At 62.6% G+C, this 115100-nt stretch carries 103 protein-coding genes and 1 tRNA gene (2 of these 104 only partly in view); 64 read left to right on the plus strand and 40 right to left on the minus strand.

All coding sequences use genetic code 11. From position 1 onward, the window contains the following. The 3 genes from DOM54_RS10670 to DOM54_RS10680 all read right to left on the minus strand — a co-directional run. Positions 1 to 1553, minus strand: partial view of a YjbH domain-containing protein gene (locus DOM54_RS10670; RefSeq protein ID WP_240613860.1) — the 5' portion only. Its footprint begins 583 nt before the window's first position; the window shows 1553 of its 2136 coding nt (coding positions 1–1553); the start codon lies at positions 1551 to 1553; its stop codon lies off the left edge, out of view. 9 nt (positions 1554 to 1562) lie between these two features. Then, positions 1563 to 2399: a capsule biosynthesis GfcC family protein gene (locus DOM54_RS10675; protein ID WP_162619832.1), complete on the minus strand. Its 837-nt coding sequence runs from the start codon at positions 2397 to 2399 to the stop codon at positions 1563 to 1565. Between the two features lie 73 nt (positions 2400 to 2472). Further along, the gene (locus DOM54_RS10680) at positions 2473 to 3156 is read right to left on the minus strand and encodes a YjbF family lipoprotein (RefSeq protein ID WP_110716298.1); all 684 of its coding nucleotides are present in this window, start codon (positions 3154 to 3156) and stop codon (positions 2473 to 2475) included. 1178 nt (positions 3157 to 4334) lie between these two features. On the opposite strand from DOM54_RS10680, the gene DOM54_RS10690 reads away from it, so the two are divergent. From DOM54_RS10690 to DOM54_RS10750, 13 genes are all read left to right on the plus strand, one after another. After that, entirely contained in the window at positions 4335 to 5519 is a 1185-nt protein-coding gene (locus DOM54_RS10690) for a polysaccharide export protein (RefSeq protein ID WP_110716662.1), read from the plus strand. Between the two features lies 1 nt (position 5520). Next, positions 5521 to 5958 (plus strand): low molecular weight protein-tyrosine-phosphatase, encoded by a 438-nt coding sequence (locus tag DOM54_RS10695; protein WP_110716299.1) that lies wholly within the window; start codon positions 5521 to 5523, stop codon positions 5956 to 5958. A 19-nt stretch (positions 5959 to 5977) separates the two neighbouring features. Further along, positions 5978 to 8182, plus strand: a complete 2205-nt coding sequence (locus DOM54_RS10700; RefSeq protein ID WP_110716300.1) for a polysaccharide biosynthesis tyrosine autokinase — start codon at positions 5978 to 5980, stop codon at positions 8180 to 8182. 55 nt (positions 8183 to 8237) lie between these two features. Continuing rightward, positions 8238 to 9581 carry a lipopolysaccharide biosynthesis protein gene (locus DOM54_RS10705; protein WP_110716301.1) on the plus strand — a complete coding sequence of 448 codons (1344 nt, stop codon included), beginning with the start codon at positions 8238 to 8240 and terminating at the stop codon, positions 9579 to 9581. Between the two features lie 104 nt (positions 9582 to 9685). Then, a complete protein-coding gene (locus tag DOM54_RS10710; protein ID WP_110716302.1) occupies positions 9686 to 10846 on the plus strand; it encodes a hypothetical protein in 1161 nt (386 codons plus the stop codon). Positions 10847 to 10850: 4 nt separating this feature from the next. After that, positions 10851 to 11936 (plus strand): glycosyltransferase family 4 protein, encoded by a 1086-nt coding sequence (locus DOM54_RS10715; RefSeq protein ID WP_110716303.1) that lies wholly within the window; start codon positions 10851 to 10853, stop codon positions 11934 to 11936. After that, complete coding sequence (locus tag DOM54_RS10720) at positions 11929 to 13146, plus strand: capsular polysaccharide export protein, LipB/KpsS family (RefSeq protein WP_110716304.1); 1218 nt, start codon at positions 11929 to 11931, stop codon at positions 13144 to 13146. The genes DOM54_RS10715 and DOM54_RS10720 overlap by 8 nt, the downstream gene beginning before the upstream one ends. Further along, on the plus strand, positions 13146 to 13991 hold the full coding sequence (gene kdsA, locus DOM54_RS10725) for a 3-deoxy-8-phosphooctulonate synthase (RefSeq protein WP_110716305.1): 846 nt from the start codon (positions 13146 to 13148) through the stop codon (positions 13989 to 13991). Before DOM54_RS10720 ends, kdsA begins: the two co-directional genes overlap by 1 nt. Continuing rightward, positions 13991 to 14545 (plus strand): KdsC family phosphatase, encoded by a 555-nt coding sequence (locus DOM54_RS10730; protein ID WP_110716306.1) that lies wholly within the window; start codon positions 13991 to 13993, stop codon positions 14543 to 14545. The genes kdsA and DOM54_RS10730 overlap by 1 nt, the downstream gene beginning before the upstream one ends. 311 nt (positions 14546 to 14856) lie before the next feature. Next, on the plus strand, positions 14857 to 15789 hold the full coding sequence (locus DOM54_RS10735) for a KpsF/GutQ family sugar-phosphate isomerase (protein ID WP_110716307.1): 933 nt from the start codon (positions 14857 to 14859) through the stop codon (positions 15787 to 15789). A gap of 169 nt (positions 15790 to 15958) precedes the next feature. After that, a complete protein-coding gene (locus DOM54_RS10740; RefSeq protein WP_110716308.1) occupies positions 15959 to 17320 on the plus strand; it encodes an undecaprenyl-phosphate glucose phosphotransferase in 1362 nt (453 codons plus the stop codon). Between the two features lie 138 nt (positions 17321 to 17458). Further along, positions 17459 to 18517, plus strand: coding sequence for an acyltransferase family protein (locus DOM54_RS10745; RefSeq protein WP_162619833.1), 1059 nt, complete (start codon positions 17459 to 17461; stop codon positions 18515 to 18517). 123 nt (positions 18518 to 18640) lie between these two features. After that, positions 18641 to 20608: an acyltransferase family protein gene (locus DOM54_RS10750; protein WP_162619834.1), complete on the plus strand. Its 1968-nt coding sequence runs from the start codon at positions 18641 to 18643 to the stop codon at positions 20606 to 20608. Positions 20609 to 21003: 395 nt separating this feature from the next. On the opposite strand, the gene DOM54_RS10755 is transcribed toward DOM54_RS10750, so the two are convergent. The 3 genes from DOM54_RS10755 to DOM54_RS10765 all read right to left on the minus strand — a co-directional run bounded on the left by DOM54_RS10755 (position 21004) and on the right by DOM54_RS10765 (position 24624). Continuing rightward, on the minus strand, positions 21004 to 23367 hold the full coding sequence (locus DOM54_RS10755) for a right-handed parallel beta-helix repeat-containing protein (RefSeq protein ID WP_110716311.1): 2364 nt from the start codon (positions 23365 to 23367) through the stop codon (positions 21004 to 21006). Positions 23368 to 23530: 163 nt separating this feature from the next. Next, a complete protein-coding gene (locus DOM54_RS10760) occupies positions 23531 to 24259 on the minus strand; it encodes an LrgB family protein (protein ID WP_110716312.1) in 729 nt (242 codons plus the stop codon). Continuing rightward, entirely contained in the window at positions 24256 to 24624 is a 369-nt protein-coding gene (locus DOM54_RS10765) for a CidA/LrgA family protein (RefSeq protein ID WP_110716313.1), read from the minus strand. Before DOM54_RS10765 ends, DOM54_RS10760 begins: the two co-directional genes overlap by 4 nt. Positions 24625 to 24889: 265 nt before the next feature. Here DOM54_RS10765 and DOM54_RS10770 point away from each other — a divergent pair. Beyond that, positions 24890 to 24966: transfer RNA gene (locus DOM54_RS10770), tRNA-Pro, on the plus strand. A gap of 113 nt (positions 24967 to 25079) precedes the next feature. Here DOM54_RS10770 and DOM54_RS10775 read toward each other — a convergent pair. After that, positions 25080 to 26522: an SLC13 family permease gene (locus tag DOM54_RS10775; protein WP_110716314.1), complete on the minus strand. Its 1443-nt coding sequence runs from the start codon at positions 26520 to 26522 to the stop codon at positions 25080 to 25082. Positions 26523 to 26706: 184 nt separating this feature from the next. Here DOM54_RS10775 and cysQ point away from each other — a divergent pair, with 184 nt between their 5' ends. The 12 genes from cysQ (at position 26707) to DOM54_RS10835 (ending at position 37734) form a co-directional block, all read left to right on the plus strand. Then, complete coding sequence (gene cysQ / locus DOM54_RS10780) at positions 26707 to 27513, plus strand: 3'(2'),5'-bisphosphate nucleotidase CysQ (protein ID WP_110716315.1); 807 nt, start codon at positions 26707 to 26709, stop codon at positions 27511 to 27513. Positions 27514 to 27604: 91 nt separating this feature from the next. Next, positions 27605 to 28087: a DUF2489 domain-containing protein gene (locus tag DOM54_RS10785; RefSeq protein WP_110716316.1), complete on the plus strand. Its 483-nt coding sequence runs from the start codon at positions 27605 to 27607 to the stop codon at positions 28085 to 28087. A gap of 395 nt (positions 28088 to 28482) precedes the next feature. Next, positions 28483 to 29364: an OmpA family protein gene (locus DOM54_RS10790; protein WP_110716317.1), complete on the plus strand. Its 882-nt coding sequence runs from the start codon at positions 28483 to 28485 to the stop codon at positions 29362 to 29364. Positions 29365 to 29662: 298 nt separating this feature from the next. Then, on the plus strand, positions 29663 to 31573 hold the full coding sequence (gene thrS, locus DOM54_RS10795) for a threonine--tRNA ligase (RefSeq protein ID WP_110716318.1): 1911 nt from the start codon (positions 29663 to 29665) through the stop codon (positions 31571 to 31573). Between the two features lie 34 nt (positions 31574 to 31607). Continuing rightward, positions 31608 to 32147 carry a translation initiation factor IF-3 gene (infC, locus tag DOM54_RS10800; RefSeq protein WP_110716319.1) on the plus strand — a complete coding sequence of 180 codons (540 nt, stop codon included), beginning with the start codon at positions 31608 to 31610 and terminating at the stop codon, positions 32145 to 32147. A 90-nt stretch (positions 32148 to 32237) separates the two neighbouring features. Further along, positions 32238 to 32432, plus strand: coding sequence for a 50S ribosomal protein L35 (gene rpmI, locus DOM54_RS10805; protein WP_071230088.1), 195 nt, complete (start codon positions 32238 to 32240; stop codon positions 32430 to 32432). Between the two features lie 36 nt (positions 32433 to 32468). Next, complete coding sequence (gene rplT / locus DOM54_RS10810) at positions 32469 to 32819, plus strand: 50S ribosomal protein L20 (protein WP_110599548.1); 351 nt, start codon at positions 32469 to 32471, stop codon at positions 32817 to 32819. Between the two features lie 149 nt (positions 32820 to 32968). Continuing rightward, positions 32969 to 33988, plus strand: a complete 1020-nt coding sequence (pheS, locus tag DOM54_RS10815) for a phenylalanine--tRNA ligase subunit alpha (protein ID WP_110716320.1) — start codon at positions 32969 to 32971, stop codon at positions 33986 to 33988. A gap of 28 nt (positions 33989 to 34016) precedes the next feature. After that, entirely contained in the window at positions 34017 to 36398 is a 2382-nt protein-coding gene (pheT, locus tag DOM54_RS10820) for a phenylalanine--tRNA ligase subunit beta (RefSeq protein WP_110716321.1), read from the plus strand. 28 nt (positions 36399 to 36426) lie between these two features. Beyond that, complete coding sequence (gene ihfA / locus DOM54_RS10825) at positions 36427 to 36735, plus strand: integration host factor subunit alpha (protein WP_110599554.1); 309 nt, start codon at positions 36427 to 36429, stop codon at positions 36733 to 36735. Positions 36736 to 36889: 154 nt separating this feature from the next. Then, complete coding sequence (locus DOM54_RS10830) at positions 36890 to 37351, plus strand: flavodoxin domain-containing protein (protein ID WP_110716322.1); 462 nt, start codon at positions 36890 to 36892, stop codon at positions 37349 to 37351. Continuing rightward, the gene (locus DOM54_RS10835) at positions 37348 to 37734 is read left to right on the plus strand and encodes a hypothetical protein (protein WP_110716323.1); all 387 of its coding nucleotides are present in this window, start codon (positions 37348 to 37350) and stop codon (positions 37732 to 37734) included. Before DOM54_RS10830 ends, DOM54_RS10835 begins: the two co-directional genes overlap by 4 nt. Before the next feature lie 228 nt (positions 37735 to 37962). Here the strand turns inward: DOM54_RS10835 and ppnN are convergent, their stop codons facing one another. Continuing rightward, complete coding sequence (gene ppnN / locus DOM54_RS10840) at positions 37963 to 39327, minus strand: nucleotide 5'-monophosphate nucleosidase PpnN (RefSeq protein WP_110716324.1); 1365 nt, start codon at positions 39325 to 39327, stop codon at positions 37963 to 37965. A 33-nt stretch (positions 39328 to 39360) separates the two neighbouring features. After that, a complete protein-coding gene (locus DOM54_RS10845) occupies positions 39361 to 39648 on the minus strand; it encodes a YfcL family protein (protein ID WP_162619835.1) in 288 nt (95 codons plus the stop codon). 311 nt (positions 39649 to 39959) lie between these two features. Between DOM54_RS10845 and DOM54_RS10850 the strand changes: the two genes are divergently transcribed. Next, a complete protein-coding gene (locus tag DOM54_RS10850; protein ID WP_110716326.1) occupies positions 39960 to 40880 on the plus strand; it encodes a LysR family transcriptional regulator in 921 nt (306 codons plus the stop codon). Positions 40881 to 41202: 322 nt separating this feature from the next. Here DOM54_RS10850 and gcvP read toward each other — a convergent pair whose 3' ends face one another. Next, the gene (gene gcvP, locus DOM54_RS10855; RefSeq protein WP_110716327.1) at positions 41203 to 44103 is read right to left on the minus strand and encodes an aminomethyl-transferring glycine dehydrogenase; all 2901 of its coding nucleotides are present in this window, start codon (positions 44101 to 44103) and stop codon (positions 41203 to 41205) included. Positions 44104 to 44191: 88 nt separating this feature from the next. Further along, entirely contained in the window at positions 44192 to 44596 is a 405-nt protein-coding gene (gene gcvH, locus DOM54_RS10860) for a glycine cleavage system protein GcvH (protein WP_110716328.1), read from the minus strand. 486 nt (positions 44597 to 45082) lie between these two features. On the opposite strand from gcvH, the gene DOM54_RS10865 reads away from it, so the two are divergent. Together DOM54_RS10865 and gcvT are read left to right on the plus strand one after the other, a co-directional pair. Continuing rightward, positions 45083 to 46489: an alanine/glycine:cation symporter family protein gene (locus tag DOM54_RS10865; protein WP_281430479.1), complete on the plus strand. Its 1407-nt coding sequence runs from the start codon at positions 45083 to 45085 to the stop codon at positions 46487 to 46489. 33 nt (positions 46490 to 46522) lie between these two features. Continuing rightward, positions 46523 to 47635 carry a glycine cleavage system aminomethyltransferase GcvT gene (gene gcvT, locus DOM54_RS10870; RefSeq protein WP_110716329.1) on the plus strand — a complete coding sequence of 371 codons (1113 nt, stop codon included), beginning with the start codon at positions 46523 to 46525 and terminating at the stop codon, positions 47633 to 47635. 90 nt (positions 47636 to 47725) lie between these two features. Here the strand turns inward: gcvT and DOM54_RS10875 are convergent, their stop codons facing one another. The 5 genes from DOM54_RS10875 to DOM54_RS10895 form a co-directional block, all read right to left on the minus strand. After that, positions 47726 to 48337: an alpha-ketoglutarate-dependent dioxygenase AlkB family protein gene (locus tag DOM54_RS10875; RefSeq protein WP_240613862.1), complete on the minus strand. Its 612-nt coding sequence runs from the start codon at positions 48335 to 48337 to the stop codon at positions 47726 to 47728. 9 nt (positions 48338 to 48346) lie between these two features. Next, positions 48347 to 48901, minus strand: a complete 555-nt coding sequence (locus tag DOM54_RS10880; protein ID WP_110716330.1) for a phosphatase PAP2 family protein — start codon at positions 48899 to 48901, stop codon at positions 48347 to 48349. Further along, positions 48870 to 50027, minus strand: coding sequence for a glycosyltransferase family 4 protein (locus DOM54_RS10885; RefSeq protein WP_110716331.1), 1158 nt, complete (start codon positions 50025 to 50027; stop codon positions 48870 to 48872). Before DOM54_RS10885 ends, DOM54_RS10880 begins: the two co-directional genes overlap by 32 nt. A 139-nt stretch (positions 50028 to 50166) precedes the next feature. Continuing rightward, positions 50167 to 51000 (minus strand): murein hydrolase activator EnvC family protein, encoded by an 834-nt coding sequence (locus tag DOM54_RS10890; RefSeq protein ID WP_240613863.1) that lies wholly within the window; start codon positions 50998 to 51000, stop codon positions 50167 to 50169. Beyond that, positions 51000 to 51875, minus strand: a complete 876-nt coding sequence (locus DOM54_RS10895) for an acyltransferase (protein WP_110716333.1) — start codon at positions 51873 to 51875, stop codon at positions 51000 to 51002. The genes DOM54_RS10890 and DOM54_RS10895 overlap by 1 nt, the downstream gene beginning before the upstream one ends. Positions 51876 to 52289: 414 nt before the next feature. On the opposite strand from DOM54_RS10895, the gene DOM54_RS10900 reads away from it, so the two are divergent. Continuing rightward, positions 52290 to 53606 (plus strand): MFS transporter, encoded by a 1317-nt coding sequence (locus DOM54_RS10900; protein WP_110716334.1) that lies wholly within the window; start codon positions 52290 to 52292, stop codon positions 53604 to 53606. A 106-nt stretch (positions 53607 to 53712) separates the two neighbouring features. Here DOM54_RS10900 and DOM54_RS10905 read toward each other — a convergent pair whose 3' ends face one another. The 4 genes from DOM54_RS10905 to DOM54_RS10920 all read right to left on the minus strand — a co-directional run bounded on the left by DOM54_RS10905 (position 53713) and on the right by DOM54_RS10920 (position 56936). Next, positions 53713 to 53982, minus strand: a complete 270-nt coding sequence (locus DOM54_RS10905; protein WP_110599582.1) for a GrxA family glutaredoxin — start codon at positions 53980 to 53982, stop codon at positions 53713 to 53715. A 127-nt stretch (positions 53983 to 54109) separates the two neighbouring features. After that, a complete protein-coding gene (locus DOM54_RS10910) occupies positions 54110 to 54931 on the minus strand; it encodes an inositol monophosphatase family protein (RefSeq protein WP_240613864.1) in 822 nt (273 codons plus the stop codon). Positions 54932 to 55085: 154 nt separating this feature from the next. Next, positions 55086 to 55622, minus strand: coding sequence for a response regulator transcription factor (locus DOM54_RS10915; protein WP_110716335.1), 537 nt, complete (start codon positions 55620 to 55622; stop codon positions 55086 to 55088). Between the two features lie 42 nt (positions 55623 to 55664). Further along, positions 55665 to 56936 (minus strand): ATP-binding protein, encoded by a 1272-nt coding sequence (locus DOM54_RS10920; RefSeq protein ID WP_110716666.1) that lies wholly within the window; start codon positions 56934 to 56936, stop codon positions 55665 to 55667. A 302-nt stretch (positions 56937 to 57238) separates the two neighbouring features. Between DOM54_RS10920 and DOM54_RS10925 the strand changes: the two genes are divergently transcribed. The 3 genes from DOM54_RS10925 to DOM54_RS10935 all read left to right on the plus strand — a co-directional run bounded on the left by DOM54_RS10925 (position 57239) and on the right by DOM54_RS10935 (position 60249). Then, positions 57239 to 58828: a peptide chain release factor 3 gene (locus DOM54_RS10925; RefSeq protein WP_110716336.1), complete on the plus strand. Its 1590-nt coding sequence runs from the start codon at positions 57239 to 57241 to the stop codon at positions 58826 to 58828. Positions 58829 to 58974: 146 nt separating this feature from the next. Beyond that, complete coding sequence (gene mscL / locus DOM54_RS10930) at positions 58975 to 59472, plus strand: large conductance mechanosensitive channel protein MscL (protein WP_110716337.1); 498 nt, start codon at positions 58975 to 58977, stop codon at positions 59470 to 59472. Positions 59473 to 59475: 3 nt separating this feature from the next. Then, the gene (locus DOM54_RS10935) at positions 59476 to 60249 is read left to right on the plus strand and encodes a TatD family hydrolase (protein ID WP_110716338.1); all 774 of its coding nucleotides are present in this window, start codon (positions 59476 to 59478) and stop codon (positions 60247 to 60249) included. 16 nt (positions 60250 to 60265) lie between these two features. Here the strand turns inward: DOM54_RS10935 and ygfZ are convergent, their stop codons facing one another. Beyond that, entirely contained in the window at positions 60266 to 61393 is a 1128-nt protein-coding gene (gene ygfZ, locus DOM54_RS10940) for a CAF17-like 4Fe-4S cluster assembly/insertion protein YgfZ (protein ID WP_276309676.1), read from the minus strand. 271 nt (positions 61394 to 61664) lie between these two features. Here ygfZ and DOM54_RS10945 point away from each other — a divergent pair, with 271 nt between their 5' ends. The 8 genes from DOM54_RS10945 (at position 61665) to DOM54_RS10980 (ending at position 70438) form a co-directional block, all read left to right on the plus strand. After that, complete coding sequence (locus DOM54_RS10945; RefSeq protein WP_110716340.1) at positions 61665 to 61862, plus strand: heavy-metal-associated domain-containing protein; 198 nt, start codon at positions 61665 to 61667, stop codon at positions 61860 to 61862. A gap of 80 nt (positions 61863 to 61942) precedes the next feature. Next, positions 61943 to 63976, plus strand: a complete 2034-nt coding sequence (gene uvrB / locus DOM54_RS10950) for an excinuclease ABC subunit UvrB (RefSeq protein ID WP_110716341.1) — start codon at positions 61943 to 61945, stop codon at positions 63974 to 63976. A 21-nt stretch (positions 63977 to 63997) separates the two neighbouring features. Then, complete coding sequence (gene nei / locus DOM54_RS10955) at positions 63998 to 64819, plus strand: endonuclease VIII (RefSeq protein WP_110716342.1); 822 nt, start codon at positions 63998 to 64000, stop codon at positions 64817 to 64819. A gap of 182 nt (positions 64820 to 65001) precedes the next feature. After that, a complete protein-coding gene (locus DOM54_RS10960; protein ID WP_110716667.1) occupies positions 65002 to 66507 on the plus strand; it encodes a fumarate hydratase in 1506 nt (501 codons plus the stop codon). 161 nt (positions 66508 to 66668) lie between these two features. Beyond that, positions 66669 to 68099, plus strand: a complete 1431-nt coding sequence (gene cls, locus DOM54_RS10965; protein WP_420852744.1) for a cardiolipin synthase — start codon at positions 66669 to 66671, stop codon at positions 68097 to 68099. A 60-nt stretch (positions 68100 to 68159) separates the two neighbouring features. Beyond that, positions 68160 to 69077, plus strand: a complete 918-nt coding sequence (locus DOM54_RS10970) for a LysR family transcriptional regulator (RefSeq protein WP_110716344.1) — start codon at positions 68160 to 68162, stop codon at positions 69075 to 69077. 208 nt (positions 69078 to 69285) lie between these two features. Beyond that, a complete protein-coding gene (locus tag DOM54_RS10975; protein ID WP_420852751.1) occupies positions 69286 to 70227 on the plus strand; it encodes a YihY/virulence factor BrkB family protein in 942 nt (313 codons plus the stop codon). Next, positions 70166 to 70438 carry an acylphosphatase gene (locus DOM54_RS10980; RefSeq protein ID WP_110716345.1) on the plus strand — a complete coding sequence of 91 codons (273 nt, stop codon included), beginning with the start codon at positions 70166 to 70168 and terminating at the stop codon, positions 70436 to 70438. The genes DOM54_RS10975 and DOM54_RS10980 overlap by 62 nt, the downstream gene beginning before the upstream one ends. 215 nt (positions 70439 to 70653) lie before the next feature. Here the strand turns inward: DOM54_RS10980 and DOM54_RS10985 are convergent, their stop codons facing one another. From DOM54_RS10985 to DOM54_RS10995, 3 genes are all read right to left on the minus strand, one after another. Further along, positions 70654 to 71610, minus strand: coding sequence for a nucleoside hydrolase (locus DOM54_RS10985; protein ID WP_110716346.1), 957 nt, complete (start codon positions 71608 to 71610; stop codon positions 70654 to 70656). A 73-nt stretch (positions 71611 to 71683) separates the two neighbouring features. Next, positions 71684 to 72631 (minus strand): ribokinase, encoded by a 948-nt coding sequence (locus tag DOM54_RS10990; protein ID WP_240613866.1) that lies wholly within the window; start codon positions 72629 to 72631, stop codon positions 71684 to 71686. After that, on the minus strand, positions 72628 to 73572 hold the full coding sequence (locus DOM54_RS10995) for a D-2-hydroxyacid dehydrogenase (protein ID WP_110716347.1): 945 nt from the start codon (positions 73570 to 73572) through the stop codon (positions 72628 to 72630). Before DOM54_RS10995 ends, DOM54_RS10990 begins: the two co-directional genes overlap by 4 nt. Before the next feature lie 303 nt (positions 73573 to 73875). On the opposite strand from DOM54_RS10995, the gene DOM54_RS11000 reads away from it, so the two are divergent. The 13 genes from DOM54_RS11000 (at position 73876) to DOM54_RS11060 (ending at position 84671) form a co-directional block, all read left to right on the plus strand. Beyond that, the gene (locus tag DOM54_RS11000; protein WP_110716670.1) at positions 73876 to 74169 is read left to right on the plus strand and encodes an FmdB family zinc ribbon protein; all 294 of its coding nucleotides are present in this window, start codon (positions 73876 to 73878) and stop codon (positions 74167 to 74169) included. A 44-nt stretch (positions 74170 to 74213) separates the two neighbouring features. Next, positions 74214 to 75995: an aspartate--tRNA ligase gene (aspS, locus tag DOM54_RS11005; RefSeq protein WP_110716348.1), complete on the plus strand. Its 1782-nt coding sequence runs from the start codon at positions 74214 to 74216 to the stop codon at positions 75993 to 75995. A gap of 160 nt (positions 75996 to 76155) precedes the next feature. After that, on the plus strand, positions 76156 to 76695 hold the full coding sequence (gene ruvC / locus DOM54_RS11010) for a crossover junction endodeoxyribonuclease RuvC (RefSeq protein ID WP_240613867.1): 540 nt from the start codon (positions 76156 to 76158) through the stop codon (positions 76693 to 76695). Between the two features lie 74 nt (positions 76696 to 76769). After that, positions 76770 to 77375, plus strand: coding sequence for a Holliday junction branch migration protein RuvA (gene ruvA / locus DOM54_RS11015; protein ID WP_110716350.1), 606 nt, complete (start codon positions 76770 to 76772; stop codon positions 77373 to 77375). Between the two features lie 7 nt (positions 77376 to 77382). After that, positions 77383 to 78435: a Holliday junction branch migration DNA helicase RuvB gene (gene ruvB, locus DOM54_RS11020; protein ID WP_110716351.1), complete on the plus strand. Its 1053-nt coding sequence runs from the start codon at positions 77383 to 77385 to the stop codon at positions 78433 to 78435. After that, on the plus strand, positions 78428 to 78838 hold the full coding sequence (ybgC, locus tag DOM54_RS11025) for a tol-pal system-associated acyl-CoA thioesterase (protein WP_110716671.1): 411 nt from the start codon (positions 78428 to 78430) through the stop codon (positions 78836 to 78838). Before ruvB ends, ybgC begins: the two co-directional genes overlap by 8 nt. A 25-nt stretch (positions 78839 to 78863) precedes the next feature. Continuing rightward, the gene (tolQ, locus tag DOM54_RS11030) at positions 78864 to 79541 is read left to right on the plus strand and encodes a protein TolQ (RefSeq protein ID WP_206019074.1); all 678 of its coding nucleotides are present in this window, start codon (positions 78864 to 78866) and stop codon (positions 79539 to 79541) included. A gap of 14 nt (positions 79542 to 79555) precedes the next feature. Next, the gene (gene tolR / locus DOM54_RS11035) at positions 79556 to 79996 is read left to right on the plus strand and encodes a protein TolR (protein WP_110599628.1); all 441 of its coding nucleotides are present in this window, start codon (positions 79556 to 79558) and stop codon (positions 79994 to 79996) included. 9 nt (positions 79997 to 80005) lie between these two features. Beyond that, complete coding sequence (gene tolA, locus DOM54_RS11040; RefSeq protein WP_110716353.1) at positions 80006 to 81121, plus strand: cell envelope integrity protein TolA; 1116 nt, start codon at positions 80006 to 80008, stop codon at positions 81119 to 81121. Between the two features lie 11 nt (positions 81122 to 81132). After that, positions 81133 to 82437: a Tol-Pal system beta propeller repeat protein TolB gene (tolB, locus tag DOM54_RS11045; RefSeq protein ID WP_110716354.1), complete on the plus strand. Its 1305-nt coding sequence runs from the start codon at positions 81133 to 81135 to the stop codon at positions 82435 to 82437. A 47-nt stretch (positions 82438 to 82484) separates the two neighbouring features. Continuing rightward, positions 82485 to 82997 (plus strand): peptidoglycan-associated lipoprotein Pal, encoded by a 513-nt coding sequence (gene pal / locus DOM54_RS11050; protein ID WP_110716355.1) that lies wholly within the window; start codon positions 82485 to 82487, stop codon positions 82995 to 82997. An 18-nt stretch (positions 82998 to 83015) separates the two neighbouring features. Beyond that, a complete protein-coding gene (gene ybgF / locus DOM54_RS11055) occupies positions 83016 to 83864 on the plus strand; it encodes a tol-pal system protein YbgF (RefSeq protein WP_110716356.1) in 849 nt (282 codons plus the stop codon). Positions 83865 to 83912: 48 nt separating this feature from the next. Further along, positions 83913 to 84671, plus strand: a complete 759-nt coding sequence (locus DOM54_RS11060; RefSeq protein ID WP_110716357.1) for a YciK family oxidoreductase — start codon at positions 83913 to 83915, stop codon at positions 84669 to 84671. Between the two features lie 6 nt (positions 84672 to 84677). Here DOM54_RS11060 and DOM54_RS11065 read toward each other — a convergent pair whose 3' ends face one another. Further along, on the minus strand, positions 84678 to 85355 hold the full coding sequence (locus DOM54_RS11065) for an HAD-IA family hydrolase (protein ID WP_110716358.1): 678 nt from the start codon (positions 85353 to 85355) through the stop codon (positions 84678 to 84680). Next, positions 85352 to 86107 (minus strand): bifunctional 2-polyprenyl-6-hydroxyphenol methylase/3-demethylubiquinol 3-O-methyltransferase UbiG, encoded by a 756-nt coding sequence (ubiG, locus tag DOM54_RS11070; protein WP_110716359.1) that lies wholly within the window; start codon positions 86105 to 86107, stop codon positions 85352 to 85354. The genes DOM54_RS11065 and ubiG overlap by 4 nt, the downstream gene beginning before the upstream one ends. Positions 86108 to 86380: 273 nt before the next feature. On the opposite strand from ubiG, the gene galU reads away from it, so the two are divergent. Next, positions 86381 to 87268, plus strand: a complete 888-nt coding sequence (gene galU, locus DOM54_RS11075; RefSeq protein WP_110716360.1) for a UTP--glucose-1-phosphate uridylyltransferase GalU — start codon at positions 86381 to 86383, stop codon at positions 87266 to 87268. 4 nt (positions 87269 to 87272) lie between these two features. Then, a complete protein-coding gene (locus DOM54_RS11080) occupies positions 87273 to 88553 on the plus strand; it encodes a nucleotide sugar dehydrogenase (protein WP_110716361.1) in 1281 nt (426 codons plus the stop codon). 44 nt (positions 88554 to 88597) lie between these two features. On the opposite strand, the gene DOM54_RS11085 is transcribed toward DOM54_RS11080, so the two are convergent. Further along, complete coding sequence (locus DOM54_RS11085; protein ID WP_162619836.1) at positions 88598 to 89182, minus strand: Fe-Mn family superoxide dismutase; 585 nt, start codon at positions 89180 to 89182, stop codon at positions 88598 to 88600. 388 nt (positions 89183 to 89570) lie between these two features. Here DOM54_RS11085 and DOM54_RS11095 point away from each other — a divergent pair, with 388 nt between their 5' ends. From DOM54_RS11095 to msrA, 4 genes are all read left to right on the plus strand, one after another. Then, positions 89571 to 90515, plus strand: coding sequence for a coiled-coil domain-containing protein (locus tag DOM54_RS11095; RefSeq protein ID WP_162619837.1), 945 nt, complete (start codon positions 89571 to 89573; stop codon positions 90513 to 90515). Positions 90516 to 90543: 28 nt separating this feature from the next. Further along, positions 90544 to 92361: an autotransporter assembly complex protein TamA gene (gene tamA, locus DOM54_RS11100; RefSeq protein WP_240613868.1), complete on the plus strand. Its 1818-nt coding sequence runs from the start codon at positions 90544 to 90546 to the stop codon at positions 92359 to 92361. Continuing rightward, the gene (gene tamB, locus DOM54_RS11105) at positions 92325 to 96503 is read left to right on the plus strand and encodes an autotransporter assembly complex protein TamB (RefSeq protein WP_240613869.1); all 4179 of its coding nucleotides are present in this window, start codon (positions 92325 to 92327) and stop codon (positions 96501 to 96503) included. Before tamA ends, tamB begins: the two co-directional genes overlap by 37 nt. A gap of 68 nt (positions 96504 to 96571) precedes the next feature. Beyond that, positions 96572 to 97210, plus strand: a complete 639-nt coding sequence (gene msrA / locus DOM54_RS11110; protein WP_110716366.1) for a peptide-methionine (S)-S-oxide reductase MsrA — start codon at positions 96572 to 96574, stop codon at positions 97208 to 97210. Positions 97211 to 97258: 48 nt separating this feature from the next. Here the strand turns inward: msrA and DOM54_RS11115 are convergent, their stop codons facing one another. The 9 genes from DOM54_RS11115 to DOM54_RS11155 all read right to left on the minus strand — a co-directional run bounded on the left by DOM54_RS11115 (position 97259) and on the right by DOM54_RS11155 (position 107153). Continuing rightward, on the minus strand, positions 97259 to 98287 hold the full coding sequence (locus DOM54_RS11115) for a hydrolase (RefSeq protein WP_110716367.1): 1029 nt from the start codon (positions 98285 to 98287) through the stop codon (positions 97259 to 97261). A 7-nt stretch (positions 98288 to 98294) separates the two neighbouring features. Continuing rightward, on the minus strand, positions 98295 to 99632 hold the full coding sequence (gene pepQ / locus DOM54_RS11120) for a Xaa-Pro dipeptidase (protein ID WP_110716368.1): 1338 nt from the start codon (positions 99630 to 99632) through the stop codon (positions 98295 to 98297). Next, a complete protein-coding gene (locus DOM54_RS11125) occupies positions 99629 to 100567 on the minus strand; it encodes a LysR family transcriptional regulator (RefSeq protein ID WP_110716369.1) in 939 nt (312 codons plus the stop codon). The genes pepQ and DOM54_RS11125 overlap by 4 nt, the downstream gene beginning before the upstream one ends. A gap of 118 nt (positions 100568 to 100685) precedes the next feature. Continuing rightward, positions 100686 to 101741 carry an ABC transporter ATP-binding protein gene (locus tag DOM54_RS11130; RefSeq protein WP_110716370.1) on the minus strand — a complete coding sequence of 352 codons (1056 nt, stop codon included), beginning with the start codon at positions 101739 to 101741 and terminating at the stop codon, positions 100686 to 100688. Continuing rightward, complete coding sequence (locus tag DOM54_RS11135; protein ID WP_110716371.1) at positions 101738 to 102754, minus strand: ABC transporter ATP-binding protein; 1017 nt, start codon at positions 102752 to 102754, stop codon at positions 101738 to 101740. The genes DOM54_RS11130 and DOM54_RS11135 overlap by 4 nt, the downstream gene beginning before the upstream one ends. 4 nt (positions 102755 to 102758) lie before the next feature. Beyond that, positions 102759 to 103700 (minus strand): ABC transporter permease, encoded by a 942-nt coding sequence (locus DOM54_RS11140; protein WP_110716372.1) that lies wholly within the window; start codon positions 103698 to 103700, stop codon positions 102759 to 102761. Next, complete coding sequence (locus DOM54_RS11145; RefSeq protein ID WP_110716373.1) at positions 103697 to 104743, minus strand: ABC transporter permease; 1047 nt, start codon at positions 104741 to 104743, stop codon at positions 103697 to 103699. Before DOM54_RS11145 ends, DOM54_RS11140 begins: the two co-directional genes overlap by 4 nt. Then, positions 104740 to 106329 (minus strand): ABC transporter substrate-binding protein, encoded by a 1590-nt coding sequence (locus DOM54_RS11150; RefSeq protein WP_420852746.1) that lies wholly within the window; start codon positions 106327 to 106329, stop codon positions 104740 to 104742. The genes DOM54_RS11145 and DOM54_RS11150 overlap by 4 nt, the downstream gene beginning before the upstream one ends. A gap of 179 nt (positions 106330 to 106508) precedes the next feature. Continuing rightward, positions 106509 to 107153 carry a carbonic anhydrase gene (locus DOM54_RS11155; RefSeq protein ID WP_110716374.1) on the minus strand — a complete coding sequence of 215 codons (645 nt, stop codon included), beginning with the start codon at positions 107151 to 107153 and terminating at the stop codon, positions 106509 to 106511. A gap of 221 nt (positions 107154 to 107374) precedes the next feature. Here DOM54_RS11155 and gorA point away from each other — a divergent pair, with 221 nt between their 5' ends. The 4 genes from gorA (at position 107375) to DOM54_RS11175 (ending at position 111557) form a co-directional block, all read left to right on the plus strand. Further along, on the plus strand, positions 107375 to 108736 hold the full coding sequence (gene gorA / locus DOM54_RS11160) for a glutathione-disulfide reductase (RefSeq protein WP_110716375.1): 1362 nt from the start codon (positions 107375 to 107377) through the stop codon (positions 108734 to 108736). 446 nt (positions 108737 to 109182) lie between these two features. Then, the gene (gene ectA, locus DOM54_RS11165) at positions 109183 to 109761 is read left to right on the plus strand and encodes a diaminobutyrate acetyltransferase (RefSeq protein WP_110716376.1); all 579 of its coding nucleotides are present in this window, start codon (positions 109183 to 109185) and stop codon (positions 109759 to 109761) included. 50 nt (positions 109762 to 109811) lie between these two features. Beyond that, entirely contained in the window at positions 109812 to 111077 is a 1266-nt protein-coding gene (gene ectB, locus DOM54_RS11170) for a diaminobutyrate--2-oxoglutarate transaminase (protein ID WP_110716377.1), read from the plus strand. Positions 111078 to 111161: 84 nt separating this feature from the next. Then, entirely contained in the window at positions 111162 to 111557 is a 396-nt protein-coding gene (locus DOM54_RS11175; protein ID WP_110716378.1) for an ectoine synthase, read from the plus strand. Positions 111558 to 111642: 85 nt separating this feature from the next. Here DOM54_RS11175 and cyoE read toward each other — a convergent pair whose 3' ends face one another. The 4 genes in view from cyoE to cyoB are tightly spaced (at most 25 nt apart) and all read right to left on the minus strand, a layout consistent with a single transcriptional unit that may run on beyond the window. Then, on the minus strand, positions 111643 to 112518 hold the full coding sequence (gene cyoE, locus DOM54_RS11180; protein WP_420852747.1) for a heme o synthase: 876 nt from the start codon (positions 112516 to 112518) through the stop codon (positions 111643 to 111645). A 25-nt stretch (positions 112519 to 112543) separates the two neighbouring features. Continuing rightward, positions 112544 to 112876, minus strand: a complete 333-nt coding sequence (gene cyoD / locus DOM54_RS11185; protein WP_110716380.1) for a cytochrome o ubiquinol oxidase subunit IV — start codon at positions 112874 to 112876, stop codon at positions 112544 to 112546. A gap of 1 nt (position 112877) precedes the next feature. Continuing rightward, positions 112878 to 113495, minus strand: a complete 618-nt coding sequence (gene cyoC / locus DOM54_RS11190) for a cytochrome o ubiquinol oxidase subunit III (RefSeq protein WP_110716381.1) — start codon at positions 113493 to 113495, stop codon at positions 112878 to 112880. A gap of 2 nt (positions 113496 to 113497) precedes the next feature. Further along, positions 113498 to 115100, minus strand: partial view of a cytochrome o ubiquinol oxidase subunit I gene (gene cyoB / locus DOM54_RS11195; protein ID WP_110716382.1) — the 3' portion only. The gene runs 380 nt beyond the window's last position; only the last 1603 of its 1983 coding nucleotides appear in the window; its start codon lies beyond the right edge, outside the window — the gene reads right to left on this strand; its stop codon occupies positions 113498 to 113500.

Below are 115100 nucleotides of genomic sequence, written 5' to 3' on the forward strand. Positions count from 1 at the left end.
TGCAGGTTGTAGATACCGAGACTGGTTTCATCCAGATAGCGGTTGATGTTGGTGCGAACGCGAGGCAGCCTCGAATTGGCGACATAGTCGAAGTCATCGAAATTGTCCGCCAGGTTCAGGGCGGCGCGGCCGCTGAACCAGCCGTTGGGGTCGGTGCGGTATTCGGCGTCGAGCTTGGCATAGACCTGATAGAGGTAGCCGTCGGGGCCTCCCAAGTTCTGATTCAAGCCCGGTGACAGGCTCCAGGTGAACTGATCGAGATTGTTCTGATAGAGCAGCTCGCCAGCGGGAGGGGTGTCGCCGGGTTGCGTCAACGCCGAGGCATACAGACCGTAGTGATACTGCTGGTCGTAGGACGTGGAACCGGCTGCGTCGAGATAGGCCTGGCGATCATGGACGTCGTCGCGCAGTCCCATGCCGACACTCTGCCAGCGGTAGCGGTACGTGCCGATATCTTCCGCGGTATGGTTGTTGAGGATGCGATTGGCGCGGCCTTCGCTTTCCAGCATCGAGCGATATTTGGTCGCCTCGGCCTCGACGATCAGCTCATCGTCGTCGCGGGTGATACGCCGCACGCGCATCCCGGCATTGGCCTGCAGTTCCGAACTGACGGCTTGCCAGTCCCGCGCGGTCCGCTCCGGTGCCGCCTGGATCGGCACCGGGCTGGGGTCATCGGTCTTGGGTTGGGCAAGGCCGGCAAGGTTGCCTCGGAAGGTGATGCCGAACATGGCGGTGTCGCCGCGCTCCCATCCGGCGCTCAACGAGACGTTGTCGTTGAGGCTCAGGCGGGCCCCCAGATTGACCGGAGAGGATTGATCCAGGGTGGTCTCGAACGGTTCGTTCCGGTAGTCGTTGCCATCGTATTCGAGCTGGAGGGTCAAAGGCTCCCAGCCGGTCTGGTATTCGATACCGCCGAACAGTCCGACGTCGCCGCTGAAGATGTCGCCGAACTCGAAGTCGCCGGCTTCATCGGGGTTCTCCGTGGAGCGCTCGTCGAAGCGGTCCGAGACTGCCGACAGCGGATTGCCGATGCCGCCGCCATGGGCCAGATAGCCCCAGCCCAGCCCGAGCGTGAAATCGAAGTCGTACCAGCGCTTGCTGGCGACCAGATACTCGCTGCCGAAGAGGCCGGTACCACCGAAGTCGCGAAAGCCCAGCGCCACGGCTGGCGTATTGCGGTCCTCCTCGAGCAGCCGGAACTTGAAGTCGATCCCCTTATCCAGATAGGCGCGCCCGGGATCGCTGGAGGCCGGGTAGTCCTGGTTGGTGATCGCCGTGTAGCGAAAGCCGGCCTCCAGCCAGTCCATGGGCTGAAAGCTGATGTTGTAGCGGAGGTAAGGCGACACATGGCTGTGATTGAGGGAGATGTCCCCCAATGGGGCCATGCGTGCCGTTGGCGTCTGCATCAGCCCGATACCGCCGAAATCGGTGCGGGCCTGGCCCAGGTCCGCTTGCACGATGGGGGCGTGCGCCATCAGCATCGGGAGCGAGACTCCCATGACCGGGGTAAAAAGGCGCAGCTGCGTCCAGCGGCGATCTGCGAATATCGTCATGAGCATGGCTTATTGATAGAGATGGGCTGGATCGAGCGTGATGCATTCGTCGCCGGGCAAGCGTGTGGCCAGAAACTGGGGTAGGGCCATATCGACCCACTGGGCGCCGACGGAATCCAGGGGCAGGGCGACCACCACGCGGGTGCCCGGAACCAGTGGGGCCCGCTGGTGATTCCAGGCGGCGATGCCCAAGCGATGGATTTCGCCCTGAGGGCTCACCAGTTGCAGTGTATCGGCACCGGTATAGGCGTCCCCGTCGAGTCGGGCGAGCAGCGTATCGGTGGTCATGCCCGGCTCCCATGCCAGTCTGGTAACGCCCAGGGGCGTCCAGGCCTCGATCCAGTCGGGGGTCTGGCACCAGCCCAGTGCATCGACATCCTCGAGTTGGGGAACCTGACGCAGATGCGCCATCAGCCAGGTCGGATCGACGCGCCCCGGTATCCGACTCTTGTCCAGTTTGCCGATCGCCTCCCGCCACGCCTCCAAGCCGTTATCGACCCGTGGCGCCGCCAGTAGCCGGGCCTGCATCGCAAGCCCCTCCAGCTCGGCGTCGAGGCGGCGTTGGCGCTGCCGGTCCTCGGCCGTTGCGTCATCTCGAGCCACGAAGGCACGCGACCAGTTGACCGTGGTCTCCCGTTCCACGGTCAACCAGGCATCGAGCAGCGAAGGGGAAGGCGACGGCGGTCGACGTCCCTCGATATCGATGGTGACGGTCGAGGTCGGTGCGCTGTCGTCCTGGGCTCCGGCGGTGCCGGCCAGGCCGAGACCGCACAGTACGATGGCGATCCAGTGACAGGTACTACGCCATGGCTGGCGCCGATGATACGGGAAACGGGGGGTCACCATGTGTCGATCTCGTCCTTGCTGCACTTCACGAAAATCCCTGTATCGCTCTCGCCGCAGGGCGACGGTGTCAGGGTCACCAAGGGCGGGCGACCTGCCAGTCGAATACCGGCGCCCCGGGCCACGGTTGGGTTTCGACAGCCCACAGGCGACCATCTTCCGGCGCTCGCCAAAGTGTGCCGTGAGTGACGTTGCCATCCTGCCAGTTCACGGTTTCATGGCAGACCTGCAACGCTCGAGACATGAGCGGCAGTTCGATTCGGGAAGGTGTCGCGTCACACTCGAGCAGGGCTGTCGCCTGGCCGTGGTGCAGTTCGCCATCCGCCGTCTGCCACTCCCGCGTGAGACGATAGGCGATCGATGAGGAGATCCCTCTCCAAGGGCTTTCGCCGACAATCTCGCCTTTCGCGTCGATGAGTCGGGTGTCGATCAAGTTCTGCTCGAGACCGGCGCTACTGTGCAGGTAGCCATCCTTCAGGGCGACGGTGGCCGAGTCGCGGAACTGCCAGTAGGTCATGTCTCCAACCTGACTCGCCAGGATCACCAGTCCGCCATGCCCCCCGACGTGAAAGTCGAGCGACGCGTAGGAAGTGGCGGCGGCTTGGTCGGACACGCCCCCGGTGGCGGATCCCGGGACCAGGCCATCAAGGGAGCGCCCACTGCCCAGGGAGCAGCCTGAGAGGATGAGGCTGGCCATGGCGAGACAAAAGAAGACCGCCCGAGGGCGGTCTTCCAGGCGGTAATGACGTGCTGCTGTCATTACCGGGTCCCGGTCGTACCGGTGGTGCCGGTCGTTCCGGTAGTGCCGTCACTGCCCCCTGCTGCGGCCAGCGCACCGACCGACGATGCCGCGGTGCTGGTGCCGACAGACGACGCTGTCGATGCACTAGCGGCGGTGCCGGCTCCGGCGGCGCTGCCCGTTGCAACTTCCTGGGCGACGGCGAGTGAAGAGACAGCCATTAACGCGACTGCCATTATGGCCAGTTTCTTCATAAGTACCTCCTAACGTGTTGGTTAAACCAACGATGTGGTCCGAAGACCACCTGTATTCTTACCAATATCACGTATCTGAGCAATTATAACTTTCAATTTTCTGACGTTGTAGTGTGTCAAAAAAAAGACACCCGGGTCGTTGCACTGAATGGCATCAAGTATAGTTAGTCATCTCCATTATGGTGCAAGCGCTGCACGATAAAGCAATAAAATTATAATGTGTTTTTATGAAACATTAGTTGTCTTTAGTGTGAGTATCGAGTTTTATTTGTCTAATAATGGCGACAGCTGAACCATTTGTAAGGTTCACGAATCGCGGAAATTGGCCGATTGGCAGGGAGAAGCGCTAGGCGCATGGCACCTCGCTTGGGCCGAAAGCCCGGTGCTGTGAGGCGATTTCACACGAAGCGTCCTATAAGTTATTGAAAATCAAAAGCAGGCACTCCCAATGCCCGGGTTTGTTTCATTGGGTTTCCTGTGTCACTTGATGTGTGTTTTAAAGGGTTGATGGTAACTTTCTGCTTTTGTTGATAATTCCGGCTGTCGCGAATTCGTCACACCGGATCGTTATCAGTAGGGGTCAGATCCATGTGGGTTCGTGGAATTCTTGGTTCTTGCACACTTTGAAAACCGTTTTTGTAACTCAGGGGTTAGCTATTTTGTTTGATTTGAAAAGTTGGCACGCTATTGGCATTGGTTGATTTGCGAGGAGGCTGAGTCAAGGATTGCTCGACTTCAAATGTTGCGCATCGGTGATCGGCGGGCGTCGATGATGCGCCATTCTTTTCTATGGAGAACTCGACACGATAATCAGGGCTTCGGGGAATGCCGTTAAAATCCCGGGGCGGTAGCGTGTTTAAAATTTATTTTAACAGCGGATGTCATTCACGGGTCATAGTAGTCAGGGCTTTATATGGACGAAATAAAGGGTGTTCGACAGGGATGATGAAAACTCGCGAAGGTTGCAGTCGCTCTATTTTCCGATGGTGTTTGCCCGTGTTGGCGTTATCGCTGGTCGTTACCGCCTCCGGCTGCGCCTTTGCGCCCGGGGGACACATCGACTATGACACGGATTCTGCCCCTATCGATGATCTGGTCGATATAGAGCCGATCACGCTGGGCCTGGTCCGGACACAGCAGGCGACGACGTCACTACGAGGTGGGAGCGGCGAAGATGCCGACCTGCAGCGGGCGGCGGTCGCTTCCCACGATGACCCGGCGCTGGACGACCGCTACGAGTATCACATCGGCATTGGTGACGTGCTGTCGATCATCGTCTACGACCACCCGGAGTTGACCATACCTGCCGGAAGCGAGCGGCCGACGGAAGACACGGGCAATACGGTCTACAGCGACGGAACGATCTTCTATCCCTACGTGGGACGTATCCAGGTGGCCGGACGCACGGTGGAGGATGTCCGCTCCCAGCTTCAGCGGCGCCTGGCGACCTACGTCACCGAACCCCAGGTCGATGTCAAGGTCGTGGGCTTCAATTCTCAGAAGGTGTACGTCACCGGGCAGGTCGAGAATCCCGGGGTGATGCCCGTCACCAACGTTCCGATGACGGTGCTGGATGCCATCAATCTCGGTGGCGGCCTCAATGGGGAAGCCAACTGGCACGACGTGGTGCTGTCGAGAGGCAGCGTCGAAACGCATATCGACGTCTATTCGATGCTTCAGAACGGCGATATGCGCCAGAACCAGTTGCTTCGGGACGGGGATGTGCTCCATGTATCCGATATTGGCAGTCAGAAGGTCTTCGTCATGGGCGAAGTGATGGACCCGGTGACGCTGCCAATGGGGAATTCGCGCCTCTCGCTGACCGATGCGCTGTCCCAGGCAGGCGGGATGGACGAGACCCAGGCCAACGCGAAGGGCATTTTCGTGATCCGTCAATCCGCGCCGGACAGCGGCAAGCTGGCCACGGTCTATCAGCTCGATGCACGCAATACGACGGCGCTGGTGCTCGGGGCGCAGTTCATGCTGCAGCCCACCGATATCGTCTATGTCACCGCCGCGCCGCTGAGTCGTTGGAACCGGGTCATCAACCAACTGACCCCGACGATCAGTTCCGTCTATCAGGTGACACGAGCCACGCGTGACTTCGACGAACTTCGCGACGGCAACTGACATGTTCGATCGAATACTGGTGTTGTGCACCGGCAATATCTGCCGCAGCCCGGTGGCCGAGGCGCTGCTGAGGCAGCGATTCCCCGGCAGGCAGATCGACTCCGCGGGGCTGGGGGCGGTGGTCGGCGAGGGCGCGGACCCCACGGCCCGGGAACTGGCGGAGCGGGAGGGACTGGACCTGTCCGCCCATGTCGCGCGACAGGTCGATGTCGGCATGTTGCAGTCCGCCGACCTGGTCCTGGTGATGTCCGATGGTCAGCGTCGAGCGGTGACGGAGCTGCATCCCGCCGCCAGTGGCAAGACGATGCTTCTCACTCGGTGGACCGGGGAGGGCGAGGTGCCCGATCCCTATCGCAAGAGTCGGAGCGCTTTCGAACACGTTCATCGTTTGCTGACACAAGCTGCAGATGCCTGGGTAGGCAAGTTGCCGGATCGCTGAAAGGATGCAAAAACCCCACATGACCACAAGCAACACATCGACGACATCGACAGCGAGTAACCACGAAGAGATAGACATTCGTCGGCTGCTGGGGATCTTGCTGGATCACAAGAAATGGGTGATGGCGAGCGTTCTGGGCTTCGCGTTGATCGGAATCGTGTACGCCAGCCTGGCGACACCCATCTATCGGGCCGATGCCTTGGTGCAGATCGAGAGTGATTCGCCGGGCAACAATCCGCTCCAGGAGGTGACGAGTCTGCTGGGCGAGAAGCCGCCGACGCTCTCCGAGATCGAGATCATTCGGTCACGGATGGTGCTGGGCCAGGCGGTCGACCTGCTCAATCTCGACATCAACGTTGCGCCGGTTACCCTGCCGATCATCGGAGCGTTCTTCGAGCGTCAAGGCATCGGGCGGCCCGGGTTCGCCAGCGGCTGGGGCTATGCGTTCAGCGGCGAGACCATCGCTGTCAGTGAGATGCCGATGGCCGATGCCTATCTCGGCAAGACGTTCACCCTCGAGGTCCAGGACAGCTACACCTACCGTTTGCGGGATGCCGACGGGGAGTCTCTGGGGTCGGGCAAGGTCGGCCAGTTGAGTACGTTCCTGAACGGTGACGTTGCCATGCGGGTCACCTCGATCCAGGCACCAGCCGGCGCCGAGTTCACCGTCCAACACGTGCCCCGACTGGCAGCCATCAACGGCTTGCGGGGGCGCTTCGAGGTCGGGGAGGCCGGCAGCGAGACGGGGATCCTCAGCTGGAGCCTGACTGGCCCGGATCCGGATGCCGCCAAGAAGACGCTCAATACGATCGCCGACATTTACTACTCGCAGAACGTTCAACGGCAATCGGAAGAGGCACGCAAGAGCCTCGAGTTCCTGAATACTCAGGTGCCGCAGATCCGTAGCCAGTTGAACGAATCGGAGGAAAAACTCAACGAGTATCGTGAGTCCAAGGATAGTGTCGACCTCTCGTTGGAGACGAAATCGGTCCTTGAGCGGATCGTGAATCTGGAATCCCAGTTGAACGAACTGGAGATGAGCGAGGCGGAGATCTCGCAGCGTTTCACCAAGAGTCACCCGACCTATCAGGCGCTGCTGGAGAAGAAGGCGCAGCTCCAGCGCGAGCGGGACAATCTCGACAAGCAGGTCAAGGGGTTGCCGGAGACTCAGCAAGAGATCCTGCGGCTGCAGCGGGACGTCGAGGTGACCAACGAGATCTACGTCCAACTGCTCAACAAGGTGCAGGAGACCAAGATAGCCGAGGCCAGCACGGTGGGTAACGTGCGGATTCTGGACGGTGCCGAGGTTCTGCCGGCACCGGTGGCACCGAACAAGCCACTACTGGTCGCCGTTGCCATCATCGTCGGCTTGATCGTCGGGGTTGCCGCCGTCTTCCTCAGGGCGCTGTTCAACCGCGGTATCGAAACCCAGGAGCAGATCGAGGATCTGGGGCTGCCGGTCTACGCCACCATTCCGCTGTCGGACGAGCAGGGCAAGCTGAATCGACGCGTGAAGCGCTCCGGCAAGGAGTACGCCCGCAGCTATCCCAGCGGTCTGCTGGCCGCGCGCAATCCCGCCGATGTCTCGGTCGAGGCGCTGCGTGGGCTGCGGACCAGTCTTCACTTCGCCATGCTCGAGGCGGGCAACAATCGGCTGATGATCACTGGACCCAGCCCGGGCGTGGGCAAGAGCTTCGTCAGCGTCAATCTGGCGACGGTGTGTGCCCAGGCGGGACAGCGCGTGCTCGTCGTCGATGCCGATATGCGCAAGGGGCAGATCCACAGCGCTTTCGGCGCCGCTTCCGAGAACGGGTTGAGCGATGTGCTGTCCGGCAAGCAGGGGCTCGAGCAGGTGATTCGCCCGGTCGACAAGGTGGACAATCTGCATTACGTCGCCCGTGGCATGGCGCCGCCGAATCCGTCCGAACTCCTGATGACGCCGCGTTTCAGCGAATTCCTCGCTCAGGTCAGCGAACGCTTCGACCTGGTCATCGTCGATTCTCCGCCGATTCTCGCGGTGACCGACGCGGCCATCATCGGCAAGCAGATGGGCACGACGCTGATGCTCGCCCGGTTCCAGACCAACCCGGTCAAGGAGCTGGAGTTGGCGATCGGCCGGCTGAGGACGGCGGGCGTCGAGCCCCGAGGCGCTATCTTCAATGCCGTGGAGCGCAAGGCCGCTACCGAGTACGGCTATGGCTACTACCACTACAGCTACAAATGATGGCCACCCGACCGTTCGAATCCCGATGGATTGATCCAACTCCGGGACTATCCTCATGACGCTTTCTCTGCTGGGCGGCAGACACGCCCGGATCGTTTCGCGATTGCGAGGCGAGTTGTTCGTCAACCTCTGCCGCACCTTCGCCGCCAGGGGCATCGCCGCGCTGGGGACGATCCTGCTGGGGGTCGTCCTGGGTCGCTTCTACGGTGCCCAGGGCGTGGGGGTCTTCGCGTTGGCCCAGAGCGTCATCTTCGGTGCGGGCATCATTGCCTGCTACGGCCTCAATGGGTCGCTGATGCGCTACATCAGCCAGGACAACGCCAGCCCCTACATCCTGCGCTACCTGCGTTGGGCGCTGGTGCGGGCGGGCTGGCTGAGCCTGCTCCTGGGGGGCGGGATCGGCCTGCTGCACCGTCAGATCGCCGAGGCCTTTGGTTCGCCCGAGCTCTCGTCGCTGCTGATCAGCATCGCGGTGGCGACGCCGGCCTTCACGCTGTCGTTCGTGCTGGCGGGGTTCCTGAAAGGCGTGAACATGCCAGCCAGGGCGAGTCTGCAGGAGAACGGCTCGATATCGCTGCTGGCCGCACTCTGCATCCTGGCTACGGTTTTCGTCACCGATTCCCGCTCGCTGCCGCAGGCCGGCTGGGCATTCTGTCTGTCGGCCTGGCTGGTATGCCTGCAGGGGACTCTCCAGATGGTGCTGTGGTTGCGCCGTCATCCCGCCGTGCAGCGTACCGACGGGGGGAATACCGAGGCGCTGCCTCATCGAGGCGAGTTCTTCGCCACCGCGCAGAGCTTCATCGTCCTCAACCTGTCGATGTTTCTCCAGCAGGTGGTGGCGATGTTGATTGCCGGGGCGCTGCTGAGTCACGCCGATCTCGGGCTGTTCAAGTCCGCCGAGCGAGTCGGCATGGTCATCAGCTTCATTCTGCTGGTCATCAACGCGGTCTTCCCGCCGCGTTTCGCGCAGCTTTTCCATCGTGGCGAGCACGAGGCGCTGGGGCGGCTGGCCCGCCAGAGCTCGATGGTCGCGGCGGGCATGGCAACGCCGCTGGCGATCGTCTGCTTGCTCTTCCCGGAGTGGGTGCTGGGCTGGTTCGGGCCGGAGTTCCGCGAGGCGGCGAGCCTGTTGCGTATCGTCGTCATCGGCCACCTCGTCAACGTGTCGTTCGGCTCGGTGGGTTTCCTGTTGACGATGACGGGGCGAGAGAAGGTGATGCGCAATATTTCCCTGGTCTGCAGCGCTCTGGGACTGTTGGCTTTCGTGGTGTTGATCCCGCTATGGGGGGCGGTCGGTGCCGCGATCTCTCTCGCCATGGTGCTGGGGATGCAGAACCTGGTCGCGGCATGTTTCGTCTGGCGTCGGATGGGCATCGTCATGCTGCCGATCCGGCGCTGAACCGCCACGGATGCCGGGGGCGGACCGGCTCCGGCTCGGCACCTTACCTTGATCGAAATCGCAGGCCACGGATTGCCGTCGGCGGTTAATGGATAGCGAGAGACATGCTGGTAATCAACGCCAAACGGCTGTTCGTGGCAATGGCGATCGTTTTCGCCATCGCGCTACCGAAATCGGGGGTCGCCGTGGGCGGCATCCCCCTCAATACCATCTATCTGCTGATCTGCTTCTCGTTCCCGATCCTGTTTATCAAGGCGATCCTGGGGACGGGCCAGCTGGGCCGCCAGGATCGCTACTCGATCTACATCTGGTTGCTGATGCCGTTCTGGGCGTTGTTCCTGACGGTGACGCTGCTCAACGGTATTGCCAGCGTCGGGATCTACTTCGGTTACATCATGGCGCTGATCGTGGTGCCGATCTTCTTCTACCTATGGTCGAAACGGCTGTCGGCGGAGAACGTTCGCTATCTGTTGGTCTGTCTGCGCAACTGCACTCGGTTCGCAGTCGCCTTCGGTCTCTTCCTCTTCGTTCTCAAGATCGGAACCGGGCAATATTTCTCCATCCCCGCACTGACCACGACCTTCGGCGCCGAGCGGACCCTCGAGGCCCGGATGAACGATCGCGGCGGGATCTACAAGCTGTTCTCGACCTACAACAACGGCAATATCTACGCGGTCTGCATGATCATGCTGCTGCCGGTCTACGCCGTCATCGAGAAGAACCGGTTGTGGCTCCTGGCGCTGATGCTGACGATCATGTTGACGCTCTCGCGCACCGCCTGGGCACTGTTGCTGATCTACTGCGCGTTCGAGTACCTGATCTTCAACAAGGCCATATCGGTCAAGAAACTGATCGTGATCTGCCTGGCGGTGTGCCTGGTGGTACCGGGCATCATTGGACTGCTGGGCATGATGGGCAAGGACGTCACGTTCCTTTTCGACAGCAATCTGGGCGGCCGGGCGGCTTATCTGGAGTACTTTTTCGATGCCGGTCTGATCTCCAGTACGCCGATCTACTGGTCCTACGAGATCCCCTACGTCTCCATCGCGGAGTTCGTCGGCCTGATTGGATTGATCCCTTTTCTGATGTTCTTCGCCAACATCGTGATGGCGCGGAGTCTCTTCGACGCGACCCGGCCGATCAGTCGCGCCGCTTCGATCGGGTGCGTGATGTATTGGGTCGCGACCTTCTCCGATGCCGCGCTGGTGCTGGTCCCGACCTTCATCATCTATTGCCTGCTGGTAATGCTCTCCTTCAGCGAGTGAATTCATGAAAATCATGCATGTGTGCGAGACGGTGACCGGCGGCATCGCCACGTATCTGAACAATGTGGTGGCGGAGCAGGCGCGACGTCCGGAAGTCGAGGCCGTGTCGGTGTTGCTGCCGCTCACCCAGCTCGAAGAGATCAACCTGGGCGATATCGACGAGCTGCAGGGCAAGATCCATATCGTCGGGTTCGAGGGAGACGGCCGGATCCAGCGACTGAAGCATCTTGCACTGCGTCTGCGCGGCGCGGTGTCCCAGGCACGCCCCGATGTGGTGCATGTCCACAGTACCTTCGCCGGCTTCCTCTGCCGCGCATTGCCGGTCTCTTTCCACGGCGCCAAGTTGATCTATCAGCCTCATGGGGTCGCGTTCGACCCACATCGCATCTCCGGCCTCAAGAAACATGGCATCGAGTGGGTGGAGAGAGTGTTGTACCGACGCACCGACGGTGTCGTCGCCATCTCGGAGTATGAGCGCGCACTGCTGGAAGCGGCTGGGATGGGGGACAAGACGCTGCTGATCAAGAACTGCGTGCGCGATACTCGGGAGGCGATCGGCGAGGGGCGCAAGGAGGATTTCTATCTGTTTATCGGGCGTTTCGATCGTCAGAAAGGGTTCGACCAGCTCCACGCGTTCTGGGGCGAGGATCGCCCGCCGCTGAAGATCGTCGGCGGCAACGTCGTCGATTCCGATGCCACGTTTACCGCCCGCGACAACATGGAATTTCTCGGGTGGCAGGACAATACCGCCCTCGACGGGCTGATCGCGCGGGCCAAGGCACTGATTGTCCCCAGCCGCTGGGAGGGATTCGGGCTGGTGGTTCTGGAGGCGTACCGCAATGCCACCCCGGTGATCTGCTCGAATCGCGGTGCACTGCCCGAGCTGGTGAGTCATGGCGAGACAGGCTTCGTCTTCGACTTCGACGACTTCTCGGCCTCTCTCTGCGCGGCGATGACGTCCTTCGACCGCTGCGACCGGCAGGCGATGGGCCGGCGCTGCCGTGAGCATTACGAGCGGGATTTCTCGCCGGCGAGCATGAATACCGAACTCTTGAAACTCTACCAGCCTAGTGGGCAGTGCTATGTATAGTCAGGTTCTGATCAACATCTCCAATCCCGAGGATTATCGCTTCTTCAAGCGCGTCTTCGCCGCCCCCGGCGCCAAGGGTTGTCGTGTCGAGTTCGTGGCCAACAACCTGATCATGTATGTCTACCTGACGCTGAAGCGCGAGACGGTGTTCATGCCGCGCCGAGGCCGCGGTCGTACCTGCCGCGAGAACAACTTCAGCATCCTGACCGGTCGCTTGACCCACGCGCAGGCCGACAGGGTCTATTCCGGTTTCGCGGAGTTCATCGAGCGAGAGCAACCCAAGCGCCAGTGGGACCTCTACATTCTGCCGAGCGGTCGCCTCGCGTCGCAGTCGGCACTGGCCGATCATGCTCGAGCCAATGGCATCGACGTGCTCTACACCGGCTACGGCAATATCGGCAACAAGACCTTCGCGGACCCGCAGGGTACCGACATGCAGTCCTATCTCTACGAGCATGTGGAGGTCCTCGACGATTACCCGGTCGATCTCGATGCCTTTCGCCGGTGGAAGCGCGAGTACACCGCCGCGCGCATGAAGCGGCACGTGATCGGGCAGGCGCGAAAGCTCGATTTCAAGACAGTGTTCCAGAAGTTCGTCCAGGTGGTGGGATGCCGCCTCGAGGCGATCCTGGGTTACGCCGGCGAGAACGCCTACGGCTTCGACGAGCTCAGGAAGCTCCGCAAGGCGGATGAGGTCGCCCTCGACGAGATGGATTGGGAAACGCCCTACCTGTTCTTTCCGATGCAGGTGAGTACCGACGCCCAGATCATCCTGAATTACCACAAGAACAGCGTGATCGATGGTCTCAAGGAAGCGATCGCGATGGCCAGGGAGAAGGGGTTGAGGCTGGTGATCAAGCCACATCCGGCGGAGATCAACCAGGCCATCCCTTCGATTCTGGCCGGGCTGCGGGCGGAGCACGGTTTCCTCATCGTCAACGAGAATACCTTCCAGTTGCTGGATCGGGCGGTCGAGGTGGTGACGATCAACTCCACGGTGGGTCTCGAGGCCAAGCTACTGGACAAGAAGGTGACGTTTCTGGGCAATACCTTCTATGCCCACTTCAGCGAGCGTCGTCTGGCGGCCTACATCGATCACTATCTGGTGAACGAGGACTACTTTCAGGATACTCCCTTCAGCGAAGCGAATTTCGTTAAGCTAATGGACCGCGCAAGATTGCATTCAATGGATAGAAGTGAGGTGGCTTGATGAAATCCGTATCGGTCGGCGGGCTGGCAGTGGCCAACGACGCGCCTTTCACGCTGTTTGGCGGCATCAACGTGCTGGAGGACCTCGACAGCACCTTGAGGGCCTGCGAGGCCTATGTCGAAGTGACCGGAAAGCTGGGTATTCCCTACGTGTTCAAGGCGTCGTTCGACAAGGCCAACCGCTCATCGATTCACTCCTTTCGCGGCGTGGGTCTCGACGAGGGGCTGAAAATCTTCGAGGCGGTCAAGCGCGAATTCGACGTGCCCGTCATTACCGACGTGCATGAGGTAGCGCAGGCCCAACCCGTCGCCGAGGTCGCTGACGTGATCCAGCTGCCGGCGTTTCTGGCCCGCCAGACAGACCTCGTCGTGGCCATGGCTCGGACCGGAAAGCCGATCAACATCAAGAAACCGCAGTTCTTGAGCCCGGGGCAGGTCAAGAACATCGTCGACAAGTGCGCCGAAGCGGGCAACGAGCAGGTGATCCTGTGCGAACGCGGCAGTTGCTTCGGCTACGACAATCTGGTCGTCGACATGCTGGGCTTCCGCGAGATGATGAACGTCAGCAGCAACGCGCCGGTGATCTTCGACGTGACCCATAGCCTGCAGCGCCGTGATCCGACCAGCGAGGCCTCGGGTGGGCGTCGTCGCCAGGCTCTCGAACTCGCCCGCGCCGGGATGGCGGTGGGGCTGGGGGGGCTCTTTCTCGAGTCGCATCCCGATCCCGACAACGCGCGTTGCGATGGTCCCAGCGCGCTGCCGCTCGACAAGCTGGAACCGTTCCTGGCCCAGATCAAGGCGGTGGACGATCTGGTCAAGAGCCTGCCAGCCGTCGAGATCGATTGATGCTCCGTCCGGATCTTCGTGACCAGATCGAACTCGTGCTGTTCGATGTCGATGGCGTGCTGACCGACGGAACGCTGCTGATCGGCCCGGAGGGCGAATCGCTCAAGCCGTTCAACGTGCGTGATGGCGTCGCGATCGGGCTGCTGAAGCAGCATGGCATCAAGAGCGGCGTGCTGTCGGCCAAGTCGAGCCAGCCACTACTGACGCGAGCTACCCAGTTGGGCATGGACGTGATCAAGATCGGCTTCAGTCGCAAGCTCGAAGCCATCCAGCAGATCGCCGAGGAGCAGGGCATTGCCGCCGAGCGTATCGCGTTCGCCGGTGACGATATCATCGATATCCCGGTGATGCGGAAAGTCGCCGCGGCCTATGCCCCGGCCGACGCCCACCCGCTGGTTCTCGAGGCTGCCGACCATGTGATGACGACCGCCGGCGGTCGTGGTGTCGCACGCGAGATTGCCGAGGACCTGCTCTTGGCGCGGGGCCTCGACCTGGCCGGGATGTACGCGCACATGCTGGGAGATGACGACGCGCTGCGTCGCCTGGTCCAGTAACGCCGGCGGGAGGAGGGCGCTCGCACCTCCCGCCATGTCTCAAGTCGCCGAACTCCCCCTCCGGCGCCCGAGTCACCGGCCGCCCGGCCGGTGACCCTGTCGAGGCCCTGGTCCTCGATCCCTGAAGCCCTCAGGTTTCGGAGGCTCGGCCTTCGACTCTCGATCCTATCGATATCTTTCTTATCGCGAAGTCGCGCGTCAGCGCGCGCTCGAATCATGGGCCTCGATGCCGTCGGTGCGGCGTCATCGGTCCGCCGACGGCAGTCAGCCAGTCCGGTCTGACAGCTACCCGTGTCAGGGAGGAGCAGTGAATGAATCTGGAATATCTGGAAACGGCCCGACAGGTCTTCGTCAAGGAAGCCGAATCGCTTCTGGAGGTTTCCCGCAAGCTCGACAACGACCTGAGCGCCGCCATCGACGCCATCCTGCAGACGCCGGGACGGGTGATTGTCTGCGGAATGGGCAAATCCGGCATCGTCGGTCGCAAGATAGCGGCGACGCTGGCGAGCACCGGCAGCCCGAGCTTCTTCATGCACCCGGGTGAGGCGTACCACGGCGACCTGGGCATGGTGACGCCTCACGACGTCTTCCTGGCGATCTCCAATTCGGGAGAGACGGAGGAGGTCGTCAAGCTGATCCCCTATCTCAAGGACAACGGCAACTACCTGGTCGGCATGACCGGTAACCGGAGCTCGACGCTGGCGCGGGCTTCCCATAGCCATCTCGATATCGGTGTCGTCGAGGAGGCTTGTCCGCTGCAGCTGGCGCCGACATCGTCGACCACCGCCACGCTGGCGATGGGGGACGCGCTGGCGGTGACGCTGATGAAGGCGCGGGATTTCCAACCCGAGAACTTTGCCCGGTTCCACCCGGGGGGCTCGCTCGGGCGGCGCCTGTTGAGCCGGGTCGAGCATGAGATGCGCAGCGACAACCTGCCGGTGGTCAAGGCGGAGGCGGAGGTGCTCGATGTGATTCAGGCGATGTCGCGCGGACAGTTGGGGATGGCGGTGGTCCAGCACAACGACAGTTGGGGGGTCATCACCGATGGTGACATTCGCCGTGCCATCGAGAAATACGGCGAATACGTCTTTTCCAAGAAGGCCTACGACTTCATGACGCCGCAGGCGTCGCGAATTGCCCCGACGGCCCGTGTCGAGGATGCGTTGGCGATGATGGAGTCCAGGAAAATCAATGCCCTGCTGGTTTTCGACAATGACCGGCTGGTGGGGGTTTTCCAGAAATAGCGGGCGGGTTCGGGCGGCTGTCCGCCGAGACCTGAACGTGATTTCCCGGACGCTTTTAAGGATGGATCTCGATGACGGAGTGTGAAATGACCTTCAAGGATGAGGTCCGGCAGCAGTTTTCAACAACAGCTATGTCAAGGGTCATCAGGATGATATCGGGAGAACGAATATGAGAAGTCTGAATCCTGTCAGGCGGTTGGCACCGTTGATCGACGTCATGGCGATTGTGTTGGCGGGGATTCTCGCCAACGGGATCCGGTTCCAGACGACGCAACTGGAGAGCGTCAATGCGCTGGTGCTGATCGTGATGGCGCTGGCTGTCGTGCTGATCAACCTGTCCGGCGGCGGTTACAGCAAGTGGCGCTCCACCCGGCTACGCAGCCGGATCTATCGGCTGCTGTGGGTATGGGCCGCGGTATTCGCGGCAGTGAGCATCCTGATGTTCCTGCTCAAGCTGTCGGACGAGGTGTCCCGCCAGTGGCTGGTGTTCACCTTCATGCTGTCGTTCTGTCTGGTCGCCGCCTCCCGGGCGCTGCTGATGATGCTGACGATGTACCACAACGGCAGCATTCGCAATCGACGCAAGGTGTTCCTGGTCGGGCCTGAGGAGAATCTGCTCGATGTGGCGCGTTCGTTGCGTCGGCATCAGGAGCAGGGGTATGCGATCGCCGGCGTCTGCCGCGGGCGCGTGCTGCGGGCGGAGAAGGCGCCGCGCAACCTGGCTCGCCGGGTGGAGAAGTCGGGTGCCCATGAGGTGTGGATCTGCCTGTCCGTCTCCGAGGGCGAACATGTCAAGGCGATCATGTACAACCTCCGCCATCTGCCGCTGGAAATTCGCTTCATTCCCCATTTTGCCGACATCCCGCTGCTCAACCATCGCGTCAGCCATATCGCCGGCACCCATGCCATCGACCTTAGCGTCAGCCCGATAGCCGGCAGTGCATTGTGGGTCAAGCGGCTCGAGGACATCGTCATCGGCGGTCTGATCCTGCTGCTGATCGCGCCGGTCTGCGCGGCTTGCGCCATCGCCGTCAAGTTCTCATCCCCCGGCCCGGTGCTGTTCAAGCAACTGCGTACCGGTGCCAATGGCCAAGACGTTCAGGTCTACAAGTTTCGCTCGATGAAACTGCATCAGGAGGAGAACGGCCAGGTTGCCCAGGCGACGCGGCGGGATCCTCGAATCACGCGGGTCGGCGCGTTTCTGCGCCGTACCTCGCTGGATGAGTTGCCGCAGTTCATCAACGTGATTCAGGGGCGCATGTCGATCGTCGGCCCGCGGCCCCATGCCTTGGCGCACAACGAGTATTACAAGGACCTGGTCGAGTCGTACATGCAGCGGCACATGGTGAAACCGGGGATTACCGGCTGGGCCCAGGTTCGTGGTTTCCGCGGTGAGACCGATACGCTGGACAAGATGCAGCACCGCGTCGAGCACGACCTCTGGTACATCAACAATTGGTCCTTGCTGCTGGACCTCAAGATCATCTTCCTGACGGTCTTCAAGGGTTTCACCGGCAACAACGCCTACTGATCCTTTCCTGTCTTCGGCCGCCGCTGGCCGCCGCAGTCCTCTCGTATCAAACGCAATCTCGCCGCTGCCTTCTCATCCGCTGTGACGTCGGCGGGACAAGTGCGGCGCGCTTCAACCCAATGCCCAAGGAAAGCTCTCGTGGAACAGACGACGGCAGCACGCTATCGATGGATCGATCTCGTCAGAGGGACGGCAGTCGTCCTGGTGATCGTGCTTCATTCCCAGTACGGGATTTCGATTCGCTATGACGGACTCTGGTCCTGGCTCCCGCTGATGTCTGAATATCTGGCACCGTTCAGGATGCCGGTGCTGATGTTCCTGTCGGGCCTGATGGTGGCGCGGTCACTCCGGAAAGGGCCGCGGCGGTTCTTCACCGGAAAGCTCAAGAACATTGCCCACCCCTACGTGGTGTGGACGCTCGTGGCCTTCGTGCTCTATTCACTGCGCTGGGTGCTGATGAACGAGCCCATGCCGGATGAGCTGTTTCCGCTGCTGATCCTGCCCTACAACTATCTCTGGTTCCTGTACTGCCTCTTCATCTACTACATCCTCGCTTTCTTCCTGTTCAAGTTGAGTGCCAAGGGTGCGGTCGCGGTGACGTTGGTCGGCTATCTGCTCTATTTCTACCTGGCCCAGCACCTGGCACCGGATTGGCTGCTGGTGCCGGACGACGACGGCCGGATGGTGCCGACGCTACCGACCAAGATCGTCTTCTATGCGGTCTTCTTCATGCTCGGCGGCTGGCTGGGCGAAAACCTGAGCGGATTCGCCGAGGGGCTCGCGCGGCTGAATCCGTTGGTGGTCTGGCTGCTGGTGGCGATCTGCCTGGCTGGCTACCTGCTGCCGCTGCATCCATTCTCGCCGGTCTATCTGCTGATCTCCCTGGCGTCGCTGGTGCCGCTGGCGCGTCTCGCCATGCTTGGGTGGGTGCAGCGCTGCACGACACTGCTGCAGTGGTGCGGACGCCAGTCGATCGTGCTTTTCGTTGCCCACATGCCGATCATTCTGGTGATCGTCACGGTCCTGTCGAAAGCGATGCCCGATTCGAATGCCAACCTGGTGTTCGCGCTGCTCTTCGTCGTGACCTTTATCTGCTGCTGTGTTCTGGCACGTATGTCTCAGCGCTGGGCCGCGGTCAGATTCCTGTTCGCCTACAACCTGAAGGGGCGTCAGGTTCGGGTCGGGAGCCGGGCCTGACTCCCCTGGCCGGGAGTTGATCGGGGAGGCCCGCCGATTGTCGGTGGGGGCATGGATAGCGCTTTGCGCCGGGCGTTCGCCGTCTCGCGGGAAGGTATTTAGGGAATGGAAAGGAGCCATTCGTTGGGTAAGGAACAGAAGTATCTCTACGAGATCCAGGGGTTGCGAGCCGTCGCGGCACTGATGGTCGCCGTCTATCACATCTGGATTCAGCGCGTCTCGGGCGGCGTCGATGTCTTCTTCGTGGTTGCCGCCTTCTTCGTCGTGGGATCGCTGACACGTCGGGTGCCGCTGTCGTTGGCCGATGTGCTGGATTACTACGGCAAGACACTACGGCGGCTACTGCCGAGCGCGGCGCTGGTGGTGTGCACGACGATTCTACTGTCAATGTGGTTGATGCCGGACTCGATGTGGCGCAACCAGATCAAGCATGCAATGGCGTCGATGCTGTTTCTGGAGAACTGGTCGCTGGCGTTGACTGCCACCGACTATCTCCAGCAGGGGGCACCGCCGTCGCCGTTTCAACAGCTCTGGGCACTGGCGGTTCAGGTACAGTTCTATTTCGCGTTTCCGCTGCTGCTTTGGGCAGGGTTGAAGCTCGATTCACGCCGGGGGCGTGGGGACAACCGCTCCTGCGTGCTGCTGCTGGTGGCAATCACCGTCCTGTCGCTCTGCTACAGCATCTACATTACCGAGAAGAATCAATCCTGGGCCTATTTCGATACCTTTGCCCGGGCTTGGGAATTCGCCCTTGGCGGGCTGCTCGCGCTCGGGATATCGCGGGTCTCGCTGTCACCGTCCGCTGCGAAGATGCTGGGTTGGATCTCGCTGGTCGTGCTGACGACCTTCGCCCTGTTTCTCGACGTTTCGACCCTGTTCCCCGGCGTCGTCGCCCTGGTGCCGGTGCTTGCCGCGATCGGAATCGTCATCGCGGCGCGGAACCGGTGCGACATGCGGTTGCTGAACAACCGATTCGTCGTCTGGTTCGGGGACATGTCGTTCTCGTTCTATCTCTGGCACTGGCCGCTGCTCTCTTTCTATCGCTATGTCACCGGATCGTTCGATGTCGGCCTCCTTCCGGGGCTGGCGATCATCGGCGGGGCCGGCGTTCTCGCCTTCCTGACCACATGGGGCCTCGAAACACCGGTGCGGCGCTCGACGCTGCTGTCTCGTCGGCGCATTCACACCTATGGCGCCTGCGTGCTGTTGATGGCATTTCCCCTTGCCTCGTTGGCAATGTGGTATCAGGACTATCAGGGGCGTAGCGCGGCAGCTAGATCGGAACTCGCGGCGTTCCTGCGCGCGCCCGATGGTCCTGATGACGATCTCCAGCCGTCGACCCTGATCGCCAGCATGGATCTGCCCGCATCCTCGTTCGATGGTTGCCATCAGAACTATCTGCAGCCCGAGGTCAGAGAGTGTACTTATGGCGATCCGGATGCGGACTATACGGTCGTGCTCGCGGGCGGCTCCCATGCCCAGCACTGGCTGGCGGCACTGAAGGTCGCAGCGGAGCGCGAGGCGTTCCGGTTGATCTCGATGACAAAGGGGGCCTGCATGCTATCGACCGATCCGCATGCCCGCTATCAGGTCAACCCATCCTGTCTGGCATGGAATCGAGAGGCACTCGAGCGTCTTGGCGAGTTGAAACCCGACCTGGTATTTACCACGGCGACTCGAGGACAGGGGCCGGAGGAGCGCGTGCCCAAGGGGTATCGGCAAGCGTGGCAGCGGTTGGCCGACGACGACATCGATGTACTCGCGATTCGCGACAACCCCTGGTACGGGTTCGACGTGCCCAAGTGTGTCGACCTCCAGGATAATCCGAGCGTGGCGTGTTCCATCCCCAGGCGCTCGGTGTTGAAGGCGCAATCGCCCACCGACCAGGTTCACCTGCCGAACGTCCAGTTCGCCGACCTGAGCGATCTCTTCTGCGACGACCGGCGCTGCTCGCCGCTGCGGGACAACGTGTTGGTCTACCGCGATGATCATCACATTACCAACACGTTCTCCTATCTGGCGGCGGATCGCATCATCGCGGCGCTGCATCGGGCGGAGTCGACATTCGACGACCCACCTCGAGGAGGTTGAAACGCAAGGCGCCGGCAGGATACTGCCGGCGAGTCATCCTCGTGCCCAACTCGTCAGTGCGCGTCAACTTATCGATCCATCGATCCCATCAGCTGCAGGAGAGTGCGTCATGCCAAGCCGACGTCAAGTGCTGGCCGCGGGACTTGGCAGCCTGGCGATCGTCGCCATGCCGTCCCTGGCCATGGAAGCCCGCGGGAAATCATCCAAGTCATCGTCAAGGCCACCGAACCCGGCAGGGCAGGTTAAGCAAACCCCATCCCAGGGTGCCATCCGTCTCCGCCAGGCGGAGGGGCTTATCGTGCTGGGATAGCCCGACATCGAGAAGGACGGTGGGCGGCTTGCGCTGAAGTGAAACGGTTCGCGACCGTGTCGACCCGATTCCACCGAGGTCCGGTTCAGCGCGGGCGGGTTGCCTTGAGACCAACGCGTAGCTCGCGGTAGCGTGCGATGCCTTCGTTCTGGTCGGTCTCGACGTCGACGGGGGAAAAGCTCAGGTCTCGGTTGTTCAGGGTTTCCAACTGAAGCGCCGCACCGCCGGCTCGCTGGTTGATATTCAGTGCCGCCATCCGACTCCCTTTCGTCACCAGGTTGCCGTGTAGACGGAAGGCGTGGCCTGGCGAGCGGCCCGAGCGGCGGGCGTCGCCGATCAAGATCGAGGTGTCGACGCCAGGCACGTCGATTCGACACTCGATGATGTCGACGATGGTCACGCCCCCGTAGGCGCGCGCCTGGGCCAACAGCGGTATCACCCCCGACGGTTGGTCGACCGTCGACTCGATGACCCCTCCTTGCCAGCGGGCGTAGCTTGCGCTGTTGGGGCCGATGGCCACGAGGGCGTCGCCGTCCGACGCCGGCTTGGTGAATGTGAAACGATTGTCCTGCAGGTACTGTTCCCGCGCGTTGCTGTGCGCGCGCAGGTCCATCACGACGTTGTGGTGGTTGACGTTGCGGTAGGTGACATTGACCCAGGAGTCGACCGCCACCAGGCCAAAGCCTTCCCCCTCGTAGACGAACGATCCGGTATCCAGCACCACATCCTGTTCGAAGTCCGGATCCTCGAATCCCGCCAGGCGCCTGAACAGCGTCTTCCCCAGCCCCGGCTTGAAACGCTTCGTCGCGTAGCGCTCGCGCAGTCGCGCCGCTTCAGCGGTTTGCCGCGCATGGAAATTCTTGATCACGTTGCCGCGGGTCGCGTAGAAGATCGAGATGCCGAAATTGCCGGCATTGACCGAGTGGATGCCGTCGAACAGGCAGTAGGTGCAGCCTTCGAAATCGAACGCCGTATCACTCACGTCCCTGGCGCTGCAGCCGAAGATCTTGACGTTGTGGGCGTTGTTGAAATAGATCGCGCCGTTGGAGCGGGTGCAGTGGACGTCGCTGATATAGCCGTCCCGCAGGCGTCGCATCCAGCGTAGTTCGCCCCCCTTGCCGGGCCTGGCCGATCCTCCCCAGCCGGAAATGTTGCAGTAGTCCATGCGCACGTGGGCAATGCTGAAGTCACTCACGAAGTTGAGCCGCACGGCCACGGCTGCCTTGCCGTCTCCAGGGGTATAGCTGTAGCGATCGGTGCCCCCGGTAAGGTGGCTGATGCGAATGCCCTGGTTGAGATCGTCCGGGGTATCGGGATCGAAGCCCGCGATGACGGCGTTGTCGGTGGTGGGGTCGTCCTCGTGCGCCAGCGAATAGCGGCGGTTGAGCTCCAGTTCATGGAAGAACTTGATGCCGCCGCAGCGGACGTGATGATTGTCGTGGTAGTCGACGCCGCGCACGCAGACCAGGGTGGCCGCGGCGCTGGCGAAGTCGCTGGCCTCGAAGGTCAGCCCCCGCAGCTCGATGTCGTGGCTGAAACCGAGGTCGACATCGCCGACGGGCCGCCCTTCGGCCCAGGCCTTCACCACATGGGGTTCGCGCAGCCAGAACAGGCCGTCGCGAAAAGAGGCGCCGACGTAGTCGCTGACGATTCGACTGTTGGCGAGCGCGCCATCGCCGATGATGCGCGTGCCGGAACAGAGTCGAATCCGCTGCTCGCCGACGTAGAGACCGCGCTCTGCGGGCAGGCTGGGCAGGTACTTGGTGCGATAGGGTGTCTTGTCGAGGGTTTCCTGGAGCCAGGCCGATTCGTCCGTGCCGGCGCGGCCATTGTCGTCGAGGCCGTAATCGGCGCGAAACCCAACCTTGAGCAGGTGGACGTCGTGACTGTCGTGTTGATACGCCGCGCCATCAGCCGCCCACAGCGTGAAATGGTGATAGTCGGCGCGCTCGTCATCGCCAGCCAGCCAGGCTCGTTGACCGGCGCGTGACGGATCGTCCCGGGCCACGCAACGTTTCAGTTCGACATTGACCTCGTCGGCCAGGTCGTGGTGGAAGCGGCGGCAGATGACCGCGCAGCCGTCGGGTACGCGATGCGCGGGCCAGTTCCTGAGGGTATCGACCGAGTCGATGACCAGCAGCCGCTGATCTAGCGCCTCGGTCAAGGACTGTTGGCCGGAGGCGGAGTGAACTTCTCCCTGATCGAAGAACTGTGTGTTCAGGCGTTGGTGGCTGTCGTCACTCCGAACCTCGATTCGATAGTGTCCGTTGGGTGCCGCGAACTGGATCTGGCCATCGTCACCAGCGGAGAAGGGGTTGTCGAGCGGGTCGCCACCGGCGTTGCGGAGCGTCGCCACCGGATCGCCATCCTCGAGGGCATACACGGTGACCCGGGCGTGGGGAATGACTCGGCCGTCGGTTCCTTGGGCAAAGAAGGTTTTCAATTCCATATCATCGTGCGCCTGAGCCTAATCCGTTAGTCGCATTATCCGGGCTCGACATGGACGATGCCTTAGCGAAGCGTTGTTCTTTTGTAAGGGGGATGGCGCATTGGGTAAGTCCCCTGAAAGGCGCCGAACGACGGGCCGAGGAAGGCCGGTTCGAGGGCATGGATCAGAGCCCGAGTAGATGGACCAGCGGAGGCAGCAGGAACGCGGTGGTCAATCCGGACACCCCCATCGCCAGGCCGGAGAACGCGCCGGCAACCGCACCCACCGAGGCAAAGCAGTAGGCCGTACCGAAGCCGTGGGCCGCCAGTCCCATGGAGTATCCCTGAATCGTGGGATCGGTAACGCGGGTCAGGCGAAAGATCCAGGGGCCGACGATGCACCCGATGACGCCGGTGATGAGGACGAGCCCGGCGGTCAGTGATGGGATGCCTCCCAGTTTCTCGGCGATGCCCATGGCGATCGGTGAGGTGACCGATTTCGGCGCCAGCGAGAATATCGTTTCGGGGTCGGCGCCCAGGGCCATGGCGATCCCCACGGCGGAGATCACCGCCGTGGCCACGCCGGTGATCGTGCCGACGACGATAGGCCGGAGCATTCGGCGAACTCGCTCCCGGTGGTCGTAGAGCGGAATGGCCAGTGCCACGGTAGCCGGCCCCAGAAGGAAATGCAGAAATTGGGCGCCCTGAAAGTAGGTGGCGTAGTCCGTACCGGTGAGCAGCAGGAAACCGATCAGCAGTGCGATGGTGACGATGACGGGGTGTAGCAGCGGGGTGCCGCCTGCCCAGCGGTTGATATAGGTGGCCAGGATGAACGCCAGCAGCGTGGCGAAGAGGTGCAGCAGGGGGGAGGCGGAGAGATAGACCCATATCTGCTCTAGCCCGAGAGCGTTCATGCCTCTTCCTCCTTGCCGGCCGGGCGCTGGCGGGCGGTGCGCTGGAGAATCTGGCTGGTCACGAGGATCGTCACCGAGGTCGAAGCGATCAGGGTGGCGATCAGAATCCAGATCTCCTGGCGAATCAGGCCGAAGTGCTGGATCAAGCCGACGCCGGCAGGCACGAACAGCAACGTCAGGTACTTGAGCAGACCTTCACCCATCGTCCTCAGGCTGGCGGGGACGCTGCCGCGGATCAACAGGCCGATCAACAGCACCAGCATGCCCAGGACCGGCCCGGGAACGGGCAGGGAGAGCGCCCGGCTGATGATTTCCCCCAGAAACTGGCAGCCGAGCAGAATGCACATACCGATGATCAACGACATGACGCCACCTTGTTAGACTTTGGTCTCGATGTCGGTGAATTGTACCCATGGCTTGCCGTGGAGACGAGGCCTGAGCTCAGCGCCATGATCCAGCCAGGCGCATGTCGCGGGCGTAGCGATGGCCTTGATGCCATGCCTGACTGTGTCGAGGAGGTTTTCGCAACCGATTGAAAAAAAAGCCTTAAGAAGCGCTTTTCATTTGCGGGGACGCAAGGTAGTATACGCAGCGTTTCACGGGGACTGCCGCTGGTGGCCCTGGCGAAATCGGAGCGTGGCGCAGCTTGGTAGCGCGCTGCAATGGGGTTGCAGAGGTCGCAGGTTCGAATCCTGTCGCTCCGACCAGATACGAGAAAAAGGCCGCCGGACAATCTCCGTCGGCCTTTTTTCGTTGCCTTGCTTTGCTTGGGGGCCGGCATCGCAATGGGATCATGATGCCGGCATCGGCTTCGGTGCGCCTACAACCAGACCAGTTCGATCAATCCCAGGCAGATCAGCGTGACCACCACGGTTCCTGCGACATTCAGGAACAAGCCGGCACGGATCATCGATTGGATCGTCATTCGGCCCGTGGCGAACACGATGGCGTTGGGCGGAGTGGCCACGGGCATCATGAAGGCGCAGCTGGCGGCGATGGCAGCCGGCACCGTAATCAGGAGAGGATCGACCCCCAGCGATATCGCCAGGGCGCCGAGAAGCGGCAGGAACGCGGCGGCCGTGGCCGTATTCGACGTCAGTTCGGTAAGGAAGATGATCACCAGTGTGATCACCCCGATCAGAAGAAGAAGCGGCAAGTTGCCGAAGACGGTGAGCTGATTGGCAATCCAGTCCGCCAGGCCGGAACTGCTGATCGAGCTGGCCAGGGCAAGGCCTCCGCCGAACAGCAGCAGAATCCCCCAGGGAAGATCCCGGGCGTCCTCCCACAGCAGCAGCGGACGATGTCGCTCACTGCCGCTCGGGATCAGGAACAACCCGACGCCGGCCAGCAGCGCCACCGAGGTGTCCGAGAGCCATTCGACGCCCCAGTCATTGAGTAGCGGTCGCGTGACCCAGGCCAGAGCGGCCAGGAGAAAGACGGCGCCGACGCGTTTTTCGGCCGGTTTCATCTCGCCGAGCTTGGCCAGTTCGTCGCCAATGACGTCGCCATTGTCACCAGCGAGCTTGAGTTCGAAGCCGCCCCGGGTCAGCCACCACCAGGCCACGGCCATCATTACCGCGCTGACGGGAAGGCCGATCACCATCCATTGCGCGAACCCAAGCTCGATATCCTGCTCGCTGGACAGGTAGCCCGCGAGTATGGCGTTGGGGGGGGTGCCGATGAGCGTCGCGATGCCGCCAATGCTGGCGGAATAGGCGATGGCCAGTAGCAGGGCGGTAGCGTAGCGTTTCACGTCGTCCGATTCGGCGTCGGCGAACAGGGATACCACTGACATGCCGATGGGCAGCATCATGATGGCGGTCGCGGTATTGGAGACCCACATGCTGATGAACCCGGTGGCCAGCATGAAGCCGGCGATCTGCTGCCTGGGTTTTTGGCCGACGACGTCAAGAATGCGCAACGCAATTCGACGGTGTAGATTCCACCGCTGCATGGCGATTCCCAGCAGGAAACCGCCGAGAAACAGAAAGATGGTGGGATTGGCATAGCTGGCGGCCGTTCCCTTGAGATCGGCGATGCCAAGCGCGGGAGCCAGCGGGATAGGGAGTAGCGAAGTCGCCGGAATCGGGATCGCCTCGGTCGCCCACCAGGTCGCCAGCAGCAGCGCCAGGCCCACGCAATGCCAAGCTGCCGGTTCCATGCCGGCGGGGGCTGGCAGCAGCTGTGTCGCGACGACCCAGAGCGGGCCGAGAACCAGGCCGACCCGGGCGGCCATCGAAGGCGCTTCGGATGCTTCCGTCATCGTGTGAATTCCTTTTCCAGGGGCGGGATTATCTCCATTCTACTTAAGACGTAGATAACTCCGAGTCTGCCGGGCCTTAGTCTTTGGTCTAAGTCGGTGGCGCGGTGATAATGGTCATTCGCTTCGCCAACGATGATCGGCTGGCCCGATCACCAATCGATTTTCCTGTTAGAAGAGCTGACTGATGAACGTATCGCTGCAATCCTTGATCGACCCTCTCGTCGCCCTGGCCAGGGAAGCCGGGGCCGCTATCGAAGCGGTCGGAGATGGCGCCTTCGATACGCAGCGCAAGGCGGATGACAGCCCGGTCACGGCCGCCGACCTGGCCGCTCACCAGGTGCTCGTCGAGGGGCTTCCGTCGATTGGTTCTCGCGACTGGCCCATCCTGTCCGAGGAGTCGGCCTCCATTCCATGGTCGGAGCGTCGCCGGTGGTCCACCTACTGGCTGGTCGATCCGTTGGACGGCACCAAGGAGTTCATTCGCGGCTCGGATCAGTATTCCGTCAATGTGGCCCTGATCGACGGCAATCTTCCCGTCCTGGGGGTGGTCGGGAAGCCACGCACCGGCGAGATATGGGTCGGGGAGCCGGCCCGGGGAGCCTGGTATCAGCCGAGTGAGGGCGGGGCCTGGGAGTCGCTGCAGGTCTGCTCTCATAGCCCCTTGCGTCTCGTCGTCAGCCGCTTTCACCGAGGTGCCAGCACCCGCCGTCTGATCGAGTCACTGGGCAATGTCGAAGTCGAGGAACTGGGCAGTTCGCTGAAGTGCTGTCGGGTGGCGGAGGGCCTGGCCGATCTCTATCCTAGGTTCGGTCCAACCAGCGAATGGGACACTGCCGCGGCGCAGGCCGTGCTGGAAGGCGCCGGCGGACATCTTGTCGATTGCAAGTCCTGGAAAGCGCTGCGCTACAACGCCGGGGATAGCCTGCTGAACCCGGCCTTCGTGGCCTGCGCCTCCCTGGACGGCGCATGGCGGGACGTCTGGCCGGATTGACTCAAACCCGGGGCGCCGTCACGAAAGCGTCGTGGAACCGGTGTCTCGGAAACCTCGATGACCACATCACCAGAAGGCGGCTGTCTCTCTCATGTCCTTGTCTCTTGCGGTAGGGCTTTCACTCCTGGCCATTCTCGTCATCACTGCGCTGTCCATCTATGCATGGCGACTTTGGCGTGAGGTCGAACGGCGGAAAGCGCGTCGGGAGGAGGAAGTCGCGCGCGCCAATCGGAATTGCATCGAGAGCTTGCAGGCGCTGTCTCAGGCCATGCTCGAACGCCAGGTCGACATGGTGGAGGGCGCGTTACGCTGTAAAGTGCTGCTTGACATCATCGATCACCGCTTGACCGAGCGGGATGGCTGGCAAGTGTTCCGCGAAGTCCAGGCTGAAGCGCAGCATCTGCATACCCACCAGGCCCGGCGCGAACTGTCGCCGAAAGACCGTCACCGGGAGGACAGGGAACGCGAAGCCATTGCGGCCCGGCACGAGCGCAGCCTTCATCATGCCGCGTTGGCGCTGCAGGCTTTCTGCCTCGAGCGGTCGGGGGGCGACACCTCTCCCGTCGTGAACTGAGATCCCGAGCTCACGACCACTGACACTTGTTATTCGGTTACGGCACGAAAGTAGAACAGGCGCGTGATCTCTCCTTGATGCGAAAGGATAGAGATTAAAAAGCGAAGTTTTCGCTAATCCACTTTGCCAATCTTGGAAATGATGCTAAAAAAGAACAGTGTTTCCCGACACGGGTTTGCATCTCGGGCTGGAATCGATAATGCTGTTACGGAGCTGCAAAGAAAAGGGACAATGGGAACATTGACCACTGCTCAAGTCGACGCGAATGACGGTCGCCGAGAGATTTCTTTGTCGTTGGGGAAGGAACACCTTTCTCTTGACGAATTCGGCTTCTATACTCGAAGCCGCTGGGTAACGCCCGTTACGACTAGCGCTGTGTTAAGAAGGAGTCTTACATGAAAAAATCAACGACTGGCCTGCTACTGGGTTCCGCTCTGGTAGTCGGTCTCTCTGGTTGTGCCAGTTCCGGTATGGAATCCACCGGTAGCTCGTCAGACCAGGCTTGGTATCAGTCACCGTTCGTCTGCGGCATCGCCGGCGGCTTGATCGGTGGCGGCATCGGTTACGCGACCAGCAGCGATTCCGACGAAGATACCGGTGCTGCGGTCGGCGGCGTTGCCGGCGCAACTGCCGGTGCTCTGCTTTGTGCCGACTATTCTTCGAACGTCATGGATAGCGATGGCGACGGCGTGCCCGACGATCGCGACCAGTGCCCGAATACCCCGGCTGGCGTAGCGGTTGATGCCGTGGGTTGCCCGCTCGACACCGACGGTGACGGCGTGCCGGACTATATGGACCAGTGCCCGGGAACTCCGGCCGGCGTTGAAGTCAACGCTCAGGGCTGCCCGCTGGATTCCGATGGCGACGGCGTGCCGGACTATCAGGACCAGTGCCCGAATACCCCGGCTGGCGCGGAAGTCAACTCGCTGGGTTGCGAGGAAGACCTCGTGCTGCGTGACGTCAACTTCGAATTCGATTCGGCCAAGTTGACCTCAAGCGCTGAAGCCATCCTGGATGGGATCTCCGGGAAGCTGATGGCCAACGACCAGTTGCGCATCCGTCTTGAAGGCCACACCGACTCCGTCGGCCCCGCGGCCTACAACAAGGAGCTGTCGCAGCGTCGCGCCGACTCCGTCAAGGCCTACTTGGTCAACAAGGGCTTCTCCGCCGATAACATCACCACTATCGGTTACGGTGAAGAGCAGCCGATCGCCAGCAACGATACCGCTGAAGGTCGTGCTCAGAACCGTCGCGTCGAACTGGGTGAGTGGGAATAAGCATCTTCCCGACACGCTAATGACGTGATTTTGAGGGCGCCTTCGGGCGCCCTCAATGTTTGTAGTGTCGAAATGGTTGATCCCGGCGTCGCTTGATTGCCCGCGGATGGTAAAGCGGCTTAGCCGCTGCTAGTCTACCGCTCCCCGCATCCGCCGAACGGTGATGCCAATCCACTTCCCTCGCGTACCGGTCGGCCTGCCCGTATGCAGGTCCTGTCGCATGGAGGGGGTGTTACTTTGAATGATCGAGTTCATGTGGTCTTTGGTGTGGACCACCACTGAACGTAAGGATGTTTTGATGCCTATTGTGACACTGCCCGACGGCAGTCAAAGAACGTTTGAAGAATCCATTACCGTGATGCAGCTGGCCGAATCCATCGGCCCGGGGCTGGCCAAGGCGTGCATCGCGGGAAAGATAGATGGCGTTGAGGTCGACGCGGCCGACGTCATCGACCGTGACGCCGAAGTGGCGATTCTGACCGCCCGCGATGAAGAAGGGATCGAGATCATTCGTCACTCGTGCGCCCACCTGCTGGGGCATGCGGTCAAGCAGTTGTACCCGGACGCCAAAATGGCCATTGGCCCGGTGATCGACGACGGCTTCTACTATGATATCGATTTTGAGGCCTCGCTCTCTTCCGAGGATCTGGAGGCCATCGAGGCTCGGATGAAGTCACTCATCGAGCAGGAGTACGATGTCGTCCGGGAGTACGTTGATCGCTCTGAAGCACTGTCGGTGTTCGTGTCGAGAGACGAGCCTTACAAGCAGGAAATCGTCGAAGGTATTCCTGAGAACGAGACGATCCGTCTCTATCACCATCAGGAATACATTGACATGTGTCGCGGCCCCCACGTGCCGAACACTCGCCATCTCAAGGCGTTCAAGCTGACCAAGCTGGCCGGTGCCTATTGGCGCGGCGACGCGTCCAAGCGCATGTTGACCAGAATCTATGGTACGGCCTGGGGCGACAAGAAGGCGCTGAAGGCGTACCTGACGCGACTGGAAGAGGCCGAGAAGCGCGATCACCGCAAGCTGGCACGGCGTTTCGACTTCTTTCACATGCAGGAAGAAGCGCCTGGCATGGTCTTCTGGCACCCTCGCGGTTGGACGCTTTGGCAAGTCGTCGAGCAGTACATGCGAGGCGTCTACAAGCGTAGCGGGTACCAGGAGATCAAGTGTCCTCAGGTCATGGACGTGTCGCTGTGGAAGAAGTCCGGCCACTGGGACAACTACGCCGACAACATGTTCTTCACCGAGTCGGAAAAGCGCGAGTATGCGCTCAAACCGATGAACTGCCCGGGTCATGTCCAGGTCTTCAATTCGGGCTTGCGCAGCTACCGGGAGTTGCCGATTCGCTATGGTGAGTTCGGTGGCTGCCATCGCAACGAGCCTTCGGGCGCCTTACACGGTATCATGCGGGTTCGGGCATTCACCCAGGACGATGGGCATGTCTTTTGTACCGAGGGGCAGATCGAGCCCGAGGTGACTGCCTTTCATCGCCAGGCGCTCGAGGTCTACGGTGATTTCGGCTTCGAGGATATCGCCGTCAAGATCGCGCTGCGGCCCGACAAGCGCCTCGGCAGTGACGAGACATGGGACCGCGCGGAGGATGCTCTTCGTGCAGCGCTGGGCAATTGCGACGTCGAGTGGCAGGAACTGCCCGGCGAGGGCGCATTCTATGGCCCGAAGATCGAATACCACATGAAGGACTGCCTGGGGCGTGAGTGGCAGGTCGGAACCATGCAGGTCGACTTCATGATGCCGAGTCGCCTGGGAGCACAGTACGTCGCCGAAGATGGCTCGCGTCAGGTGCCGGTCATGCTGCATCGTGCCATCGTGGGATCGATGGAGCGTTTTGTCGGTATCTTGATCGAACATTATGCCGGGGCCTTGCCGTTGTGGCTCTCCCCGGTCCAGGCTGTGGTGCTCAACATCACGGATGCTCAGCGTGATTATGCCGAAAAACTCGCCAAACGCTTGCGTGAAGCGGGTTTCCGGGTCGAGTCGGACTTGAGGAATGAGAAGATCGGCTTTAAAATCCGCGAGCATACGCTGCAGAAGATTCCTTATCTGCTGGTTGTCGGCGATAAGGAAGTCGAATCGGGTGCCGTTGCAGTGCGTACTCGGTCCGGTGAGGATCTTGGGTCGCTATCGGTGGATGCGCTGTTGGCGCAGCTCCATCGAGACGACCAGCCGGACAGGCACTGAGCAGCAACGTTAATCGCCAAACGGAGATCTAACGATCAAGCGTAATAATCAGCGCGGGCGCCCTCAGGAAAAGCGCGCGCCCATCAATGACCGTATTCGTGCAGATGAAGTTCGCCTTATCGATGCCGAGGGCGAACAGGTGGGAGTCGTTCCCATGCAAGAGGCGCTGTCACGCGCCGAGGAAGCCGGAATGGATCTCGTTCAGATTTCCAACGCCGATCCCATCGTCTGTAAAATCATGGACTACGGCAAGTTCCTCTTCGAGCAGAAGAAACAGAAGTCTGCTCAGAAGAAGAAGACCAAACAGATCCAGGTCAAGGAAGTCAAATTCCGGCCTGGCACGGACGAGGGCGACTATCAGGTGAAGTTGAAGAACCTGATACGTTTCCTCGAAGGTGGCGACAAGGGCAAGGTCACTCTGCGTTTTCGGGGTCGTGAAATGGCACACCAGGACATCGGTCGTCGACTGATGGAACGGATTGCCGCCGATCTTGAAGAGCTGGCCGCTGTCGAGTCCTTTCCCAAGATGGAAGGTCGGCAGATGATCATGATCCTTGCGCCCAAGAAGAAGTGATCCGTTGGCAAGTCGAACGGGGCGTGACGAGTGCGAACTCATCACGCCTGGCCTCGGGTTTTCTCAATAAAACGGAGTGGAGTTTTTCCCATGCCGAAAATCAAGAGCAACAGTGGCGCTGCCAAGCGCTTCAAGAAGACTGGCAACGGCTTCAAGCACAAGCAGTCTTTTCGTAGTCACATCCTGACCAAGAAGTCCACCAAGCGTAAGCGTCAGTTGCGTGGCATGAAGCAGGTACACGCTGCCGACAAGCAGCTCGTCACCCGCATGCTGCCCAACCTGTAACACTTGGTCGTCAGTCTTTAACGTCAGGAGAGTACTATGTCTCGCGTCAAGCGTGGTGTCGTCGCACGTCGTCGTCACAAGAAGATCATGAAGCAGGCCAAGGGCTATTACGGTGCGCGCTCGCGCGTCTTCCGCGTAGCCAAGCAGGCCGTTATCAAAGCCGGCCAGTATGCGTATCGCGACCGCCGCCAGCGCAAGCGTCAATTCCGCGCTCTGTGGATTACGCGTATCAATGCGGCGGCTCGCGTCAATGGCATGTCCTACAGTCGTTTCGTCGCGGGTCTGAAGAAGGCCGGCATCGAGATCGACCGCAAGGTGCTAGCTGATCTGGCAGTTCACGAGAAAGCGACCTTTACGGCGCTCGTCGAGAAAGCCAAAGCTGCATAAGCGGGTCATGTCTTGCCTTTGACGGGCAATGCGTTGTATGACCGATCCAGGGGAAGAGCAGCTGCTCTTCCCCTGTTTTTTTATACCGTTTTGCTGCGTGGCCCATGAAGGGCGGCGCGGCATGCCGAACGACAAGCGGAGCTCGACGGATGGATCATCTCCCTGCCCTGGTCAACGAGGCGAGAGCGGCGATCGCCGCTGCCGAAGACGCCCAAGCCCTGGACCAGGTGCGCGTGCGTTTTCTGGGCAAGAAAGGCGAGATCACGGCGTTGCTGAAGGGGCTGGGTCGGCTCTCCGCCGAAGAGCGCCCGGCGGCCGGGGAGCGCATCAATGAAGCCAAGCAGGCATTGCAGGCGGACCTCGATCAGCGCAAGCAGGTGATCGATGAGGCTGCGCTGCAGGCCAAGCTCGAGACCGAACGCATCGACGTCACGCTTCCGGGGCGGGGCGAGATCAGCGGCGGGCTGCACCCCGTGACCAGAACGCTGGAGCGCATCGAGTCGCTGTTTCAGCATATCGGTTTCGAGGTCGCCGTCGGTCCGGAGATCGAGGACGATTTCCATAACTTCGAAGCGCTCAACATCCCGGCCCACCATCCCGCTCGCGGTATGGCGGACACATTCTATTTCGATGCGACACGTCTTCTTCGAACCCACACCTCGCCGGTTCAGGTGCGCACCATGCAGTCTCAGGAGCCGCCGATCCGCATCGTCTGTCCCGGTCGTGTCTATCGTAGCGACTCCGATCTGACGCACACGCCGATGTTCCATCAGGTGGAGGGATTACTGGTCGACGAGGGCGTCAGCTTCGCCGACCTCAAGGGCACGATTGCCGATTTCCTGCACGCGTTCTTCGAGCGTGATGATCTGGAAGTGCGGTTTCGACCCTCCTATTTCCCTTTTACCGAGCCGTCTGCCGAGGTCGATATCCAGTGCGTGATGTGCCGGGGCGAGGGATGTCGAGTCTGCTCCCAGAGTGGCTGGCTGGAGGTGATGGGGTGCGGCATGGTGCATCCGGCAGTATTCCGTCACTCGGGCATCGATCCGGAGCGCTACACCGGCTTCGCTTTCGGAATGGGGGCCGAGCGCTTGGCGATGCTGCGCTATGGCGTGAACGACCTCCGGTTGTTCTTCGATAACGACCTGCGTTTTCTGAGTCAGTTCAACTGAGTCCACCGCCCAGTCAAGGAGTGTCAAGATGAAGTTTTCCGAAGCGTGGCTGCGCGAGTGGGCATCACCGGCGCTGGAGACGCGGGCCTTGGCCGATGCGATCACCATGGCGGGGCTCGAGGTCGACGCCATCGAGCCTGTCGCCGCAGCCTTTCATGGCGTGGTGGTGGCAACGGTGATCGACAAGTCGCCGCACCCCGATGCCGACAAGCTCAACGTCTGTCAGGTCGATGACGGCTCGGGTGAGCCGGTGCAGGTGGTGTGCGGCGCCCCCAACGTGGATGTAGGGCAGCGAGTCCCGTTCGCCCGTGTGGGGGCGGTGCTGCCCGATGACTTCAAGATCAAGAAAGCCAAGCTGCGTGGTGTAGAATCTCGCGGCATGATCTGCTCGGCCTCCGAGCTTGGCTTGGAAGAGGGGCATTCGGAGGGGATTTACGTTCTGTCGCCGGACGCGCCCACCGGGCAGGATTTCCGAACTTGGCTGGGCCTCGACGACCACGCCATCGACGTTGACCTGACGCCCAATCGAGGTGACTGTCTCAGTCTGCGTGGAGTCGCACGCGAGGTGGGCAGTGTCACCGGTACCAAAGTCAGCGAGCCGACCGTCTCCACCGTCGTGGCCCGAAACAACGCCCAGTTCCCGGTCAGCGTGCGTGATGGCGAAGGGTGTCCCCGCTATCTCGGACGTGTCATTCGCGACGTCGATGTGAGCGCGAAGGCCCCGTTGTGGATGCGCGAACGCCTCCGGCGCAGTGGCATCCGCAGCATCGATCCGGCGGTCGATGTGACCAATTACGTCATGCTCGAGCTTGGCCAGCCCATGCACGCCTTTGACCTCGACTCGCTGGAGGGCGGCATCGAGGTTCGCCGCGCGGTTGTCGGCGAGCGCCTGACCTTGTTGGATGGGCAGGAAGTGACGCTGGACGACTCCACGCTGGTGATCGCTGATCGCAGCGGCCCGCTGGCGATCGCGGGGGTGATGGGTGGCGAGTCTTCCGGTGTCACGCCTCGGACACGCCATCTGTTTCTGGAGGCTGCCTTCTTTTCGCCCCTGGCCGTCGCCGGCAAGGCCCGGGATTTCGGGCTGCATACCGACGCCTCGCACCGTTTCGAAAGGGGGGTGGACCCCGATATCACCCGCACCGCGATGGAGCGGGCGACCGAGTTGCTGCTCTCGATCGTCGGCGGTGCCCCCGGGCCCATCACCGAGGTGAGAAATCCCGCAACCCTGCCACATCGGAGTAGCGTCGAGCTACGCCGTGATCGCCTGACCTCGTGCCTGGGCGTACGTCTGGCGGACGAGGAGATTCAGCGCATCTTCCGCTCGCTCGGCATGACCAGTTCGGTGTCGGGGCAGACCTGGCATGTGCAGGTGCCGAGCTGGCGCTTCGATGTGTCGATCGAGGAGGATCTGATCGAGGAGTTGGCGCGCATCCATGGCTACAACCGGCTGCCCGCCACGCGACCCGAGGCCCGTCTGTGGCTGAAGGCCGACGACGAGGCGACCCAGCCGCTGAAGCGTCTCCGCCGTCATATGGTGTCCAGAGGCTACCAGGAAGCCGTGACATACAGCTTCGTGTCACCCGAGCTGCAGTCCCTGATCGTGCCGGAGGGTGTGTCTCCCGCGTTGGCGAATCCGATCTCCAGCGACATGTCGGTCATGCGTCACAGTCTGTTCCCGGGGTTGATCAAGGCGCTCACCCACAACCTCAATCGTCAGCAGCAGCGCGTCAGGCTATTCGAGACCGGGCTGGTGTTTCAGGGTGCGCTGGACGACCTGATCCAGACCCCGATGTTCGGAGGCTTGATCTGTGGGCCGCGCAGCGCGGAAGGGTGGTCCGTCAGTCGCGAGGGTGTCGACTTCTTCGATCTGAAAGGTGACCTCGAGAGCCTGATGGCCATGACTGGATGCATGGAGGAATGGACATTCGTCCCTGCGCCACATCCCGCTCTGCATCCGGGGCGCTCTGCCCGTCTCGAGCGAGACGGTGTGCCGGTCGGGTGGCTGGGCGCGTTGCATCCGGATGTTCGCTCGCAGCTCGATATCAAGCCTGACGTTTATGTGTTCGAGGTCGAGCAGGAAGCCCTGACGCGTGGCGTCATACCAAAGTTCACGCCGCTGTCGCGATATCCGGAAGTCCGCCGCGATCTGGCCTTCCTGGTGGATGAGGGGGTCGGCGTCACACCGCTGGTCGAAGCGATTCGGGCCCAGGCCGGCGAGTGGTTGACTCGCTGGCAGCTATTCGACGTTTACCAGGGTGCCGGTGTCGAAGAGGGCACCAAGAGCGTTGCCCTGGGCTTGACCTGGCAGCATCCTTCGCGCACTCTCAATGATGAGGAAATCAATCAGTTAATCGCAGACGTGGTACAGGCGGCGCAAGCGCGCTTCGGTGCCAGGCTGCGGAGTTGATCTGTCATCCTGCGCGAAGGGAGCGATCATGGGAGCGCTGACGAAAGCTGAGCTTGCGGAGCATCTTCACACCGAACTTGGCTTCTCCAAGCGAGAGGCCAAGTACATGGTAGAGACGTTCTTCGAGGAAATTCGCGGATGTCTGCGCGAGAATGAACAGGTCAAGCTCTCCGGGTTCGGCAATTTCGACCTGAGAGACAAGCGGGAGCGGCCTGGACGCAATCCCAAGACCGGCGAGGAGATCCCCATTTCCGCCCGGCGAGTCGTAACTTTCCGTCCCGGCCAGAAGCTCAAGGCTCGAGTCGAAAGCTTCGACGGTGAGTTGCAGGAAGAGTAAGCCGCCGGGCTGGTCCCAAGGATGTGGTCCCAAGGATGTCGCGATCGCCTGCCAGCAGCATACTGGCGGGCGATCGCGTTTTCATTTCCGGCGCGTGAGCCCCGCTGTCGGTGTGTGCTAAGCTCCCGCGCAAATCAACTGTCGACTGAGTGTTATGTCCAAGCTGAAGATTTTTGTCGGTACCGTCTACGGTGGTGCGCTTGATGTCGCCGAGCAGGTTTCTCCCTTGTTCGAACAGTCCGGCTACGGCGTCATTATCGTCGAGCAGCCCTCGCTGGGAGCGTTGACCGATGATATGCCCGACCTGGCACTGTTCTGTGTCTCGACCACGGGGAGTGGTGACTTTCCCGGCGATTTCGTGCCATTCGTCCGTGAGCTGAAGACCCGGTCGCCGAGTCTCGCGGCCCTGCGATATGGTCTGATCGCTCTGGGCGACAGCTCTTATGGCGATACGTTCTGCGGCTCCGGCCGGGCACTCGACGAGATGCTTGCCGATCTGGGAGGGAAGCGACTGGGAGAGCGTCTCGAGATCGATGCCATGGAGACATTCATGGCGGATGATGCCGCGCTACCGTGGGTGGAGGAGTGGCTGGCATCGCAGGGGTTGAAGGGGTGACGGTACAGGGGCCGGCGGCGTCGCGGGCACTGACCGCCACGCGCTGGAGCACGCTGCTCGGATTGTGGGTGGTGATGCTGGTCTCTCTGCCACGCTACTGGCTACTCCATGACACGACGCGGCTATCGCTACTGGCCATCCTGGCTGCCGTGGTCACCGTCGCGTTGATAGCGTTGTGGTGTCTAATGGCCGTCGCCGAGCGTCAACGCTGCCGCGGTGCCGTAGGGCACCTGCTCGTCTGTCTCGCGATCGGTGGGTTGCTGATCTCCGCCTGGCACTGGGTCGACGTGGCGGTCGATTATTGGGCCGTGGTGGTCTCGCAGGGAGCGGCCCTGGGGCTGCTGATACACGTCGTGTTGCGTCTCTGGCGACGACGGCGCTGAACCCGGTCGGGCCCTGCCTGTTTTTTCTCGTCCTTTAGGACTGGAGCTCGCCACCGTGTCCGGCACGCCATCCGGCGATCGTCGCTGCACCGAGAACCGGAGAGGGGGCCGTCAGGGTTCTCTCTTTCCCGGCGATTTCCGATTCGATAGCGTTTCCACTCGATAAGAACCCGGGTCACGATCAGTCAGGCCTGATCGTGACCCGGTCCAGGACGGTAGCAGTCGACGCTAGCCCAGGGTGTAGCAGGGCACGTACTCGCTGCCGGGCAGCTTCATGCGGCCCTGGGCGACAAACGATGTCAACAGCGCATCCAGGCGGGCCATCAGCTCGGGCTCGGCGTGCAGGCGGAAGGGGCCGCGAGCGGCAATGGCGCGTACGCCCGGCTCCTTGACGTTGCCGGCCACGATACCCGAGAACGCCCGGCGCAGGTTGGCGGCGAGTTCGTGGTTCGGCTGATCGTGATGCAGGGCCAGCGCCGCCATGGCTTCGTGAGTCGGCTCGAAGGGCTGCTGGAACCCGCGTTCGATATTGAGCCGCCAGTTGAAGTAGAAGGCGTCGTTCTGCTCGCGTCGGAACTCCGCCACCTTCTGGATGCCGTCGCGCATCAGGCGGGAGACGGTGATTGGGTCGTCCACGACGATACGGTAGTGACGGCGGACCGACTCGCCGAGCGTATAGCACAGGAATTCGTCGATACGCTGGAAATAGTCCCGGGCACTTTCCGGGCCGGTGAAAATGACCGGGAAGGGAATGTCGCGGTTGTCGGGGTGCATCAGGATCCCGAGCAGATACAGAATCTCTTCCGCCGTCCCCACGCCACCGGGGAAGACCACGATGCCGTGCCCGATACGCACGAACGCTTCCAGACGTTTTTCGATGTCCGGCATGATCACCAGTTCGTTGACGATCGGATTGGGAGACTCGGCGGCGATGATGCCGGGCTCGGAAATCCCAAGATACCGACTGCCATGGCGCCGCTGTTTGGCGTGGGCGAGATTGGCGCCCTTCATGGGGCCTTTCATGGCCCCGGGACCGCACCCGGTGCAGATGTCCAGCCCGCGCAGCCCCATGTGATATCCCACACCCTTGGTGTAGTCGTACTCTTCGCGGGTGATCGAGTGCCCGCCCCAGCAGACCACCATGCTTGGCTCATGCGCCGTGCGCAGGGTGCTGGCGTTGCGCAGGATGTGGAAAACCGCGTTGGTGGCTCCCTCGTTGGTCTCCAGGTCGAACTTGGGGTTGTTCTGTATCTCGTTGTAGACGTAGACGATGTCACGCAACACGGCGGACAACTGCTCGCGTACGCCGCGGATCATGCGGCCGTCGACGAAAGCGCAGGCGGGGGCATTGGAGAGTTTGAGTCGGATGCCGCGATCCTGCTGGAGGACTTCGATGTCGAAGTCCTTGTAGGCCTCCATCACCGCCAGACCATCGTCGGTGGGGGTGTCGCAATTCAATATGGCCAGCGCGCAACGGCGCACCAGATCGTGAAGGCCACTGGTCGAGGTGTCCCTGAGTCGATTGACTTCGGACTGAGAGAGCACCTCGAGGCTGCCCTCGGGGGAGACGATGGTCGATAGCGTCTCAGGCATGGACGGCATCCTCGTGCAAATAGGTTCGGTGATTCAGTGCTCGGCCCGCGCGGCGGCGGTTTGCCAGAGTCCCGCGATCTGCTCGCGATCGGCTTCGCTCATATTGTCCTGTGCGAAAGTGCTCTCGAGCCATTGCCAGTAGGTAGCGTCGAAGTCTTCCGCTTCGACATCGGCGGGATCGTATTCGGCCATTTCCTGCACCAGGCCAATCTGGGGGATCATGTAGCCGAGCGCAAAAAGCTCGCTGTCATCGGCGCGTTGTTCCATCGCGAGAAGCGTTTGTTGCACGGCCTTGGCGCGCTGCGCAAAGGGATCAGACATAGCGTTTTTCAATCCTGAGTGAGAGCCCGCCAATGCTAACATAGGCGCTAGTACCTATCGCAGTGACGCGGGAGGACAGATCCTGGCCGTTGTGGCGTCGCTCGGGTTCGGCGGTGTGTCGAGGCCGGGAATCGAGGAGCAGGGCCAGGGCCCGGCCGGGCTTTTATCAGACGTGACGGTGCGAGTCCGGGCATAAATTGTTATGATTGGAAAGTCCACAGGCGACAACGAGGCGTTATCGACTCTCGGCAGATCCAGGCCATCGAATCGAAGCGCTTTAATTGCGTACAGCGTGAGTGATCCGCGTTTCCATGTTCAACGCCCAGTATTTCCGCACCTACATGATGCTCGTCGAGACGGGTAGCTTTACCCAGACCGCGGGCAAGCTGGATATGACGCAGCCGGGCGTCAGCCAGCACGTGCGCAAGCTCGAGGAGTATCTCGGCCGCTCGCTGCTCAATCGGCATGGCCGCCGCTTCTCGTTGACCGACGCGGGGCGCCGGGCCTACGACTATGCGGTGAAGCTCTTCGCCGAACATGAGCATTTTCGTCATTCACTGGATGACGATTCACCGGACAGCGGCGAATGTCGCATTGCCTCGCCCGGTAGTGTCGGCCTGATGTTCTATCCCTTCCTGCTGGGATATCAGCAGATGCACCCGGGGCTGACGGTCAACTACAGTTTCGCGTTCAACCACGAGATTGCCCAGGATGTGGTGGCAGGCCGTTACGATGTCGGTATCGTGACCGAGATCAGCAAGCATCCCGACTTGAGTTACGAGGCATGGCACCAGGAGCCCCTGTGTCTGGTGGTACCGGCCGATTTCGCCGGCACCAGTCTCGGTGAACTGCTCGCGCTGGGGTTCGTCAACTACAACGACGGCAATACCAACGCGAGCCTTCTGCTGAAGAGCAACTTCGGTAGCGAGTTTCGCAGCATGAGCCATTTCCCGCGCCAGGGCTTCACCAATGAAGTGGGGCAGGTTCTGGATGCGGTGGCCAGGGGGCTGGGTTTCACGGTCGTGTCGCGCCCGGTGCTGGAAACCTCGCCATGGCAGCGCCAGGTCAAGGAGGTCTCGTTATCGAAACCGGTCCATGAGACATTGCACCTGGTATCGCGAACCGATGTCGAATTGCCCAAGCGTTACCGCCAGTTGCTCGAGTCCTTTCGCCAGCAGCGGCTCAACTCGCTGTATGGCTATAGTGAACTGCCCGCCATGGAACCCAGCTAGGGCATTGTCTGGTATTGCCCGCGCTTGCCCATTTGACGTTAAAAATCAGTCTCACTGAACCATGTTCAGGCCATCCGAAGGGCGGGAGGAGCCGGTCATGGGCTCATTGACACCGGGTGACTGGGGCGCCAGCCGGGTCCTCCTTTACCGAGTGTTGCCTTGGCTAGCGACCCCGGCCTGGTCTTCGCTCGGCGATTTTTCAAGCAGCGCCCGGAGCCCGGGAAGGCGATCCCTCGACGAAGTCGTCCTCACATTATCGTCCATGGCGTAACGACAACGGCCGCTCATTGAGCGGCCGTTGTCGTCGGGTCCTCGCCAAGCTTCAGAGAGCCTCTCGATAAGCCTCGATCGGCGGACAGCTGCAGATCAGGTTGCGATCGCCGAAGACATTGTCGACCCGATTGACCGCCGGCCAATACTTGGCTTCGCGCACGGCGTCGGTCGGGAACGCCGCTGTCTCCCGGGAGTAGGGGCGATTCCACGCTTCCTCGGCCACATCCGCCATGGTGTGCGGTGCCAGCACCAGAGGGTTGATGTCCTTCGGCCACTCCCCGGACTCGACCCTGGCGATCTCTTCACGAATCGCGATCATGGCATCGCAGAAGCGGTCGATCTCGTAGCGAGACTCGGATTCGGTGGGTTCCACCATCAGCGTGCCCGCCACCGGGAACGACATCGTCGGGGCATGGAAGCCATAGTCCATCAGACGCTTGGCGATATCCTCCTCGCTGATGCCGGATGCCGCCTTGAGCGGGCGCACATCGAGAATGCATTCGTGCGCCACGGTACCGTTGGCGCCCTGATACAGCACCGGATAATGCGTCTCGAGCCGCCTGGCGATGTAATTGGCGTTGAGGATGGCCAGCTCGGTGGCTTCACGTAGCCCGCGGGCGCCCATCATCTTGATGTAGGCCCAGGAGATCGGCAGGATCGAAGCGCTGCCGAAGGCGGCTGCCGAGACCGCGCCGGAATCCTTCTCGATGCCTTCCTGCGGGGTCATCACGTGATTGGGCAGATGTGGTGCCAGATGTGCCTTGACGCCGATGGGACCCATGCCCGGACCGCCGCCGCCATGCGGGATGCAGAAGGTCTTGTGCAGATTGAGATGGGAGACGTCGCCGCCGTAGTCACCGGGGCGACAGAGCCCGACCTGGGCGTTCATGTTGGCGCCGTCGATGTAGACCTGGCCGCCGTGGTCATGAACGATCCGGCAAGCGTCACGAATGTTCTCCTCGAACACGCCGTGGGTCGACGGGTAGGTCAGCATGATCGCCGACAGATTGGCGCTGTGCTTCGCCGCCTTGGCTTCGAGGTCAGCCATGTCGATATTGCCATCGCGGTCGCACTCGACGACGACGACCTTCATCTGGGCCATGGCCGCGGAAGCCGGGTTGGTGCCATGGGCGGAGCTGGGGATCAGGCAGATATCGCGATGGCCGTCATCCACCGCGGCCTGATAGCGCCGAATCGCGACCAGCCCGGCGTACTCGCCCTGGGCGCCCGAGTTCGGCTGCATCGAGATGCTGTCGTAGCCGGTGATCTCGATCAGAAAGTCGCTCAGCTCGGTGATCATCTGACGGTAACCGGTGGTCTGCGCCGCGGGAGCGAAAGGATGGATGTTGGCAAACTCGGGCCAGGTGATCGGTATCATCTCGCTGGTGGCGTTCAGCTTCATGGTGCAGGAACCCAGCGGGATCATCGCTTGGGTCAGCGAGAGATCGCGGTTTTCCAGGCGCTTGAGATAGCGCAGCATCTCGGTTTCGCTGCGGAAACGCTGGAAGTTGGGATGCTGCAGGAAGTCGCTTTGACGGCGGTAGGCGGCGGGGATTCCGCAGGCGTTGCGCTCGACGGCCTGATGGTCGAGCTCGCTGACGGAAAGGCCGTGCTCCTCGCCGATCAGCACATCGAACAGCTCCGCCAGGTCGGCCGCGGTGGTGGTTTCGTTGAGGCTGATCCCGACTTCCCCGTCGGCGGGGTAGCGCAGGTTGATCTCCCGCGTCAATGCGCGCCCCTGAATCCGGTGACTGTCGACACCGGACAGCGTCAGCGTGTCGAACCAGCTGTCGTGCTTGAGCGCGATCCCATGCTGCTTCAGGCCCAGTGCGAGCAGGGTCGTGAGGCGATGAATGCGGTCGGCTATGGTCCGCAGTCCGTCGGCACCATGATAGGTCGCGTAGAACCCGGCGATGTTCGCCAGCAGCGCTTGCGCGGTGCAGATATTGGAGGTCGCCTTCTCGCGACGGATATGCTGCTCGCGGGTCTGCATCGCCATGCGCAGCGCCGGGCGTCCACGGCTGTCCTTGGACACGCCGATCACCCGGCCGGGCAGGGAGCGCTTGAGGCCTTCACTGGCGGCGAAGAAGGCGGCATGCGGGCCGCCATAACCCATCGGCACGCCGAAACGCTGGGAGTTGCCCAGCACGATGTCCACGCCCATGGCGCCGGGCTCCTTCAGCCTGACCAGGCTCATCAGGTCGGCTGCGATGCAGGTCATGATCTGGCGCGAGCGGGCCTCGGCAACGAGGCTCTCGATATCGACGATGTCGCCGTCGACACCGGGGTATTGCAGCAGCGCGCCGAAAACGTCTTCCTGCGCCAGCTGGCTCGCGGGTGCCACGACCAGCTCGAATCCGAGGTAGGCTGCCCGGGTGCGGAGCACGTCCAGGGTTTGGGGCAGTACGCTGTCGGCGACGAAGAAGCGCTGACTCTTCTGCTTCTTGTTGGCGCGCCGGCAGAGCGCCATGGCTTCCGCCGCCGCCGTGGCCTCATCGAGTAGCGAGGCGTTGGCGATCGCCATCCCGGTCAGATCCATCACCATCTGCTGGAAGTTGAGCAGCCCTTCCAGGCGTCCCTGGGCTATCTCGGGTTGGTACGGCGTATAGGCCGTGTACCAACCGGGGTTTTCCAGCACGTTGCGCTGAATGACGGCCGGCAGGTGCGTTGGATAGTAGCCTTGGCCGATGTAGCTCTTGAAGACCTTGTTCTGGCGAGCCAGGCCGCGTAGATAGTCCAGCGCTTCCGATTCGCCGCGCGGGCCATCCAGATCCAGTTCCCGGCCGAGTCGGATTCCCTTGGGAATGGTGCGGTCGATCAGCGTCTCCAGCGACGACAGGTCGAGCGCTTGGAGCATCTCGGTGACGTCGAGAGGATTCGGGCCATTGTGACGCTGAATGAAGTCGGCGTGATTGGCCAGGTCAGTCAGAGGGCGAGTCTCGGTGGGCATGATCTATCCGGCGAGGTTGGCGGGAAAAGGGGCGGCCGTTCGACGACGATGGCAGCGAACGGCCGAGCGGGTAAGGACGAGGCGGCGATCAGTCGTCCTGATCTTCCTCGGCGGCGACCAGTTCGCGGTAGGCGTCCGCCGACATCAGCGATTCCAGATCGCCCTGGTCAGCCAATTGCAGCTTGAGAATCCAGCCGTCACCATAGGGTGAATCGTTGACGGTTTCCGGCGCGTCCTCCAGCGACTCGTTGACCTCGACGATCTCTCCCGCCAGGGGGGAGTAGAGGTCGGAGGCGGCCTTCACCGACTCGATGACGCCAAACTCGTCGCCGGCGTCCAGCTCCCGCCCGGGATCCGGAAGTTCAACGAAGACCACGTCACCGAGGGCTTCCTGGGCATGATCGGTGATACCGACGGTCACGGTGCCGTCGCCGTTGTCCAGCACCCATTCGTGGCTATCGGTGTACAGCAGGTTGTTGGGGATGTCGCTCATGGGAGTTTCCTATACGAAACAGTTTTCGGTATGGGGAATTTTGGTGAGCATTATGCACGAATGCGGGATCGATTGGCATAGTCTCGAGCGTCTCCGGCGCACCTATGCGCGGATTGCACTCCTAGGTTGACCCCAGATCCCCGAAACGTCCAGTGTCGGGAGACGATCTCCGCAGAGCCCCGGAGTATACGCCACCGACCTCGATCGCTCCGTGCCGCCAGCCGTGTCGCAGGCGATCGCTCAGGTAGGGTCGAGCATCCGGAATGGCCATGGAGAAAAAGTTTCTTATTGGAAACACCAGGCGCTTTTCGCTAAGGTGTAGCGCCCATGTCACATGAGGGGGCGTGGGGTTGTTGGATGAATGCTTTGGAATAATTGTGAACGCGTAGTTGAATCCTCTATTGTTGCCACGCTTTGACTTATTAATGATCGATCGTGGCGACGGTTGGCCGTTCTGGCCCGTTCGACAGCTACAACAACGTGATAATGGAGGTCGACGTGGAGCAACTCAATGCGGTTTTCAGTGCCATCAATGGTGTTGTTTGGGGACCATTGATGCTGATTTTGCTGTTTGGGGTCGGTATCTACCTGCAGCTAGGGCTCAAGTTGATGCCCATTCGCAAGTTGGGCCTCGGTTTCAGTCTGCTGTGGCGGGGACGACGCAGTGAAGCCGATAGCCGCGACGAGGGGGAGATTTCACCCTTCAACGCATTGATGACAGCGCTCTCCGCGACCATCGGGACCGGCAACATCGCGGGCGTCGCCACCGCCATCGCGCTCGGTGGGCCGGGCGCGGTGTTCTGGATGTGGTTGACGGCACTGGTCGGGATGGCGACCAAGTTCGCCGAAGCCGTGCTGGCTGTCCGTTACCGCGAGACCGATTCGACCGGCAATCATGTCGGCGGCCCGATGTATTACATCCGCAACGGGCTAGGCAAGCGTTGGGCCTGGCTGGGCGGGTTGTTCGCGTTCTTCGGTGCGGTGGCGGCCTTCGGCATCGGCAATACCGTTCAATCCAACTCCGTTGCGGATGCATTGACAACCTCGTTCGGGGTGCCGGCCTGGCTGACCGGCCTGATCATCATGGTGCTGGCCGGCGCGGTGATATTGGGCGGGATCAAGCGCATCTCCCGCGTCGCCGGCAAGCTGGTGCCGTTGATGGCCGTTGCCTACTTCGCGGCCGGCGTAGTCGTGCTGGTGTTGAACGCCGATCAGATCGGTGGCGCTCTGGGCACGATCTTTTCCCACGCCTTCCAACCGATTGCAGCCAGTGGTGGCTTTGCCGGCGCGGCAGTGGCGGCGGCGATCCGTTTTGGCGTCGCCCGGGGGATCTTCTCCAACGAGGCCGGCCTGGGCAGCGCGCCCATCGCACATGCCGCAGCGCAGACCCGCAACCCGGTCCGTCAGGGGCTGATCGCGATGCTGGGGACATTCATCGATACGCTGGTGGTCTGCACCATGACCGCGCTGGTGATTTTGACCTCGACCCACTGGCTCGACGGCGAAAGTGGCGCGGGGTTGACCTCGCTCTCCTTCGATAGCGCCTTGCCCGGCATTGGGCAGCACATCGTGGCGATAGCGCTGTCGATATTCGCCTTTACCACCATTCTCGGCTGGTCGTTCTACGGCGAGAAATGCTTCCAGTATCTGTTCGGCGACCGCGCGATTATGCTGTATCGCATATTGTTCGTCCTGGCGGTGCCGGTCGGTGCCATGGCGAAGCTGGACTTCATCTGGCTGGTGGCGGATACCTTCAACGCGATGATGGCCATTCCCAACCTGATCGCATTGGCGCTGCTGTCGCCGGTGGTGTTCAAGCTGACCCGGGACCACTTCGCCGGCAAGACGGTCCTGCCGGGAGAAGCGCTGGAAGGTCGCGATCCTAAAGCGTAACGTTTTTCTACCTGCCCTGATCTGGAGACATCCATGTCCGACATGAAACAGACCCCGCTGTTCGCGCTGCATCAAGAGCTCGGTGGCAAGATGGTGCCGTTCGCCGGATACAGCATGCCCGTGCAGTATCCGCTTGGCGTCAAGAAGGAGCATGAGCACACGCGCCGGGCCTGTGGGTTGTTCGATGTTTCCCACATGGGGCAGCTGATGGTGACCGGGCCCGCGCCAGCGAAGGCGATGGAGACCCTGGTCACCGCCGATGTCGTCGGACTGGCGGAAGGAGGGCAGCGCTACGCCCTTTTCACCAACAGCGAAGGTGGCATCCTGGATGACCTGATGATCGTCAATCAGAGCGATTCGTTGTACGTGGTGGTAAATGCCGCATGCAAGGATCAGGACCTCGCGCTGCTGCGCACCGGGCTCGGGGCGAATCATGATGTCGAGGTTCTCGACCGCGGGCTGCTGGCTCTGCAGGGCCCTGATGCCGCGACCGTCATGCAGCGGCTCTGTCCCGCGGCCTGCGATCTCGTCTTCATGGAACATGACCGGTTCGAGGTCATGGGCCACGAGATCTGGGTAAGCAGAAGCGGGTATACCGGCGAAGACGGTTTCGAGATCTCGGTGCCTTCCGAGGCGACCGAAGCGCTGGCACGCTGGTTCGTCGATCAGCCGGAGGTCGAGCCCATCGGTCTGGGGGCGCGCGACTCGCTGCGCCTCGAGGCGGGGCTGTGCCTCTACGGGCATGATATCGACACGACTACCACCCCTGTCGAAGCCAGTCTCTCCTGGGCAGTGGGCAAGCCCCGGCGCGTCGGCGGAGAGCGGGAAGCCGGTTTTCCTGGCGCGGACAGGGTTCTGCATCAGTTGCAGGCCAAGGATCACCGCCGCCGACGTGTCGGCCTGCTGGGAGAAGGTCGAGCGCCGGTCCGGGAGGGCGCCAGGCTGTTTGATGCGGATGACCAGATGGTCGGGCAGGTCACTTCGGGTAGTTTCGGACCCAGCGTGGGTGCCCCCGTCGCCATGGCCTACGTCGTGGTCGAAGCCGCCGAGAAAGGCGCCACGCTCTATGCCGACGTCCGCGGCAAGCGCTTGCCGATGGTGATCACTCCGATGCCTTTCGTACCCGCCAATTACCATCGCGGCTGATCCAGTCCATAGCTCCAGGTTTATACCGTTATCTTGCATGCCTCCTGACTCAGGGGGCTTTTTCTGTCCGTCTCGCAAGATCGAGCCTAGCTACCGGATTCGGCGGAAGGTCAGGTTGATCCGGGCGCCGTCGATTGCGCGTGGCGCCAGCGCGTGTTGCCATCGGGATTGCGCGCCAGGACCCATCAGCAGCAGGCTGCCATGGGGTAGCCAGACATTGAAGGCTCGACGGGCGCTGACGGTTTTCTCGCGGAAGCGAAGCGGGCGTTCGCTGCCGAGCGAGACCGAGGCGACGATGGGATCTTCCCCCAGCTCGGGCTCGTCGTCGCTGTGCCATCCCATTCTCTGCTCGCCGCTCTCGTAGCGATTCAGCAGCACACTATTGAAGTCCTGGCAGGGTAGATCTGCCGTCTCGAGCGCTTGGATCACCCGGTTTCGCAGATCCGCCACCAGCGGGTGCCAGGGCCAGGGCTGCAGGGCGCGACCGGAGTAGCGATAGCGCGTCCCCTCATCGCCCATCCAGCACTGGGAGCGAGGAATCACATGTCGTTTGCCGTAGAGCGACAGGGTCGGTGACGACCACATGATCTCCCGTTCGAGCTGGTGTTGAATGGCGGCGGCCTCGGCGGCGGCAATGAAATCGGGAAGCAGCATCAACGGCGGGGAAGTAGCGATGCATTGCCAGCGGTCACGATGGGGCATACGAACGCTTCAATTCCAGACCATCAGCGCCAGCAGGCCGCTGCACCAGGCGAGGCCGGCCCCGATCAGCGCCCCCACGATCACGTCAGTGACGTAGTGAAGTCCCAGTATCACTCGAGAGATGGCGATCAGGCCGGCAAGTGGCAAGACCACGGGTAGCAGTTGCGGGCTGCTGGCAGCGGTCAGGCTGGTGAACATGACCGCGTGCAAGGTATGGCCGCTGGGAAAGCTATAGCGATCGACGGGCGGCATGGTGCAGCGGATCGTGGTGAAGGTGATATAGGGTCGCTCGCGACACAGGCGGGTCTTCAGCAGCCGGTAGAGCAGGGCGGCGACGCTGGCCGTCAGGCCCCATTGAACCGCGAGCCACCAGCCCTGATGGCCTTGGAGCACTGGCTGCAACAGAGCCAGGCACACCCAGGCCGGCCAGTCTCCCAATCGGCTGACGCAGCGGAAGAGCCAGAGTGTCGGGGCGTGGCGAGAAAGCTCCGCCAGACGGTGGCTGAGCCGGCTCTCGAGGCGATCCAGTCGCTCAAACGTGAGACGTTGAGTGCGTGGCGGCATGTTGGGTCCCCTGAACTTGAATCAACTGCGCAAGAAAGCGATCACCAATGCGGCTCCAGCTCAGGCTCGAGACACGCTGGTGAGCCTGGCGGCCCAGTCGAGCGTAGATTGCAGGTTGTCGGCATAGCTCGCTGGCAGCGTGGATGAAGCCCTGGCCATCTGCCGGCGGCACCAGCCGGCCATCGACGTTGTCGGTGATCAATTCTCCTGCCGCCGCGTGATCGAAGGCGACCACGGCCAGGCCGGAGGCCATGGCCTCCGGGACGACATTACCGAATGTCTCCGACAGCGAGGGAAAGATGAACATGTCCGCACTGGCATAGTGCCGTGCCAGCGATTCGCCCGTCTTGAAACCCGTGAATATGGCTTCCGGCAGGCGTCTGGCGATCGTTTTGCGTGCCGGCCCGTCTCCAACCAGTACTTGTACCAGCGCGGGATTGACGCGCTGCATCGCTGACATCGTGTCGGCCAGAAGGTCGATATTCTTCTCGCTGGCGAGTCGTCCAACGTAGAGCGCCACCGGCTGGTGCGGACCGGCTCCCCACTGGCGCCTCAGCTCGACGTCCCGACGCGAGGGGCGGTAGCGTTGGGCATCGACGCCCCGGGCGAGTACCGAGACCCGTCGGTACCCGCTATTCTCGAGCATTTGCTGTTGTGCCGCGGTGGGTACCAGGGTCGCCTCGCAGCGATTGTGGAAATACCGGAGTCCCCGGCGAGCGATCGGTATGCTCCAGCCAAGATGATAGTTACTGGCATACTGGTCGAAGTTGGTGTGAAAGCCGCTGACCACTGGAATCCGAAGGTGTCGAGCCGCATTCAACGCTGACCAGCCGAGGGGGCCCTCGGTCGCGATGTAGATGGCGTCCGGGCGCTCCTGTCGCCAGAGTCGAATCAGCCGGCGGCGGCATGGCAAGCCGATGTGCACGTCGGCATAGATGGGAAGGGCGATTCCCCTGACGTGAATGTCCCGTTCGGCCAGGGCGTCGCGCTCACTATTCACCGGGCTGGGACGAATCAATTGAAGCAGGACTCCCTTGGATGCCAGATGGCTGGCGAGCTGGCTCAGGGTATGAGCCACGCCGTTCACCTCCGGCGCCCAGGTTTCACTGACCAGGGCTACACGCATCTTTACCACTCCTTCCACGCCAGCGAGTCTCTCCAGCAGTCCAGCCCGATCGCCAACCGTGTCCGAACCGGTCTCCGATACTGCGGGCTGCCGATGACGCCAATGCGTCACGGTGATGACGAATTCATGACACCGTTGATTAGCGTAGCACGCGCGCGGGATCCACAGGCTTGCCGCCATGGCGGAGGTCGAAAAGCAGGTGATAGCGGTTGCTGCCGCTCTCCTTTCCGATCTCACACAGCGGGCCGCCGGCGGATACCGATTGTCCCTCCGACACCATCAACTTGTCGCAGAACGCATAGACGCTCTGCATATTGTCGGCGTGGTGAAGGATGACGACCTGGCCCAATTGGCGCATGCCGCTGGCGAATCTGACCTTGCCCGAGGTGGTTGCCTTGGCCGTGGCAGGCGAGGATGTCGACAGCATCATTGGCTGCAGCGTGCCGTGGGCATCCCGTCCGAACCGGCGCTCGATGGTGTAGTTCTCCAGGGGCCAGCGCCAGCCGCTTGCCGACGAGGGGAGCGGGCCGGGGTCGGGTAGCGATCGGGAGGCCGCCGGCGCTGGGGATGATGGCCGGCGGCCCGTCGAGCCGCCGGCCAGGGGTACCTGGATCAACTGGCCGACGGCCAGCTGCGAGGGATCGATGCCCGTATTCGCGGCTTGGACACGCTGCGGATTGGCGCCGAAGTATCGCGCGATCGAATAGAGGGAGTCTCCTCGTCTCACCTGGTAGCGGTAGGGGCCGCCGCCAGGCGCACGCTCCTGTCGCGAGGGCAGCAGCAGACGCTGGCCGACCGCAAGGCGGCGCGAATCCACGCCCGGGTTGAAGCGCTGGAGCCGGAGCAGCGGTATGCCAGCCTGGTTCGCGATCTTGCCCAGCGTGTCGCCACGCTGCACCGTCACCCAGCCACCGCCATCGGCGATGCGTGCCTGGCCGCCGCCCCCGCTCGCGCAGCCCGCGAGCAAGAGCATCAGTCCCAGGAGTAGGAGGAGAGCGCCGCGTCTTTTTCCTGCCACAGTGCATTCAACCATGTGTAGAAACGTTCCTTGTATTGGGCATCGTCGTAGCCCCCGTCCAGCATCCACTGCGGCCTGTCGAGACATCTCGCGACTATCGCGACGTCGGCCTCGCGCCCGCACAGGAAGTCCCAGAAGTTGGGTGTGCCCCGACGGTAGTGCAGGGTGACGTCGATGATACCGTCCAGGCGCGGTCCCAGCAGCCCGATCACCTGTGCGACGCCGCCGGCCTTGGGTCGCAGAAGATGGCGGTAGGGGCTCTTCTGAAGGCGCTGCTTCTCGGGTCTGCAGCGAGTCCCCTCGACAAAGTTGTAGATCGTCATCGGCATCTCGCGGGCATGATCGCACATGCGCCGGGTCGCCTGGCGGTCCCGCTCGGCGAGCTTGGGATTCCGAGCCAGCTTCTCGCGGGTGTAGCGACGCATGAACGGGAACTCCAGGGCCCACCAGGCCAGTCCGACGATCGGCACCAGGATGAGCTCTCGCTTGAGAAAGAATTTTGGCATCGAGAGGCGACCCGTCAGCACGTAGAGCAGGGCGATGATATCGGTCCAGCTCTGGTGATTGGCCATGACCAGCCACCACCGGCGTGGAGAGAGCGAGTCGGGGAGGTCGGCGTGGATCGTGGGGCGAATCCAGCGACGAATCCAGACATTGTTGGTTTTTACCCAGGCGAGGGCGATCCAGTGGAGACCGCCGAGCACCCCAAGGCGCCAGCGCCGGGTGGGGGTGACCAGTTTCAGTATCGTCAGCGCCACCAGAGGCATACCCCAGAAGAGCGTATTGAGGACCAGCAGCAGGACGCTGACACACCCTTTCAGGGTCGACATGCCATTCTCCATCAATGACTTGGCTCGATGTTACTGGAATGTCGCCAGGCTGCACAGCGCTTCGGCGGGGATCCCGACGCCACATGACGGTCGAGGCGAACCCCGCGACGGAATCTCGAGAAGGTTGAGATCCATCATTGCCGAAAAACTAACCAATCTAAGACCGGTGTCGGTAGGGTCGGCAGCCATCGCCATCGGTCACCGGAAATGCACAGTGTTATCCACAGAAGATGTGAATAATTCGTGTCGGCCCCCGGTAATGCTGGCTGGACGAGTGGTCTCGGCAAGAGCCGCTTCGAGTTGATAGACTGCCGCCGCCGTTGCCTTCTGCTCTCGAAATTCGGCGCTCTTCGACTCGAGTCGATGCCCATGCGTCGGGTTTCACCTATTGCCGTCGAACCATGGAGAACCTCGTTGCGTTCACTACCCGCGACCCTGCCGATCCTATTCCTGTGTGAAATCAGCTTCCTGCTGGGGCACGGACTGATCATGACGCTGCTCGGTGTGCGCATGTCGCTGGAGGCGTTTCCTTCCCAGATGGCGGGTCTGCTCATGTCCTGCTTCTCGCTGGGCTTCGTCGCGGGCAGCTACTGGCTGGAAAAGCGCATACGCAGCGTCGGCCACATCCGCGTGTTCGCTGCCTGCGCTGCGCTACTGGCAGCGACGGCGATGCTCCATGGACTCTGGGTCAATCCCTGGGCATGGCTGGTCTGGCGGCTGTTTGGCGGCGCGGCGACCGCGGGGCTGCTGATGGTAATGGAATCCTGGGTTTCGGGAGAGTCCACCAACGAGAACCGGGGGCGGGTACTGGGCTGGTATCTGGTGATCTCGACGCTCTCCCTGGCGGGCGGCCAGTGGATGCTCAACATGGCGGATCCGGCCACTTTCGTGCTGTTTTCGGTGGCCGGTGTCCTGTTCGCGCTATCGCTGGTGCCGCTCTCGATCCATCGTATCCAGGGGCCGTTGCGCAGCAGTCACGACGTGTCCGCCAAGATTTCGCTGCGTACCTTGCTGGCTCGGGCGCCGGTCGGGCTGGTGGGGGCTTTCGTGGCGGGGCTCATGGTCCAGGCCTTCTTCGCGATGACCCCCTACTATGGCCAGGAGATCGGCCTCACGACCGCCCAGACCGCGAAATTCATGTCGATCACCACGCTGGTGGCGCTCATCGCGCAGTGGACGCTGGGAAGGGTCTCTGATCGCTTCGACCGCCGCAAGGTCATCTTGTGCATGGCGCTGGTGATGACGATATCCGGCGTGCTGATCGTGTTTGCCGCAAGATCGAGTTACTGGTTGCTGGTCTTCGTCGCGAGCTTCCACACCGCGATGCTGCACACCCTTTACTCGTTGAGCCTGGCCCACACCCATGACTGGCTCGAGCCCGAAGAGACCATCCAGGCCAATGCGAAAGTCCTGATGTGTTATGGCGTGGGCTCCATCGTCGGGCCGTTCAGTGCGTCGCTACTGATGCATAGCGTGGGGCCGGATGGCCTCTGGCTGTTCCTCGGCGCGGCCGCGCTGGGTCTGGCGTTGTTCATCGCCTACCGATTGTGGCGACGCGAGCCGGTCAAGGCGCCGGAAGAGCAGGAGCCGTACACGCCGCTGGTACCGATGGTGGAATCGACGCATTACATCAACGAGCTGGACCCGCGGTATGGCCCCCACCAGTACGAGTTGAATCTGGAAGGGGAGCTGGAAGACGCACAGGAAGAGTCCGAACTGCAGCCGGCATGAGCTTGCAGGGTCGCCGCAGGCGCGTGCCTTTCGCGAGCCGAATCGGCAAAAGCCGGCGAATGCCGGCTTCTGAAGTGTCTGTCGTGGCGTCGGGCGCCGTTTCCCGTCAGGCGTTTTCGGGCATCAGCGCCTTGTCCCGCACGTACTGGTCGAACTCGGTGAAGCCGCCGATGTGGGTCTGGTCGACGAAGATCTGCGGCACGGTCTCTACCGGCTTGCCGATGGTCTTTTCCATGTCGGCTTTGGTGATGCCTTCCGCATGGATATCGATGTAGCGGAAATCGAAATCGTCTCGCGCTTCCTTCAGTTTTTCCGACAGCTCCTTGGCGCGAACACAGAAAGGGCAGCCGGGACGGCCGAAAATAACAGTCAGCATCGTATGTCTCCTGTTGCTGGGAAAGGCAATTGGATGGGTGTAAGGCCTGGAAAAAGATGGGGGTTATTCTTTCGTATTAAACCCGCTCGGCCCAATAGAGTCTCTCTACGTTCATCATTGCAAGCCGCTATGGTTCGAGACGTCGTCCGGCGTCGGCATCCCGCAGCAGATCCCCCAGCGCCCGATGGATGCCCGGCGCCGTGACCAGCAGGTTTTCGCCGTAGAGTTCCACCGGTAGATTCCGGGGGCATTCGTAGAGGTGGCTCGTCTTCGCGCCGGCTTCGCGGGCGATCAGCAGTCCGGCGGCGAAATCCCAGGGCGAGACGCTTTCATAGTAGGCATCGAGCTGGCCGCAGCCGACATGACAGAGGTCCAGCGCGGCGGAGCCGTTGCGGCGCACGTCGCGGCAGGCTTGCAGGACATGGTTCAAGCGCTTGACCAGTGGACCACGTTTGTCGCGAGCGTAGGGAAAGCCTGTCCCGATCAGGCTTCTCTCGAGGGTTTCCGACTGGCTGCACGCCATCGGTTCGCCATTGAGGTGGGCGCCCTGATCACGCACGGCGGTGAAGGTCTCACCGAGAAACGGGGCGTGAACCACGCCGAGTTGGACCTCGCCGTTGAACGCCAGGGCGATCGACACGGCGACATGGGCGTGGCCATAGGCGAAATTGACGGTACCGTCGATGGGATCCACGACCCACAGCGGGCCGTCCTGTTCGAGTTGGCTGCGGTCCGGGGTCAGCTCCTCGGTCAATCGTGCCTCTCCCGGAAACAGAGCCTCCAGCTCGCCGGCGATCATGCGATCGACAGCGACGTCGATTTCGGTCACCAACTCGTCACCACCCTTGTACTGGTGGGAGAAGTTTTGCTTCCGGCGAGCCTGGACGATCATGTCGCCGGCCTGTCGGGCGATACGGATCACCGAGTCGAGGCGTTGGGGGTGGTCCACATTGAACTCCTGTCGGGGAAATGGCGTGATCCCGGCGATCGATGGAGTCGCCGGGACGAACGGAAAACCTGTCTGCATGGCGGCGGCGACCGGACCCATACGGTGAGCCCGGTCGGCGCAGCGCGATGCCGGGGTGACGGCGGGCCGCGACGTGTTAGTGGCGTACCGGGCGCTTCTGGAGTTTACGCTGCAGGGTCCGTCGATGCATGCCCAGGGCCCGGGCTGTTGCGGAGATATTGCCATCGTGTTCATGCAGCACTTTCTGGATGTGCTCCCAGGTGACCCGGTTCACCGAGGGGGGATTATCGGCGATTTCCACGTCGACGTCGCCGCTCTCGCGCTCGAGCGACTGCAGAATCTCATCAGCGTCGGCTGGCTTGCACAGGTAATTGACGGCACCGAGTTTCATCGCTTCCACGGCGGTGGCGATGCTCGAGTAGCCCGTCAGCACCACGACGCGACACGCGGGCGCCACTTCCAGCAGTGCCGGGAGCAGCTTCAGGCCGGAGTCCGACTCCAGCTTCAGATCGAGCGTCGCCAGCGCGGGTGGAGCCTCCTTCGCTGCCGCCAGGGCCTGGTCATGAGTATGGGCGACGACCACATCGTAGCCCCGGCGCCGCATGGCGCGCTCCATGACGAAACAGAGTTGTTCGTCGTCGTCGACGATCAGTAGACGTTCCGGATCGCTCATCGGTGGTTCTCCTTGGCGAATGATTGACGATCGACAGCAGCGCTACACGCTCTCGCCGACCTTGATGCGGGGGAGCTTGACCTCCGTCAGGGTGCCGCCTTCCTCGTGGTTGTAGAGGCTCACGCCGCCGCCGAACCGGTTGACGGTGGCGTGGGTCAGGAACAGCCCGATTCCCATGCCCTTGCTCTTGGTCGAGATGAAAGTGTCGCCCAGCTGGTCGGCGATCGACATCGGCACGCCCGGGCCACAGTCGCGGATGTCGATGACTACCTCGTCGGTGTTCCAGTCGAGGCTGGTGACGACGGCGTCGGGGCTGGCATCGGCGGCGTTATTGAGCAGGTTGATCATCGCCTGCTCCAGCGTGGCGTCAACGGCGATGGTCGGTTGACCGCGCTTGCCGAGTACTTCCAGGCGGTGATTGACGTCGGGGCGCAGCACCAGCCAGCGCTGGATCAGGTTCTGGAGCCAGGGGGTGGCGCGAAGCGTCTCGGGCTTCTCCAGGCGCCGTCGGTCCGCATTGGCGACGAGGGTCTGCAGGCGCTGCTTGCAGGTATCGACCTGATGGCGCAGCAGGTCGATATCCTCCACCAGCGATGGCTGGTCGCTGGCTTCGTGGCGCATCTCCTTGAGTAGAACCGCCATCGTCGATAGTGGCGTGCCGAGCTCATGCGCCGTGCCGGCAGCCTGGGTCGCCACGGCCAGAATCTGCTCGTTGCGCAGCGCCGCCTCGCGAGTGCGCGACAGGGTCAGGTCGCGTCGACGCAGGGTATGCGCCATCTTGAAGATGAAGAAGGTCAACAGGCTGCCGGACAGGATGAAGTTCAGCCACATGCCCAGGGTATGCAACTGGACGCCAAAGACGACCGTGCTGTTGGTCAACTGCGGGACCGGCTCATAGACCAGCATCATGGTGGTGTAACTGGCGGTGGCCGCTATCGCGATGACCCAGGCGTAGGACCACGGCAGGGTGGCGGCGGCGATCCCCAGCGGTACCAGCAGGTAGGTGATGAAGGGATTGCTCGAGCCCCCGGTGTAGTAGAACAGCAGACTCAGGCCAGCGATGTCGACCAACCAGTGCAGCAGGTATTCGGTATCGGTGACCGCGCGGGGCCGGCCCAGCCGCCACCAGGTCGCCACGTTGAACAGGCCCATGGCCACGATGACGCTGATGACCGGAAGAACATGCAACTGGAACCCCAGCACCTCGATGCCGAAGATGATCGCGGCGAGGAAACCGGTCCAGGTGATACCGCGGACGATCGTCAGGCGAACCAGGTTGCGGTTCGGCGTCGAGAGCGGAAGCGGTTGCAGCATGGTCTCTCCGGGATCGAGTCGGGTGACGGCGTCGAGGTTGCCAGCAGCGACGATGGGCCGGCTCGGCAGCGCCGCCAGCGTCGTCGACATATTAACGCAATGCCGGGAAGCGGCGTGAGCCCGGACACGGCTGGCGGGATGGCAAGGGCAGTGTCCATTTGTCGCAGGGCCGGCGGGCGGCGTCTGGCAGGCCAGGCGGCTACAACTCTGCGGGATCAGCGCGTACAATCGCCGCCATCTTCGATTCCCCGCGACCTCCCGGCCATGCCGTACGAGCGTCGCCCCAGTCAGTGAAGCCTTTCATGTCCGATGCTCAGCTCGCCCAGGAAGCGGCCCTACGCCGCACCTTCGCCATCATCAGTCACCCCGACGCGGGGAAGACGACGATTACCGAGAAAATGTTGCTGTTCGGCAACGCCATTCAACTGGCCGGCTCGGTCAAAAGCAAGCGGGCGGAGCGCCACGCCACCTCCGACTGGATGAAGATGGAGCAGGAGCGCGGCATTTCCGTCACCACCTCGGTGATGCAGTTCCCCTATAACGGGCGCATCGTCAATCTGCTCGACACCCCCGGGCACGAGGATTTTTCCGAGGACACCTATCGCACCCTGACCGCGGTGGATTCGGCGCTGATGGTCATCGATGCGGCCAAGGGTGTCGAGGACCGTACCATCAAGCTGATGGAGGTCTGTCGGCTGCGTACCACGCCAATCCTGACCTTCATCAACAAGATGGATCGCGAGACCCGGGATCCCATCGAGGTGATGGACGAGATCGAGACGGTCCTCAACATCGCCTGTGCGCCAATGACCTGGCCGATCGGCATGGGCCGGCAGTTCAAGGGGGTCTATCACCTCTACGACGACATTATCCATCTCTATACCCAGGGCCAGGGTAACCGGATCCCGGAAGACAAGCGCATCGAAGGGCTGGACAGTGCCGAGGTCGACCGGGTACTGGGCGAGAGCGCGGCGGAAGAGCTGCGGATGGAGGTCGAACTGGTGCGAGGCGCGTCCCATCCGTTCGATCTGGAAGCCTACCGTCGCGGCGAGCTGTCGCCGGTCTACTTTGGCACGGCGATGGGTAATTTCGGTGTCCGGGAAATGCTCAACGGATTCGTCGAGTTCGCACCGACGCCCCAGGTGCGGGAGACCGATACGCGGGAAGTGGTCGCCGAAGATGGCCGCTTCTCCGGCTTCGTGTTCAAGATTCAGGCCAACATGGATCCCAAGCACCGGGACCGGGTGGCGTTTCTGCGAATCTGTTCCGGCAAGTACGAACGCAACATGAAGATGCGTCACGTCCGGATCGGCAAGGAGGTCAAGATCGCCGATGCGCTGACCTTCATGGCCTCCGACCGTGCCCATGTCGAGGAGGCGTGGCCCGGCGACATCATCGGTCTGCACAATCACGGCACGATCCAGATCGGCGACACTTTCACCGCCGGCGAGGACATGCGCTTCCTCGGCATTCCGCACTTCGCGCCGGAGCTGTTCCGCCGGGTGCGGTTGCGCGATCCCCTGAAGATGAAGGCGCTGCAGAAGGGGCTTCAGCAGCTCTCGGAGGAGGGCGCGACCCAGGTCTTCCTGCCGCTGGACAACAACGACCTGATCGTCGGTGCGGTCGGTACGCTGCAGTTCGATGTCGTCGCGCATCGGCTCAAGGAGGAGTACAAGGTCGACTGCCTCTACGAACCCGTCAACGTCAACACGGCTCGCTGGGTCTACTGTCCGGACGCAAAGAAACTCGACGAGTTCAAGCGCAAGGGTAGCGCCAATCTGGCGCTGGATGGCGGAGACTACCTGACTTACCTGGCACCGACCCGGGTCAATCTCCAGATGACCCAGGAGCGCTGGCCGGAGATCGAGTTCCGGGCCACCCGCGAGCACTGAGATACGGCCGTTTTGGCACTGCCCGGGCGAGGCGATTTCATCTTGCCGCTCCCGGGCGGTTGGGCCATGCTGACTAGCGTCGCGGCCCTGTGGACAGCGGCCCCCCTCACAAGCGTCGTGCGATCGACCAGAAAAGGAGAATGTCGATGGCTTCCAAATTCCTGAAGGAGTTCCGAGAGTTTGCCGTCAAGGGCAATGTCGTCGATATGGCGGTGGGTATCATCATTGGCGGTGCGTTCACGCTGATCGTGCAGAGCCTGGTCAAGAACGTGATGAACCCGATCCTGGGGCTGCTGATCGGCGGCGTCGACTTTGCCAACTTCTTCATCGTGCTCAAGGAAGGCGGGACGGCGGGGCCCTATGCCTCGCTCGCCGCAGCCCAGGAAGCCGGCGCCGTCACCCTTGACTACGGTCTGTTTCTCAACGCTGTGATCAGCTTCATCATCGTGGCCTTCGTGGTGTTTCTGCTGGTGCGCAGCATCAACCGGATGAAGCGCGAGGAGGCCGTTGCTCCCAAGGCGCCGACGGACAAGGCCTGCCCCCACTGCTTCATGACGATTCCGGTCAAGGCGACCAAATGTGGCCACTGTACCGCCGACCTGCCGGTGTCGGACGTCGAGCCGCAAGGAACGGCCGCGACCTGAGTCATGCTGTTCGACGCCCACTGTCACCTCGATTTCGACAGTTTCGACGCCGATCGCCAAGCCGTTTTCGAACGTGCCCACGCGGTCGGCGTCTCGCGTTTCATGGTGCCGGGCACGACGCGTGATCGCTGGCGGGCGGTGTTGAACCTGGGGAAGCGCGCCGACGTGGTCGTGGCGCTCGGGCTGCACCCCTATTTCGTGGCTCAGCACGCTGCCACTGATCTCGAGGCGCTGGAGGAGGTCGTGGCGCGTGGCGATCGACTCGTCGGCATCGGCGAGTGCGGGATCGACGCCAGATTCGAGGCGACGCTGGAGCATCAATGGGAGCTGTTCGAAGCGCAGCTGCAACTGGCGAAGCGGTATCGACTCCCGGTCATCGTCCACTGCGTCCACGCCGATGATCAAGTGGCCAAGCGGCTGAAGCAGCTCGATCTTCCGGCGCGCGGATTGATTCACGCCTTCGGTGGCAGCCCGGAACAGGCCAGGCGTTTCGTGGATCTCGGCTACCGGCTCGGGCTCGGCGGCGGCGTCACCTACGATCGCGCCAAGCGCTTGCATCGGGCGGTAAGGGCGATACCCGACGACGGCTTCGTGCTCGAGACCGATAGCCCCGACATGCCGTTGGCCGGGCGTCAGGGGCAGCGCAACGAGCCCGCCCATCTCGACGAGATTCTGGCCCGTGTCGCGCTGCTGCGGAGCCAGGATCGAGACTGGGTCGCCGCCAACGCCTGGGACAATACCCACCGGATCTTCCGGCTTGAGGCGGCGTCGCCCTGAGTGGGCGCTGTCGTCGTCAGGCGGTCGCGGTCCCGCCGACGACGGACTCGGGATCGAGACGTTCGAGCGGATAGGGCAGCTCGCGCAGCACCAGGTCACGCTCGCCGACGAACAGTGGCGATTCCTCGTCCTGGCTGGTGTTGAGGACGGCCAGGACGGCGCATGAATCGGAGTCGTCGTCGTTGACTGCCTGGAATATCTCGCCCACGCGCTTGGCCTCGGCGTTGCGAATCTCCTCGCCGATGGCGGGCAGCGAGCTGCCTTCCAGCGAGGCGATCCGCAGGCGCCTTTTGACCTGGCCCCGGAAATGCGCCCTTGCCACCACTTCCTGGCCGGTGTAGCAGCCCTTGCGAAAGCTGATGCCGCCCAAGGCTTCCCAGTTGATCATCTGCGGCAGAAAGGCGTCGCTGTGATCGGCGGTGAGCCAGGCGACGCCGGCACCGATATCCGCACGTCGCCACAGGACCGTATTCGCGGCGCTGGCGGACCGGCTCAACGACTCCCACCGTGTTGCGGCCTCGGCGGCCGGCAGGGTCAGCATCGCGCGGGGCTGGTCGGCGGGCTGGCGCAAGGCGACGATGCCGTCCTGCTGGGTCATGTGCCAGTCGAGACGGGGCAGGTCGGGCAGGCCGGCAGCGGTCGCCCACGGCTCGGGGCGCCCGATCATGCCGATCAGGGCCAGATCCTGGCGATGGCTCAGCTTCACCTTATAGAAAGGGGCGTATTTTTCGAGGTGCGTCGCCAGCGGAGTGGCCAGCGAGGCGTGCAGCAGCAGCCAGTAGCGCTCGGCGGAGACCTTGAGCACCTCGGCATTGGCGATCATGCGCCCCTTCGGCGTACAGAAGGCGGTCAAGGGCGCGAAGTCGCCATCCGCGTGTTCGACGTTGGCGCTGGTCTGCCCCTGCAGAAAGCGAGCCGCATCGGGGCCGTCGCATTCGAGAATGCTCAAGTGGGTGAGCGGTACCAGATGCGCACTGTCACTGGCGGAGCCGTGATCGTCGCTCGGAAACACCCAGTCGTGCTCATTCGACTGGCGCCCGCCCAAGGCCGTGAGATATGCCAGCCAATCGTCCATCCGATGCCTCCTGTGAAGCGGTTGTCGGTACCGGCGTGGGCGGTACCAGAGCGTGTTGTCTCGCCTCAAGATGGCGGCGATATCCGGCTATTGCAACGCCAGGTCGCGCAAATGGCGTGCAGGGTCTGTTCTCGACTATTCCACGCGGCCCGCATCTTCGGGGTGCTCGTCGAATACGCTCAGTCTTCGTTGCGGGACGGGATAAGGCAACAGCACTTAGCGGCGTTGCCTGAACGTCTTTGACGCAGCAACGACGCTCGCGGCGTATCGTGCGAGCGGGCCCTAGGCTATGCTTGTCTGCCTGAATATCGCCGTGGAAGACCGTCGTGGAGAGTCTCGCATGCCCCATATCAACCTCACGCTGAGCGGCGTATCGACGCCGGAAGACCTCAATCGCGTCACCACCGCCCTGATGATGGTGGATGGTGTCGAAAGCGTCGATATCGGCCGGGAATGGGCCGAGGTGGAAGGTCGTGCCAGCCGCGACGCGCTGATCGCGGCAGTGGAGGCGCTGAAATCGGGATTTAGCGCACGGTGATCGTGGCTCGTCCTGAGCGATGGCACTCGAAGTCACATGTTGCCCTTGAATGACGATCGTTTGGACCCTAATTAGTCATCATGAACAAACCTTTCAAGATTCAATCCAAGTATCGTCCGGCCGGTGACCAGCCGGCCGCCATCGAGGGGCTGGTCCGCGGCCTGGGTGCCGGGCTGTCGCATCAGACGCTGCTCGGCGTCACCGGGTCGGGCAAGACCTTCACCATGGCCAATGTCGTCGAGACGCTGCAGCGCCCGACCATCGTGCTGGCGCCGAACAAGACCCTGGCTGCCCAGCTCTACGGCGAGTTCAAGAGTTTCTTCCCGGACAACGCGGTCGAATATTTCGTCTCGTACTACGACTACTACCAGCCGGAAGCCTATGTCCCGTCTTCCGACACCTTCATCGAGAAGGACGCCTCGATCAACGACCATATCGAGCAGATGCGGCTGTCTGCGACCAAGGCATTGCTGGAGCGTCGCGATGCACTGATCGTGGTCTCGGTCTCCGCGATCTACGGTCTGGGCGACCCCGAGCAGTACATGAAGATGCGGCTGCACTTCAATCGGGGTGAGCAGATCGACCAGCGCAGCTTTTTGCGCCGGCTGGCGGAACTTCAGTACACCCGCAACGATGCCGACTTCCGCCGCGGCACGTATCGGGTCCGCGGCGACGTCATCGATGTCTTCCCCGCGGACGCCGAGGATGAAGGCGTGCGAGTCGAGTTGTTCGACGACGAGATCGATTCGATCCGGCTGTTCGATCCACTCACCGGGGAGGTACGCGGGCAGGTGCCGCGGATGACCATCTACCCCAAGAGTCACTATGTGACGCCGCGGGATACCATCCTTGGCGCGATCGAATCGATCAAGCAGGAGTTGGCGGATCGACTCGAGTACCTGCGCAAGCACGAACGCTTGGTCGAGGCGCAGCGGCTGGAGCAGCGCACGCTCTACGATATCGAGATGATGCTCGAGCTCGGCTACTGCAACGGTATCGAGAACTACTCCCGCTATCTCTCCGGACGCCCACCCGGCCATGCGCCGCCGACGTTCTTCGACTATCTGCCGGACGACGCGCTGCTGTTCATCGACGAATCCCACGTCAGCGTGCCGCAGGTCGGCGGGATGTACCGCGGTGACCGGTCGCGCAAGGAGACGCTGGTGGAGTACGGTTTCCGCCTGCCGTCGGCGCTGGACAATCGGCCGATGACCTTCGAGGAGTGGGAGGGCATCGTGCCGCAGACGGTGTTCGTTTCGGCCACGCCCGGCCCCTACGAGGCGGAGCACGCAGGGCAGGTCGTCGAGCAGGTCGTGCGCCCGACCGGCCTGGTCGACCCGCAGATCGAGGTGCGTCCGGCCACGACCCAGGTCGATGACCTGCTCTCCGAGATCCGGCTGCGCGTCGACGTCGGCGAGCGAGTACTGGTCACCACTCTGACGAAGCGCATGGCGGAAGACCTGACCGAGTACTTCGACGAACACGACATTCGCGTTCGCTATCTCCACTCGGATATCGACACGGTGGAGCGGGTCGAGATCATCCGCGACCTGCGCCTGGGTAAATTCGATGTCTTGATCGGCATCAACCTGCTGCGCGAGGGGCTGGATATTCCCGAAGTGTCGCTGGTCGCCATTCTCGATGCCGACAAGGAGGGTTTCCTGCGCGCCGAGCGCTCGTTGATCCAGACCATCGGCCGGGCGGCACGTAACGCCCACGGCAAGGCGATTCTCTACGGGGATCGAGTCACCGATTCGATGCGGAGGGCGATGGATGAAACCGAACGCCGCCGCAACAAGCAGATTGCGCACAATGAGCGCCATGGCATTACCCCGAAGACCGTGACCAAATCGGTGGCCGACATCATGGAAGGGGCACAGGCGCCCGGCAGCCGTAAGGGGGGACGCAAGCGCACCGAGCAATTGGTGGCGGAAGCCCCGGGCGATTACACCCGCGAGGCCCTGGGTAAAATGAGTGCGCCGCAGTTGACCAAGGAGATCAGCAAGCTCGAGGATCGCATGCACGAGGCGGCCCAGAATCTCGAATTCGAGCAGGCCGCGAAGCTGCGCGACCAGTTGCAGACGCTCAAGTCCAGGCTGCTGGAGCTGGGATAGGCGAGGTCAGGAAGCGCTCGAATGCCGGAAGGACCGGAAATACGTCGCGTTGCGGATCGGCTGGGCAAGGTTCTGGTCGGCAGACCGCTGATCCACACCTGGTTCGCCTTTGCCGAGATCGCGTCCATGGCCGGGCGCCTGGGCCGAAGCCGGGTGACGGCGGTCGACTGCTGGGGCAAGGCGCTGTTGATCACCTTCAGTGATGGGCACGTGCTCTACTCCCACAACCAGCTCTATGGCGTCTGGCGTATTCACCGTCGCGGCCACGCGCCGACCTCGGGGCGGACGCTACGTGCCCGGCTGACGACCGCGACCCACGCCGCCAGTCTCTACAGCGCCTCGGACATCTCGCTCTGGACCACCGAGACCATTCGGCAGCAGCCATTGCTGGCCCGCCTGGGGCCGGATCTGCTGACTCACGACATCTCGGCGGGAGATATCGAGGCGCGATTGATGGACTCCGGCTTCGCGGGCCGGGGGCTTGGCGGGCTGCTGCTGGATCAGGGTTTCTACGCCGGTATCGGCAACTACCTTCGCTCGGAGATCCTGTTCTACGCCGGGTTGTCGCCGGGAAAGCGTCCCCGGGATCTGACGTCCGAGCAGCGCCAGCAACTGGCGTGCGTCATCCTGGCCACGATCCAGCAGGCCTATCGACAAGCCGGCGTCACCAATCGTCCCGCATGGCGCAGGCGCTTGCAGCGGGCCGGGGAGCATCGCAACCAGTGGCGGTTCGCCGTCTTCAACCGCGAGGGCCTGTCGTGCCACGCCTGTGGTTCGACCATCGTTCGCGAAGCCGTTGCCTCCCGGCGCCTCTATCGCTGCCCCGTCTGTCAGCCGGAATGATAGGCAGGCCCTATTGCTTTGGGCTAGCAGGGGCACTCGATTTTATACCGTTATCTTGCATGACTGATCCAAGCTCAACCTGCCAATTTTCATTCGCTGGGGTATGATTGGCCCCCTCGAAGCTACCGACCCGCGGACGATCGATCCGTCGGGCAGTTACCGTGACCAGCAGGAGACCGATGATGACCGTGATCCGCCAGGAGGATCTCATTCAGAGCGTGGCCGATGCGCTGCAGTACATCTCCTATTATCACCCCAAGGATTTCATCGATGCCATGCACGCGGCCTACCAGCGGGAAGAGAATCCCGCGGCGCGCGATGCCATCGCCCAGATCCTGATCAACTCCAGGATGTGCGCCACCGGCCATCGGCCGATCTGCCAGGACACCGGCATCGTCACGGTCTTTGTCCACGTCGGCATGAACGTTCGCTGGGAAGCCGACCTGAGTCTCGACGAGATGGTCAACGAGGGGGTACGCCGCGCCTATCTGCTGCCCGATAACGTGCTGCGCGCGTCGGTGCTGGCCGACCCCGATGGCAAGCGAAAGAACACCGGCGACAATACGCCTGCGGTGATTCATCACAAGCTGGTGCCGGGCGACACGGTCGAGATTCACGTCGCGGCCAAGGGCGGCGGCAGCGAGGCGAAATCCAAGTTCGCGATGCTCAATCCCTCCGACAACGTGGTCGACTGGGTGCTGGAACAGCTACCCAAGATGGGCGCTGGCTGGTGTCCGCCGGGAATGCTCGGCATCGGCATCGGCGGCACTGCAGAAAAGGCCATGGAACTGGCGAAGGAAGCGCTGCTCGACCCGATCGACATTCAGGCGCTCCAGGCGCGCGGTGCCAACAATCGGGCCGAGGAGCTGCGTCTGGAGCTGTTCGACAAGGTCAACCGCAGCGGCATCGGCGCTCAGGGACTGGGCGGTCTGACCACGGTGCTCGACATCAAGGTCAAGGATTACCCGACTCACGCCGCCAACAAGCCGGTGGCGATCATCCCCAACTGCGCCGCGACCCGTCACGTGCACTTCACGCTGGATGGCAGCGGCGCGGCGGTGCTGCCAGCACCGAAACTCGACGATTGGCCCGAGATTACCTGGGAGGTGGGCGAGGGCGTGCGGCGAGTCAATCTCGACGAGATTACCCCGGAAGCCGTGCGCGAGTGGCAGCCCGGCGATACCGTGCTGCTGTCGGGCAAGCTGCTGACCGGGCGGGATGCCGCACACAAGCGAATGATAGACATGCTGGCCAAGGGCGAGTCGCTGCCGGTGGACCTGAAGAATCGCTTCATCTACTACGTCGGCCCGGTCGATCCGGTGGGTGACGAGGTGGTCGGACCGGCGGGGCCCACCACGGCGACCCGGATGGACAAGTTCACGCGGACGCTGCTCGAGCAGACCGGCCTGTTGGGCATGGTCGGCAAGGCCGAGCGCGGACCGTTGGCTATCGAGGCGATTCGCGACAATCAGGCAGTCTATCTGATGGCCGTCGGTGGTGCCGCCTACCTGGTGGCCCAAGCGATCAAGAAGGCCGAGGTGATCGCGTTCGACGACCTGGGCATGGAAGCGATCTACGAGTTCGAGGTCGAAGACATGCCCGTCACGGTGGCCGTGGACCATCTGGGGACATCGGTTCACCAGACGGGGCCTGCCAAGTGGCAGGAGATCATCGCCGAACGGGTCTGAACGTCAGTGACGGAGCCCGTCGGCGAGGGTAGTCGGCCGCTATTGCGTCAGCAGGACGCGTAAAGGAGAGAGCCCCTGTGGGGCTCTCTCCTTTTTTCGGTATGATGTTGGTTAGGCTGACGATTTCTGGCGGAGAAGACGACAATGCAGCGTAGCGGAAGATGTCGGACATGACCTTGCTGATCGGCTGGCTGTTGTTCGTTTCTCACGTGGCTGGAATCGCCACGGCGATCATGGCGCTGATGTCCAGCCGCACCTCGCAGGGTGCCGTTGCCTGGATCGTGACGCTGATCAGTTTTCCCTATATTGCCGTGCCGATTTTCTGGACATTCGGCCGGCCGAGGTTCTACGGCTATGTCTCGGCGCGGGGCGAGCGGGACACCGTGCTGCGTCAGGTCCTTCAGCGTTATCGACCAAACATGGAGTCGTTCATTTCGCGCCCGGAGGCCGTCAGCGGCCGCATTCGAGCGGTCGAGGAGTTGGCCCGCATGCCGATGACCCGAGGCAATCGAGCGGAGCTGCTGATCGATGGCGATGCCACTTTCGACAGCCTTTTCGAGGGAATCGATCGAGCCGAGGACTATATCCTGGTCCAGTTCTTCATCGTGCGCGCCGACGAGATTGGCCTGGCCTTCAAGCGCAAGCTGATCTTCCAGGCAGAGCATGGCGTCAACGTCTATTTTCTCTATGACGAGATCGGTAGTCGAGGATTGCCCGGCGGCTATCTGAGGGATCTGGAAGAAGCCGGAGTCAGGGTATCTGCCTTCAACTCCTCGCGCGGCTGGCGTCACCGATTCCAGATCAACTTCCGCAATCATCGCAAGATCGTGGTCGCCGACGGCCGCGTGGGCTGGACCGGCGGGCTCAATGTCGCCGATGAATATCTGGGCCGGGTCGAGCGCTACGGACGCTGGCGCGATACTCACCTGAAGTTGCAGGGCCCGAGCGTGCTGGCGCTGCAGGAAGCGTTCTGGGAAGACTGGTACTGGGCAACCGGCGACATTCTGGCGCTCGGATGGAAGCCGAGGCAAATTCCCGATGCGTCCCAGCACGTGGCGATCGTGCCTTCCGGTCCTGCAGATGGGCGGGAAACGGCCAGTCTCCTGGTTCAGCACGCCATTCACGGCGCGCGCCATCGCCTCTGGGTGACCAGCCCGTATTTCGTTCCCGACCACGGTGTCCAGGACGCGCTGACCCTGGCCGCGCTCAGGGGCGTCGACGTCCGGGTACTGATTCCCGAGCGCCCGGATCATCTGTTGGTTTTCTTGTCCGCCTTTGCGTTCCTGCCGGAAATGATCCGCAACGGGGTCAAGATATACCGTTATCAGCCCGGTTTTCTACATCAAAAAGTTCTGTTGGTGGATGATCACACCTCGATGGTGGGCACGGTCAATCTGGACAATCGGTCTTTTCGGCTCAATTTCGAAGTCACCGCCTATATTCCCGACAAGGTCTTCGCGGCGTCGGTTTTCGAGATGCTCGAGCAGGACTTTGCCAGCAGCCGGCAGGTCAGCCAGCGCGAACTCGAGGAGCGGCCGCTGTGGCGCAAGCTAGTATCGCGCGCCACTTACCTGCTGTCGCCCGTGCAGTAGCACTGCCGCTGACATGGCGGCCGCCGTCACCAACGCATGAAGGGTTGCCGGGAGGCACCATTGAATCTAGAAACCAAATGGCTCGAGGATTTCGTGGCCTTGTCCAACACGAGGAGTTTCTCGGCGTCGGCGCGTCAGCGGCATGTCACGCAACCCGCGTTCAGTCGGCGCATCCGCTCGCTGGAACAGGCCGTCGGCGCCACCTTGGTGGACCGCTCGACGACTCCAGTCAGTCTGACGCCGGAAGGGCAGCTCTTTCTGGTGACGGCGAGAAACATGGTCGAGCAGCTCAACGATAGCCTGGCGCACCTCCGCGGTCTCGCCATGGACAACGAAGCTCTGGACATCGTTGCCGCCCATTCGCTGGCACTGGCGTTCTATCCGCCCTGGATATCGCGCCTGCAGAAAGGTGTCGGGGAACTGCCGACCCGATTGGTCGCCATGAACGTGGGCGATGCCATTCACGTCCTGCGGGAGGGCAACTGCGACCTGATGCTGGCCTACCATGATCCCTATGCCACCATGCAGCTGGACGCCGAGATATTTCCCTCGTTCTCCATCGGCCAGGTCAAGATGATCCCCGTCAGCGTTCCGGATCCGGGGGGCGAACCGAGGTTTTCGTTCGATGGCGACGGGCCGATTCCGTTCCTGTCCTATACCCAAGGTGCCTTTCTCGGCCGCAGCGTCCGAATGCTGCTCAAGAACGAGCCCGGCCGCATGCGTCTCAAGACCGTCTACGAGACGGCCATGGCGGAAGGGCTCAAGGGCATGGCCTTGCAGGGCGTCGGGCTGGCCTGGATCCCGGATTTCTGTATTCGTGACGAATTGGCGAACGGAAAGTTGGTGCGCGCCGCCGAGAGCGACTGGGATATTCCGCTGGAAATTCGCCTGTATCGATGCTCGCTGGTCCACAAGCCCGGTGTCGAGAAGCTGTGGCGTCGCATGATGAAGCTCCCCAGCGATTTCCTGCGGGCATGAGGTGAACCGGTACCGGTAGCGTGTCGCCAACCAGCACGGGAAATGCGGAAATCTCGTCTAGACTGCTGGTGTGTCGTCAACAGGCCTCGCACCGTCGAGGCGTTGACGTTCATCTTTGCCGCCCTCGGTGACAGCAGACAACAGGGAACTCAACTTGATAGCCCTTTACTCCAAAGCCGTCTCTTTCTGCCAGTACTGGTTCGCTGTCATTCGCGATTCCATCAAGTTATGGCTCGACCGCAACGCCTTCAGCTACGCTGGCTCACTGGCGTTCTATACGCTCTTTTCGCTGGCACCGACGGTCATCATCGCGGTTACCGTCGTGGGACTGTGGCTGGGTGAGGATGCCGCCCGGGGCGAGATCGTGAACCGCCTGCAGGATACGCTCGGCCCCTCGGCGGCCAGTGCGATCGAGAGTGCCGTGGCGCAATCGAGCATCCAGGCCTCGGGCATCCTGCCGACGGTGGCGGGCTTCGTCACGCTGCTCATTGGTGCGACGACGGTGTTCGGTCAGATGCAATTTTCACTCAATACCATCTGGGGTGTCGCGCCCAACCCGGACCGCAACAGTATCTTTCTATTTGCCAAGAAACGTCTGCTGTCGATGGCCGTCGTGCTGGCAATCGGGTTCGTGCTGCTGGTGTCGCTGATATTGGGCATCATCGTGCAGGCGACGTTCAGCTATGCCGGGGATTGGGTTCCCGGCAGCGTGTTTCTGCTCGAGATCGCTCAGTACGCGTTGTCCATCGTGGTGATCACGCTGTTCTTTGCCGCCATCTTCAAGGTGCTGCCGGATGTCGTGCTCTCTTATCGCGACGTGCTGCTGGGCGCCCTGGTGACAGCGGTGCTGTTCATCATCGGGCGTAACGCGATCGCGGCCTATCTGGCGCACACGGCAACGGCTTCGACGTACGGGGCGGCGGGTTCGGTCGTGCTGGTCTTGCTCTGGGTGTACTACTCATCGCTGATCCTGCTGTTCGGCGCGGCGTTCACCCGAACCCATGTCCTGGCCAAGGGCGGCAGCATCATTCCTCGCAATACGGCCGTGGCAGTGCGCCATGAAGTGATCAGAAAGGAGGAAGCATCTCATGACTCATCGGACGATCAAGGCCTGGGTGAGCGGGAGAGTCCAAGGCGTCAGCTATCGTGAACATGTGCGTCGTCACGCGGAGCGCTGGGGCATCACCGGTCATGCGATCAATCTCGAGGATGGGCGCGTCGAGGTAACCGCCCATGGCGAGGCCATCGCCATCGCCGAGCTGATCGATCAACTATGGGAGGGCTCTCCGTCTGCGGACGTTACCGATGTCACGGTCGAGGAGGCGACGATCGCGGCACCCGCGAGTTTCACCACCGGTTGAGACCCGGGAGCCAAGCACGGTGTGGGAATCGACGAGCGACGGCAGACAAGGCAGGAACCAGCGCGGAACAGGCCCGGCTGGCGAGGCAGTCGGTTGCTAACGTTGTGTCGGGGGCGTGCGGGCGTTTTCCGGATGGCGTGCAGGTAGTGCCCGGTGGTATCGAATCGCAGTGGAATCTCGCCCGATCGCTTCCATGACGCTCGGGCGAGCCGGTTTCAGCGCGCGGGCGGAGTGACCAGCGTATCGACGATCCAGTCGATGACGCCCGGGCCATCGGCGTTCATGCAGACCTCCGCCACGTTGCCTTGGGACCAGCGGGGATCGACGAACTCGCGCCGCTCGGGGGCCATCAGGGTCTGGCCTTCGGCTAGACCGTCGGTGACCACGCTCAGGTAGCCACGCTCGACGCGGAACAGGTCCGGGCGCATCAGCCACACCAGCGCACAGCTATCGTGAGGGCAGCAGCCATCGATGCCCAGCGCCTGCTGGTAGAAGGCGCGGTAGAAGGCATAGCTCTCGCCCAGCACCTTCCCCAGTTGCCCCTGGGCTTCGACGATCTGCGCCATGCTCTGCGGGTCCAGCACGCAGCGGTGTGTCGCATCCAGCCCTACCAGCGTTAGCGGCCAGTCGGCCTGCAATACCCGGGCTGCGGCATGGGGATCATTGAAGATATTGGCTTCCGCGACGGGCGTCACGTTACCGCCTTCGCGGATCGATCCGCCCATCACGACCACGCGCTTGACCTTGTCGACCAGGGTGGGGTCGAGTTGCAACGCGGCGGCGAGATTGCCCAGCGGGCCGACGGCGACCAGCACGACTTCGCCCGGCCGGGCGTTGACCTGATCGACGATGAATTGGGCGGCACTCTGCTTCAGCGCCTGGGTAGTGACCTGTGGCAATTCGATGTTGCCCAAGCCGTTGTCGCCGTGGATGTGCCCCGGCGGCGGGTTCTTGGGCTTGACCAGCGGCCCGGCGGCCCCCTGGGCAACGGGAATCGACTGACCGGCGAGCTCCGCGAGCAGCAGCGCATTGTGGGTGGCCACCTCGATCGTGACATTGCCGAAGGTGGTAGTCAGGCCCAGTAGCTCGATATCCGGATGGGCCAGCGCGATGGCGATGGCCTGGGCGTCGTCGACTCCGGGGTCGGTGTCGAAAATGATGGGCGTCGGCATGAGAATTCCTAGAGTCGGTTCAGTTGACGCGCCGCCGACCGTCGGAATGGCGGCGCGGCGGCGATGAAGAGGTTCAGAGGGTCGAACGCTCGGCCGGGAGAGCGGGCAGGGTGGCCATGGCCTTCTCGACGGCATCCGCATCGGGAATGCTGGGTTCGGCACCAGCCTTCTGGACACAGAGCGCCGAGGCGGTCGTCGCCAGGCGCAGCGCCTGTTCGACCTCGTCGCCGCGCTGCCGTGCCGCCATGAAGTAGCCGATGAAGGTATCGCCGGCGGCCGTGGTGTCGATGGCCTCCACCTCGTGGGCGGCCAACGTGACGCGCTCGCCGCGATGCTGATGACAGGCCCCCTGGCCGCCCAGGGTCAGGACGATCTCCACGTCCGGCAGATGCGTGGCCAGCGCCTCGAGCAGGGTGCCGGAATCGACGGACTCTTCCTCCCCGACCAGCGCCGCCGCTTCGCCGCGATTGAGGAACAGGAGCTGGCACAGATCCAGCGGCAAGCCGGCGATCTCCGCGGACAGCGGGGCCGGGTTGAATGCGATCGAGAGGCCGTTGTCGGCCGCCAGGCGCAGCATCTTGCCGGCATCATTGCACTCGTTCTGGAGCAGGATCCAGCTGCCGGGGGCGGCCGAGCCGACCAGCGCTTCGAGGCGACCGTCGTCGAAGCCGTGGTTGGCGCCAGGGTAGAGGATGATCGCGTTCTCGGCGTCGTCGTCGACCTGGATCAGAGCGTGGCCACTGGCGCCATCGATCAGCTCGATATCCGCGGTATCGACGCCGGCACGGGTCAACGGCTCCAGCGCCCACCGGTCGCCCTCGTGCAGGCGGCCCCAGTGAGCAACGCGCCCGCCGGCACGCGCCAGGGCCAGCGATTGGTTGGCACCTTTGCCACCCAGTACCTGATGCAGGCTGGTGCTGGAGAGCGTCTCGCCCGGGCGCACCAGGTGTGGAACCCGATAGACGTGGTCGATGTTGATGGAACCGTAGTTGTAGATCCTCGGAATTTCGGTCGCCATCATCCGTGCTCCTCGGTCAGCCAGGTGCGCAGATTGTCGGCGGTCAGGTCGACGACGCGCTGGCGCGCTTCCGGTGTGATCCAGGCATTGTGCGGCGTCACGATCAGATTGAGCGGCTCGTGCAGGGCATCGAGCAGGGGGTGCCCCTCTCGCGGAGGTTCGACAGGCAGGCTGTCGACGGCCAGTCCGCCGAGGCGCCGATCGCGGAGGGCGGCCAGCGCTGCGTCCTCGTCGATGATCCCACCGCGAGCACAGTTGATCAGCAGCGCTTCCTTCTTCATCGTCGCCAGCGCCTCGCGGTCGATCAGGCCCCGGGTCGCCTCCGTCAACGGGCAGTGCAGGCTCAGCACGTCGGCATCACCCAGCAGCGAGGTCAGGCTGGGGCGAGCATCATTTGCCTCGTTCCCGGGGCGGGCGGCAAAACTGACACGCATGCCAAAGGTTTCCCCCAGCCTGGCCACCGCCGAGCCCAGCTCTCCGCTGCCGACGATCACCAGATGTTTGCCGGCCAGTTGCAGGGTGCGGTGGTCGAGCAGGCAGAAGATGTCGCTTCTCTGCCAGGCGCCATCGCGCACGTCGGTCTGGTACAGCGGCAGTCGCGCGGCCAGCGCCAGCGTCAGCATCAGGGTGTGCTGGGCAACGCTCGCGGTGCCGTAGGCCGAGACGTTACGCACGATGATGCCGCGCCGTTCGGCTGCGACCATGTCGAGGTTGTTGGTGCCGGTGGCCAGCACGCAGATCAGCTTCAGGTCGGGAAGGGCATCGATCAACTCGGCATCGATGACGACCTTGTTGGTCAACGCGATGGTGGCGCCCTCGAGCCGGTCGAGCCTCTCGTCCATGGCTGTTAGCTGATGGATCACGAGATCGTCGACGAGCGTGCGGATCGGCGCGAGGTCGACGTCGTCACCGAGCGAAGCGGCATCCAGAAATACGGCTTTCATGCGTCTTTTCCTTGTTTCTTTTCCGTTCCGGCTGTCGTCGCCTGGCGGTCGCTGGCGTGCGGACGACGACATCGGCATTGTCAGCCGGTAATATTGCCTGCGACCGGCCGCTACGCGCTATACTATGCGGCTTTCGAGCTTGGCTTGGGAAGGTCCGCGTGACCACCGGCCATGACGAACGACGAACGAAAAATCGACTAAAGCATGGCGCGACGCCCGTCGGGAGAAGCGCGCCTGGATATCGCCAGCGAGCCCTCCGATCACCGGCAGGCGACCCTGGCACTCATAGAGAGTGACGACATCATGCCCATCTATGAATACGAGTGTAAGGCTTGCGGTCATCGTCTGGAAAAGCTCCAGAAGATCAGCGCGGCGCCGTTGACCGATTGCCCGGCATGCGAGCGTGCCGAACTGTCCCGTCTGGTCTCCGCGGCCGGCTTCCGGCTGGCCGGTGGCGGCTGGTACGAGACCGATTTCAAATCGGGCAGCAAGAAGAACCTCGTTGGCGATAGCGCCAAACCGGCGACTTCCTGCGATAGCGGCGGCAAGTCGGACGGCGCCAGCAAGGCGAGCGGCGAGAGCAAAGCGTCGGCCTGAATACCGTCTTCACCCTTTTTAGCTTCACAATCTTAGGATCCAGCATGCGCAGTCATTATTGCGGCCAATTGAACGAGTCATTGATCGATCACGAAGTCACGCTCTGCGGGTGGGTCCATCGCCGCCGCGACCATGGCGGTGTCATTTTCCTCGACATGCGCGATCGAGACGGTGTCGCTCAAGTGGTAGTGGATCCCGATACCGCCGAAGCGTTCGCCAACGCTGATCGCTCGCGCAGCGAGTATGTGCTGCGTATCGTCGGCCGCATTCGGCTCCGCCCCGAGGGCACCCAGAATCCCAACATGCCCACCGGCATGATCGAGGTACTGGCCAAGCGGGTCGAGGTGCTGAATACCGCCGCCACGCCGCCTTTCCAGCTCGACGAGCATGGCAAGGTCGGCGAGGAGGTGCGTCTGAAGTACCGCTACATCGACCTGCGCCGCCCCGAGATGATCGAAAAGCTACGCCTGCGCTCGCGCATCACCCACAGCGTGCGTGCCTATCTGGAGGAGCACGGCTTTCTCGATATCGAGACGCCGATCCTGACCCGTGCCACGCCGGAGGGCGCGCGTGACTATCTGGTGCCGAGCCGGACCCACGATGGGCACTTCTTCGCGCTGCCGCAGTCGCCGCAACTGTTCAAGCAACTGCTGATGGTGTCCGGTTTCGATCGCTACTATCAGATCGCCAAGTGTTTCCGTGACGAGGATCTGCGCGCGGACCGCCAGCCGGAGTTCACCCAGATCGACATCGAAGCCTCGTTCATCGATGAGCAGGAGATCATGGGCACTACCGAGAAGATGGTGCGCCAACTGTTCCAGGACGTGCTCGAGGTGGCGCTGCCGGAATTCCCGCGCATGCCCTACAGCGAAGCCATGCAGCGCTACGGCTCAGACAAGCCGGACCTGCGGATCCCGCTGGAGCTGGTGGATGTCGACGACCTGATGCAATCGGTGGACTTCAAGGTCTTTTCCGGCCCGGCCAAGGCCGACGATGGCCGGGTCGCCGCGCTGAAGGTCAGCGGTGGCGCCAAGCTGTCACGCAAGGAGATCGACGAGTACACCAAGTTCGTTGGCATCTATGGCGCGAAAGGGCTGGCCTGGATCAAGGTCAACGAACGTGCCAAGGGGCTGGAAGGCCTGCAGTCGCCGATCGTCAAGTTCATGGAAGGGATCGTCGAGCAGTTGCTGGATCGGGTGGGTGCCGAGGATGGCGATATCATCTTCTTCGGCGCCGACAAGGCTCGCATCGTCAACGAGGCAATCGGTGCGCTGCGCGTCAAGCTGGGCGAGGACCTCGACCTCTATACCGCCAAGTGGGCGCCATTGTGGGTGGTCGATTTCCCGATGTTCGAAGCCGACGACAATGGCCGGCTATCGGCGCTGCATCATCCGTTCACCGCACCATCCTGCTCGCCGGAAGCGCTTCAGTCGTCACCGTCGACGGCGCTGTCCCGCGCTTACGACATGGTGCTCAACGGTACCGAACTGGGGGGCGGCTCCATCCGTATTCACGACCAGGCCATGCAGCGAGCCGTGTTCGAAGTGCTCGGCATCGGCAAGGACGAGGCGGAAGAGAAATTCGGCTTCCTGCTCGATGCCCTGCAGTACGGCGCACCGCCCCATGGTGGCTTGGCCTTCGGTCTCGATCGATTGGTGATGCTGATGACCGGATCGCGCACGATTCGGGACGTGATCGCCTTCCCCAAGACGCAGAGCGCCGCGGATCTGATGACCGATGCCCCTGGCGAGGTCACCAACCAGCAGCTGCGCGATCTGCATATTCGGCTGCGCCAGAAGGCGCAGCCGGAAAGCGCCGGCGAGTAGGCGGGCTGGAGACGACGACGCCGGCGCCCCAGGTGGGCGCCGGCTTGCCTTCAGGGGTTCGGCGAGGCCCGCGAATGCTGGTCGTCCGCCAAGTTCCATCGTCACAGTGGGTCCGTCATCCGGAAGACCGGTGGGGAAGGCGGCCAAAGGAGGCCAGCGCTTGATTCTGTTGGGCATTGACCCCGGTTCGCGAATCACCGGCTACGGCGTCATCGACGTCACCGCCAAGCCGCGCTATGTCGCCAGTGGCTGTATCCGTATCCAGGGGGACGATCTGGCCCAGAAGCTGGCACGGATATACGCTGGCATCAGCGAGCTGATAGGCGAGTATCGACCCGCGGAGTTCGCCATCGAGCGGGTGTTCATGGACAAAAACGCCGACTCGGCGCTAAAGCTCGGCCAGGCGCGAGGCAGTGCGGTCGTCTGTGCAGCCAATCACGGCCTTCCGGTGCACGAGTATGCCGCTCGCCAGGTCAAGCAGGCGATTACCGGTAACGGCGGCGCCGACAAGGCGCAGATCCAGCATATGGTGACGGCGCTGCTCTCGCTGGATGCCCCACCACCGACCGATGCCGCCGATGCGCTGGCCATCGCACTGACCCACGCATACGCCCGACAGGGGTTGCTGGCCGTTGCGCCCAAACGTCGTGGTAAACCGTCGCGAGGCGGGCGGTGGCGCGACTTCGAGCCGGATCTTTAGCCGGGTGGTGGCAGCTAGTCAGTTGAATCGGCGATGCGTATAGTGGACGCGGTCAGAGTAAGGACACGGATGGCATGATTGGACGTTTGCACGGCACGCTGCTGGAGAAACACCCCCCCTGGATCGTCATTGATGTCAACGGCGTGGGCTACGAGCTCGAGACCTCGATGACCACGCTGGTTGCGATGCCCGGCGCCGGGGAAGAGGTGCGCGTCTACACGCACCTCAGCGTGCGGGAGGACGCCCATCTGCTCTACGGGTTTGCTCGCGACGAAGAGCGCCAGCTGTTTCGGGCCCTGATCAAGGTCAATGGCATTGGCCCCAAGCTGGCGTTGGCCATTCTTTCGGGTATGGATACCGACGCTTTCATCCGCTGCGTCATGGACGGTGACAGCAAGGCCCTGACCAAGTTGCCCGGTGTCGGCAAGAAGACGGCGGATCGCCTGATCGTCGAGATGCGCGACCGTTTCCCGCACTGGCAGGAGGGGCAGGAGTCGCTGCTCGACACTCCCCGTGCTGCCGCGCAACCCGCTTCCGATCCGCAGGCGGATGCCGAGGCGGCGCTGGTGACGTTGGGCTACAAGCCTGTCGAGGCTTCCCGCATGCTGTCCGGCCTGGACAAGAATCTGCCGACCGAGGCGCTGATCAAAGCAGCGCTGTCACGTCAGTTGGCTGGATAACGCGCCCATGATCGAACCCGACCGCCTGGTGGCGGCGCCGCCGCAGCAGGGCGAGCAGCAGGTCGACCACGCCATCCGTCCCCGTCGGCTCGATGATTACATCGGCCAGCCGCGGGTGCGCGAGCAGTTGGATATTTTCATCTCCGCGGCACGTAAACGCGGGGACAGTCTCGATCACACCCTGGTTTTCGGCCCGCCCGGGCTGGGAAAGACGACCCTGGCCAATATCATCGCCGCCGAGATGGAGGTGGATATCAAATCCACCTCCGGCCCGGTACTGGAACGAGCTGGAGATCTGGCCGCGATGCTGACCAATCTGCAGCCTGGTGACGTACTGTTTATCGACGAGATTCACCGCCTGCCGGCCGCAGTGGAAGAAGTCCTCTATCCGGCGATGGAGGATTTCCAGCTCGATATCATGATCGGCGACGGCCCGGCGGCACGCTCGATCAAGCTCGACCTGCCGCGTTTCACCCTCGTGGGTGCCACCACGCGAGCCGGCCTTTTGACCTCGCCGCTGCGCGACCGGTTTGGCATCGTCCAGCGGCTCGAGTTCTATGCCATCGACGAGCTGACCGAGATCGTCGCTCGTTCGGCGCGGCTGCTCGAGGTGCCTGCCGATGTTGCCGGGGCCCGGGAAATCGCGCGGCGGGCCAGGGGAACGCCACGCATCGCCAATCGCCTGCTGCGGCGGGTACGCGACTTCGCCGAGGTCAAGGGCGACGGTAGTGTCGACGCCGCGATCGCCGACCAGGCGCTCAACATGCTCAACGTCGATAGCCACGGTCTCGATCATATGGACCGACGTCTGCTGTTGGCGATGATCGAGAAATTCGATGGCGGTCCCGTGGGCGTCGATAGTCTCGCGGCTGCCATTAGCGAGGAGCGCGACACGATCGAGGATGTCATCGAGCCTTATCTGATCCAGCAGGGCTTCATGATGCGAACCGCCCGTGGCCGTGTCGTCACCCGCTCCGCTTATCACCATTTCGGCATCGTGCCCAGCGATCAAGCGCCTCGAAGCGAACCATCCAGCCATGATGGGCCCGGCAATGAATGAATTCATCCTGCCGGTAAAGGTCTATATCGAGGACACCGACGCCGGCGGCATCGTGTACTACGTTAACTATTTGAAATTCATGGAGCGCGCTCGAAGCGAGTGGTTGAACGCATTGGGGTTCGGTCAACGTGGACTGATCGAGCAGGGCGTACAACTGGTGGTACATTCGCTTCAGTGTCGCTACGCACGCCCGGCACGGCTCGATGACCGGCTGGAGGTAACCGCCAGCATCGACCGCCTGGCCGCCTGCACGTTGCGATTCGCGCAGGCAGTTCGGTACGACGGGGATACATTATGCGAAGCGTCGGTCGATATTGCGTGTGTCGACGCGCAACGCCTGAAACCAAGACGTTGGCCCAGCAATCTACACGCGGCGCTGACATCCGCCATTCCTAGCCAGTGATTCGAGGATTTTCGTGAACGACTCCATGTCCATCCCCCATCTGATCATGAACGCCAGTCTGGTGGTCCAGCTGGTCATGCTCCTGCTGTTGACTGCCTCGGTCGCTTCCTGGGTCGTCATCTTTCAACGCAGTTTCGCGTTGAGCCGAGCCAGGAAGGCGCAGAAGGCCTTCGACGAGCGTTTCTGGTCAGGCGTCGATCTCAACGAACTCTATCGTGACGTGCCGGAGAACCACGAAGCGCAGGGCTCTGAGCATGTGTTCCGTGCCGGCTTCCGGGAGTTCAATCGGCTGATGCCCAAGACACGCAGCAGTGAAGCAGTGCTGGACGGGGTGCAACGCTCCCAGCGAGTCGCGCTGTCACGCGAAGAAGACAACCTCAACGACAAGCTCACCCTGCTGGCCACGGTGGCGTCGGCCAGCCCCTATATCGGCCTGTTCGGCACTGTCTGGGGGATCATGGGCTCCTTCCAGAGCCTGTCGATGGCGCAGCAGGCAACGCTCTCGACCGTGGCTCCCTGGATCGCGGAAGCGCTGGTGGCGACCGCAATGGGCCTTTTCGCGGCGATCCCTGCGGTGATCTTCTACAACCGGTTGTCATCCATCGCCAGCCGTCTGCTCGGCGAGTACGAGGATTTCGCCGAAGAGTTCCATTCGATTCTGCACCGTAACCTGCAAGGTCGCGGCGGCAATCCGGCGGCCTGAGGCGGAGGTTCAACATGGGTGGACCCTATAGCCGCCATCATCGGCGCAAGCCGATGGGCGAAATCAATGTCGTCCCGTTCATCGACGTCATGCTGGTACTGCTGGTGATCTTCATGATCACCGCCCCGATGTTGACCCAAGGCGTGCAGGTCGATCTGCCGCAGGTCACGTCGGAGCCGATCGATACCGACGAGCAGGAGCCGATCATCGTCTCCGTGGACAGTCAGGGCGAATACTTCATCTCGCTGGGCGAACAGGACAAGGCGGTCACGCTGCAGACCGTGGGCGACCAGGTAGTGGCGATTCTCGAGCGCAAGCCCAACACACCGGTCATGGTGCGTGGCGACAGGAATGCCTCGTACGGCCAGGTCGTGACACTGATGAGCACGCTACAGATGGCAGGTGTGGCGAACGTCGGATTGATTTCCGAGCCGCCGCAAGGCAACGACGGGTAAGGAGTCAGCATGGCGAAGCAAAACCGCCGTGTCGGTTACGGCTTGCCCGTCGTCCTGGCGATTGCCGTTCACGTGGTGGCACTGTTGTTGACGATGCTGCGTCTGCCGGATAGCGAGCCTACGCCCAGCTCATCCTCGGTAGTCCAGGCCACGCTTGTCAGCGACGTGACTGCCACGGATCAGGCACAGTACGCCCAGGAAGCGCGGGCACGTGCTGCGCAGCGGCAAGCGGAAGAGGCCGCCCAGCAGGCAGCGGAGCAACAGGCCCAGGAAGCCGCGCAGCAAGCGGCGGAACAGCAAGCCCAGGAAGAGGCCCAGCAGCAAGCCGCCCAACGCCAGGCCGCCGCGGAACAGGCTCAGGCTGAGTCCGAGCGGCGCCAGCAGGCTGCGCAGCAGGCGGCGGCTGAGCGCGCCGAGGCAGAAGAGCAACAGAAGGCGGCCGAAGCCGCACGCCAGGCCGAGCGAGAGAAGCAACAGGCCGAAGCCGAGGCGGAAAAGCAGCGCCAGGTTGAACAAGCCAAGAAGCAGGCTGAAGCCGAGGCGGAAAAGAAACGCCAGGCCGAGGAGGCCAAGAAGAAAGCCGAAGCCGAGGCGGAAAAGAAACGCCAGGCCGAAGAGGCCAAGAAACAGGCTGAAGCCGAGGCAGAAAAGAAACGCCAGGCTGAAGAGGCCAAGAAGAAAGCTGAAGCCGAAGCGGAAAAGAAACGCCAGGCTGCAGAGGCCAAGAAGAAAGCCGCGGCCGAGGCGGCGGCAAAAGAAGCGGCAGCCAAGGCTCTGAGCGACTCTATTGCCAACGAACAGGAGCGTATCGCCAATGCCGAGCAGTCCAACCAGGCCTCGAACAGCTTCATCAACCTCGTCAAGCGGGCCGTCGAGGACCGGTGGCACTTGCCGGCCAACGTGGACAATGGTTTGGTGGCGCAAGTGAGAGTGAGGCTAGGGCCTTCGGGTGAATTGCTGGCAGCCAGCATCACTCGCAGCAGCGGTAACCCCAGCTTCGATCGCTCGGCCACGCAGGCCGTGGAAGCCGCGGCGCCGTTCCGTGAGCTGCAGCAACTGGACGCCGGTCTGCAGCGGCGGTTTCGCGATTTCAATCTCAAATTCACCCCCGGGGATATACAGTGATGAAACGATGGATGTCTCAAGGATGGAAAGCCCTGGCCGCTGGTTGGCTGGTGTCGCTGGCGTGTCTCGCGACCACGGCCCAAGCACAGAACCTGACCATCGAAATCACCCGCGGCAGCGATCAGGCGACGCCCATCGCTATCGTGCCGTTCGAATTCAGTGGACAAGGCGGGTTGCCACAGGATGTGGCGCAGATCGTCAGCGATGACCTGGAACATAGCGGCCAGTTCTCGCCACTGAGCCGTAGCGCCCTCGTGTCACTGCCCAGCAGCAGCGAAGACGTGTTCTACGACGATTGGAAGCGGGTCGACGCCCGCTATCTCGTGGTCGGAAAAATCGAGCCCCAGGGCAATCAGTATCGTATCCAGTACGAACTGATGGATATCCTGGGGGGCAAGCGCATGCTGGGCGAGACGCTGACTTCGTCAGACGGCAACCTGCGTGCCAGTGCTCACTACATCAGCGACCAGATTTTCGAGGCCATCACAGGTATCCGGGGGGCTTTCTCCACTCGCATTGCCTACGTCGCGGCCAGCGGCACCGGTGACAACGCGCGCTACGCGCTCTACGTGGCCGATGCCGATGGACACAACGGACAGCAGGTTCTGTCGTCCGACGATCCGATCCTGTCGCCGGCGTGGTCGCCGGATGGCCAGAAAATCGCCTACGTCTCGTTCGAATCCGGTAACTCGGCCATCTACGTGCAGAATGCCTCCACCGGCGAGCGGCTCCGCCTGACCTCTTTCCGCGGCATCAATGGGGCGCCGGCCTGGTCGCCTGATGGCCGCAAGCTGGCGATGTCACTCTCCAAGGATGGACAGCCCGAGATCTACGTGATGAATCTGGCAACTCGTCAGTTGACCCGGCTGACCACCAATCCGGCCATCGAGACCGAGCCCGATTGGTCCCCGGACGGCCAGTCCCTGATTTTCACCTCTGATCGCAGCGGGGCGCCGCAGCTTTACCGCATGTCGGCCACAGGGGGGCAGGCCGAGCGGGTAACTTTCACCGGCAACTACAATTCCGATGGACGCTTTTCGCCGGATGGAAAAACATTGTTCATGGTGACTCGTGATGGCAGCGGCTATCACGTGGCGAAGCAGGAACTCGACACGGGTCGGGTGACGGTTCTGACAGATTCACGTTGGGACGAATCGCCCAGTGTCGCGCCGAATGGCACCATGGTAATCTTCGCTACCCAGCAAGGGGCGCAAGGTGTGTTGGGGGCAGTTTCTTCGGATGGACGAGCGTCTTTCCGGCTGCCTTCGGCGCAGGGTGACGTACGCGAACCCGCGTGGTCGCCGTTTTTGAACTAAACGACTACAGTCATTGTGTCATTCGACATCCGAGCAAGGAGATGACAATGCAAATTAAGACCTACGCCAAGACGTTAGCAGTCGCGCTGTCGCTAGCCGTAGTGGCTGGTTGTTCCAGCAGTGGCGGTACCCAGGAAGGGGACATGAATGGCACTTCCGGTGGCATGTCCGGACAGGGCATGACTTCCGGACAGGGCACCTCGGGCTCGCAGATGGGCGCCAACGATCAGCGTCCTAGCGTCGATACCATCTATTTCGCGTTCGACAGCGAAGAAATTCGCCCCGAATTCGAATCGGTACTGCGCGGCCACGCCCAGTATCTGATGGCCAATCCGAACGTCAACGTGACCCTCCAGGGCTACGCTGACGAGCGCGGTACTCGCGAATACAACCTGGGCCTCGGCGAGCGTCGTGCGCAGGCGGTCGAGCAGTACCTGAGCGTTCAGGGCGTCTCCCCGTCACAGATCCAGATCGTCAGCTACGGTGAAGAGCGTCCGGCAGTTCAGGGCCACACCGAAGAAGCGTACGCCAAGAACCGTCGTGTCGTGTTCGCGTACTAAGCTGCGACGGAGAAAAGCATGAAACACGGTCTGAAAAGACTGTGCGGCGCGGGAGCCCTGGTGCTCCCGCTGTCCGTATGGGCTCAGCAACCTGCCATCGATGACCTTACCGGTCAGTCGAACGGCTTCTACAGTCAGACGGAAGCCCGCCAAAGCGGCGGCGGCACCCTGACGATCCTCAATCAACTGCAGGACAACAAGCAGCAGATCCAGCAGCTTCGCGGCCAGGTCGAAGAGCTGCGTTACCAGTTGGATCAGCTCAAGCAACAGACCCAACAACAGTATCTGGATCTTGACGACCGTATCTCCGGCGGCGGAATGGACTCGGGCGGCGCGGCGAATGCCGGCGGCGATCCGAGTGGAACCGACGTCGACAGTGGCTCGGCGAGTGAGGTCTCCGGCGCCGCCGGCGCTTCCGCGGCAGCCAATAGTGGCACTGCCAGTGAAGCTAACACCGGTGCAGGCCGTTCGACCGCCTCCAGCGCCACGGGCGGTGAGGGGCGAGAGGCCTATCAGGCGGCATTTCAGCAAGTGCAGTCCCGGCAGTTCGATGCTGCCATCGACGCCTTTCAGCGTTTCATTTCCGACTATCCGCAGTCCAGCCTGCTACCCAACGCACATTACTGGCTGGGAGAGCTCTACTCGGCACAGTCACAGCTCGATCAAGCCGCCGATGCGTTCGATACGGTCATCAGCGACTATCCTCAAAGCAACAAGGTGCCGGATGCGCTGTACAAGCTGGGCCTGCTGAAGGCGCGTCAGGGCGATGCGGAAGGCAGTCGGCAATTGCTGCAGCGGGTGCGCAGCGACTATCCCGATAGCAACGCCGCGCAGATGGCGGGCGATTTTCTCAATCAGATGGGCTGACCGGATCGTTTAACGATCCGCCGGCGCCGCGACTCAGGATCTCCCCTTATGACCTGCCATATCGATTACCAGGCGCCTGCGGATCTGCTCGCCGGAAAGGTCGTGCTGGTGTCCGGCGCCAGCGCCGGCATCGGCAGGTCTGCGGCAATGACATACGCCCGCCACGGCGCCACGGTTATTCTGCTCGGGCGTAGCGTCAGCCGGCTCGAGGTGGTCTACGACGCCATCGAAGCCGTGGGGGCTCCGCAGCCGGCGATCTTCCCTCTCAATCTGGAAAGCGCGACTGCCCAGGATCATCTGGCGGTGGCGACCAAGCTCGAGAAGGAGTTCGGACGCCTGGACGGATTGCTGCACAATGCGAGCATTCTGGGAGATCGGGTGGCGGTGGCATCCTATGACCTGGAACTCTGGGCCAAGGTGATGCAGGTCAATTTCACCGCGACACTGGGGTTGACCCAGGCCCTGCTGCCGCTACTGGGGCAATCCGCCAGTTCGTCGGTGGTGTTCACTTCCTCCAGCGTCGGACGACGGGGGCGGGCGAACTGGGGCGCCTATTCGACCTCGAAGTTCGCCACCGAGGGACTGATGGAGATTCTGGCCGATGAGCACCACGAGTCGGCCATCCGTTTCAATTCTCTCAATCCCGGTGCCACGCGCACGGCCATGCGTCAGGCGGCCTATCCCGACGAGGATCCTCAGCGTCTTCGTACACCGGAAGAGATCATGCCGACTTATCTATGGCTGATGGGCCGGGATAGCGAAGGAATCAGTGGCGAGGCCTTCGACGCCCAGCCGCCGAAGCGCTGAGTCCGGCTAGCGGGACGCCAGTAACGCCAGCAGTTCGTCGGCCAGGGACTCCGAGGTGTCGAACCAACGCTGCGCCGGCCAGTCGCCGAGCGGCTCCTCGGCCGGGATATAGCCGTAACGAACGGCAATTGCCGTCATCCCGGCCCGCTCCGCAGCTTCCATGTCCCGGCGGTGGTCCCCGACATACCAGCACTCTTCCGGTTTCACGTCCAGTCGACGAGCGGCGAACCACAGCGGTTCCGGTTCGGGTTTTCTGACAGCCAGATCGTCGGCACAGACCAGCACCCCAGGACGCAACGAGAGCGCCTCGATCAGCGGTTCCGCATAGGCCCTGGGCTTGTTGGTGACGATCCCCCAACCCCGCGTTTCCGCTTCCCAGCGCGCGATGAGGTCTGCCAACCCCGGATAGACGCGACTGTTGTCGGCCACGACTTCCGCATAGCGATCCAGCAGATATTGACGGGCGCCAGCGTGTTGCGGGTGATCGCTGGCGAGGTCCAGTGCCAGGGTCACCAGGGCGCTCCCGCCATTGGAGACCTGGGCCCGGATGACGGGATAGGGAAGCCGCTCCATGCCATGATGCTCCCTCAATCGGTTGGTGGCTTCGGCCAGGTCGGGAGCGGTGTCGACCAGGGTGCCGTCGAGGTCGAACAGCAGCGCTTTCGGGAGGGTATACGGGGTCATTTGTCGTTGCCGCTACCGGTCCACTCGGGGCGCACATGCACCATGTAGTTGACCGAGACATCGTTGGGGGTCAGCCGGTAGCGTCGGGACAGTGGGTTGTAGGTCAGCCCGGTCTGGTCTTGCAGTCGCAGGCCCGACTGCCGACACCAGCCGGAAAGCTCGGAGGGACGGATCAGCTTGCGGTAGTCGTGAGTGCCCTTCGGCAGCAGGCCCAGCACGTATTCGGCACCGACAATCGCGAAGGCGTAGGATTTCGGATTGCGATTGATCGTCGAGAAGAACAGATGGCCGCCGGGTTTGACCAGCTTGGCACAGGCCGCGACGACCGACGCCGGATCCGGCACATGCTCGAGCATCTCGAGGCAGGTCACCACGTCGAATTCACCACTGTGCGCCTCCGCCATCGCTTCCACGCTGACGCAGCGATAATCGACCTCCACGCCGCTCTCCTGCTGGTGCAGCCTTGCGACCGCCAGGGGGGCCTCTCCCAGATCGATCCCGGTAACCTCGGCGCCGCGCATCGCCATGGCTTCACTCAGGATCCCGCCTCCGCAACCGACATCGATGACCCGCTTGCCGGCCAGAGGGACATGGGCGTCGATGAAGCCCAGGCGCAGCGGGTTGATATCGTGCAACGGCTTGAAATCGCCTTCCCGATCCCACCAGCGGCTGGCGAGCGCATCGAATTTGGCGATTTCGGCATGGTCGACGTTGTGATGCAAGGAGGTGGCGTCGTGAGGTGATGATGTCATGAACGGATTTCCTTTCCGGGAATGTCGGTACACCGTCAGGCGGGGACGGCCGGCCAAGCGCATGGCGGTGCATCGCTTTACGATATTCTACTATGGACGGTAGCTTGTCTGGAGGCCATGTCGGCGAAAAGCGAATCGGTAGGGCAGTGTCTCGAGTTGTCGCTTTTCTGCGACTGTGCTTTCGGCTTCTCGCCCGCTAAGCTAGCAGAAGGATACGCTGTCGGGACACCGGCAATCGTTGATTTCATACCCAGGAAGGGAAGGACCTAAAAGATGATTCGCAAGGCCGTACTGCCCGTCGCCGGATTCGGCACCCGCTGTTTACCCGCTTCCAAGGCGATCCCCAAAGAGATGATCACCATCGTCGACAAACCGGTGATTCAGTACGTGGTCACCGAGGCAGTCAAGGCGGGCATCAAGGAGATCGTCCTGGTCACTCACTCCTCGAAGAGCGCCATCGAGAACCATTTCGACAAGCACTTCGAACTCGAGACCCAGCTCGAGGCCAAGGGCAAGAACGAACTGCTCGAAGAGCTTCGCAACATCATCCCGGACGACGTCAATATCATCAGCGTACGCCAGCCGGAGGCGCTGGGGTTGGGACACGCCATCCTGTGCGCCCGCCCGGTCATCGGCAATGACCCGTTCGCCGTGCTGTTGCCCGATGTGGTCATCGATGACGACGGCATGGCCAGTAACGATCTCACCGGCATGATCAAGGCATTCGACGAGACCGGCAAAGCCCAGATCATGGTCGAAACCGTTCCCAAGGAGCTGACGTACAAGTACGGCATCGTGGCTCTCGAGGGTGACGAGCCCGCCGCCGGCAAGAGCGCGCCGCTGACCGGCATGGTCGAGAAGCCGAAGGTCGAGGAGGCACCCTCCACGCTGGCCGTGATTGGCCGCTACCTGCTGCCGGGCGAGATCTTTCCGATCCTGGCCGAGACACCCCCGGGTGCGGGTAACGAGATTCAACTGACCGATGCCATCGAGACCCTGCGCAAGAACAGCGGTGCGGCGGCCTATCGCATGCAGGGCCAGACCTACGACTGCGGCAGCCAGCTCGGCTACCTCGAAGCGACCCTGGCGCTGGGGCGGAAACATCCGACCCTCGGTGAGGGCTTCCGTCAGTTGATCCAGCAATACGCGGCCGAGGACTAAGTCGATGCGCGTGGTCGTACATGGTAGCGAACTGGCCGCGGCAACCGCCGCCGCCGCATTGTGCTCGGTTGGGCATCAGGTTACCTGGATGCCACATGCCGAATTTCGCTGGGACAGCCTGGCGCGTGCCGACTGGCTGATCAGCGAGCCCGGACTGAAGGACCAGATTCTGGTGGGCGAGGAGTCCGGCCAGTTGGCGATCGTGGACGAGGTGCCGGCGGACGCCGACGCCGACGTCCATTGGCTGGCACTCTCCCCGGATCAACGCGAGTCGGCGGAAAGCTACGTCCGGCAGGTGCCGGGGCGCCAGAGCACACCTCTGATCATCGTCAACAACTCCACGTTCCCGGTAGGACAAACGGAGAAACTCGAAGCATTACTGGGTCACGCCGGCCAAGTGGCCGTGGCGCTGCCCGACCGCATCGAGGAGGGGCGTGCCTGGGAAACGTTCACCCGACCCGCGCACTGGCTGCTGGGGAGCGAGGACGAGTGGGGAACCCAGCAGATTCGCGAGCTGCTGCGAGCCTTCAATCGGCGCCACGAGGTGTTCCAATTGATGCCCCGGCGTGCCGCCGAACTGACCAAGCTGGCCATCAACGGCATGCTGGCGACGCGGATCAGCTTCATGAACGAGCTGGCAGGCCTTGCCGACTCGCTCGCCGTGGACGTGGAGTATGTGCGCCAGGGGATGGGGGCCGATACCCGCATCGGCTTCGAATATCTCTATCCCGGCTGTGGCTTCGGCGGCCCCAACTTTTCGCGGGACCTGATGCGTCTGGCCGACGTCCAGCACTCGACCGGGCGGGAATCCCATCTGCTGGAGCACGTCCTCGACATCAACGAGAGCAAGAAAGAGACGCTGTTCCGCAAGCTCTGGAACCACTTCAAGGGGGAACTGGAAGGCCGCACCGTGGCCATCTGGGGCGCCGCCTTCAAACCGGGAACGGCGCGGATCGATCATGCGCCGGTCCTGACGCTGCTGGAAGCGCTGTGGGCGCAGGGCGTCACGGTCAAGGTCCACGATCCGGCGGCACTGCATGCGCTGGGTGAACTCTATCCCGACCATCCGCAACTGATCTTGTGCGAGGGCGATTTCTACAGCGCTTGCGAGGATGCAGATGCCCTGATGCTGGTGACGGAGTGGAAGTGCTACTGGAATCCGGACTGGCGTCGGCTGCTGCAATCGCTGAAGACGCCGCTGATCCTGGATGGCCGCAACATCTACGACCCCGCTTACGTGGCTTCCCGCGGACTGGTCTATCGCGGGATCGGCCGCCGCGCCTAGTCCCGCCTCCGGCGAGCGCCTGAATCCTGGCCCGTGGCCGGGGTTTAGACGCTCGCCTCGATGTTGAGTTGCGCGTATTCCCAGTTCAAGTGGGGCCACAACGCATCGAAATATTCGCCTCGGCGTTGAGGGTAATCGATTCGGTAGGCGTCCTCGTTCAGGGCAATGGCCAGCAGCGGTGCCACTTCGGGGGGGCGCGCTCCAGTGGGCGAATGCCGCAGTTCCAGCTTGCCGTCGGCATCGACCGCCAGCCAGGACCACCCCTCCGAGACGTCTTGAATGCTGGCCCGCCATCGATGTTGCAGCGCCCCGGGACCGCCAAAAGCCTGATCGATTCTTCGCGCCAGGCCGTCGGGCATCGCGACGCCGACGCCACTGAGTCCGTGCCAGAAGAACACCAGATTCCAGGCCTCCTGCGCGGATCGGCGAATCTCGTCCTCGTCGTGTTCGGCAAGGCTTGCTAAAGAGCGCCCGGGTAGCCTTGGCTCTCGAGCGTTGAGTGCATCGATATGGCGGCGATGGTAATGGCTATAGAGCAGGTCGACTTGAGCCCGTGATACCTCGGGCTCCAGCGAATGGCGCTCGAATGGCAGGGCGGGCAACTCGAATCGGGTAGCAAATTCAGGCATCTGGCTCATCGACGAGTGTGGTTGGAGAGGGCTACATTACGGCCCATCGGAAGCGGGCATGCTACCGCGATCGCGCCCGCCATCGCCAACTCGGCGACGACGGGCCTTCAGTGTTCAGTATTGCGCGAGCCGGCTGCGACCAAGTATGGGCTTTGCACCGGCTTTCACGTAACGTGATCCCGTCAGCCGCTCGAGCCCCTTTTCGTGGCATAGTGGCATCCATGGCCGAGGCGTCGGAACCGACTTCCGGGCTCCAGGACCTGGAGGTCGAGCGCAGTTCCTGTGTTACGCACCATCCGCATCACTATTGGCAAGGTATACGACGGCAATGCCATCACAATCGGACGAGCATCGCGCATCCCCAACCATCGTTCCTGATCGAGACGACATGACGACACGCCGCTCGAGAGCGGTTCATTATCAAGGTTCTCCCGGACGCGGCCGCGCCCGGGTATGGCCATTGTGGTTTCTCATTCTGCTGCTCATTGCCGGCGCGCTCGCGGGAGGCTGGCTGCTCTGGCAGCGGCTGGACGTGCAGCACGCCCAGATCGACCGGCTCAACCAGCGTCTGGATGCGACCGGTTCGACCCTGGACGCTTCCGGAGAAAGCTTGAGGGCCGAGTTCGATCGCCTACGTGACCAGTTGGAGGCCACGCGAGCGGCGGTGGGGAGCCTGGAGACGCGGGTGGCGGATTCCCGGTCGAACGACCAGACGACTCAGCAGATCCAGAAACTGCAGGACACCGATCAGAATCTCCAGGGATTGGTCGACACGCTGCGATCCTCGCTCGACGCCCTCGAGAGCACCGGCAAGGATGAGCGCGGCGCGCTGGCTGCCAAGCTGGCCTCGCTCGAGAGTGGCCAGGATCAGCAGGGAGGTCGCCTCGATTCGATGTCCAACTCGCTCGATCAGCAGCAGCAGGAGCGCCAGGCACTATCGAAGCAACTCACCACCTCGCTCGAGGAGTTGCGTCAGTCCCAACAGGCGCTCTCTCGCCAGGTCGAAGGAAACGACTCGACTGACCTGGGTGCCGCCATCGCGAATCTCGAATCCCGGGTCGAGACGCTTGCCCAGCAGGACGTGCCATCGACGGACGCCGTGAATCAGCTTCGTAGCTCGGTGACGGAACTTCGCCAGGGCCAGACGGCTCTCAATGCCGGTCTCGAATCGCTGCAGTCGCGGGTCAATGCGCTGCCAACGGGGGCGAGTGCGAACCAGATTCGCGAACTCAAGGAACGGCTGGGGTCCCTCGAGGCCAGCCGTTCGCAACTGACGAGCCGCGTGGCCTCGTTGATCACGGACGTTTCCAACCTGCAGCGCGGCGGAGGTTGATCTCATGCGGCAAGTCAAGGTCCTACGGATGGGACTCATTTGTCTGGCGCTGCCCGCCGCGGGCCATGCCTGGGCACTCGGTGTAACGGTCAAGGGATTGAGCGGACCTCCGGCGGAGAATGTGGTCAACATCCTGTCCGAGCTCGAGCCCGACAGCCAGGCGACCCGGGCACGTCTGGACGGGGTGGTGAGGAATCGTGCCGAGCAGGCGCTACAGGCCTTTGGCTACTACAACGCCAAGCTGGCCACCCATTACCCCGACGCGGACAATCGGCGGGTCGTGATCGATGTCGAGCCGGGCGAGCGTACCAGGATCACCCAGGTCGACGTTTCGCTGGAGGGCGACGCCAGGCAGGATGAGGCTTTCGAGAAGGTGATGCGCTCGAACCCGCTCAAGGTCGGCGACCCGCTACTGCATTCTCGTTACGACGGTTTCAAGAGCAAGATGTCGACCCTGGCGCTGGAACGCGGCTACTTCAACTCCCGTTTCCGTCAACAACGGATCGAGGTTCGGCCTTGGGAGGAGAGTGCCCGCATTTTTCTCGATCTCGATAGTGGCCCGCGCTATCGGTTCGGACACGTGCACTTCCAAGGGAGCCAGATCGAACCGCACCGGCTGCAAAACATGGTTCCCTTCGAGCCTGGCGATCCGTATCTCGCGGGCGACCTCGCCACGCTCAACCAGAACCTCGGCCAGACCGACTGGTTTGCCGGCGTAGCGGTGCGCCCAAGAGTGAACGAGGAGGCCGCATCCACGGCCCCCAGCCAGTGGTGGAGCGAGTCGACCGGGCGCGACACCACCGCCGACCCGTCCAGCGTGCTCGGCGGCCCGGGACTAAGCATGGCTCGCGAGTTGACCGATAGCCGGCCCACCGTAGTACCTGTCGATATCGAGCTGACCCCGGCCGACCGCCATCAGTTCGAGGTCGGTGTCGGCTACGCCACCGACGTGGGTCCGCGGACCCAGTTCTCCTGGACCATGCCCTGGCTCAATCGCTATGGGCACAGCCTGACCAACTCGCTCTATCTCTCGGCCCCGGAGCAGCGCTTTTCGGGGGAGTACAGGATCCCGCTGGAGAACCCGCTGAGAGACAGCTACCGGGTTCGCTACGGCCTGCAGAATGTCGATAACGAGGACACCAAGAGTTTCGAGAGCTCGGTGCAGTTGGCTCGCCACTGGGAGTTTTCCAACGGCTGGATCCAGGATCTCTACTGGCAGACCACCTACGAGGATTTCACCCAGGCCGATCAGGACGACGCGGTGCTGCTGCTCTATCCCGGCATCAGCTGGTCGCGAACGCGCAAACGCAACCCGATCTTCCCGAGCTGGGGCGACAAGCAGGAACTCACCCTGGAATGGTCCGACCCTTCGTGGGGATCGGATGCCCGCTTCGTGCGTACCACCTTCAACTCCCAGTGGGTGCGGATGCTCGGCAGCGAGAACCGCTTCGTCGGGCGTATCGGTGGTGGTGCCATGGCGACCAACACCTTCGACAAGATCCCTCCCTCGCTGCGCTTCTTCGCCGGTGGCGATCAGAGCATACGCGGCTACTCCTACGAGAGCCTGTCACCGGAAAACGACGATGGCGAGCTGCTTGGCGGGCAGCACATGCTGACCAGCAGCATCGAGTATCAACGCCATCTGACCGGCAATTTCTGGAGCGCGACCTTCGTCGACACCGGCAACGCCTTCGACGAGTGGTGGCCCGATGAACTCAAGACCGGCGCCGGCGTCGGCGTGCGCTGGATTTCACCCGTTGGGCCGATCCGTTTCGATATCGCCCACCCGTTTGACGACGAGGAGGACTCTTGGCGTCTTCATTTCTCCATCGGACCGGAGTTCTGATTCGGCTACTGCTGTTCCTGATCCTGTGGCTGCTGGGTCTGGTTCTGACGCTGGCCGGGCTGGGATTGTCCCCCTGGGGTAGCCAATGGCTGTTCGAGCAGGCCCAGTCTCGAGGCTGGGTCGAGGCACAACATTTCGAAGGTGCGCCGCTCGATGAGCTGACCATCGAAGGTCTGCGCCTGTCTGCCGGCGCACTGGACCTGTCCGTGGATCATTTCCACCTGGCCTGGGCGGATGACTGCCTGCTCAAGGGGCGGGTCTGCCTGGATGATCTTGCGATCACGGGGGCGCGAATTCGACTGGACGAGAGCGCATCGCAGCCGCCCCCCGAGCCGGAAGCGGCCGAAGGGGGTGGCATGCCGTCGATCTCCGTGCCGCTGCCCATCGAGATTCGCCAGGTGCGCCTGGACGATGTCGGCATTCAGCTCGCCGACGGTACCAACGTGCACTGGGATCATTTCCAGACCGGTGCCGAGATGGCCGGCAATCACCTGAAACTGCTGCCAACGACCCTGGAGCGGACTCGCATTGCACTTCCCGAGACGCCGGGCCGGGCGCTGGCAATGCCCGACCTGGGCAGCGGCGTCTTGAGCCCGGATGCCATCGATCTGTCGGTCGCCATCAACACGGCCAATGGCGAGGGCGGCAATGACGGCAAGGCCAAGGTCTCCACGCCGCTGACGGATGCCGCAGCGCTGGCCGCCGTCCCCGATACCCCGGTCGCCATCGCGCTGACGCCAATGACCCTGGCGGCGGCGGCCAACGTCGCCGACGGCAGTGCCGAGCGGACCGATGCGCGGGTCCAGCGTATCGAGCAGAGTCTCGGGGAGATCCGGGATCGGTTGCCCGATATCCAGCTGCCGCTGGAGGTCGAGATACCGGATCTGACGGTCAGCGACCTGCGGCTCGAAGGGCCGAGCCCGCAGCGCCTCGACCGGTTGACGCTGTCGGCCTCCGCGGTCGACCGCCGGATCGAGATTCGCCGGTTGATGGTGGAGGCGCCCGATGGCCACGCCGAACTCACCGCCAGTGCCGAGCTACAGGGGGACGTTCCGCTCTCGCTGTCGCTGCAGGGGCGCGTTACCCGAGCACCGGTCTATGGCCAGACACTATCGCTTGACGCCAACGGTACCCTGGCCGACCTGGATATCCGGCTACGCACGGCCGGCAACGCCGAGGCGGCGGTCGATGGGCGACTCCAGGCGTTCGCGCCAGGGTTGCCGTTTTCGGTGGACGTCAACGCCGGGCGGCTGCGCTGGCCGTTGGCCGCGCGGCCTTTCGCGCCGCTCACCGACGTGGAAGGCGGGCTCGATGAGGTCGCGATCCTGAGTGCCCGCGAGCTGCACGGCATCAAGGAGATCGAGCAGCCCCCCGCGCAGTACCAGCTTGACCACCTGACGCTGGCTGTCGAGGGCCGACTCGACGACTACCGCGCCAGCGTCGATCTCGCTGGTCAGGGCCAGGGGCTGCCCCCGGTGACACTAAGTGTCGCCGGCGAAGGGGACCTCGATCACTTCCGCTGGCAACCGATGCGGTTGGCAGCCGAGGGCGGCCAGCTCAACAGCCAGGGCACGTTACGCTGGACCCCGGCTCTCTCGGCCAGCGTGAACCTGGATTTCAAGCAGCTTCCGCTGGAGGCGTTCACCCAGGCCGTGACGGGGCAATTGAACGGCCAGGCCCGTGCGGCCTTCGCCATGCGCGACGACGGCGGCTGGCAGCTATCGGTGCCGCAACTGGCGATCGATGGCCGGCTGCAGCAGCGCGCACTCAAGCTGAATGCGCGCCTCGACGGCAACAGTGATAACCAGTGGAACATCCGGGCACTCGACTTTCGCCAGGGTGACAATCGCGTGACCGCCAGCGGTCGCGTCGACGATCATCTCGCGATCGATGGCCGGATCGATGCGCCGGCGTTGGGCACGATTTTGCCGGACCTCTCGGGCGCGCTGCGCGGCCAGTTCCAAGGGCGCGGCACGCTGGCGAGGCCGCAGATCGCGGTCGACCTGCAAGGCAGCAATGTGGGATACGCGGAGAACCGTCTCGAGCAGTTGGTGCTGAAGGCCAACTCCGCCGGTACGCAGGACCCGCAGTTCGACGTCAACTTGAACGCCAGCGGCGTCCAGGCCGGCGGACAGCAACTTCGGAGCGTCGATCTGGACCTCCAGGGGCGACTGTCGCGACATCAACTGGCACTCGACGTCAGTGGCGGCGAGGGCCTGCCGGTCTCGCAGGCCTCGGTGAGATTGCAGGGCGGCCTGGACAGCGCGTTCCAGAACTATCGGGGGGCATTCTCCCGGCTCTCGGCATCGACCGACTACGGCGACATCGCCCTGCGCGACTCGCTGGACTTCAGCGCCAACCTGACCAACGCCAGTGCGACGATCTCGCCGTTCTGTCTCGATCGCCACCAGGGCGGCGCGCTCTGCCTGACCGAGCGCATGAACGCGTCGGCCGCGCAGGGACGCGCTGCGCTCTCGATCGATGACGTCCCGATGGCGCTGCTCGACGATTTCATGCCGAGCGGGTGGCAAGTCGATGGCCAGACCGGCGGTAACGTGGTTGCCAGCTGGTCACGCGGCGGTCAGGCCTGGGCCGCCACGGCCGATATCGATAGCCGCATCGATGTCAGCGGTGTCGACGCGAGGGGGGCGCCCTGGCAGGTGCCGGCGGCGACGATCTCCCTGTCACTGGACGCCGACCAGCAGCGCGCCCAGACGCAACTCGACCTTCAGTTGGAGGATGCCGGAAAGGTGCAGCTGCAGGCCCGGATCGACGACCCGGCGGGGCAAGGCAACCTGCAGGGGCGCCTGCAGATGAGCGATCTTCGTTTCAGCCCCTATCGGCCACTGATATCCGGGATCGACCAGTTGGAAGGTGCCATCAATGGCGACGTTTCGCTGGGAGGTAAGGTGGCGATGCCGGCCTTGAATGGCAACGTCACGATCGACGGCGTCAGGGTCAGGGGGGGTGTGTCTCCGGTGGCGGTGACCGATGGCCAACTGACGCTGGCACTGCAGGGCCAGTCATCGACACTGCAGGGGTTCGTCCAGAGTGAGGATGGTCGGCTTGACCTGACCGGGGATGCCAACTGGCAGCAGCCCGACGAGTGGAGAGCCAATGTCGATATCGATGGCACCCAGGCCCCGCTCATGGTCGCGATGCCGGCCTACGGGCGTCTGCGGATAGCGCCGGACCTGCAGATCCGGGCGATGCCGCAGCGCCTGCAGGTCCGGGGCGACGTGAGTGTGCCTTGGGCCCGCCTGGAGATTGGCCAGATTCCCTCGTCCGCCCAGGCGCCCAGCAGCGACACCGTCGTGATTACCGAAGAGGAGGACCGCCAGCAGCAGGCTGCCGCCGCCGCTCGTCAGAACGACGAGGGCGCCGGCACCGCCCAGGCCCTGGCCGATGCAGGGATGCAGCTCGACGTTCGCGTCAATCTGCACCTGGGGCCCGACATGAAGCTGGAGGCCTATGGGCTGGAAGCCGGCCTGCGGGGCGAACTTCAGGTTCGCCAGGGCACCGGCCCGGTTCAATTGTATGGCGACGTGAACCTGGTCGATGGCACCTACACCTCCTTCGGCCAGGATCTCATCATCCGGCAGGGGCAGGTGCTGTTCAGCGGACCGGCGTCGCAGCCCAGCCTGCAGTTCGAAGCCATTCGCAACCCGGACACCACCGAAGACGATGTGATCGCGGGCTTGCGGGTGACGGGCTCCGCTTCCGCGCCGCGCCTGACGATCTTCTCCGAGCCGGCGATGACCGAGAGTCGGGCGCTCTCCTACATCTTGAGAGGCCGGGCACCCGAGGACTCGGGTAGTGGAGACGACGCCCTGACCTCGGCGCTGATCGGACTCTCGCTCTCGCAGACCGGCAGCGCGGTGGGCCAGGTAGGCCAGGCGTTCGGCGTTCAGGACCTGAGCCTCGAAGCCTCGGGATCGGGCGATGACAGCCAGGTCGTGGTCAGCGGCTACGTCTTCGACGACTTGAAGGTAAGCTATGGTGTCGGCATATTCTCTCCCATTGCCGAGCTGACCCTGCGTTACCGCCTGATCCAGAATCTGTACCTGCAGGCCGTTTCCGGGGCGGCGCAGGCCGTCGATCTGATCTACACCTTTAGCCTGGGTCGCGCCAACAGCCGCTGACCCGCTCAATCGACACTTCCGGCGTGCGCCCTCAGCGCACGCCGGCCTCGATCATTCGGAGGCAAGCCATGTTTCAACGACGTTCCGATTCACTGCCGACCGCGGAGACGGCGCTGCCGGGCCGCGATACCCCCCTCGAGATCAGCGGAAAACATCTGCTGACAGGCGCCTCGATGTTGCCGCCTTTCCCGGCCGGCACCGAACAGATCGTGCTGGGGCTCGGATGCTTCTGGGGCGCCGAGCGGCTGTTCTGGGAACTGGATGGCGTGACCGTCACCGCGGTGGGCTACGCCGGCGGCATCACCCCCAATCCGACCTACGAAGAGACCTGTACCGGGAAGACCGGGCATGCCGAGGTCGTAATGGTCGTCTACGATCCGGCACGGATCACCCTCGAGTCGCTGCTGGGCACGTTCTGGGAGGCCCATGATCCGACCCAGGGCATGCGTCAGGGCAACGATCTCGGCACCCAGTACCGTTCGGCGATCTACTCCACCAACGAGTCGCAGCGGGCGACCGCGGAGCAGAGCCGAGACGAATACCAGGCGGCGCTGCGGTCGCAGGGGCTCGGAACGATCACCACCGAGATCCGACCGCTGGAGACGTTCTACTATGCCGAGGAGTATCACCAGCAGTATCTGGCCAAGAACCCCAATGGCTATTGCGGCCTGAAGGGGACCGGGGTCAGTTGCCCGATCCCGGCTTGATCGGGACCGGGCGCCAGCGCCAGCCTTCGGCGCCGCTATTCACCCGGTCTACGGGTAGGGCAGGTGAGAGGGCGCCGCCCGTGCGAGCTGGCGTGGCGCCCACTGACGCAATTGCCCCTCGATGCGGCGCGTCAACCAGGAGCGAAGGCGTCCACCGCGTCGCTCCACGTAACCGACATGTCCGCCATGGCGGGCGATCTCGACCCGGATCGATGGCGAGGGTGGCGGTAGTCGCGAGAACAGGTCCGCCGGCATGAATGGGTCGTCTGCCGCATGCAGGATCAACGTCGGCAGCTCGATCTCGCCCAGCAGCGGGCCCGCCGATGCCCGGCGGTAGTAGTCGCTCGCGGAACGAAATCCATGCAGCGGGGCGGTAACGTCATTGTCGTAGGCCCAGAAACTGTTCAGTCGACGGATCTGGCCCGCGTTGATCTTGAGCGGCAGCGGCGTCGTCTGCAGTCGGGTCAGTACCTTGTGCTTGAGCTGGCGCAGTAGATAGCGTTGATAGAGACGGGAGATGCCGCGGTTGAGGGTGTCCGCGCTCGCCGCCAGATCCAGCGGCGCATTGATTGCGATGGCCCCTGCCAGCGGCAGGCCGTCGCCGCCCTGTTCGGCGACCAGTTTCAGCAACATATTGGCGCCCAGCGAAACGCCGGCGGCCACCATCAGCGCTTGGGGATAGCGCTGTGCCAGTTGCCCCACGATCCAGTAGGCATCAGCGGTATCGCCCGAATGGTAGGCCCGCGGCAGCCGATTGGGTGTCTGACCGCAACCGCGAAAATGCATCAGCACGGCGCGCCATCCCATTGCCGCCGCCGCGTGGAGCAGTTCGCGGGCATAGGGCGAGTCGAAGGATCCCTCCAGGCCGTGAAACAGCAGGAATATCGGGGCATCGTCTCGCGGCGGGGCCGGTCGGGCCCAGGCCAGCTCCACGAAATCGCCATCCGGCAGATCGACGATTTCGGTCTCGCGCGCCAGCGTCTGCCCGGGCAGGATCCGGGGCAGCAGCGTCTGGATGTGGGCGTTTCGCAATCCCGCCGGCGCCCGGAAGTCAGCCGCTACGATCGTGCTTGCCATGGCGAGCTCAGCCCTCGACGACGGGTTTGCCCTGGGTCAGGTTGTCGTGACCATCGGCAGTGATGATCACATTGTCCTCGATACGGATGCCGCCATGATCCTGCAGGCGATCGATGGCCGACCAGTCGACCGCATCTCGCTGGGCGCCATGCCGGAACGGCTCCAGCAGCATCGGGATCACGTAGAGCCCGGGCTCGATGGTCACGACCATGCCGGTGTCGAGCGTTCGTGTCAGGCGCAGGGCGGGATCCTCCGCCGGTGGTGGTAGCGACGTTCCCCGGTCATCGCTCTGGCGCCCAGCCACGTCGTGGACCTGAATCCCCAGGCTGTGCCCCAGTCCATGGGGGCAGAACGCCCGGGTCAGTCCGCACGCTATCGCCGCTTCGGCGCTAACTGTTACCAGCCTTGTCTCCACCAGCAGCTCGGCCAGATGACGATGCATCTCCCGATGTAGATCGACGAACGCCAGGCCTGGAGAGAGGCGGGCAATGAGGCGCTGTTGATAGTCGATGACGCCCTCGACGAGGCGCTCGAATAGTGGGTCGGCGTGGGCGGATGCCCAGGTACGGGTGATATCCGCCGCGTAACCGGCATGGGCGTGTCCTGCGTCGACCAGCAGCGACCGCGGCACGTCGGGGGCTTCCAGGTCGTAGTGCTGATAGTGGAGGGTACCGGCGTGGTGATTGATGCCAATGATGTTCTGGTAGGGGAGCTGGGATTCGCGCTGACGGGTCGCGGCAAGGTAGGCGAGCTGGACGTCGAGCTCGCCGGCGCCATCGGCGAAGGCAGCGCGGGCCGCCTCATGGCCCGCCAAGGCCCACTGGTTGGCGACGAACAGGCAGTGGCGCTCGTGATCGTCCTTGCGCATGCGGAGGTCATCCAGTGCCGCCAGCAGTGCCGGTGGGTTGAGTTCGGCGCCCAGTGGCATCGCCGAGGCATCCAGATTGCCGATCACCGCCAGTCGCCGCGCGGAAATCTGGCGTGGCGGCGGCCAGCCGGTGTCACGTAACGGCTCCAGCGTCATCATCTGCGCCAGCACGCCCGTCGGCGCTGGCGTCGAGAGATGCCAGAAGTCCGCCGGGGCGTAGTAATACCAGCGGGGCTTGCTGCCTGGCTGGATCAACAGCCAGTCATGCTGGTGGTGGCTCGCGCCGGTCCAGTGGACGAAGTGTCCATAGCTCCTGAAGGACGTCTCTTGATCGTCGGCAAAATGAACGCCGGCATGGCCACTGTAGATGAGCACGGCGTCGAACCCCTGGGTGGCCAGGATATTGGCGTAGGCAGCCTCCAGGCGTTCCAGATGGGCGCGTTGGCGCGTCTCGGCGCTAGCGGTTTGAGAGCTCATGGCGCGTATCCTGTCGTTGACGTTGCGGTCGAGCCGGTGGCGAGCTGCTGCAGCAGCCCCGGCAGTGAGGGGTGTCGGCTATCGTGACGAAAATAGAGGCGCAGCGACAGCGGCACATCCCAGCGCTGATCGCCGGCCCGAGTCAGCTCGCCGGCCTCGAGTAGGTGGCGAACCGTGCGCCAGGGTAGCCATCCGAGCCCATAGCCTTGCTGTACCAGTTCGCGAATGTTGGATGTCTGGATGTTCTCGTTGAGCGTGGCCAGGTGGACTTCCTGTCGCGAACGTCCCCAATGTGCCTGCAGCGCCGCCGCAATCAGACCGCTAGGGTGGTAGGCGATATGCGGTACCGGCTCACGCTTGCTGCCCGGCAGCATGAAGCGCGGTTGGCCGTCGAGATTGGCCAGGCTGACGGGCACGAGGCGCTCTTCGCCGATCTCGAGATAGCGTACGCCGCCGAGGTCGAGCTCCAGCGCCGTACGGCCCTCCGGCCAGTAGCACAGCGCCAGATCCACCTCGCCGCGTTCGAGCGCCTGGAAATATTCCCCGATCAACCAGCTCGTGGCTCGCAGATACGGTTCCACTTGGGCATGAAGGGCATGCGCCTCCAGCCAGCCCGGGACGAAATGCGTGATCAGGCTCTGCGGCGCAGCAAGCTTGACGCGGCGTGCGTCTTCATGGCCGAGGTTCTTCAGTCGCTCCCGTGTCACCCGCACCCGCTCGGTGATCTGCTGGCACAGGATCAGGAACTCCTCGCCGGCCGGGGTCAGACTGAGCGGCAGCGTCTGGCGGTTGATCAGCGTGGTCCCCATCGACTCCTCGAGCAGTTTGATGCGTCGCGAGAAGGTCGGCTGGGTGACGTTCTGCTGATCGGCAGCGCGGGAGAAATGACGCGTTTCGGCCAGGACGATGAAATCCTCTAGCCAACGTAGTTCCATGGCTTTCTCTATCGTGGATCCTGCTGTTGCGAGGCATCGGGCGGCGAGTTGCTGTCGCGTAGCGTCGATCCGGGACAGCCTACCCGATGGGCCCGAGGCCGCCTATTGGGGACCACCATCAGATTCGACCCTCCTCGACGGCATGACAGGCGATCCGATGACCCTCGGAGAGCCTCTGCGGCAATGGCCGCTCGCGCTGGCAGCGGCTATTGGCATGCGGACAGCGGGCACGAAACACACAACCGCTCGGCGGTTCGATCGGCATCGAGGTTTCGCCGTTCAGGCGCAGTGGCGGGGCGTGCCCATCCTGCAGCCTGGGGCTAGCCGCCAATAGCGCTCGGGAGTAGGGGTGCCGGGGATTGGCGAACAGCGTATCGGCGTCCGCCAGCTCGCAGATCGTGCCCAGATACATCACCGCGACTCGGGTGGCGAAGTGCTCGACGACCGCCAGATCGTGGGTGATCAATAGATAGGTCAGGCGACGTTCCACCTGGGCATCCATGAGCAGGTTCAGGATCTGGGCCTGCACGGAGACGTCCAGGGCGGAGACGGGCTCGTCGGCGACAATGAACTCCGGGTCCACGCTGAGAGCCCGGGCGATGGCGATACGTTGCCGTTGGCCGCCGGAGAACTCGTGCGCAAAGCGCTCGCTCCAGCCAAGGTCGATTCCCACGTCGGTCATCAGCGCATCGGCGCTGTCGCGCACCCGGGCACGCGGCCAGTCGCCGTGATGAAGGCGAATGGGCTCCTCGAGCGCCTGCCGCACCGTCAAGCGAGGGTTGAGCGAGGCAAAGGGATTCTGGAAGATCATCTGCAAGCGTCGACGATAGGGGCGCCACTGACTCGCTGTCAGATGATCGACACGCTGGCCGTCGTAATGCACTTCGCCACTGCAGGGAGTCAGCAGCCCCGTGATCAGGCGCGCCAGAGTCGATTTGCCGCATCCTGATTCGCCCACTACACAGAGCGCGTCGCCACGCTGAATCTCCAGGTCTACACCGTTGACCGCATGAATTCGCTGACGTCGCCAGGCACGGGAGCGCTTGTCGAACCGCCACGGCAGCAGGCGTTCCGGATGCAGCGCGAAACGCTTACTGAGCCCTTGGACCCTGAGCAGCGGCGTCGGCGTATCGGCGGCACGACCCAGCGTCTGCAACGAATCGGCCGGTGTCATGTCGTCTCCTTCTCGATGGGCAGGGTGGCTATCAGTTCCCGCACCCAGTGACAGGCGACCTGGCTATCGCCCGACACGACGGCCTCGGGAACCCGTTCGCTGCAATCCCGGCGAGGCTGGCCCTGAGGCGTGAAACGGTAGCGACAACGCGGATGGAAGGCGCACCCTCCCGGCACCTGGGAAAGACTCGGCATGTTGCCGGGAATCTGTGCCAGTGGTTGCCGCGGCAGTGCCATCTGGGGCAGGGCGTTGATCAAGCCCTGGGTATAGGGGTGCTGGGCGTCGTTGATGATCTCTCGCGTCGGTCCCTGCTCGACGATGCGGCCCGCGTACATCACCAGCAGCCGCTGAGTCAGCCTACCGATGACCCCCAGGTCATGGGAGATCACGATCAGGCCGACATTGTGCTTCTCGCACAGCTGTTTGAGCAGGGCGATGATCTCCGCCTGGATGGTGACATCGAGCGCGGTGGTGGGTTCGTCGGCAATGATGATGTCGGGGTCGAGCAGCAGTGCGATGGCGATGACGACCCGCTGACAAAGGCCGCCGGACAGCTGATGCGGATACTGCGCCAGGCGCTGCTCGGGAGACGAGACCTGGACCTGGCGCAGCTTGTGCAGGGCCACGCTCCTGGCGCGACGGGAGGAGATCCGACGGTGCGCCTTCAGGCTTTCGATCATCTGCTGGCCGATGGTCAGCACCGGATTGAGCGTCGTCAGCGGATCCTGAAAGATCATTGCCACCCGGTTGCCCCGGATCCGGCGCAACTGGCGATCGGACAGCTGGGTCAGTTCCTGCCCTTCGAAGCGAACCTGGCCCCGGGCGATGCGCCCCGGGCGGGAGAGCAGTCTCAACAGGCTGAAGGCGAGCACCGACTTGCCGGCGCCGGATTCGCCCACGATCCCCAGCCGCTCACCGCGATCGAGCGCGAAGCTTACGTCGCGTACCGCGCGGATCTCACCATGTCTCAACGGGAAACGCACATCGAGATGCTCCACTTCCAGCAGCGCCATGCCATCAACCCTTGTAAACGCGGGGATTCATCGTATCGCGCAACCAGTCCCCCAGCAGGTTGACGACCAGCACCAGCATCACCAGAAACAGGCCGGGTAGCAGCGTGATCCACCAGGAGCCGGACTGCAGGTAGTCGAACCCAGACTTGATCAGCGACCCCAGCGACGGTTCGGTCTCGGGCATGCCCAGGCCGAGAAACGACAGCGCCCCTTCGGCCATGATGGCATTGGCGATCTGGACCGTGGAGAGCACCAGGATCGGTGACAGGGTATTGGGCAGAATGTGCCGCCACATGATGCGGTAGCTGGAGAAACCCAGTACCCGAGCAGCGTCGACGTACTCCTTGCGCTTCTCCGCCAGCACGCTGGCTCTCACCGTGCGGGCATACTGCGGCCACTCGCTCAGGCCGATGATCGTGACCAGGATCGCGATGCCATAGTCGCCGTAGAACGCGCTGCCGAAGGCCGCCTTGACCACGGCGCCGATGACGATTGCCATCATCAGGGTCGAGAAGGATAGCTGGATATCGGCCATCCGCATCAGCAGTGCATCGACGATCCCCCCCCGATAACCCGCGAGCAGGCCTAGCGCCGTCCCCAGCAGTGATTGGACGAGCACCGCCCCGAAGCCGATCGCCAGCGAGACGCGAGCGCCGTATAGCATGGTCGACAGCAGATCCCGCCCTTGGGCATCGGTCCCCAGCAGATGGCCAGGCTCGCTGCCGTCGATCCAGAACGGGGGCAGCTCGGAATCGAGTAGATTGATCTGGGCGAGGTCGTAGGGGTTGCTCGGGGCGATCCACGGGGTCAGCAACAATCCGATCATCAGCAACCCGAACAGCAGGAGACAGACCTGGGCACGCCGGTCTCGCTGCAGCCGGTAGAAAAAATGGGAGTCGCGGAAGCGTCGCCATGCCGTGGATGAGGAGCCGTTTTCGAAACTCATGCCGACCTCCCGCTCAACGTTATCCGTGGATTCAGGACCCGATAGAGCAGGTCGACGAGGGTATTGGTCACCACGAACATCAGCCCGACCACCATCAGGTAGGCGACGATCAGCGGCATGTCTGCCCGTTCGATGGCATCGAGGAACATCAGTCCGGCGCCGGGCCACTGGAACACGGTCTCCGTCAACAGGGTGTAGGCCACCAGCGTGCCGATCTGGACCCCGCCGAGGGTTACCACGGGCAGGAGAGTGTTCTTGAGCGCGTGCAGGAAGTAGATCCGCGACGGCCGCAATCCTCTGGCCTTGGCGTATTTGACGTAGTCCGACTCCAGCACTTCCAGCATCTCGGCATGAATGAGACGGACGAACAGCGGCAGCATGACGAACGCCAGGGAGAGGGCAGGAAGCAGCAGATAGAGAAGTCCCTGCCACGAGGCGAAGTTGGTGTACCAGACACCCCAGACATGGACGGGGTTGCCACGACCATAGGCCGGCATCCCGCCCTGAATGGAGAGCAACTGGTTGAGCCACTGCCCCCAGCCGGTGCCCGTGGGGAACAGCGTCACCTGGATACCGATCGAGAAGAGCTGGATCAGTACCATGGCGCTCAGGAAGACCGGTACCGAGATACCGAGCAGCGATAGTCCCATCAATCCTCGCGCCAGCCAACTGCGAGGCCGGATCGCGCAGAAGATGCCCATCGGCACCGACAGCAGCAGGGTGATCACCGCACTGGCCGCAACCAGTTCCAGGGTGGCTGGAAGGTAGCGTGCGATGACATCGAGCGCGGGCTCGTGGAAGAAATAGGAGTCGCCGAAGTTCAACTCCACAGCGTCGCCGGCGAAATGCAGGTACTGCATCCACAGCGGACGATCCAGGCCGAGCGAGTGCCGCAGCCCCGTCGACTCGGCGTCGGTCGCCGTCGGCCCCAGCATCTGTCGGACGGGATCTCCCAAGCCGTCCTGAATGGCGAATCCGACCACGCTGATGACGAACATCACCGCCACGGCCTGCAATAGCCGGCGCATCAAGAAGAGTATCATCGGGGATGGACCACCACGTCACCCAGGTAAGGCATGTTCATCACGTTGAGCACCGGGGTGATATCGACGCGATCGGCCGCCGCCCAGGCGAGATTCTGCCAGTACAGGGGGATAAACGGGGCTTCGTCGTGAATCTCCAGCTCGGCCTGCTGCAGCAGGCCGGCTCGCGCCGCCGGCTGCATGGTGAGGTTTGCCCGCGCCACCAGCGCATCGATCCGTGGATTGCAGTATTCGCTGGCATTGTACTGACCCGCGCCGGTCTCGGCGTCGGGGCAGAAGGTCAGGTACTCGAAGAAGTTGGCGGAGTCACCGGTATCCGAATACCACCCCATCATCATCATGTCGGCCGCGCGGTTGTCGTATTCGGCCCAGTACTGGTTCTTGGGTAAGGTCTCGAACTCGACGGTGACGTTGATCTTGGCCAGCATCGCGGCGATCGCCAGCGCCACCTGGGCGGTCTGGGCATCGTTGACGTAGCGATTGTTGGGCGCCATCAGGGTGACCGAGAATCCGTCGCCGTAGCCGGCTTCGCGCATCAGCTCGCGAGCCTTGGCGAGATCGTGACGCGGGGTCAGCGTCGGAACATGACTCGCGTATCCCTGGGGCGACATCTGAGCCGCGGGGGTCGCAAACCCCTTCAGCAGGCGCTGGGCAATGGCGGTCTGGTTGACCGCGTAGGCGAAGGCGAGGCGCACGCGCCGGTCGCGAAAAGCCGCTACCCGCTGCTCGTTGAGCTGCAGCATGGTGATACGGGTGCCGGGCATGGTAACCAGCTTGACCCCTTTGGCGTGACGAAGTCGCTGGACCGCGTTGAACGGGACCGGGGAGATGAAATCGACGTCGCCGGAGAGCAGGGCGGCAACGCGGGTGGCGTTCTCGGCGATGGGCGTCATCACCAGACGCTCGACATTACCGGGGGAGCCGGTGTCCCAGTAGTCCGGAAACCGCTCGAACTCGATCCTGGCGCCGGGCTGGCGTTTCACGACCTCGAAGGGGCCGGTGCCCGACAGGTGGCGCGAGGCGAATGAATTGCCGTTCTTGACGATATCGCTCTTGTCGAGACCTTCGGCCGAGGTGCCGGAGTAGAACTGGCTATCCATCGGAAAGATATAGGTCGCAAGGTTGAGCAACAGCGGGTAAGGCTGGCGCGTTTCCAGATCCACGGTGAACGCGTCCACGGCCTCTATCCGGCTTATCGGCGCGAAGATGGCCCGGAAGTCCGGGCTTCGTTGCAGTCGGTGCAGCGTCCAGACGACATCCTTGGCGGTGAACGCATTGCCGCTGTGGAAGGTGACGCCGTGTCGTAGATGGAAGCGCATCGTCGTATCGTCGAGCTGCTCCCAGCGGGTGGCGAGGCGAGGTTCGAAATCGAGTTCGCGATTCCAGCGAACCAGCGGATCGAAGGCCAGGTGCGACAGCTGAAGCATGCCAATGGAGAGCTGTTCGTGGATGTCCAGCGATACCGGGTCGGTATCGTAGGCGACCCTGAGCGTGATGGGGCTGTCGTCGGCCAGGGCGGCCCCCATCGAAAGAGGCATCAGCAGCCCCCCGACCATCAGGCCGAGCAGGAACGTTGTGAGACGCATTGCGGGTTCCGCTATTGTTATTGAACGTCGTTACCGGATCGATCGGGCTGAAGCCGAGCCTGTCGATCACCACCTTACTGATGGATGGTCGGCCAGCCCAATCGAAATGTTGTTACGCGCCATTCAGTGGATGAATAGCGGCAATGAACGGCGCGCCACGCCGGCCCGGCAGGGAGCGATCAGCCCTGGGCGGGAATGGTTGGCTGGATACGGATGGTCCCGGTCTGATCGGCACGGGATACGGTGCAACCCAGGTCGTTGACGCGGCCATCCTTGAGCCCGTAGACCCAGCCATGCACCGACAACGGCTGCTCTCGCTCCCACGCCCGCTGGATGATCTTGGTGCGGCACAAGTTGGCGACCTGAAGCCGCACGTTGTGCTCGCAAAGTCGGTCGACCCGCTCGTCCAGTGAGAGCTGCTCCATCTCCGGCCCAAGTTGCTGGTAGAGTTCGCTGACGCTGTTGAGCCAGTAATCGACGATGCCATGCTCGCCACCGGTGATCGCGGCCTTGACGCCGCCACAGCCATAATGGCCGACAACCATGATGTGCTTGACCTTGAGCACGTCGACGGCGAACTGGATGACCGACAATGCATTCATGTCATTGTGATAGATCAGGTTGGCGACATTGCGGTGCACGAACACCTCGCCGGGCGGCAAGTCCACGATCTGATTGGCGGGGACCCGGCTGTCGGAGCAACCGATCCAGAGATAGTCGGGGTTCTGCTGTTGAGAGAGTCGAGCGAAAAAGTTCGGATCGCGCAGCTGAATCCCGTCGGCCCAGCGCCGGTTCTGCTCGAGAAGAGTCTGGATATCGTTCATGACGGTAACCTGATAATGGGGGGGGGACGAACCACTGGTTCGCGATCGAATCAGCGATTCTAGGCCATCCGCCGCCATTTTCGAAGTCGCCCGGTCGACCACGCGAGCGCTAGCCCCATAACACCAAAGCATTTTCTATATCACACCGATAGCCTTGGGCTTTTCCGACGTCGACGCCGGGCTGGTATCATCGCCCCACTATTTTCTCGAGGAGTCTCACAGTGGCGAATTACGATTACGACCTTTTCGTGATAGGAGCCGGATCGGGTGGCGTCCGCGCCGCGCGTACGGCTGCAGCGACCGGCGCCAGGGTTGCCGTTGCCGAGGACCGCTATCTCGGCGGCACCTGCGTCAACGTGGGTTGCGTGCCGAAGAAGCTGTACTCCTACGCCGCGCATTTCCACGATGCCTTCGAGGATAGCCGCGGTTTCGGCTGGACGATTCCCGAGGCGCCGCAGTTCGACTGGGCCACGCTGCGCGACAACAAGATCGAAGAAATCAAGCGTCTCAACGGCATCTACGGCCGCTTGCTGGACGGTGCCGGCGTCAAGCTCATCAACGGTCGCGCCAAGGTCGTCGATACCAACGCCGTCGAGGTCAACGGCGAGCGTATCACCGCCGAGAAGATACTGGTCGCGGTCGGTGGCTGGCCGTGGACACCGGAGTTCGAGGGAAGCGAACTCACCGTCAACTCCAACCAGGTGTTCGATCTCGACAGTTTCCCCCGACGCTTCCTGGTGTTGGGCGGTGGCTATATCGCCGTCGAATTCGCCAGCATCTTCAACGGGCTGGGTGCGGATACCCACCTTATCTATCGCGGCGAGCTGTTCCTGCGGGGATTCGACCAGGAGGTGCGCGAGTTCACCCGTGACGAGATGGCGAAAAAAGGCGTCAATCTGCACTTCGAGACCAACATCGAACGCATTCGCCGGGTCGAGGGCGGGCTCGAAGTGACATTGACCAACGGCGAACGGCTCGAGGTGGACGCGGTGCTGGCCGCCACGGGTCGCCGGCCGCATCTCGAAGGTCTGGGGTTGGAAGCGCTCGGTGTCCAGCTCGACACCGACGGCACGCTCAAGGTCAACGAGCGTTTCGAGTCCTCCGTACCCTCGATTCTCGCGCTGGGGGATGTCACAGGGGGACCCGAGTTGACGCCAGTCGCTCTGGCCGAAGCGATGCACCTGGTTCAACACCATTTCGGTGACAAGACGCCGCCGCCGCTCGACTACGAGAACATCGCGACAGCGGTGTTCTGCCATCCCAACATCGGTACCGTCGGCCTCTCCGAAGAGGAGGCGCGGGCCCGGTTCGATGCAATTCGCGTCTACAGCGCCGATTTTCGCCCGATGAAGCATACGCTCTCCGGCAGCGACGAGCGTTGCCTGATGAAGCTGGTGGTCGATGACGCCAGCGATCGCGTCGTCGGGGCCCATATGGTTGGCGACGAGGCAGGGGAGACCATTCAAGGTATCGCGATTGCCGTGCGCGCCCGACTGACCAAGGCAGACTTCGATGCCACGGTGGGTATTCACCCGACCGCGGCGGAGGAGTTCGTCACCATGCGAAGCGTGACGCGACGCTGATCGTCTCGAATCGGCTGCCTTTCAATGACCGCCGCTGAGGCGGTCATTGTCGTTCCACGGCAGGACTGCCTGCCGCTCCTCCCCGGAGTTGGTGCCAAAACCCGCTTTTCCGCACCCTTTCCGTCGCTCGTATCGTTCTCATCGAAGGGCCATCTGCCGGATCGCTCCCGCAGCGTTGGCACCAGAACCCGCATGACCGCGCCCTTTGTCGCCGCTCAGGTCGTCCTCACCGATGTGCCGTCTGTCGGATCGCTCCCCCTCTTTGGCACCGAGACCCGCTTTACCGCACCTTTTTTCAGCTTCTCGTCTAGACTCAGTAGCGAGAGGGCTAGAATCACCCGTATAAATAATATTTATTGATTCAGTGCTGAAAAATAACCTGCCGTTTGAAGCATTTCCGGCGCGCTGTTATCCTTGTTCCCAATTTCGCCATAACGATGATGACGATGACCAATCCCAATCCGGCGTTTACCCCCTCGGCAGATCTGGCTCGACCGACGGTTGCCGATGCCGTCGTGGGCAAGCCAGACATGCCCTTGTTCATTCGCAAGCCCACGACGGAAGACGGGTGGGGAATCTATGAACTGGTAAAGGCCTGCCCGCCGCTGGATGTCAATTCGGGATACGCCTACCTACTGCTCGCGACCCAGTTCCGCGACAGCTGTGCCGTCGCCACGACGGAAGAGGGTGAAATCGTTGGGTTCGTTTCCGGCTACGTCAAGGCCGCCGCGCCGGACATCTATTTCCTGTGGCAAGTTGCGGTTGGCGAGAAAGCACGTGGAACCGGCCTGGCGCGACGCCTCGTCGAAGCCGTGCTGACCCGCCCGGAACTCGCCAGCCTGAATCATCTGGAAACCACGATCACCCCTGACAATCAGGCCTCATGGGGATTGTTCAAGCGTCTTGCGGACCGCTGGCAGGCGCCGCTCATCAGCCGCGAATATTTCTCGACCGACCAATTGGGCGGCGAGCACGATCCGGAGAATCTCGTCCGAATCGGCCCGTTCGACCCGCAACGCATCTAGGGCGGATCGCGATCCGCGCCCTACCACGCATCGCTAACCAGGGAGGTTGTATGCAGACCCAGATTCTCGAACGCATGGAGTCCGAAGTCCGGACCTATTCCCGCTCCTTTCCCATCGTCTTCACCAAGGCGCAGGGCGCACGGTTGACCGCGGAAGATGGCCGCGAGTACATCGATTTTCTCGCCGGCGCCGGCACGCTGAACTACGGCCACAACCATCCGAAACTCCAGCAAGCGCTGGTCGAGTACATCACATCGAATGGCATCGTCCATGGCCTCGACATGTGGACCGCGGCCAAACGCGACTACCTGGAAACCCTGGAGGAAGTGATCTTCAAGCCGCGCGGGCTGGACTACAAGGTCCATCTGCCTGGCCCGACGGGGACCAACGCGGTCGAGGCGGCCATCCGGCTGGCTCGTGTTGCCAAGGGTCGCCACAACATCGTCACCTTCACCAACGGCTTCCATGGCGTCACCATGGGGGCGCTGGCGACTACCGGAAATCGCAAGTTCCGTGAAGCGACCGGTGGCATCCCGACTCAGGGCGCCAGCTTCATGCCGTTCGACGGCTATCTCGGTGAAGGCACCGACACGCTCGACTATTTCGAGAAACTACTGGGTGACAAGTCGGGTGGGCTGGACGTACCCGCCGGCGTGATCATCGAGACGGTCCAGGGCGAGGGTGGCATCAATCCGGCCGGCCTGGATTGGCTGAAACGCCTTGAGAGCATCTGCCGGGCCCACGACATCCTGCTGATCGTCGATGATATCCAGGCGGGCTGCGGCCGTACCGGCAAGTTCTTCAGCTTCGAGCATGCCGGGATCGTGCCCGACATCGTCACCAATTCGAAATCGCTGTCGGCCTACGGCTTGCCGTTCGCCCACGTGCTGATGCGTCCCGAATTGGACAAGTGGAAACCGGGCCAATACAACGGCACCTTCCGTGGCTTCAACATGGCGTTCGTGACGGCTGCCGCGGCACTGCGCCATTTCTGGAGTGACGACAAGTTCGAACGTGACGTCCAGCGCAAAGGCCGCATCGTCGAGGAGCGGTTTGCCAGAATCGCCGCCTCGTTGACCGAGATGGGTTACCCCGCGAGCGAGCGTGGCCGTGGCCTGATGCGCGGTATCGATGTGGGCGATGGCGACATCGCCGACAAGATCACGGCGAAAGCCTTCGAAAATGGTCTGGTCATCGAGACCGCTGGCCAGGATGGACAGGTCATCAAGTGTCTCTGCCCGCTGGTCATCACTGACGAGGATCTGCTGGAAGGGCTGGACATTCTGGAGCGCAGCGCCAGGGAAGCTTTTGCCTGAGTCTCGATTATCGACGTTACGGAGCGGCTCCTGGGCCGCTCTCCCATTTTTCAGCAGCAATCACCCACCAAGGAGTCGTTATCGATGATTGTACGTAATCTCGAGGAATGCCGGAAAACCGATCGTTTCGTCAAGGCGGAGAACGGCAACTGGGACAGCACTCGGATGATGCTGGCCGATGATAATTGCGGTTTCTCGTTCAATATCACCCGCATTCATCCGGGTACGGAAACCCACATCCACTACAAGAACCATATCGAGGCGGTGTTCTGCTACGAGGGTGAAGGTGAGGTGGAAACCATTGCCGATGGCAAGATCCACAAGATCAAGGCGGGCGACATGTACCTGCTGGATCAGCATGACGAGCACTGGCTGCGTGGCAAGGAGAAGGGCATGACCGTGGCTTGCGTCTTCAGCCCGGCTCTGACCGGCCGCGAAGTCCACCGCGAAGACGGTTCCTACGCGCCGGCCGACGATTGACAGTGACAGCGAGCCGATGGGCCTGCGTACCCGCAGAAGAAAAAAGACCGCCGAAGCGGTCTTTTTTTGGCTCGAGACTGCCTTGTCAGCGCAAGGCGAACGAGACCAGCGATTCGGTCATCGGCATACGGCTGTCTACTGACATCATCACGCTCAGGGCCGTCACCACCAGGATCGAGATACCGAACACCTTGCGAGCCCAGGCTCCATCGTTGGTGGCGCGATATCCCTTGAGGGTAATGCCGAACCAGTAGGCCCCGACGGCGACGGCGACGATGGCGTAAGCCCAGCCGGTATAGCCGGATACCGACAGCATCACCGACGCAATCACGAACAGCGCCGTGTAGATCACGATATGCCGCTTGGCCACGGCGATGCCGCATTTCACCGGTAGAACCGGAATCGATGCCGACGCGTAGTCGTCGAATCGGAAAATGGCAATCGCGTAGGAGTGCGGCATCTGCCACATGCTGAAGATGATCAGCAGCAGCAGGGCGCCCAGGTCGAACTGCCCCGTTACCGCGCAATAACCGATCACCGGCGGTGAGGCGCCGGAGAGGCTTCCGATCAGGGTGCTGTAGACCGAGTGCCGTTTGAGATAGAGGCTGTAGGCACCGACGTAGATGGCGAACCCGAACGCGGCGAAGCCCGTCGCCAAAGGGGTCGTCATCCACGCCAGTAAACCGAATCCGACGAGACCCAGCATGCAGCCGAGCAGCAGGGCGATCGGAATCGATATCTCGCCGGTCACCATGGCGCGGGACTGCGTTCTGGCCATATGCCCGTCGATATCGCGATCGATCACGTTATTGAAGACGCATCCCGAGGCGACCACGAGCGATGTGCCAAGCACCGCTGCCAGAAACAACCACGGCTCGAAACGGCCACCGGCGGCCAGAAAGTAGCCGCCGATGACTGTGACGAGGTTACCGAAGATGATGCCGGGCTTGGTAAGCAGCAAATAGGGCTTCAAGGCCATTTGCAGGCTAGCCCAACATCATGTTGACGTGGATGTTGTGCATGATCCAAAGCGAACCACCAACGATCAGCGTCAAGATGCCGATGGTGAACACGAAGGAGATCACGTTCCAGCCGCCTTCGGCCTTGGTATTCAGGTGCATGAAGAGGACCAGCTGCACCAGCACCTGGATCACGGCGGTGACCACCACTGTCACCATCATGACCGGAAGGCTGAAGCTGCCGGTCATGACGACACCGAACGCAATCAGTGTCAGCACGATCGAGAGAACCAGCCCGATGGTGTATGACTTGTAGCTGCCGTGACTGGCGCCGTCGTGCGAAGTATGAATGTCGCTCATATCACATGGCTCCCATCAGGTAGACGAAGGAGAAGACACAGATCCAGACGATGTCCAGGAAGTGCCAGAACAGGCTCAGGCACAGCATGCGCGGCTTGGTCACGCTGTCCAGACCCTGCTTGGAGATCTGGAAGAACATGATCGCGATCCAGATCAGACCGAACGTCACGTGCAGGCCGTGGGTACCGACCAGAGTGAAGAAGGCCGACAGGAAGGCGCTGCGATCCGGACCATAGCCCTCGGCGATGAGGTGATGAAACTCGTACACCTCCATCGCGATGAAGCCGAAGCCGAGCAGGAAGGTGACGGCCAGCCACTTGAGCACCGCACCGCGATCGCCGGCATTCTGCGCCAGGACGGCTAGACCGAAGGTGAAACTACTGATCAACAGCAGGAAAGTTTCGACCAGCACGAAGGGCAGTTCGAAGATTTCCTGGGACGTGGGGCCACCGGCGGTGGCCGTGGCCAGCACGCCGAAGGTCGCGAACAGGGTGCCGAAGATCACCAGGTCGCTCATCAGGTAGATCCAGAACCCGAAGACCTTCATTGCACCAGCGTCGTGGTGCTCATGCCCGTCGTGGGCATGAGCGTCGTGCTGCTTGAGTGTGTCGGTTGCCATGATTAAGCCTGCATCTCCAACCGTTTGTGGTATTCACGCTCGGTCTCTTCGACCTCGGCAGCGCTGACGTGGTAGTCGGTATCCTTGTTGAAGATACGGAACATGAACGTCACGAACATGCCGATCGCGCCCAGGCCGACCAGCCACCAGATATGCCAGATCAGCGCGAAGCCGAAGAATAGGCTGAACAGCGACATGATCGGCCCTTCCGCGGTGTTCTTGGGCATGTGAACGTCCTCGAACTTGGTCGCGAGCTCCCGTTTGAAGCCACCCGGCTGCTGCTTCATCTCCCAGTAGCTGTCGATGGAATCGACCTTGGGCAGATAGGCGAAGTTGTAGTTCGGGGGCGGAGAAGAGGTCGACCACTCCAGCGTGCGACCATCCCACGGGTCACCGGTCAGATCGCGATTTTTCTCACGGTCGCGAATACTGACGATCAGTTGGATCACCATGCAGGCGATACCGGCGGCAATGATCACGGCGCCTACCCAGGCGACGATCATCAACGGCTGCCACTCGGACTGCTCGTAGGACTGCATGCGACGCATGGCGCCAAAGAAGCTCAAGGCATAGAGCGGCATGAAGGCCATGTAGAAACCGATCAGCCAGCACCAGAAGGAGCGCTTGCCCCATTTCTCGCTCAGCGTGAAGCCGAACGCCTTCGGGAACCAGTAGGACAAGCCGGCCATCATGCCGAACACCACGCCGCCGATGATGACGTTATGGAAGTGGGCGATGACGAAAAGGCTGTTGTGGAGCACGAAGTTGGCACCCGGCACGGCCAGCATGACGCCGGTCATGCCACCCAGGGTAAAGGTGATGATGAAACCGATGGTCCACAACACCGGGGTCGTGAACTGGATACGACCACGATACATCGTGAACAGCCAGTTGAAGATCTTCACCCCGGTCGGGATGGCGATGATCATCGTCATGATGCCGAAGAACGCATTGACGTTGGCGCCAGCGCCCATGGTGAAGAAGTGGTGCAGCCAGACGATGAAGGAGAGCACGGTGATCGCGGCCGTCGCCCAGACCATGGTCTTGTAGCCGAACAGGCGCTTCTTGGTGAAGGTCGCGATGACCTCGGAGAAGACGCCGAAGGCCGGCAGGATCAGGATGTAGACTTCCGGATGGCCCCAGGCCCAGATGAGATTGACGTACATCATCTGGCTGCCGCCCATGTCATTGGTGAAGAAGTGCATGCCCAGATAGCGATCCAGGGTCAGCATGGCAATGGTGGCGGTCAGGATCGGGAACGACAGGATGATCAGGACGTTGGTGCAGAGCGCTGTCCAGGTGAAGATCGGCATGCGAAACAGCGTCATGCCCTGGGTGCGCATCTTGAGGATGGTGACGAAGAAGTTGATACCCGTCAGCGTCGTCCCGATTCCCGATAGCTGTAACGCCCATATCCAGTAATCGACACCGACGTCCGGACTGTACTGGAGTTCAGACAGTGGCGCATAGGCCAGCCACCCGGTCTTGGCGAATTCACCGACGACCAGCGACACGTTGACCAGGATCATGCCCGCCGCGAACAGCCAGAAGCTCAGGTTGTTCATGAACGGGAAGGCGACGTCGCGGGCACCAATCTGCAGCGGT

This window comes from Salinicola acroporae (assembly GCF_003206615.1).
GTDB classification, from domain to species: Bacteria; Pseudomonadota; Gammaproteobacteria; order Pseudomonadales; family Halomonadaceae; genus Salinicola; species Salinicola acroporae.

Excerpts from the sequence above, each read along its gene's own strand:
- DOM54_RS11000 (WP_110716670.1), top strand. The coding sequence starts at position 73,876 with ATGCCCATCTATGAATACGAGTGTAAGGCTTGCGGTCATCGTCTGGAA.
- DOM54_RS10960 (WP_110716667.1), top strand. The coding sequence starts at position 65,002 with ATGACCGTGATCCGCCAGGAGGATCTCATTCAGAGCGTGGCCGATGCG.
- DOM54_RS10895 (WP_110716333.1), bottom strand. The coding sequence starts at position 51,875 with ATGTCGACCCTGAAAGGGTGTGTCAGCGTCCTGCTGCTGGTCCTCAAT.
- DOM54_RS11085 (WP_162619836.1), bottom strand. The coding sequence starts at position 89,182 with ATGCCTGAATTTGCTACCCGATTCGAGTTGCCCGCCCTGCCATTCGAG.
- DOM54_RS10730 (WP_110716306.1), top strand. The coding sequence starts at position 13,991 with ATGCTCCGTCCGGATCTTCGTGACCAGATCGAACTCGTGCTGTTCGAT.
- DOM54_RS10920 (WP_110716666.1), bottom strand. The coding sequence starts at position 56,936 with ATGCTGCAACCGCTTCCGCTCTCGACGCCGAACCGCAACCTGGTTCGC.
- DOM54_RS10980 (WP_110716345.1), top strand. The coding sequence starts at position 70,166 with ATGACTCATCGGACGATCAAGGCCTGGGTGAGCGGGAGAGTCCAAGGC.
- tolB (WP_110716354.1), top strand. The coding sequence starts at position 81,133 with ATGTCTCAAGGATGGAAAGCCCTGGCCGCTGGTTGGCTGGTGTCGCTG.
- ybgC (WP_110716671.1), top strand. The coding sequence starts at position 78,428 with ATGAATGAATTCATCCTGCCGGTAAAGGTCTATATCGAGGACACCGAC.
- ectB (WP_110716377.1), top strand. The coding sequence starts at position 109,812 with ATGCAGACCCAGATTCTCGAACGCATGGAGTCCGAAGTCCGGACCTAT.
- DOM54_RS11150 (WP_420852746.1), bottom strand. The coding sequence starts at position 106,329 with ATGCGTCTCACAACGTTCCTGCTCGGCCTGATGGTCGGGGGGCTGCTG.
- DOM54_RS11130 (WP_110716370.1), bottom strand. The coding sequence starts at position 101,741 with ATGACACCGGCCGATTCGTTGCAGACGCTGGGTCGTGCCGCCGATACG.
- DOM54_RS11080 (WP_110716361.1), top strand. The coding sequence starts at position 87,273 with ATGCGCGTGGTCGTACATGGTAGCGAACTGGCCGCGGCAACCGCCGCC.
- DOM54_RS11060 (WP_110716357.1), top strand. The coding sequence starts at position 83,913 with ATGACCTGCCATATCGATTACCAGGCGCCTGCGGATCTGCTCGCCGGA.
- DOM54_RS10720 (WP_110716304.1), top strand. The coding sequence starts at position 11,929 with ATGTATAGTCAGGTTCTGATCAACATCTCCAATCCCGAGGATTATCGC.
- DOM54_RS10990 (WP_240613866.1), bottom strand. The coding sequence starts at position 72,631 with ATGATGGCGACCGAAATTCCGAGGATCTACAACTACGGTTCCATCAAC.
- cls (WP_420852744.1), top strand. The coding sequence starts at position 66,669 with ATGTCGGACATGACCTTGCTGATCGGCTGGCTGTTGTTCGTTTCTCAC.
- tolQ (WP_206019074.1), top strand. The coding sequence starts at position 78,864 with ATGTCCATCCCCCATCTGATCATGAACGCCAGTCTGGTGGTCCAGCTG.
- cyoD (WP_110716380.1), bottom strand. The coding sequence starts at position 112,876 with ATGAGCGACATTCATACTTCGCACGACGGCGCCAGTCACGGCAGCTAC.
- rplT (WP_110599548.1), top strand. The coding sequence starts at position 32,469 with ATGTCTCGCGTCAAGCGTGGTGTCGTCGCACGTCGTCGTCACAAGAAG.
- DOM54_RS11095 (WP_162619837.1), top strand. The coding sequence starts at position 89,571 with ATGACGACACGCCGCTCGAGAGCGGTTCATTATCAAGGTTCTCCCGGA.
- cyoC (WP_110716381.1), bottom strand. The coding sequence starts at position 113,495 with ATGGCAACCGACACACTCAAGCAGCACGACGCTCATGCCCACGACGGG.
- DOM54_RS10865 (WP_281430479.1), top strand. The coding sequence starts at position 45,083 with ATGGAGGTCGACGTGGAGCAACTCAATGCGGTTTTCAGTGCCATCAAT.
- DOM54_RS10775 (WP_110716314.1), bottom strand. The coding sequence starts at position 26,522 with ATGACGGAAGCATCCGAAGCGCCTTCGATGGCCGCCCGGGTCGGCCTG.
- DOM54_RS10880 (WP_110716330.1), bottom strand. The coding sequence starts at position 48,901 with ATGCCGCCACGCACTCAACGTCTCACGTTTGAGCGACTGGATCGCCTC.
- DOM54_RS11155 (WP_110716374.1), bottom strand. The coding sequence starts at position 107,153 with ATGAACGATATCCAGACTCTTCTCGAGCAGAACCGGCGCTGGGCCGAC.
- ectA (WP_110716376.1), top strand. The coding sequence starts at position 109,183 with ATGACCAATCCCAATCCGGCGTTTACCCCCTCGGCAGATCTGGCTCGA.
- gcvP (WP_110716327.1), bottom strand. The coding sequence starts at position 44,103 with ATGCCCACCGAGACTCGCCCTCTGACTGACCTGGCCAATCACGCCGAC.
- DOM54_RS10995 (WP_110716347.1), bottom strand. The coding sequence starts at position 73,572 with ATGAAAGCCGTATTTCTGGATGCCGCTTCGCTCGGTGACGACGTCGAC.
- mscL (WP_110716337.1), top strand. The coding sequence starts at position 58,975 with ATGGCTTCCAAATTCCTGAAGGAGTTCCGAGAGTTTGCCGTCAAGGGC.
- DOM54_RS10790 (WP_110716317.1), top strand. The coding sequence starts at position 28,483 with ATGAAAAAATCAACGACTGGCCTGCTACTGGGTTCCGCTCTGGTAGTC.
- cysQ (WP_110716315.1), top strand. The coding sequence starts at position 26,707 with ATGAACGTATCGCTGCAATCCTTGATCGACCCTCTCGTCGCCCTGGCC.
- gcvT (WP_110716329.1), top strand. The coding sequence starts at position 46,523 with ATGTCCGACATGAAACAGACCCCGCTGTTCGCGCTGCATCAAGAGCTC.
- uvrB (WP_110716341.1), top strand. The coding sequence starts at position 61,943 with ATGAACAAACCTTTCAAGATTCAATCCAAGTATCGTCCGGCCGGTGAC.
- DOM54_RS10945 (WP_110716340.1), top strand. The coding sequence starts at position 61,665 with ATGCCCCATATCAACCTCACGCTGAGCGGCGTATCGACGCCGGAAGAC.
- ubiG (WP_110716359.1), bottom strand. The coding sequence starts at position 86,107 with ATGACATCATCACCTCACGACGCCACCTCCTTGCATCACAACGTCGAC.
- DOM54_RS10755 (WP_110716311.1), bottom strand. The coding sequence starts at position 23,367 with ATGGAATTGAAAACCTTCTTTGCCCAAGGAACCGACGGCCGAGTCATT.
- pepQ (WP_110716368.1), bottom strand. The coding sequence starts at position 99,632 with ATGAGCTCTCAAACCGCTAGCGCCGAGACGCGCCAACGCGCCCATCTG.
- DOM54_RS11175 (WP_110716378.1), top strand. The coding sequence starts at position 111,162 with ATGATTGTACGTAATCTCGAGGAATGCCGGAAAACCGATCGTTTCGTC.
- DOM54_RS10850 (WP_110716326.1), top strand. The coding sequence starts at position 39,960 with ATGTTCAACGCCCAGTATTTCCGCACCTACATGATGCTCGTCGAGACG.
- pheT (WP_110716321.1), top strand. The coding sequence starts at position 34,017 with ATGAAGTTTTCCGAAGCGTGGCTGCGCGAGTGGGCATCACCGGCGCTG.
- DOM54_RS10680 (WP_110716298.1), bottom strand. The coding sequence starts at position 3,156 with ATGACAGCAGCACGTCATTACCGCCTGGAAGACCGCCCTCGGGCGGTC.
- DOM54_RS10890 (WP_240613863.1), bottom strand. The coding sequence starts at position 51,000 with ATGCTCTTGCTCGCGGGCTGCGCGAGCGGGGGCGGCGGCCAGGCACGC.
- DOM54_RS10705 (WP_110716301.1), top strand. The coding sequence starts at position 8,238 with ATGACGCTTTCTCTGCTGGGCGGCAGACACGCCCGGATCGTTTCGCGA.
- DOM54_RS10735 (WP_110716307.1), top strand. The coding sequence starts at position 14,857 with ATGAATCTGGAATATCTGGAAACGGCCCGACAGGTCTTCGTCAAGGAA.
- DOM54_RS10905 (WP_110599582.1), bottom strand. The coding sequence starts at position 53,982 with ATGCTGACTGTTATTTTCGGCCGTCCCGGCTGCCCTTTCTGTGTTCGC.
- DOM54_RS10690 (WP_110716662.1), top strand. The coding sequence starts at position 4,335 with ATGAAAACTCGCGAAGGTTGCAGTCGCTCTATTTTCCGATGGTGTTTG.
- DOM54_RS11115 (WP_110716367.1), bottom strand. The coding sequence starts at position 98,287 with ATGGCAAGCACGATCGTAGCGGCTGACTTCCGGGCGCCGGCGGGATTG.
- DOM54_RS11145 (WP_110716373.1), bottom strand. The coding sequence starts at position 104,743 with ATGATACTCTTCTTGATGCGCCGGCTATTGCAGGCCGTGGCGGTGATG.
- nei (WP_110716342.1), top strand. The coding sequence starts at position 63,998 with ATGCCGGAAGGACCGGAAATACGTCGCGTTGCGGATCGGCTGGGCAAG.
- DOM54_RS10845 (WP_162619835.1), bottom strand. The coding sequence starts at position 39,648 with ATGTCTGATCCCTTTGCGCAGCGCGCCAAGGCCGTGCAACAAACGCTT.
- DOM54_RS10760 (WP_110716312.1), bottom strand. The coding sequence starts at position 24,259 with ATGAACGCTCTCGGGCTAGAGCAGATATGGGTCTATCTCTCCGCCTCC.
- DOM54_RS10700 (WP_110716300.1), top strand. The coding sequence starts at position 5,978 with ATGACCACAAGCAACACATCGACGACATCGACAGCGAGTAACCACGAA.
- DOM54_RS10675 (WP_162619832.1), bottom strand. The coding sequence starts at position 2,399 with ATGGTGACCCCCCGTTTCCCGTATCATCGGCGCCAGCCATGGCGTAGT.
- ybgF (WP_110716356.1), top strand. The coding sequence starts at position 83,016 with ATGAAACACGGTCTGAAAAGACTGTGCGGCGCGGGAGCCCTGGTGCTC.
- ruvA (WP_110716350.1), top strand. The coding sequence starts at position 76,770 with ATGATTGGACGTTTGCACGGCACGCTGCTGGAGAAACACCCCCCCTGG.
- thrS (WP_110716318.1), top strand. The coding sequence starts at position 29,663 with ATGCCTATTGTGACACTGCCCGACGGCAGTCAAAGAACGTTTGAAGAA.
- kdsA (WP_110716305.1), top strand. The coding sequence starts at position 13,146 with ATGAAATCCGTATCGGTCGGCGGGCTGGCAGTGGCCAACGACGCGCCT.
- aspS (WP_110716348.1), top strand. The coding sequence starts at position 74,214 with ATGCGCAGTCATTATTGCGGCCAATTGAACGAGTCATTGATCGATCAC.
- DOM54_RS10875 (WP_240613862.1), bottom strand. The coding sequence starts at position 48,337 with ATGCCCCATCGTGACCGCTGGCAATGCATCGCTACTTCCCCGCCGTTG.
- ihfA (WP_110599554.1), top strand. The coding sequence starts at position 36,427 with ATGGGAGCGCTGACGAAAGCTGAGCTTGCGGAGCATCTTCACACCGAA.
- ppnN (WP_110716324.1), bottom strand. The coding sequence starts at position 39,327 with ATGCCTGAGACGCTATCGACCATCGTCTCCCCCGAGGGCAGCCTCGAG.
- DOM54_RS10695 (WP_110716299.1), top strand. The coding sequence starts at position 5,521 with ATGTTCGATCGAATACTGGTGTTGTGCACCGGCAATATCTGCCGCAGC.
- DOM54_RS10935 (WP_110716338.1), top strand. The coding sequence starts at position 59,476 with ATGCTGTTCGACGCCCACTGTCACCTCGATTTCGACAGTTTCGACGCC.
- DOM54_RS10885 (WP_110716331.1), bottom strand. The coding sequence starts at position 50,027 with ATGCGTGTAGCCCTGGTCAGTGAAACCTGGGCGCCGGAGGTGAACGGC.
- msrA (WP_110716366.1), top strand. The coding sequence starts at position 96,572 with ATGTTTCAACGACGTTCCGATTCACTGCCGACCGCGGAGACGGCGCTG.
- DOM54_RS10985 (WP_110716346.1), bottom strand. The coding sequence starts at position 71,610 with ATGCCGACGCCCATCATTTTCGACACCGACCCCGGAGTCGACGACGCC.
- DOM54_RS10715 (WP_110716303.1), top strand. The coding sequence starts at position 10,851 with ATGAAAATCATGCATGTGTGCGAGACGGTGACCGGCGGCATCGCCACG.
- tolR (WP_110599628.1), top strand. The coding sequence starts at position 79,556 with ATGGGTGGACCCTATAGCCGCCATCATCGGCGCAAGCCGATGGGCGAA.
- pheS (WP_110716320.1), top strand. The coding sequence starts at position 32,969 with ATGGATCATCTCCCTGCCCTGGTCAACGAGGCGAGAGCGGCGATCGCC.
- pal (WP_110716355.1), top strand. The coding sequence starts at position 82,485 with ATGCAAATTAAGACCTACGCCAAGACGTTAGCAGTCGCGCTGTCGCTA.
- tamA (WP_240613868.1), top strand. The coding sequence starts at position 90,544 with ATGGGACTCATTTGTCTGGCGCTGCCCGCCGCGGGCCATGCCTGGGCA.
- gcvH (WP_110716328.1), bottom strand. The coding sequence starts at position 44,596 with ATGAGCGACATCCCCAACAACCTGCTGTACACCGATAGCCACGAATGG.
- DOM54_RS11135 (WP_110716371.1), bottom strand. The coding sequence starts at position 102,754 with ATGGCGCTGCTGGAAGTGGAGCATCTCGATGTGCGTTTCCCGTTGAGA.
- galU (WP_110716360.1), top strand. The coding sequence starts at position 86,381 with ATGATTCGCAAGGCCGTACTGCCCGTCGCCGGATTCGGCACCCGCTGT.
- DOM54_RS10740 (WP_110716308.1), top strand. The coding sequence starts at position 15,959 with ATGAGAAGTCTGAATCCTGTCAGGCGGTTGGCACCGTTGATCGACGTC.
- DOM54_RS11125 (WP_110716369.1), bottom strand. The coding sequence starts at position 100,567 with ATGGAACTACGTTGGCTAGAGGATTTCATCGTCCTGGCCGAAACGCGT.
- DOM54_RS10785 (WP_110716316.1), top strand. The coding sequence starts at position 27,605 with ATGTCCTTGTCTCTTGCGGTAGGGCTTTCACTCCTGGCCATTCTCGTC.
- tolA (WP_110716353.1), top strand. The coding sequence starts at position 80,006 with ATGGCGAAGCAAAACCGCCGTGTCGGTTACGGCTTGCCCGTCGTCCTG.
- DOM54_RS10765 (WP_110716313.1), bottom strand. The coding sequence starts at position 24,624 with ATGTCGTTGATCATCGGTATGTGCATTCTGCTCGGCTGCCAGTTTCTG.
- DOM54_RS11140 (WP_110716372.1), bottom strand. The coding sequence starts at position 103,700 with ATGAGTTTCGAAAACGGCTCCTCATCCACGGCATGGCGACGCTTCCGC.
- DOM54_RS10915 (WP_110716335.1), bottom strand. The coding sequence starts at position 55,622 with ATGAGCGATCCGGAACGTCTACTGATCGTCGACGACGACGAACAACTC.
- rpmI (WP_071230088.1), top strand. The coding sequence starts at position 32,238 with ATGCCGAAAATCAAGAGCAACAGTGGCGCTGCCAAGCGCTTCAAGAAG.
- DOM54_RS10830 (WP_110716322.1), top strand. The coding sequence starts at position 36,890 with ATGTCCAAGCTGAAGATTTTTGTCGGTACCGTCTACGGTGGTGCGCTT.
- DOM54_RS11065 (WP_110716358.1), bottom strand. The coding sequence starts at position 85,355 with ATGACCCCGTATACCCTCCCGAAAGCGCTGCTGTTCGACCTCGACGGC.
- DOM54_RS10710 (WP_110716302.1), top strand. The coding sequence starts at position 9,686 with ATGCTGGTAATCAACGCCAAACGGCTGTTCGTGGCAATGGCGATCGTT.
- DOM54_RS10925 (WP_110716336.1), top strand. The coding sequence starts at position 57,239 with ATGTCCGATGCTCAGCTCGCCCAGGAAGCGGCCCTACGCCGCACCTTC.
- ruvB (WP_110716351.1), top strand. The coding sequence starts at position 77,383 with ATGATCGAACCCGACCGCCTGGTGGCGGCGCCGCCGCAGCAGGGCGAG.